The following is a 114078-nucleotide window of genomic DNA, read 5'->3' on the forward strand; positions in this document are numbered from 1 at the left end:
CGAAGCCACCGCGGACACCGCCGAAGCCACGGAGACCAAGCCGCGCCGCACGCGGAAGACCGCCGCGACCGCGGAAGCCCCCGAGGCACCCGAGGCCGAGGCCAAGCCGCGCCGGACCCGGAAGGCCACGGCAGCCGCCGAAGCCACCGCGGACACCGCCGAAGCCACGGAGACCAAGCCGCGCCGCACGCGGAAGACCGCCGCGACCGCGGAAGCCCCCGAGGCACCCGAGGCCGAAGCCAAGCCGCGTCGCACCCGCAAGACCACGGCAGCCGCCGAAGCCACCGCGGACACCGCCGAAGCGGCGGAAGCCAAGCCGCGCCGGACGCGGAAGACGGCCGCGGCCACGCCTGAGGCCCCTGAGGCTGAGACCAAGCCCCGCCGCACCCGCAAGACCACGGCAGCCGCCGTGGACGCGGCCGACGGGGACGCGGTCGCCGCGCCGAAGACGCGGCGGGTCCGCAAGGCCGTCGCCGAGTCGGCCGCTCCGGAGATTCCGGCGCAGGCCACCGAGGAGTCGGAGACCAAGCCGCGACGCCGGGCCCGCAAGACGGCGGCGTCCGCCGAGGCGGCGGCCGGCGAGGCGGCGGCCGGCGAGAGCGCCGAGACGACGCCCAAGCCGCGCCGGGCCCGTAAGACGGCGGTCGCGGAGGCGCCCGAGGCCTGATCCGTCACCGCGTACGCGAGGGCGTCAAGCCGGTCCGATGGCCGGGTCCACGTGCAGTGGACCCGGCCATCGGCGTCTCCGGCCCGAACCCCGGCCGGCCCGAGCCCGCACCGGGCTCCCCGTACCGCAACCGGCTCCCGCCGCCGGACGCCCTGCCCTCACCGCCCGCCCCCATCCCGCCTGCGCACCCACATCCCCCGCGCCCGTCCCCCCACCCCGCGCCGGATAGCCTCTCCCCCATGAGCAGGCCCCCCACCTTCGTTCCGCCTCCCGGTGCTCGTGCCTACCGTCTCCGGACGGCGCGTGGGGAGTTCGCCGTGGTCGACGCTCCGGTGGCCGCCGGTGTCGAGCCCCGGGGCGTGGTGCTGCTGCTGCCGGGGTTCACCGGGAGCAAGGAGGACTTCAATCCGCTGCACGTGCCGCTGGCCGAGCGCGGTTACCGGACCGTCGCCGTGGACGGGCGCGGCCAGTTCGAGTCGGACGGGCCCGTGACGGACGAGTCGGCCTACGCGCGCGAGGAGTTGGCGCGGGACGTGCTCGCGCAGGCGGCGGCGATCGGCGGCCCCGTGCATCTGCTGGGGCACTCGCTCGGCGGCCAGATCGCGCGCGCGGCCGTGCTGCTCGACCACGCGCCCTTCCTGTCGCTCACCCTGATGTCCTCCGGGCCGGCGCAGATCTCGGCGTCCCAGCAGGAGCGCGTGAAGCTGCTCCGGGACGCGCTCACGGTGCTGGGCATGGCGCAGGTGTGGGAGGCGATCCAGGCGATGGAGCCGCCGGAGGAGACGCCGACGCCCGCGCTCGACGCCGGGCTGGACGACCGGGACGACCTGCGGCGGCGCTGGCTGGCCACCCGGCCCGCGCAGCTCCTGGCCACCGGGCGCCAGTTGTGCACGGAACCGGACCGGGTCACCGAACTCGCCGCCGTACCGCTGCCCTTCCACGTGATCTCGGGCGACCGGGACGACACCTGGCCGCTGCCGCAGCTCGACGACATGGCGGTACGGCTCGGGGCGCGGCGCACGGTCGTCGCGGGCGCCGAGCACTCGCCCAACACCGACCGCCCCCTGGAGACCGCCCGCGCGCTCGCCGACTTCTGGGACGCCGGCCCGGCACCCCGCTGAACCCTGCCCGGCGGACGGAAACGGCCGGCCACACCCTGGCGCACCGGCACCGCTCAGCGCCTGCTCCCGAAGCTGTAGCGGGCTGCGTCAGCGCGAAGCGGCATGTCCGCTGTAGCGGGCTCCGTCAGCACGGAGCGACAGGTCCGCTCGATCGTGTGATGGGCGCATGATCCCGCAATCGGCCGAGCATGCTGTCGCGGGACGGACCGGCCGGACTGCCCGATCAGCACAGCGCGAAGCTCGACGAAAGGGCATGACCTTGAGCATGACGCAGACCGGCTCGCTGACCCTGCGCTCCGACAACCCGGTGGAGACCCGGGGCGGCAATACCTCGACCTTCACCCGCGTGGACTTCCCCACGCCCTTCCCCGACGGGTCGAAGGTGGTGGTCCTGGCGCAGGTGCAGACCTTCAACGGTTCCCACACCCCCGGGCTGCGCATCGCGGCCGTCACGCCCCAGGGCTTCCTGATCCGGATGAACGAGATCTACGCCACCGATGCCAAGAGCGACGGCACCCACGGCAACGAGACGGTCGGCTGGTTCGCCACGACGGTGTGAGGGTCCACGAGGGACCAGCTCAGTACTGGGTCCGCAGGTGTTCCCAGAAGCCGTCTCTGAGCGCGCGGCGCAGTTCCGCCTGGCCGCGCAGGGAGTACTGGAGCAGTTGCTCGGCCTCGACCAGCAGGTCCTGGTCGACGGAGCCGGGCAGGTAGGGATGGCCGGGGAAGAGTTCGACGAGGGCGTCGCGGCCCCGGGAGGCGAGCCACTTCGCGGCGATCTGGGCGCCGACGAAGCGGACGTCGTCGCGGGTGGGGCGGGCGGTGCCGGCGGCCTCGTACCCGGCGGTCACGCGCCGGGAGACGTACGGCTTGAAGAACTCCAGGTCGAAGGTGCGCTGGCTGTCGACCTCCCAGAGCAGCGGCTCGGCCTGGTTGCGGCCCTCGGGGGCCTCGATGCCCCACAGATGGACGCGGGCGCCGTAGCCCTGGGCCGCCTCGACCGCCGAGACCAGGTCCTCGTCGCCGCCGAGGAGGGCGGCGTCGCTGATCGCGCGGTGCCGCGCCAGTGACTCCAGGTCCGAGCGGATCAGCGAGTCGACGCCCTTCTGCTGGTTGTTGGCGTTGAGGTTGCCGAGGCGGACCTTGACGTCGGGCAGTTCGGCGATGCACTGCTGCTCGGCGGTGTGGATGCGGCGGCGGGCGCCGTCGTACCAGTACACGCGCAGCAGCCGGCTGTCCGCGAAGATCGTGCGGGCCTTGTCGATCAGGGCGTCGATCAGGCCCTCGGCGTCCAGGTCGAAGGCGCGGCGGTCCTCGGTTCCGGTGACCAGCCGGCCGGCCGCGGCGTACAGATAGCCCGCGTCGACGAAGATCGCGTGGGTCGAGGGTGTCTTCGCCACCTCGGCGAGCATGCGCTCCAGCAGCTCGTTCGTGCGGTTGACGTGGGCGCCGAGGGCGGCGAGGTCGTCGTTCATCGCCCCCATTGTCCGGGTGATCACAGTGCGGACACAACCGTTCCCGCCCATGCCTCACCCACTGCTTACCGGTCAGTAATTAGTTGTTCGAAAAATTTCTTTAGCGTAGGGAATGTTCGTAACAAACGGAGCGTTGACTGAGTACGACACCGGATACACAGGGTGTCACTCCAGTAGTTCTCCGCAGGAGGATGACCAGACGAAGGGAGAAGCCCATGCGCTTCGAAATCATGCGACTCGACGAGGTCGACGGCACCGCCGTGGACAGTACCGTCGTGGACGCCGCCTCCGTCAACCGGATCGTGCAGCAGGCCGCCGCCATCGGGCAGCGCCTGTGGATCCGCCCGGCCGACACACCGGCCTCATAGCCCTCAGGGGCGTTCGCCACTCATGCTTTCCGGGGGAGCCGGGCCGACGAAGGTCGGGCTCAGCTCCCCCGGATCACCTGAGTGACACCGTTGATGATCTGCTGGACGGCGATCGCGGAGAGCATCATGCCCGCGAGCCGCGTCACCAGCACGACACCGCCGTCCTTGATGACGCGGATGATCAGCAGCGAGTAGCGCATCACCAGCCACAGCACGACATGGATCGCGAGGATCGCGGACCACACCGAGACCTGCGTGGTCACACTGTCGGCCTTCTGTACGGCCAGGATCACGGACACGATCGCGCCGGGCCCCGCCAGCAGCGGCATGCCCAGCGGTACGAGCGCCACGTTGACGTCCTTGGTCTGCTTCGGCTCGTCGGTCTTGCCGGTCAGCAGGTCCAGCGCGATCAGCAGGAGCAGCAGCCCGCCCGCGATCATCAGCGCGGGCACGGACACGTGCAGGTAGTCCAGGATCTGGTGGCCCAGGACGCCGAAGACGGCGATGACCCCGCCCGCCACGCAGACGGCCTGGAAGGCCATCCGCTTCTGCACCTTCGCCGGCCGGCCGGCGGTGAGGGCGAGGAAGATCGGGGTGATCCCGGGGGGATCCATGATGACAAAAAGGGTCAGGAACAGGGAGCCGAAGACGGCGATGTCGAACATGGGGGAAGTGCAGGCCTTGCGGGAAGAGGAGGTACGGGGGTGGTGCGGCGGACCGGCCGCTGCGGGCCTCAGGCTCCGCCGGCGCCCGGCACCGGGAACGCGCCCGTCGCGCGCCGGGTGATCTCCCCGTACACCTCGGGGTCGGTCGTATAGGCGCCCAGGGTCACGGTCTTGCGGCTGCCGTGGTAGTCCGAGGAGCCCGTGACCAGCAGTCCCAGCTCCTTCGCCAGACCCCGCAGCCGGACCCGGGCGTCCGGGTCGTGGTCCATGTGGTCGACTTCGAGGCCGTCCAGACCGGCCTCGGCCAGCTCCGCGATCCGGGTCTCCGGCACGGTGCGGCCGCGCTTGGCGGCGGCCGGGTGGGCGAACACGCAGGCCCCGCCCGCGGCCTTGACCAGCCGTATCGCCTCGAAGGGGTCGGTCTCGTGCTTCTCCACGAAGGCCCGCCCGCCGTCGGCCAGCCACTCCTCGGTGAACGCGTCGCCCACGGTCGGCACGACGCCCAGCTCCACCAGCGCGCTGGCGACGTGCGGCCGACCGACGGAGCCGCCGGCGGCGATCCGCTCGACCTGCTCCCAGGTGACCGGCACGCCCAGCGCGTTCAGCTTGGCGACCATGCCCTTGGCTCGCGGCACCCGGTCGTCCCGGACCAGTTCCCGCTCGGCGAGCAGGGCGGGCTCCTCGGGGTCGAAGAGGTAGGCCAGCATGTGCATCGAGACGCCGTCGATCCGGCAGGACAGCTCGGCGCCGGTGACCAGGGTCAGCCCCGCGGGCAGCGCGGCGATCGCCTCGCCGTGGCCCCGGGTGGTGTCGTGGTCGGTCAGCGCGACGACGTCCAGCCCGGCGGCGGCGGCCTTGCGCACCAGCTCGGCCGGGGTGTCCGTACCGTCGGAGGCCGTGGAGTGACAGTGCAGATCGATGCGCACGCGGACTCCAGGCGGTGACGGACGGATGGGACTCCGCAAGGATACCGGTGTTTTCCGGCCCGGCTGTCACACCCGAAACCGGCCGGCGCCCCCTACGGGAGCCCGCTCAGGAAGCCCGGGAACCCCCTTGAGCAGGACGCGAACCTGCCTCAGGGACGCCGGGGACCACGCCGGTGCGGCACGGCACCCGGCATCCCGTCGGGCGTCACGGCCGGAGCAGGCGCGGCGACAGCGCTCCGCAGGGCACCAGGTCGATCTCCGCCCCGGCGTCCCGCAGATCGGTCAGCACCAGCTCGTCGTAGAGGAGCAGGCCGGACTGCTCGGGCCAGATCACCGCCCACAGCCACATCCCGAGCGCCTCGCCGGCGAAGACGGCCCGGTCGTCCGGCGTGCGGTAGACATGCCAGAGCGGGGTCGGGCGGCCGGCGGCCAGCACCTTGGCCTGCGGCGGCTTCTCCACGTTCATGAACGAGCCCGGGTCCGGGCCGTCGATGCCGGCGTAGTGCGCGCCGAGGCCGACGCCCAGCTCCTCGGCGATCAGGATCAGCTCGCCGGGGCCGCCGAGCGGCCCGGGGCCCGAGCAGGCCACCGCGGTGGCCCGGCCGCCGCTGCGGTCGTCCCCGGCGTACGTCACGCCCGTGAAGAGCCATCCGACCGGCAGCGGCCACGGCATCCACACCGGCACCTGCGTGCGGCGCACCACCACGTTGAGCGCCTCGACGCTGGGCGGGATCACGGGCTGCAGCGGATACACCGTGCCGTGCCGGTCGCACTGCCACGCATCGGCGAAGAGTCCGGGAGCCCTGACCCGGCCACCGCACTTCGGGCAACTGGGTTCGCCCCTCATAGGGCTCCACGGTCCTACCCCGGCCCGCCCGCGTCAAGGATGATCACCCGTCCGGCCGGAAGAGCCCGTCGCGGCCCCGGCCGGCCACAATAGATGCATCTTGCATTAATTAGGTGCACTAACTTACTATGTGTATAACCCAACTACTTCGTGAGGGATGGGAGAAGCACATGGACCCCCTAGACGCGGGTGCCCCAAGCATCCTGCGACAGCCCAAGGCGGTCTGGGCCACGGCCGGCGCCTCCGTCGTCGCCTTCATGGGCATCGGCCTCGTCGACCCGATCCTGCCGTCCATCGCGCAGGGCCTGCACGCCACCGCCGGGCAGGTGTCCCTGCTCTTCACCTCGTACTTCCTGATCACCGCCCTCGCGATGCTGCTGACCGGCTTCGTCTCCAGCCGCATCGGCGGGCGCAAGACCCTGCTGCTCGGCCTCGCGTTCGTGGTCGTGTTCGCGGCCCTGGCCGGCACCTCCGGCTCGGTCGGCCAGCTCGTCGGCTTCCGGGCCGGCTGGGGTCTCGGCAACGCGCTGTTCGTCTCCACCGCCCTCGCGGTCATCGTGGGCGCGGCGGCCGGGGGCAGCGCGGCGGCCATCCTGCTCTACGAGTCCGCGCTCGGCCTCGGCATGGCCTGCGGCCCGCTGCTCGGCGCGGTCCTCGGCAACCTCAGCTGGCGCTACCCCTTCTTCGGCACGGCCACGCTGATGGCGGTCGGCTTCCTGTGCATCACGGCGTTCCTGAAGGAGCAGCCCCGGCCGGCCCGCAAGACCTCGGTCCTGGACCCGCTGAAGGCGCTCGGCCACGGCGGGCTGGCCTCGGCGGCCGTCTCCGCGTTCTTCTACAACTACACGTTCTTCACCGTGCTGGCCTTCACGCCGTTCGTGCTGGACATGACGCCGTACCGGTCGGGCGGGGTGTTCTTCGCCTGGGGTCTGCTGCTCGCCGTCTTCTCGGTGATCGTGGCCCCGCGCCTGCAGCGGCGGCTCGGCTCGCTGAAGGTGCTCGGCGGCTCGCTGGTGCTGCTCGCGGCGGACGTCCTGGTGCTCGGCTACGGCAACCACACCGCGGCCGTCGTCTGCACGATCCTGTCCGGTGCCTTCATCGGCGTGAACAACACCGTCTACACCGAGCTGGCCCTCGGCGTGTCGGACGCGCCGCGCCCGGTGGCGAGCGCGGGCTACAACTTCGTCCGCTGGTTCGCCGCCGCCGCGGCGCCCTACTTCGCGCCGAAGATCGAGGAGTGGACGGACATCCACGTCCCGTTCGTGGTCGCGGCCGTCACGGCGGTGCTGGGCGCGCTCGTGGTCGTCGTGCGGCGCAAGGCCCTCGTCCACGAGGCGGCGGAGCTCGAACCGCGGCACGCGACCGAGGACGGCGTCGGCGTCTTCGCCAACTGACCGCATGCGACCGAGGCCGGTATCGGCGTCTTCGCCAACTGACCGCATGCGACCGAGGCCGGTATCGGCGTCTTCGCCAACTGACCCCAACTGACCGCATCCGCCGACGGGTTGGTGAGTCCGGTCACGCGCCGCCGGCCGGCGGCGCGTCAGTCCAGCGGGACGGTTCCACGGACGGGGTCCCGCAGGTCCGTGCCGTGCGCGAGCCAGCGCTCCTGGAGGGCCTGCGCGCCGTGCACCCGCTTCCAGGCGGCCTCGTTCGGCGTCATCGGCAGCAGCGGCAGGAACCGTACGGGATCCATCGGGTCGTCCAGTTCCAGGTCCTCCACCAGTCCGCCGGGCTCGCCCACCAGGACCGCGGTGAAGGGGGCGCCGGGCCACAGCGGGCCGCCCACGTCCAGCGAGGCGCCCGGGGTCACCACCAGACCCTCCACCTGCGGGCTCGCGGCCAGCACGGCGAGCGGGCGGAGCAGCTTGTCGGTGTCGGCGCGGCCCGCGCGGACGGACAGCACCAGTTCGGCGCGGGGGCCCTTGACCGGGTCGGCCAGCGTCGCCGTGGGGTCCGTCATGGGCTGCCCGGACATCCCGAGGGTGGCGTACCGGACGACGTCCCCCTCCTGGAAGCGGAGCACCTCGATGCGGTCCGTGCCGAGGAAGGTGACGGCGGCGCGCGCGTCCGGCTCGCCCAGCGCGCTGGTCAACCGTGCCTCGACCAGAGGAAGAACATCAACCATGCGGCGAGCATAGAACTCGTCAGCAGCGGGCAAAGCGGCACCTTGACAGTACGGGCGGCTGGTACTCTGAGCCGGTGGTTCGGGGCAGCACGCCGAGCGTCGCCGTCAAGCCCCGACGCCAGAGACTCCCTTACGAGGGACCGGCCGGAGGAGGTGGGGCTGTCATGGATCGAAGTCGACCGTGCAGTACCACTCGCTCTTCCGGCTGCTGATGTAGTTACCGGCTGGCCGCCGCCTTCCTTTGCGCCTCGTCGTTTCGGGAGAGCACCTCGTTTCGCCTTGCCTGATCTGTCTGATCTGAATCAGTTCTGCATCGGCAGTGAAGCCGCCACCGCGACGGTGCGGTGCTCCCCGCTTTGTGGACGTGCCCCGCACGCACAGCCAGGACGTCCCCATTCCGGGTAGTTCCACCCGTCGCCGCGCGCTGTCGCCGCCCGCCCGCGAAGGAGCCTGCCCATGTCGATGATCCGCGACCTGCGCGCCGTGGTCCGCCCGTCGTCCCGCGTCTCGCTGCGCAAGGACCCGGGCACCTCGTACGACACCACGCGTGATCCCGCGACTCCCTCGGCCGTCGTCGACTGCGCCGTCTACCGCGACGGCGCCCGCGTGCAGCGCCCCGGACCGCTGACCCCGCAGGAGGCGATGCGGCTGGTGCGCCGCGACGGCGGGTTCGTCTGGATCGGCCTGCACGAGCCGACCGAAGCGGAATTCGCCGGTATCGCCAGCGAGTTCGGGCTGCACCCGCTGGCCGTGGAGGACGCGGTGCAGGCGCACCAGCGGCCCAAGCTGGAGCGGTACGACGACTCGCTCTTCACGGTCTTCAAGACCATCCACTACGTCGAGCACGACCGGCTCACCGCCAACAGCGAGGTCGTGGAGACCGGCGAGGTCATGTGCTTCACCGGCCGGGACTTCTTCATCACCGTCCGGCACGGCGGCCAGGGCTCGCTGCGCGCCCTCAGGCACCGCCTCCAGGACGACCCGGAGCTGCTCGCCAAGGGTCCCTCGGCCGTGCTGCACGCCATCGCCGACCATGTCGTGGACGGTTACATCGCGGTCGCCGACGCGGTGCAGGACGACATCGACGAGGTGGAGACCGAGGTCTTCTCGCCCGGCCGCAAGGGCGGGGTCTCGCGCGGTGTGGACTCGGCGCGGATCTACCAGCTCAAGCGCGAGGTACTGGAGTTCAAGCGCGCGGTGGCGCCGCTGCTGCGGCCCATGCAACTGCTGAGCGAGCGGCCGATGCGGCTGATCGACCCGGACATCCAGAAGTACTTCCGGGACGTCGCCGACCACCTGGCCCGGGTCCAGGAGCAGGTCATGAACTTCGACGAACTGCTCAACTCCATCCTCCAGGCCAACCTGGCGCAGGCGTCCGTGGCGCAGAACGAGGACATGCGCAAGATCACCGCGTGGGCGGCCATCATCGCCGTACCCACGATGGTGTGCGGGGTGTACGGCATGAACTTCGACTACATGCCGGAGACGCACTGGAAGTTCGGCTATCCGGTGATCATGGGCATCACCGCGGCCATCTGTCTCGGCATCCACCGCACGCTGAAGCGCAACGGCTGGCTGTGAGCGGGCGGCTCGGGCCTGGTTAGGCTGGGGCGCATGACAAGCGAGCTGCTCGACCGGGCCCTCATCGAGGAGGCCGCGAAGAAGTCCGGCCTCATCTGGGTCAGGAGCGCCGGCGGCACGGCCGCGCGGGCGCTGTGGCACGTGTGGCACGACGGCGCGGTCTGCGTGGTGGGCGACGGGCCGGGCGAGCAGCCGCTGACCGGGCTGGCCGGCGGGGGCACCGCCGAGGTGAGCGTGCGCAGCAAGGACAAGGGGGGCCGGCTGGTGATGTTCCCGGTCACCGTGGAGGAGCCGGCGCCCGGCAGCCCCGAGTGGGAGGCGGTCGTCGCCGAGCTGAAGGGCAAACGGCTGAACGCCCCGGACGCCGAGGAGATGCCGGCCCGCTGGGCCCGCACCTGCCGGGTGCTCCGCCTGGTGCCGACGGGCGCGCTGACCCCGCTGCCGGACGGCGACCTCGCCGAGTCCCCCGTCCCGACCCCGGCGACGACCCGCACCCCGGCACCCGCGGCCCTGCCGAAGCTGCTGGGCCGCCGGAAGAGGAAGCGCCGTCAGGAACGGGACTGACCGGAGGCCGGCACCACCGCGCCGGGCCGGGACCGTCGAGGCCGGGCGCCGGCGGGGCGGGAGGTCAGGACGCCGGGAGCTGGGCGCCGTAGTCCACCGTCTCCGACGCGGGCGGCTTGTCGATGGTGAAGGTCCTGCCCCAGTCCGAGAAGCGCAGGGTGCCCGCGTTGCCGGCGCGGACCAGGCGCAGGGGGTAGGGGTTGCCGTCGAGGGAGACGTCCAGCGTGCCGCCGGAGCCCTCGTCGCCGGTGATGCGGATCGTGCGGGTACCCGACGGACCGGTGTGGCGGCCGTCCGTCGCCAGCGTGCCGTGCAGCGTCAGCAGACCGTCGAGGAGGACGTCCTTGTCCGTGAAACCGCTGAACTTCTTGTACGCCGGATCCCTCTGCGGCACCTTCACGTACTTGCCGTCCAGCTTGCCCGTGGCACCGTCGGCGCCGTCGGCGTGGTTCCAGAAGTCCGCGCCGGCCTTCAGGTACAGCTCCTGTCCGACCCGCAGCAGCTTGAACGTCGCCCCCTGCGAGGTCACGGACCCGGTCCCGCCGTCGTCCTTGAGCCGCATGTCCAGCCGGTACGTACGGCCGCCGCTGACCACGGTCCCGGACAGCCGTACGGCCTGCGCCGCGTCCGCCGCGGCCCGCGTCCTGGCCTCGATGCGGGCGGCGGGCAGTCTGCCCACCCCGTTCGTGCCGGCGTCGGGATCGTCGCCGCCGCACCCCGTCAGCACCGCCAGCCCTGTCACGGCCAGTGCGCACAACGCGGTGCTCCGCGCGGCCCGGCGGGTTCGGCCCTGGGCGATCGCAGTCACAGGTGCGGCTGCCTTTCTGACGATTCCTGAGCGGCGTACCGCAGGGTACCGGGGCCCCGCCCGCCCGGCTGAGCCGGTCCGTCCGGACCGCCCACCAGGACGTATCCGATCCGGACGGGCTAGCCTGAAGCGCACCCGTGCGGGCATGTCCGAGCATCTCGTCCGATCCCCAGGCAAAGGGAGCACAGTCATGGCAGCCGGCGCCCCCCGGATCTTCCTCTCGCACCTGGCCGGGGTCCCCGTCTTCGATCCGGCCGGCGACCAGGTGGGCCGCGTCCGCGACATGGTCGTCATGCTGCGCGTCGGACGCCGGCCCCCGCGCGTCCTCGGACTGGTGGTCGAGCTGTCCACCCGGCGCCGGATCTTCCTGCCCATGACCCGGGTGACCGGCATCGAGTCGGGCCAGGTCCTCACCACCGGCGTGGTCAACGTCCGCCGTTTCGAGCAGCGGCCCACCGAGCGGCTGGTCTTCGGGGAGCTGCTGGACCGGCGGGTGACGCTGACCGAGACCGGCGAGGAGGTCACCGTCCTGGACGTGTCCGTGCAGCAGCTCCCCGCCCGCCGGGACTGGGAGGTGGACCGCGTCTTCGTGCGCAAGGGGCGCAAGGGCAGCGCCTTCCGGCGGGCGAAGGGCGAGACGCTGACCGCCGAGTGGTCCGCCGTCACCGGGTTCTCCCTGGAGGAGCACGGGCAGGGCGCCGAGAGCCTGCTCGCCACCTTCGAGCAGTTGCGCCCCGCCGACCTCGCCAACGTCCTGCACCACCTGTCCGCCAAGCGGCGGGCCGAGGTCGCCGCCGCCCTGGACGACGACCGGCTCGCCGACGTCCTCGAAGAGCTGCCGGAGGACGACCAGATCGAGATCCTCGGCAAGCTGAAGGAGGAACGCGCCGCGGACGTGCTGGAGGCGATGGACCCGGACGACGCCGCCGACCTGCTCGCCGAGCTGCCCGAGGAGGACCAGGAGCGGCTGCTGAGCCTGATGCAGCCCGCCGACGCCGCCGACATGCGCCGCCTGATGGCGTACGAGGAGCACACGGCCGGCGGTCTGATGACGACCGAGCCGATCGTGCTGCGCCCGGACGCCACCGTCGCCGACGCCCTCGCCCGGGTCCGCAACCCGGACCTCTCCCCGGCCCTCGCCGCCCAGGTCTACGTCTGCCGCCCGCCCGACGAGACCCCGACCGGCAAGTACCTGGGCACCGTGCACTTCCAGCGGCTGCTGCGCGACCCGCCGTACACCCTGGTCGGCTCGCTGGTCGACGACGACCTCCAGCCCCTGGACCCGGACGCCGCGCTGCCCGTCGTCGCCGGGTTCTTCGCCACCTACGACATGGTCGCGGCGCCCGTGGTGGACGAGTCCGGTTCGCTGCTCGGCGTGGTGACCGTGGACGACGTACTGGACCACATGCTGCCCGAGGACTGGCGGGAGACGGAGTTCCACCTGGCCGAGGACGAAGGAGAGGAGGCGCCCGCGCATGGCTCCTGAGCGCGAGACCGCGACCCGCGAGCGGCATCCGGCGGGTGCCACGGCCGCCGGCCGGCCCCGGACCGCCCGGCTGGACCAGCCGCGCCCGCCCCGGCGCCGGATCGTGCCCGAGTGGGACCCGGAGGCCTTCGGCCGGCTGTCGGAGCGGATCGCCCGGTTCCTGGGCACGGGCCGCTTCATCGTCTGGATGACGGTCGTCATCATCCTGTGGGTGGTGTGGAACATCGCCGCGCCCCGTCACCTGCGCTTCGACGAGTACCCGTTCATCTTCCTCACCCTGATGCTGTCCCTCCAGGCGTCCTACGCGGCCCCGCTGATCCTGCTCGCGCAGAACCGGCAGGACGACCGCGACCGGGTCAACCTGGAGCAGGACCGCAAGCAGAACGAGCGGTCCATCGCCGACACGGAGTACCTGACCCGGGAGATCGCCGCGCTGCGCATGGGCCTGGGCGAGGTGGCCACCCGGGACTGGATCCGCTCCGAGCTGCAGGACCTGACGAAGGAGCTGGAGGAGCGCCGCCGGCACGACGGGCACACCGGCCAGGTCGTATTCCCGGCGGAACGGGCGGAACGCCCGCCGGGACGTGACACAGACGACCGCTGAAGGGCATCCCGGAGGCCCCTCGGCGGGCCGTACCATCGTCCTTATGGCTACGGAAGACGCGGTGCGCGAAGCACTGGCGACGGTGAACGACCCCGAGATCAACCGCCCGATCACCGAACTCGGGATGGTCAAGTCCGTGGAGATCGGCGCGGACGGGGCGGTCGCGGTCACCGTGTACCTGACGGTGTCCGGCTGCCCGATGCGCGACACCATCACGCAACGCGTCACCGAGGCGGTCTCCCGGCTCGACGGCGTCACCCGCGTCGACGTCACCCTGGACGTGATGAGCGACGAGCAGCGCAAGGAGCTGGCGTCGGCGCTCCGCGGCGGCCAGGCCGAGCGCGAGGTGCCCTTCGCCAAGCCGGGCAACCTCACCCGGGTCTACGCGGTCGCCTCCGGCAAGGGCGGTGTCGGCAAGTCCTCGGTGACGGTCAACCTGGCGGCGGCGATGGCCGCCGACGGCATGAAGGTCGGTGTCGTGGACGCCGACATCTACGGCCACAGCGTGCCGCGCATGCTGGGCGCCGACGGCCGGCCCACCCAGGTCGAGAACATGATCATGCCGCCGTCCGCGCACGGCGTGAAGGTCATCTCCATCGGCATGTTCACGCCGGGCAACGCCCCGGTGGTGTGGCGCGGCCCGATGCTCCACCGCGCCCTCCAGCAGTTCCTGGCCGACGTCTACTGGGGCGACCTGGACGTCCTGCTGCTGGACCTGCCGCCCGGCACGGGTGACATCGCGATCTCCGTGGCGCAGCTCGTCCCGAACGCCGAGATCCTGGTCGTGACGACCCCGCAGCAGGCGGCGGCCGAGGTCGCCGAGCGGGCCGGCTCCATCGCCGTGCAGACCCACCAGAAGATCGTCGGCGTGGTCGAGAACATGTCCGGCCTGCCCTGTCCGCACTGCGGCGAGATGGTCGACGTCTTCGGCACGGGCGGCGGCCAGCTCGTCGCCGACGGCCTGACCCGCACCACGGGTACGTCGGTCCCGGTCCTCGGCAGCATCCCGATCGACGTCCGGCTGCGCGAGGGCGGCGACGAGGGCAAGCCCGTGGTCCTGACCGACCCGGGCTCCCCGGCGGGCAGCGCGCTCCGCGCGATCGCCGGCAAGCTGGGCGGCCGCCAGCGCGGTCTGTCGGGCCTGTCCCTGGGCCTCACCCCGAAGAACAAGTTCTGACGGCTTCCCGCCTCACGGCGGTACGACACGAGGGGCGCCGGAGATCCGGCGCCCCTCGCGTCATGCGTAGGCGGACAGGTCCTTCACCACGGAGAACCCGAGGCCGTAGGCGCTCATCCCCCGCCCGTACGCCCCCAGATGGACGCCGGAACCCGTCGTACCGGCCAGCACCCAGCCGAACTCCGACTCCCGGTAGTGGAAGGAGGCCGCGGCCCCGTCCACCGGCAGGGAGAGTCTGGACCACTCCGGTCCGTCCAGGTCGTCGGCCAGCGCCCACGCCGTCTCGGTCTGCTGCTCCAGCCAGTCGTCGCGCAGACCGTGGTCCATCTGCCCGGGCCAGGTGAACGACAGCAGGCCCACCCCGGCCAGCCAGGCGGCGGAGGACACCGACGTCGCCTCCAGCAGCCCCGTGCCGTCGGCACTGCGCCGGGACGGCTGCGCGGCGACGGTCACGACGACCGCGAACTTCTCCCGCGGCTCGCCCGCGGCACCGGTCTCGCCGCGCAGCGAGGGCTCCTCACCGTGCCCGATCGCGCCGTGCTCGACGGTGCCGTCGGCGGTCGTGCCGACCTGCATCAGCCAGCGCGGCCCCGTGAACGCCTCGTCGAGCCCGTACCAGGGGAAGGGCGCCCGCAGGTAACCGTCGACCGTGCGCCGGGCCGGGGAGAGCTGCTGCGCGCCCTCCGCGGCCGGCGCCTGCGCGCCCACCCGACTCGTCGTCTCCATCTGCCCGGACGCCTCCTCGATCTCGTCGGACCGGCGTGGCCCGCCCCCCTTCGGGCGTACGTGTCCAATCCGCACAACAACTCGGCAGCATATCCACACCACCGGCGGCGGCAGGGCAGGCGTCGGCCGCGTGGGTCGCATGAACGGCCTGATCACGCCGGGTGCGGCGGGGGCGCACTATGACGCGCGTCACGTGCGCGGCGTACGCCCGTCTGCGCGTGTCGGCGGAGACGGGCGGGGCCGGGAGGGGCAAGCCGGACTTAAGTGGCGTCCGCGTCGAAGGGCGGCCGGGCGGAGTCGTCGGGCCCCTCGGGCTTCTTGGTCATGTCGACGCGCCCGCCGGAGGCCAGCGGGGCCGGGGCGGGCGCCGCCGGGGCGGACGTCCCGCCGTCGTGGCCGTTGACCGCGTCGGTGACCTCGGCCATCTCCTTCTTCAGGTCGAAGCCGTTGCGGATCTCCTTCAGCCCCAGCTCGTCGTTGTCGAGCTGCTTGCGGATGAAGGTCTTGGGGTTGAGATCCTCGAACTCGAAGTCCTTGAACTCCGGGCCCAGTTCGCTGCGGATGTCCTGTTTGGCGCTCTCCGAGAACTCGCGGATCTTCCGGATCGTGCGCATCACGTCCTGGATCACCTTGGGGAGCTTGTCCGGACCGAAGACGAGCACGGCGAGCACGACGATCGTGACCAGCTCCAGTGGTCCTATGTCATTGAACACCTGACGCTCCTTGCGATGTCCTCGGTCGCTCAACGGTACCCGGCGTTCCTGTCCGACCGGTACCGCGCCGAGGTGAGACTTCCGTCAGTTCCTCTCCGACGCGCCCAGCACGAGGGAGACCTCCCGTTCGCCGCCGCCGCGTTCCACCGTCAGCCGCAGCCGGTCGCCGGGCCGGTGGGCGCGGATCCTGCCGATCAGCTCCTCGCCGGTGTGCACGCGCTCGCCGCCGACCGCGGTGACCACGTCGCCCGGCCGCAGCCCGGCCCGCGCGGCGGGGCCGCCGCGCGTGACCGCGGGTCCGCCGCGCGCGTTCGCGTCGTCGATACGGGCGCCGTCGCCGGTGTAGCCCAGGTCGAGGGTGACACCGGCGACGGGGTGCGTGGCACGGCCGTCCTCGATCAGCTCCCCGGCGATCCGCCTGGCCTGGTTGACGGGCAGGGCGAAGCCGAGCCCGATGGAGCCGGCCTGACCGCCGTCGCCGCCCTGGCCGTCACCGGCCGAGCGGATGGCGGAGTTGACGCCGACGACCCGGCCCGAGGAGTCGAGCAGCGGACCGCCGGAGTTGCCCGGGTTGAGGGGCGCGTCGGTCTGGAGGGCGTCGACGTACGACACCTCGCCGCCGTCGCTCTTCTCCCCGCCGGCCGTGACGGGCCGCCCCTTGGCGCTGATGATCCCGGAGGTGACCGTGTCGGCGAGGCCGAAGGGCGCGCCGATGGCGACCACGGGGTCACCGACCCGGACGTCGTCGGAGTCGCCCAGGGGCAACGGGACGAGCCCGTGGCCGCCGCGCACCCGGACGACTGCGAGGTCGTACCCGCTGTCCCGGCCGACGACCTCGGCCTGCACGGTGTCGCCGCCGCTGAACGTCACGGTGATCCCGCCGTCCGCTCCGGCGGGCTCGATCACGTGGTCATTGGTGAGGATGTCCCCCTGCGTGTCGAGCACGAAGCCGGTGCCGGTGCCCGCCGCGCCGGCCCCCCGGACGTGCAGCGTCACGACACCGCGCAGGGCGCGGGCGGCGATCCCGGCCACGCTGTCCGGCGCCCGGCCGGCCGGGTCCCCGGCGCCCGCGCGTCCCACATAGGCGCCGGCGGCCCCGCCGACACCGCCGAAGACGACGGCGACGGCCAGGACCCACCCGACGACGAACCGCTGCGCACGCGTGAACACCTCGGCTCGGGTTCGCTGCAACGTCCCACGAACCGCCGTCGGCTCCCCGGCCGCCCCGGCGCCCCATGGGTCGTAGGGCCCCCAGGGCCCCCCACCCAACGGCCCGGAACCGGCGGACGGCAGCACGGCGGCGGGACACACGGGCGGAGGGGGGACGGCGGAAAGGGGCGTGAGGACGGCGGCGCCGGGCGCGGGGAGGGACGTGGTGGGCGCGAAGAGCGGCGTGGGGGGCGCGGGTACGGCCGCATCGGAGGCGGGGAGGGGGCCGGTGGGCACGGGGACGGCCATGCCGGGCGCGGGGAGGGGCCCGGAGGCGCCGGGTAGGGCCGCGCCGGGCGCCGCGGGCCGGGGCAGGGGCGGAAGTACGGCCGTGCCGGGCACGGGAGGAGGCCCGGAGAGGCCGGGTACGGCCGCATCGGATGCCGTGGGTCCGGGCAGGGGCGGGGGTACGACTGTGCCGGGCACGGGAGGAGGCCCGGAGGCGCCGGGTAGGGCCGCGCCGGGCGCCGCGGGCCGGGGCAGGGGCGGAAGTACGACTGTGCCGGGGGCGAGAGGAGGCCCGGAGAGGCCGAGTACGGCCGCGCCGGGTGCCGCGGGTCCGGGCAGGGGCGCAGGTACGGCCGTGCCGGGCACGGGAGGAGGCCCGGAGGCGCCGGGTAGGGCCGCGCCGGGCGCCGCGGGCCGGGGCAGGGGCGGAAGTACGGCCGTGCCGGGGGCGAGAGGAGGCCCGGAGAGGCCGGGTACGGCCGCATCGGATGCCGTGGGTCCGGGCAGGGGCGCGGGAACGGCCGTGCCGGGCACGGGAGGAGGCCCGGAGGGACCGAGTACGGCCGCGCCGGGTGCAGTTAGTCCGGGCAGGGGCGCAGGTACGACCGCGCCCGGCGCGGCGAAGGGCCCGGAGGACGCGGGTGCGGCCGTGCCGGGCACGGGGAGAAGAGGCCCGGATACGGCCTCACTCGGCGTGGAGAGAGGCCCGCAGGGGCCGGGTGGTTCGGCCGCGCCAGGCGCCGCAGGCCCGGGCAGGGGCGCAGGGACAGCCGTGCCCGGTACGGGAAGAGGCCCGGACGGCCCGGTAACGGCCGTGCCGGGCGCGAAAAGAGGCCCGGACGGCCCGGGGACAGCCGCCCCGGGCGCCGCAAGCCCGGGCAGGGGCGCGGGAACGGCCGTGCCGGGTGCCAGGGTGAGCGCCGGGTGTTGGACGGGCGGGGCGGGAGCCCAGGGCCCGGGTCCGCCGTACGGCGGGGTGCTGTAGGGATCGGGGTCGTGCAACGGCCCGGTCCGCCGGGCGGGAGCCGTCACGCCGGACCCGGCGGCTATGTCGAGGCTGTCCCCGCCGGACAGCGGCGCGGCTCCTCCGCCGGGCACGGCGGCAGGCACCGCACCGGTGTAGCCGGGCGCGGGGTCGTGCAACGGCCCAGTCCGCTGGACGGGAGCCGCCGTCACGCCGGTACCGTCGGCCATGCCGAGGCCGTCCGCACCGGACAGCGGCCCGGCTTCCCCGCCGGGCACGCCGGCCGGCACCGCACCGGTGGAGCCGGGCGCGTCGGGGTGCCCGGTGGCCGGGGCCAGTTCGACCGGGGCCGGCGTGGCCGGAGGCGGGGTCGGCGGGGGCGGGGTCGGTTTGGCCAGTTCGAAGTCGCCGTTGGCGTCGCCGTCAGGGGACGGCCGTGTGGTGGCCTCGGTGGGCAGGGGCCGGGCGGCCGGCGTCGCCCCCGCTTCCTCCGCCACTCCCCCCGTGGAGCCCGCTTCCCCCGTGGACCTCACCCCCTGCTGTCCCTTCGGCTTCTGTGCCGGTGGGACGTGGTTTGCCTCGTTCATGCCCTCCCCCGCGGCTGGACGTCGGCCTCACCGGATTCAACCAGGTCGCGGGCCGGTCAGGGCGTCGCCGGGGAGGCGGTGGGAGCGGGGGTGGTGTCGGGGACGGGGGCGGACAGGGTGCCGGGGCCGGGGGCTCCGGGAGGTGTGGGCCAGTCGGCGGACGGGACCGCCACGGTCTGGTCGAGCGGGCGTATCAGCGAGGAGACGGCGGCCGCACCGGCGAACACCGGCGCGGTCAGACCGCCCACCCCGCCGGAGCGGGCCTGCCCGGCGCCCGGGGCCGGGATTCCGGGCAGCAGCGGCGCGGACAGGGTGGTCGGTGCCGCCGGGACCGGCCCGAGCAGCGCGCCGCCCTGGGGCAGCAGCGGTCCGGCCGGGCGGCGGCGCTGGCTGTCCGGTGTGGCCGCGCCCCCGCCCGCCCCGGTACCCGCCGAACGCGCCGGGAGCACATTGCTGCCGGTGCCGGCGCCGCCGCGGGCCTCCGCGGTCAGGTCGCCGGGGAAGCCGGTGGTGACGCCGCCGAGGGCGACCGCGGCCAGCGACACCGCCCCGGCGGCGGCGAAGGCGAACCTGCGCCCGCGCGAGGCGGAGCGGCCGTCGTCCGGGCGGCCGACGGGATGGATGCGGAAGCCGTCGTCACGGGAGGCGGCGGTGCCGTCCGGGAACAGGCCGTGCGGGCGGGCCGGGAGGTACCCGAAGGGCAGCCGCTCGCCGCGCCTCGGGCCGAACGCGCCCAGGGCCCCGGAGGACCCGGAGGACCCGGAGGACCCGGAGGACTCGGTCGGTCCGTCGGCGGGGCCGCGGCCGAGCGGTCCGTCGCCGTCCGGGCCGCCCTCCGCGGGAAGGCCCTGGAGGCGGGCCAGGAAGCTGGCCGAGGGCGGCGGCGGGGCCGCCTCCGCGAAGACGTTCTTCAGCGCGCGCTGGGCGTCCGCCTCCGCCTTGCACCGGGCGCAGGTGGCCAGGTGGGCGAGGACGCGCTCACGCGTCTCATGACCCAGCTCTCCGTCCACCAGGGCGGAAAGCCGGTCTCCCAGGTGCTGCTCTGCGAGGCGTGCCTCCTCGACAGGTTCCGGACGGGATCCACTCACGCGGGCGCGCCCCCTCCTCCCAGAGCGGGGACGCGGGTCAGGAAGGAGTGCCGCTCGGCCGCGCGCGCCTCCGGGGACCGGTGCGCGAGGGCCTTGCGGAGCTGGGACCGGCCGCGGTGGATACGGGAGCGGACCGTGCCCAGCTTCACGCCGAGAGTGGCGGCGATCTCCTCGTACGACAGTCCCTCGATGTCGCACAGGACGACGGCGGCGCGGAACTCGGGCGCCAGGGTGTCCAGGGCCTGCTGGACGTCGGCGTCGAAGTGCGCGTCGTTGAAGAGCTGCTGCGGGGTGGGCTCGCGGCTGGGCAGGCGCTCGGCCGCGTCCTCGCCGAGGGCGTCGAAGCGGATGCGCTGCTTGCGCCGGACCATGTCCAGGAAGAGGTTGGTGGTGATGCGGTGCAGCCAGCCCTCGAAGGTGCCCGGCGAGTACGTCGACAAGGAGCGGAAGACGCGGACGAAGACCTCCTGCGTGAGGTCCTCGGCGTCGTGCTGGTTGCCCGTCAGGCGGTACGCGAGCCGGTAGACCCGGCCGCTGTGCGTGCTGACGATCTCCTCCCACGTGGGCGGAGTCCACGCCTGGCCGTCCGCGTCGGTGGTGAAGGTCGCGGTCGGAAGCTCGCCGGCGGCGAGGCCGGCGGCGTGGCTGTCAGCAGCGGTGTCGGTCACGGATTTCGGCCTGCCCGCCGACCCGAGGAAGCGCCGCAGCACTCCGCCCCGGTCCCCGGGCGCAGCCGCACCTCCCCTGTCGGCTCTGGTGGTGTCCAGTGGAGCCCCTACCATAGCCACCTCGCCCGTTAGCTCCGGATAAGCGGTTTTACGAGAATTTGATGCGTGCTGGCACGGCTCATCCGGCTGCGTCAGCACTTGCTCGGCGTGCTGGTCCACCTCTCGCCCCCCGTCGTGCCCCCGGCCACCCGCTCCTCCCCCTTGAACGTCCGGGCTCATCTGCGGGTTCCCGGCGCCAACGGATACAGTCACGCCGAGGCAACCACGGGGACAGGAGAGGGTCATTACCGGCAACCGGCAGACGAGCTGGACGTTCGCCGACGCCTTTGTCGCCGAGGACGAAGCGCTGCGCTGGGCCCGCGACCGGGCCCGGGAGGCGGGGCTGCGCTCGGTGTCGCCCAGCACGGGCGCCGCGCTGCGACTGCTCGCCGCCTCCGTGGACGCGAAGGCGGTCGCGGAGATCGGCACCGGCTGCGGGGTCTCCGGGATCCATCTGCTGCACGGGATGCGCCCGGACGGGGTGCTCACCACGGTGGACCAGGAGCCGGAGCACCAGCAGTTCGCCCGGCAGGCCTTCCGTGGCTGCGGCTTCGCCAGCAACCGGGCCCGTTTCATCCCCGGCGGCGCCCTGGACGTGCTGCCGCGCCTCGCCGACGCCGGCTACGACCTGGTCTTCTGCGACGGCGACCGGCTGGAGTACCCCGATTACCTCGCTGAATCGTTGCGTCTGCTACGGCCGGGCGGACTGGTGGTCTTCGAGGGCGTCTTCGCGGGCGGCCGCACGGTGGACTCGGGGCCGCAGCCGACCGAGGTGCTGCGGCTGCGGGAACTGCTGCGCACCGTACGGGAGAGCCCGGAGCTGATCTCGTCGCTGCTGCCGGTCGGCGACGGACTGCTGTGCGCCGTCAAGCGATGACAGCGCCGCCGGCCGTACCCGTGGTTCCCGCGGCGCCGGCCGTGCCCGACCCGCGGTGACAGCGCCGCCGGCCGTACGAGAACCCTGACACGCGACCGCCCCGGCACCGCGTGCGGTGCCGGGGCGGTCGCGAGGACAGGATCGCTGGGACCTCAGACGACGACCTTCTTGAGGGCATCGCCAAGCGCCTCGGCCTCGTCAGGGGTCAGCTCGACGACGAGCCGACCGCCGCCTTCGAGCGGAACGCGCATGACGATGCCCCGCCCCTCCTTGGTCACCTCGAGCGGGCCATCGCCCGTCCGCGGCTTCATGGCCGCCATGCTCGTTCCCCTTCCTGAAACCAGCTCATCGTCTGCCGACGGCCCCACGAGGGCATCCGTCATCCGTAGCGGACGCACGACACCGGCATCGAACACATTGCTTCCAGGCCATTATCCCGCATCGCAGGACCCGATGACCAACATCGGCCGGGATCGCTTGGGCAACGCGCGCGAGCAAAACCACCCAATTCGGCGATGTGCCTGCGATACTGCGCCGCCGCGGGAAGATCGTCCGGGTGGCGCCGCCCGTGTTTTCTTAGACGCAGGTCACACGGACGCTCCGGCCGCAGGTCCGGGATCTCCGCCATGCTGTCCTCAGACAGGGACGTACCGAGCGGTACGTCACCAGCCGCGACACCGGAGGGGATACGCCATGGCCGACACCGTGCTCTACGAGGTGGGCGACGGACTCGCGACGATCACGCTGAACCGCCCCGAGGCGATGAACGCGCTGGACATCGCGACCAAGGTCGCCCTCCGGGAGGCGGCGGAATCGGCGGCCGGCGACACGGCCGTACGGGCGATCCTGCTGACGGCGGCCGGGGACCGGGCGTTCTGCGTGGGCCAGGACCTCAAGGAGCACATCGGGCTGCTGGCCAGCGACCGGGAGACCGGTGCCGGGCAGACGATGACGACGGTCAGGAAGCACTACAACCCGATCGCGCGGGCCCTCGCGGGGGCGCCGAAGCCGGTGGTCGCGGCGGTGAACGGGGTGGCGGCCGGGGCGGGCTTCGGCTTCGCGCTCGCCGCGGACTTCCGCGTCGTCGCCGACACCGCCTCCTTCAACACCTCGTTCGCGGGCGTGGCGCTGACCGCCGACTCCGGCATCTCCTGGACGCTGCCCCGGGTCGTCGGCCCGAGCCGCGCCGCCGACCTGCTGCTCTTCCCGCGCAGCATCAGCGCCCGGGACGCGCTGGAGCTGGGCATCGCCAACCGGGTCGTGCCGGCGGCCGAGCTGCGCGCCGAGGCGCTGAAGGTGGCGCGGGCGCTGGCCGAGGGCCCGACGGTGGCGTACGCGTCGATCAAGGAGGCGGTGGCCTACGGGCTGACCCACTCGCTCGACGAGACGCTGGAGAAGGAGGACGAGCTGCAGACGCGGGCCGGGCGGTCGGAGGACCACACCATCGCCGTACAGGCGTTCGTCAACAAGGAGAAGCCGCGCTACCTCGGCCGCTGACGGGCCACGCAGGTCTCCAGGTGGTCGTCGACCAGGCCGCACGCCTGCATCAGCGCGTACGCCGTCGTGGGGCCCACGAATCGCAGGCCCCGCTGCTTCAGGGCCTTGGACAGGGCGGCGGACTCGGGCGTGACCGCCGGGACGTCCGCGAGGGTCCGGGGCGCGGGGCGTCCGGCCGGGTCGGGGGCGTGGGACCAGATCAGCTCGTCCAGGTCGCCCTCGGCCCAGTCGGCGAGCAGGCGCGCGTTGGCGAGGGTGGCGTCGATCTTGGCGCGGTTGCGGATGATGCCGGGGTCGGCCAGCAGGCGGTCGCGGTCGGCGTCGGTGAAGGCGGCGACCTTCTCGATGCGGAAGCCGGCGAAGGCCGCGCGGAAGCCCGGGCGGCGGCGCAGGATCGTGATCCAGGACAGGCCCGACTGGAAGGCCTCCAGGCTGAGCCGTTCGAAGAGGGCGTCGTCGCCGTGGACCGGGCGGCCCCACTCCTCGTCGTGGTACGCCACGTAGTCGTCGGTGGACAGGGCCCAGGGGCAGCGCAGGGCGCCGTCCGGGCCGGCCAGGGCGGTCGCGCCGGTCATCGCCGCTCCTCCCGGCCCTCGCCGTCGTCCGGCCGGGTGTGCGGGGCGTGTTCCCCGGGTGCCGTGGCGGCGCGGGCGCCGGCCAGCGCCGTCTCCAGGTCGGCGATCCGGGCGTCCCGCTCGGCCAGTTCGGCGCCGAGCCGGCCGAGCGCGTCGTCGACGTCGGCCATGCGGTAGCCGCGCGGCGCGAGCGGGAAGCGCAGGCTCTCCACGTCCGCGCGGTCCACCGGACGGTCGGCGGGCAGCGGGTCCTGGAGCCGCTCGGGCGCCGCCTCGGGCAGCGGGCCGCTCTCCCCGCCCCCGAGCACGCCCAGGGTCACCGCGGCGACCACGACGGCCAGCGCGACGACCAGGAACAAGAACATCACCATCGCCTCAGGGTCCCCACGCTCGTACCGGCCGCTGCGCCGGAAGCAGAAACTGTCAGGGTCCGATCGTGCCATGTGAGCGCGGCGGTTAGGGTCACAGGCGGCCGTACAGCGGGACGTACTAGGAAAGGTCACAGCGGATGCTCAGGCTGGGCAGGCGGGAATTCGGGCCGCACGAGCCGGTGATCATGGCGATCGTGAACCGGACGCCGGATTCCTTCTACGACCGAGGAGCCACGTTCCGCGACGAGCCGGCCCTGGCACGGGTGGAGCAGGCGGTGGCCGAGGGCGCCGCGATCATCGACATCGGCGGCGTCAAGGCGGGGCCCGGCGAGGAGGTCACGGCCGCCGAGGAGGCACGCCGGACGGTCGGCTTCGTCGCGGAGGTGCGGCGCCGGTTCCCCGAGGTGGTCATCAGCGTGGACACCTGGCGGGCCGAGGTCGGCGAGGCGGTGTGCGAGGCGGGCGCGGACCTGCTCAACGACGCCTGGGGCGGGGTGGAACCGGAACTCGCGGAGGTCGCGGCGCGCTACGGCGCGGGGCTGGTGTGCACGCACGCCGGGGGCGTGCGGCCGCGGACGCGTCCGCACCGGGTGGCCTACGACGACGTCATGGCCGACATCCTGGAGGTGACCCTCGGGCTGGCCGAGCGCGCGGTGGCGCTGGGCGTGCCGCGGGAGTCGGTGCTGATCGATCCCGGGCACGACTTCGGGAAGAACACGCGGCACAGCCTGGAGGCGACGCGGCGGCTGGACGAGATGGTGGCCACGGGGTGGCCGGTGCTGGTGTCGCTGTCGAACAAGGACTTCGTGGGCGAGACGCTGGACCGGCCGGTGCCGGAGCGGCTGATCGGCACGCTGGCGACGACCGCGGTCTCCGCGTGGCTCGGGGCGCAGGTGTACCGGGTGCACGAGGTGGCCGAGACCCGTCAGGTGCTGGAGATGGTGGCGTCCATCGCCGGGCACCGGGCGCCCGCGGTGGCCCGCCGGGGCCTGGCCTGAGTCCCGGCTCGCCCGCCACCGGGCGGGCGAGCCGGGCACGGGGTCAGCGGGCCGCTTCCTTGGAGACCAGGGCGACCGCTTCCTCCACGTCGTCCGTGACGTGGAACAGCAGCAGGTCCTTCTCGGCCGCCTTGCCCTGGGCCACCAGGGTGTTCCTGAGCCAGTCCACCAGGCCGCCCCAGTAGGCGGTGCCGAACAGGACGATCGGGAAGCGGGTGACCTTCTGGGTCTGCACCAGGGTCAGGGCCTCGAACAGCTCGTCCAGGGTGCCGAGTCCGCCGGGCAGGACCACGAAGCCCTGCGCGTACTTCACGAACATCATCTTGCGGACGAAGAAGTAGCGGAAGTTCAGGCCGATGTCGACGTACGGGTTGAGGCCCTGCTCGAAGGGCAGCTCGATGCCGAGGCCGACCGAGACGCCGCCCGCCTCGCTCGCGCCCTTGTTGGCCGCCTCCATCGCTCCGGGGCCGCCGCCCGTGATGACCGCCCAGCCGGCCTGCACCAGCCCGCGCCCGAGCTGCACGCCCGCGTCGTACTCCGGGGTGTCCGCCGCCGTCCGCGCCGAGCCGAACACGCTGATGGCGGGCGGCAGTTCGGCCAGGGTGCCGAAGCCCTCGATGAACTCCGACTGGATGCGCAGGACGCGCCAGGGGTCGGTGTGGACCCAGTCCGAGGGGCCGCCCGCGTCCAGCAGCCGCTGGTCGGTCGTGCTGGCGGTGACCTGCGACCGCCTCCGGAGGACCGGTCCGAGCCGCTGCTCGTCCGGCGGCTGCTTCTTCCCCTCGGGGTTGCCGGTAGCCATGTGCGCTCCCTCCGCTTGCCGGTAGTCCGCTCTCAGCCTAGATCCAGTCGGGTTACGGCGGGGGGACGCGCGCGTGTCGCCGTGCCCGCGCCGGTGCGCCGGTCGCTTACGCGGTGAGCCAGTGGCGCAGCCGCTCCTCGCCGGCCAGGATCTTCGCGGTCTCCACGCGCTCGTCGCGCTTGTGGGCCAAGTGCGGGTTGCCGGGGCCGTAGTTGACCGCGGGGATGCCGAGCGCGGAGAACCGGGACACGTCCGTCCAGCCGAACTTGGGCCGCGGTACGCCGCCCACCGCCTCGATGAAGGCCGCGGCGGCCGGGTGGGAGAGGCCGGGCAGCGCGCCCCCGCTGTGGTCGTCGACCACGAACTCCGCCACCCCGCAGTCCGCGAACACCTCGCGGACGTACGCGATCGCCTCCTCCTCCGTGCGGTCGGGCGCGTAGCGGAAGTTGACCGTCACCACGCACTCGTCCGGGATGACGTTCCCGGCCACTCCCCCGCCGATCCGCACCGCGTTCAGGCCCTCGCGGTACTCCAGACCGTCGATGACCGGCCGGCGGGCCTCGTAGGACGCCAGGCGGGCCAGGATGGGCGCGGCGGCGTGGACGGCGTTGGAGCCCATCCAGGAGCGCGCCGAGTGCGCCCGCTCGCCCGTGGTCTTCAGCAGCACCCGCAGCGTGCCCTGGCAGCCGCCCTCGACCTCGCCGTCGGAGGGCTCCAGCAGGATCGCGAAGTCGCCCTTCAGCCACTCCGGGCGGGCCGCGGCGATGTGCCGCAGGCCGTTGCGCTCGGCCTCGACCTCCTCGTTGTCGTAGAAGACGAAGGTGAGGTCGCGGTTGGGCGCGGGGACTGTGGCCGCGATGCGCAGTTGCACCGCCACGCCCGACTTCATGTCGCAGGTGCCGCAGCCCCACAGCACGCCGTCCGCGTCGAGCCGGGAGGGGACGTTGTCCGCGATCGGGACGGTGTCGATGTGGCCGGCCAGGATGACGCGCTCGGCGCGGCCCAGGTCCGTACGGGCGATCACGTTGTTGCCGTAGCGGTCCACCGTCAGGTGCGGCAGGGCGCGCAGGGCGGTCTCGATCGCGTCCGCGAGCGGCTTCTCGGTGCCGCTGACGGACGGGAAGTCCACGAGCCGCGCGGTGAGCGAGGCGGCGTCCAGCGTGAGGTCAAGCGAGGTGTCGGCCATGCCCACGACCCTAATAGGGCCTCTCGTTCGGATCACGCCGGGCTCGCGTGATCCAAACGAAAGACCCTGGCGCGGCACCCCTCGGCACCGGTTCCGACCTGCGGTGCGCACCGCCCGTGAGGGCGGGGCGGGGCTCCAGTACCTTGTACGCGTGCCAGAGCCGTCCCCCACCCGTCCCAAGCGCCGCGGTCGCCTCTTCCGTTACACCGCGGCCCTGTTGGTCCTGTGCGGTGTCGCCGCGTACCTCGTGGTGCAGTACGTCACCGGCGGAGCGCGCGGCTGCAGAGTGGTCCCGGCCGCCGGTGACGGGGCCGCGTACGAGTTCACGCCCGAGCAGGCGGCGAACGCGGCCACGATCGCCGCCGTCGGCACCGGGCGCGGGATGCCGCAGCGGGCCGTGACGATCGCGCTGGCGACCGCCCTCCAGGAGTCCGGGCTGCGCAACATCGCCCACGGCGACCGCGACTCGCTCGGCCTGTTCCAGCAGCGGCCCTCCCAGGGCTGGGGCACGAAACGGCAGATCATGGACCCGGCGTACGCGGCGGGCATCTTCTACGCACACCTGGCCGAGGTGCCCGGCTACGCCGAGCTGCCGCTGACGGTGGCCGCGCAGCGAGTGCAGCGCAGCGGTTACCCGGAGGCGTACGCCAAGCACGAGCCGGACGCCACGCTGCTCGCGGCGGCCCTGACCGGTCGGGCGGCGGCCGCGCTGACCTGCGACGGGCGCCCGGAACGCACGGTCTCGGCGACCGGTCCGGCCGCGGTGCGGGCCGCGCTGGTACGGGACTTCGGGCGGGACGCGCTCCAGGAGACCGGCGCGGTGGTGGGCGGTGCGCCCGTGCCGTCGCCGTCCCCCTCGCCGAGCGTGACCGCGACCGCGCACGGGCGGACGGTGACGGTTCCGGTGCCCGAGGGCGGGAAGCGGGACGCGGCCGGCCGCGACGAGCGCACGCGGGGCTGGCAGCTCGCGCAGTGGGCGGTCGCGCACTCCTCGGCGCTGCACATCGAGCGGGTGGCGTACGCGGGGCGGGAGTGGGCCGCGGGCGACGGCTCCGGCACGTGGCGGACCGTCGCCCCGGCGGGGGCGGGCGGCGCGGAGAAGTCCGTGGGGGCGGTCCGGATCGTGGTCGGGCAGTAGACCGGTCAGCAGATCGAGCAGCAGGTCGGACAGCAGTACGGCGGTTCCCTCCGCCGGGTGGCGCGGGGCCGGGCGGACCGGTGGCCGGGCCGGCCGGCGCAGCGGGTGCGGGAGTCCTTGGGAATCAAGGGCCGGAAGGATTCTGCGCGGTTTCCGCGCGGACCTCGTTTGCCCGTTTTTATCCACACCCGATAATGCGATGCGTTATCCATTCTTTACCCGGGCTGTCCGCAACCTTCGGGGGCTTCGAGCGGTAGTCACGGCGTCCGGGCCGGATACGGGTCCGGGCACCGACACCGTTCTCTTCCGTCGAATGGAGCATCATGTCCCTCCCTCTGACCCGCCGGATCGCCCGTGCCGCGCTGCTTGTCGCAGCGGGAGCGGCTGCCGGGGTCGGTGCGGCCGGCTCCGCCGGTGCGGCCACGAACCTGCCGGCGGCCACCCCGAACCTGGGCGGCCTGACCGCGCTGGACGGCGCGCACGTCGGCAACACCGTCGACGGCGCCGCGCGCAACGTCACCTCGCTCGCCGGTCAGGCGGGCGGCAAGGCGATCGAGCAGGCGGTGCCGGCCGCGGGCAAGACCGGCGGCGGTGCCGTGAAGAAGACGGCGCCGGCCGCGCAGAAGGCCGCCGGGGACGTGGCCGGGACCGCGGGGGGTGTCCTCGGGGAGACGGCCGCCACCGCGACGAAGGGCGGGCTGCCGACGGACGCGCTCACGAAGGGCGGTCTGCCGACCTCCTCCCTCCCGACGAAGGGACTGCCGCTCGGCTAGCGGCCGGCTCGGTGACGACGGGGTCCGGGGGTTTCCCGGGCCCCGTCGGCTTTGCCGCCGCCCGGGCGGTTACGCCGTCAGACGGGCGACCGCGGCCCGGACGCGTTCGTCTGTGGCGGTGAAGGCCACGCGGACGTGCCGGGCGCCCGCCGCGCCGTAGAAGTCGCCCGGGGCCACCAGGATGCCCCGGTCGGCCAGGTGGGCGACCGTGGTCCAGCAGGACTCGTCGCGGGTGGCCCAGAGGTAGAGGCTGGCCTCGCTGTGCTCGATGCCGAAGCCGTGCGCGAGGAGCGCCGCCCGCAGGGCCTCGCGGCGGGCCGCGTAGCGCGCGCGCTGCTCCTGGACGTGGCCGTCGTCGCCGAGCGCGGCCACCACCGCGGCCTGGGTCGGCGCGGAGGTCATCATGCCGCCGTGCTTGCGGATCTGGAGCAGCGGGCCGAGGACCTCCGGGTCGCCGGCGACGAAGGCCGCGCGGTAGCCCGCGAGGTTGGAGCGCTTGGAGAGGGAGTGGACGGCGACCACGCCGTCGTAGGAGCCGCCGTTGACGTCCGGGTGCAGGACCGAGACCGGGTCGGCCTCCCAGCCCAGCTCCAGGTAGCACTCGTCGGAGACGACCAGGACGCCGTGGGAGCGGGCCCAGGCGACGATGTCGGTCAGCTCCCGCCGGGTGAGCACCTTGCCCGTGGGGTTGGACGGCGAGTTCAGCCACAGCAGCCGCAGCCGGGACGGGTCCAGCTCGCGCGGGTCGTCGTAGACCTCGTAGTCGGCGCGGGCGAGGCGGGCGCCGACCTCGTAGGTGGGGTAGGCCAGGCGCGGGTAGGCGACCTTGTCGCCGGGGCCGAGGCCGAGCTGGGTCGGCAGCCAGGCCACCAGCTCCTTGGAGCCGACCACCGGCAGGACGTGCCGGTGGGTGACCCCGCGGGCGCCCAGGCGGCGCTCCAGCCAGCCCGTGATCGCGTCGCGCAGGGCGGGCGTGCCCCAGACGGTCGGGTAGCCCGGCGAGTCGGCCGCGTCGGCCAGGGCCGTGCGGATCAGCTCGGGCACCGGGTCGACCGGGGTGCCGACGGAGAGGTCGACGATGCCGTCCGGGTGGGAGGCGGCCGTCTTCTTGTACGGCTCCAGCTTGTCCCAGGGGAACTCGGGCAGGCGGTCGGAGACTGCGGACACGGTCAGTGGCTCACTTTCGTACGGTGCGGCACACGCCTGGGTCCCGTACGGCGCCGATCGGGTGATCGGGCCGTACGGGACCGAGGCGGCGCTGGTGCGGCCGCTTGGCGCTCAGACGGTCACTCGCCCTGCGGCGGCAGCGCGGCGACGAAGGGGTGGTCCCGCTCGATCAGCCCCAGCTTGCTGGCGCCGCCGGGCGAGCCCAGCTCGTCGAAGAACTCGACGTTCGCCTTGTAGTAGTCCTTCCACTCCTCCGGGACGTCGTCCTCGTAGAAGATCGCCTCGACCGGGCAGACCGGCTCACAGGCACCACAGTCGACGCATTCGTCCGGGTGGATGTACAAGGACCGCTGGCCCTCGTAGATGCAGTCGACCGGGCACTCCTCGATGCACGCCTTGTCCTTGACGTCGACACAAGGCTGCGCGATGACGTAGGTCACGCTGTCGTTCCTCCTCGATAGGGCGCTGGCGGGCCTCCTCAGGCCCCGCCGCCTGGCGCGCGGGAGCGCGGCGTCGTCGATGCCCGCCCCTAGTATCTCCGTTCCGGAGCATGATCCGAACAGGAGGGGTGAACTGACCAGTGGAAATCTCGGCGGCTGGACGCCTGGAGGTCCGAATTACCCCGGATGACGTGGGGAAACGGGTCTCCGTACGGCGGTTGGGCGAACCCGGTGCCGGACCGGAGAAGTTCACTGACACGGTGGGCGTTCTCACCTCCTGGGACGGCGGCGTGCTCATGATCACACGGCGGGACGGCGAAAGTGTGAGGATCCCACAATCCGCACTGGTCGCGGGGAAAGTCGTACCCGCCGCACCGGCGCGGCGCGGCGGAGTCGCCGCTTCCTATCCGGAGCTGGCGCGCGTCACCGCGCGGGCCTGGCGGCCGGTGGAGAGCGAGCGGCTGGGCGAGTGGGAGCTGCGGGCCGCCGCCGGGTTCACCCGGCGGGCCAACAGCGTGCTGGCGCTCGGCGATCCCGGGCTGCCGCTCGACGCGGCCCTGGACGCGGTACGGCGCTGGTACGGCGAGCGCGGGCTGCCCGCCTACGTGCAGGCCGCGACCGGTGCCGAGGGCACACAGGAGCCGCTGTGCGCGGAGCTGGAGCGGCGCGGCTGGGTGCGGGAGGTGACCGCCGGGCTGTGGACCGGCGCGCTGGCGCCGGTCGCGGACCGGGCGGAGGGCGCGGGCGTCGTGCTGTCCCGGAGCGTGGACGAGGCGTGGCTCGCCCGGTACCGGCGCACCGGGCCGGACGAGACGGTCCTGCGGGTGCTCGGCAGCGGACCGTCGGTGTGGTTCGCCGCCGTGCCCGGCCCCGCGGAAGGCGAGCCCCCGGCGGCGATCGGCCGGTGTGCCGTGGACGGGCGGTGGGCCGGCTTCGCCGCCGTCGAGGTCGATCCGGCCCGGCGCCGGCAGGGGCTGGCCACCGAGGTGATGGCCGCGCTGGCCCGGCGCGCGCTGGACGAGGGCGCCTCGGCGGCCTGGCTCCAGGTGGAGGAGGACAACGCCGGGGCCCGGGCGCTGTACCGCGCGCTCGGTTTCGTACCGCACCACGCCTACCACCATTACCGGGAACCGAGGGAGCCGCTCACGCCTTCCGGTCCCGGACATCCGTAGCACCGTCGTGGAAGGGCAGGATGCTGCCATGCCTCACCCTTATCTGCCGCCGCCGTACCCGCCGCCGCCCGCGCGCTCCGCCGAGCTGCGGCGGCGGTTCGCCGAGGAGGCCCGGGCCGAACAGCCGGACCTGTCGGCCCTGTGCCTGCTGATCGGCGCCGAGACGGACGGCTCGCTGGACGAGGCCGGTCTGGACGCCGCACAGGCGGAGCTGGACCGGCTGGCGGGCGAGCTGCCGTACCGGCCGGGCGGCCCGCACGCGTGGGCCCAGGCCCTGCGCCGGCTGCTCGGCGAGCGCTACGGCTTCCACGGCACGCCGGGCGACTACCAGCGGCTGGAGTCCTCCCTGCTGCACGAGGTGCTCGGCCGGCGGCGCGGGCTGCCGATCCTGCTGTCGGTGGTGTGGCTGGAGGTCGCGCGCCGGGCCGGGGCCCCGGTGTACGGGGTGGCGCTGCCGGGCCACTTCGTGGTCGGGTTCGGCGCGGCGGCCGAGCGGGTGCTGGCCGATCCGTTCGACGGCGGCCGGGTGCTGACCGGGACGGACGCCGAGCTGCTGGTGGTGGGCGCCACGGGCGCGCCGCCGGATCCCTCGATGCTGGAGGAGGCCCCGCCGCTGGAGGTCGTGCAGCGGGTGCTGAACAACATCCGGGCGTGGGCCGCGGCCCGGCCCGAGCGGTCGGACATCGCGCTGCGGGCGGTGGAGCTGGCGCTGCTCATCCCGTCCCATCCGGCGCGGCTGCGCTATGAGCGCGGTCAACTGCTGGTGCAACGCGGGGAGTTCGTGGCGGGCGCCGAGGAACTGGAGCACTACGCCGGGCTGATCGAGGTGGTGGACGAGTCGGCGGCGCGCAAGGTACGGCAGGAGGCGGGCACGGCACGGTCCAAGCTCAACTGACGTGCGTCCGCGCGCGGTAGGGCGGGGGCCGGGTGCGGGCGGCTCCGGTGGTCACAGCCGACGCCGGAGGCGGGCGGGCCCCGGCGGGCGCAGCCAGCACCGAGGGCGGGCGGACTCCGGCGGACGCAGCCAGCGCCGTCTGCGGGCAGGCCCCGGCGGGCGCAGCCGACACCGGGGGCGGTAGGGCGGGGGCCGGGTGCGGGCGGCTCCGGTGGTCACAGCCGACGCCGGAGGCAGGCGGGCCCCGGCGGGCGCAGCCAGCACCGGGGGCCGGGCGGGCCCCGGTGGTCACAGCCGGCGCTGTGTGCGGTCGGCTCCCGCGGTCACAGCCAGCCCTTCTCCCGGGCGATGAGCACCGCCTCCGCCCTGTTGCGTGCCGCCAGTTTCTGGATGGCCGTCGACAGGTAGTTGCGGACGGTGCCCTGGGACAGGTGCAGGGTCCGGGCCAGTTCGGCGTTGGTGGAGCCGTCGGCCGCCGCGCGCAGCACCTCGCGTTCCCGCTCGGTGAGCGGGTTCGCGCCATCGGCGAGCGCGGCGGCGGCCAGGGTCGGGTCGATGACCCGCTCGCCGGCCAGCACCGTGCGGATCGCCGCCGCGAGCTGCGCGGCCGGGGCGTCCTTGACCAGGAAGGCGTCCGCGCCCGCCTCCATGGCGCTGCGCAGGTAGCCGGGTCGGCCGAAGGTGGTGAGCACGACCAGCTTGACCCGCGGATGCGCCCGGCGCACCAGGGCCGCGGCCTCGATGCCGGTGCAGCCGGGCATCTCGATGTCGAGCAGTGCCACGTCCACGCCGTGCGCGCCGACGGCGGCGAGCACCTCGTCGCCGCGCGCGACCTGGGCGACGACCTCGATGTCCGCCTCCAGGCCGAGCAGCGCGGCCAGCGCCTCGCGGACCATCGACTGGTCCTCCGCCAGCAGGACCTTGATCGGGCTCGTCATGCCCCGGATCCTATGTCGGCCGCGGAGGCGAGGGGCACGCGGGCGACCAGCCGGAACCCGTGCCGGTCCCGGCCCGCCACCAGGGTGCCGCCGGTCTTCTCCAGCCGCTCGGCCAGACCGGTCAGGCCGTTGCCGGGACCCTTGCCGGAACCGCCGCTGCCGTTGTCCTCGACGCACAGTTCGAGCACCGGCCCGTCCAGCGACTCGTGGCGCCGCAGCCGTACGGCGCAGCGGTCGGCGCCGCTGTGCCGGACCACGTTGGTGACCGCCTCGCGCAGCGCCCAGGCGAGGGCGGACTCGGCCTCCTCCGGGACACCGGCGAGGCCGGGTTCGGCGGGTACCTCGGCGACGACCCCGGCGGCGGTCAGGGCGACCTGGGCGCCGGCGAGTTCGGCGGCGAGCCGGGGCCGCCGGTAGCCGGTGACGGCCTCCCGCACGTCCACCAGGGCCTGCCGGCTGACCTGTTCGATGTCGGCGACCTGCCGGGCCGCCTGGTCGGGGTGGCCGGGCAGCATCCGGCCGGCCAGCTCGCTCTTCAGCGTGATCAGCGACAGCGAGTGGCCGAGCAGGTCGTGCAGATCGCGGGCGAGGCGCAGGCGCTCCTCGTTGGCGGCGAGCTGGGCGACGGTGGCCCGGGCCTTGCGCAGCTCGATGGTGGTGCGCACGAGCTGGCCCACGCCGGTCATCGCGAACCCGATGAGCAGGACGAGGACGACCAGGCCGCGCGCCTCCTTCTCGTTCGAGTGCAGCCCGATCAGGTACATCACCAGCGCGGAGGCCGGGATGGCCCAGTAGGCGGCGCGCAGCGGCAGGGTGGCGCCCCAGGCGACCGCCAGGTAGACGAAGAGGCCCAGCCAGGCGGCGCCCAGGGTGAAGGCCAGGACGGGCGCGAGCACGCCGAGGACCCCGCCGAGGCCGAGCACGACGCGCCGGGAGAACGGCCGGCCGATGTTGCGGAAGACCAGCGTCAGATAGCTCCCGACGAAGACGGCGAGGCCGCAGGCGCCCGCCGCGGTGGCGCGGGCGGAGTGGCCGCCGTGCACCAGGTCCTCGACCGGTGAGCTGAGGAAGACCAGCCAGACCGTGATCCACAGTGTCTTGACCAGCAGGTCGCGGCGGTTGGCGGGCGGCCAGCCCACGGGGGTGTGCCGGGGCGCCGCCTGCCGGCCGTCCGTCGTCGCGCTCACGCCTTCAGCGTGTCCTTCCGGTACAGCCAGGCCGCGCCGCCCGCGAAGAGGACGAAGGAGACGACGAGCACGGCGATGTCCTGGGCCTGCGGGGCCCGGCTCTGTTCGATGGCCCGCCCCAGGGAAGCGTACGCGTGGGTGGGCAGCCACTCGGCGATGTCCTGGAGCCAGCCCGGGAAGGTGGCGGTCGGCATCCACAGGCCGCCCAGCATGGACAGGCCGAAGTAGATGATCATGGTGATGGGGCGGACCGCGTCGCCGCTGGCGAGGTAGCCGAGGGCGACGCCGAGCGCGGCGAAGACCAGGCTGCCGGCCCAGATGGCACCGCTCAGCGCGCACCACTGCCAGGCGTCGAGGCGTACGTCCTTCACCGCGGCGGCGACCAGGAACACGACCACGATGGACGGCAGGCTGACCACGGCCGCGCCGGCGGTCTTGGCGAGGACGTAGCCGCGTCCGGGCAGCGTGGTCAGCCGAAGCTGCCGCACCCAGCCGCTCTCGCGCTCCTTGGCGATGCGCTCGCTGTTGCCCATGAGGACGGCGGTCAGGGCGCCGAAGGAGGCCATGGAGACCATCATGTAGGCGGGCAGGGTCAGCCCGGTCCCGTCGATCTCGGTACGGCTGTCGGCGCCGCCCGCGATCAGCAGGAACAGGCCCGCCGGATAGAGCACGGAGAAGAACAGGAACTTGCGGTTGCGCAGGGTGCGGGTGATCTCCAGCTTGATCAGGCTGTTCACTGCTGCTTCGCCTCCTCGGCGGCGGTGATGGCGACGAACGCCTGCTCCAGGCCGAGCCCGGCGACTTCGAGATTGCGGGGGTACAGGCCGAGGCCGTACAGGGCGTGCACGGTGGCGTCGGCGTCGGCGGACTGGATGCGGACGGTGTGGCCCGAGACGTCGAGCGCGGTGAGGAACGGCAGGGCGCGCAGGGCGCTCTCGTCGATCGGGCCGGCCAGGTCGAAGGAGATGCGGCGGGCGCCCGCCCGGGCCTTGATCTCGGCGGCGGTGCCGTCGGCGAGGAGCCGGCCCCGGTGCAGCACCAGGACCCGGTCGGCGATGGCGTCGGCCTCTTCCAGGTAGTGGGTGGCGAACAGGACCGTACGGCCCTGGTCGGCCTGTTCGCGCATGGTGGCCCAGAACGCCTGGCGGGCGGAGACGTCCATGCCGGTGGTCGGCTCGTCCAGGACGATCAGGTCGCTGTCGCCGGCGGTGGCGAGGGCGAACCGGACCCGCTGGGCCTGGCCGCCGGAGAGCTTGTCGACCTTGCGGTCGGCGATCTGGTCGATGCCCGCGCGCGCCAGCACCTCGGAGACCGGGTACGGCCGCGGGTGCAGGGAGCAGGCCAGCCGCACCAGTTCGGCGACCGTGACGCCGTCCATCAGGCCGCCGCTCTGCAGCATGGCCCCGACCCGGCCGGCCGTGATCGCCTCGCGCGGGCCGGTGCCGAACAGGCTGACCGAGCCGCTGTCGGGGTACTTCAGGCCGAGCAGGAGGTCCAGGGTGGTGGACTTGCCGGCGCCGTTCGGGCCGAGCAGGGCGACGGTCTCGCCCGGGTACAGCCGCAGCGAGAGGCCGTCGACGGCCCGTACGTTCCCGTATGTCCTGGTCACCTGGTCGAACCCGACCACCGGGGTGGTGGTGGCCGGTGCCGCTGTCGTCGTCATGGCGTCCATGCTCGCGGTACGGCCCGGGTCCCGGACAGTGCCGGGGGTCCTGACCGGCGGATGACAGATGTCATACGGGACGGGTGACGGGTACGGCGCGGGGGGGGGCGCTCCCGGCCGGGAACGCCCCCCCCCAACAGCGGCTGGCGCGGCTAGCTCGGGTTGGTGTCGATGACCGCGACCCGGTTCGTCGTGCTCATCAGCGCCGGGCGCAGGGCGGCGTAGACGTCCTCGGGGGTGACGGCCGTCTTCTTGCCGTTGCCCCGGGTGATCAGCACGCCGTCGAAGGTCTGGCCGTACAGCTGCTTGAGGGCGTTCAGGTCGGGCTTGTCGACCAGCTTGCCGTCGACGGCGGTGACCCGGAGGAACTTCCACAGCGAGTTCTGCGGGCTCATCGGCACGGAGTGGGCGGGGTCCGTCTGGACGACCACCCGGCCCGACATCGCGGGCCGCGCGAACTCCTTCATCATCCGGTCGACCTCGGCGTTCGGCACCGTCGGCTGCCGGGTCGTGGTGGGCACGGCGACCGGGGCCGCGCCGCCGGTCTCCACCAGCGTCCGGTACGCCTGCTCGACCGCCCGGCCGGAGCGGGCGGCGTCGACGGACCTGCCCGCCTTGCCGTAGACGGGGACCGCCTTGCCGGAGGTGAACTCGATGGTGCCGTCGCCGGCCGAGGCCGTGCCCGTGCCGCCGCCGGCCTGCTGGAGCGCGGCCTGGAGCTTCTCCTCGTCCACCGGCATGACCGGCTCGACCACGCGCTTCTGCCCGAAGAGCGAGCCGATGACGTGGACCGGGTTGTAGTCGCTCTTCGCGGCCGCGCTGGCCGTGGCCTGGTAGTCGAACTGCAGGCCCGCGTTCTCCGGGGTGAGGGTGACCGTCTTGTCGCCGACGGCCAGCTTCAGCGGCTTGTTCACGCGCTTGCCGAAGACCGCGTCCAGTTTCTCGACGGCGTCGTCGCGGGTGCCGCCGCCGACGTCGACACCGAGCACGGTGGTGCCCTTGGGCACGTCGGTGTGGTTCATCAGCAGGCCGGCGCCGTAGGCACCGCCCGCGACGACGATCACGCCGGCCACGAGCAGCATCAGCTTGCTGCGGCCCTTCTTCTTCGCCGGCTTGGCCGCCGCCTTCGGCGCCGGCTTGGGCGCGGCGGCCGGCTCGGGCCGGGGCGTGGCCGCGCCGTCGCCGGTGCCGCCGAACGGGGCCGCGCCCGCGTCGGGGACGACCGGGATGCCGCTGGTGACGGTGTGCCCGGAGACGTTGCCTGCGGACGGCGAGCGGTAGCCGGGCGCGCCCGGCTCGGGGGCCGGCTTCTGCGGGGTGAGGATCGCGGTGTCGTCGCTGAACCCGGCGCCCGGGCCGCGGTCGCCGGCGCCGGGTCCGTCGAGGCCGGTCAGGGCGCTGCGCGCGGGCGGGGTGCCCGGTCCGGCGAAACCGGCGGCCGGGGGCCCGTCGAAGGGCTCGCCGGGGCCGCCGCGTCCGGGGGCGGGCGGGACGAGGGTGCCGTCGCCGGTGACCGGGCCGCCGGTGGGACCGGCCGGGCCCTGCGGGCCGCCGGTGGGGCCGGGCCCGCCGGGCCCGTTGAAGCCGCTGGCGCCGCCGTGCCCGTGGACACCGCCCGGGGCACCGCCGTAGCCGTCGTGGCCGTTCCCGGCCGCCGGACCACCGGTGCCGAAGCCGTCCTGGCCGCCGCCGTAGCCGTCGTGGCCGTTCGCGGCCGCCGGACCGGACCCGAAACCGTCCTGACCGCCACCGAAGCCGTCCTGGCCGTTCCCGGCCGCCGGACCGGACCCGAAGCCGTCCTGGCCGTTCCCGGCCGCCGGGCCGCTGCCGAAGCCGTCCTGGCCGCCGCCGTTCTCCGCGAAGTACGGCAGCTCGTCGCGGCGGGGCTCGCCGGGGCCGGGGGCGCCGGGGCGGGAGCCGCCGCCCAGCGGGCCCGCGGTCAGCGCCTCGGTCACGTCGAAGGAGCCGGTGCCGCCGCCGTGCCCCGGGGCGACGGGGCCGCCGGTGGCACCGGGCAGGCCCCTGCCGTTCGTCCCGCCCGGACGGGAGCCGCCCGGCACGCTCATGGCGCCGACCACACCGCCGGGGCGCGCGCCGGCGGAACCGGCCGCGCCGGACGCACCCGGACCACCCTTGCGGGGGGCCGCCGCGCCGGACGGCCCGGCCGCGGGGGCGGAACCGCCGGGCAGACCCGCGCCGTTCGTGCCCCCGGCGCCCGGAGTGCCCTTCGGGGCACCGGACTTGCGGGGCACGAACCAGTCGCTGGTCTTCTCGTCCGCCGGGGCGCCGGACTCGGCCGGGGCCTCGGCGGCGGGCGTCCGGTCGGCCGCGGGCCGCGGCTCCGCGGCGGGCGTCTCCTCGTCGGCGCCCTCGCCGTCCCCGACGGGCTTGCGCACGACGACCGGCGGGATGGGCCGGGACCCGGGGATGTTGATCCGGATCCGGGTCGTCAGCGTGGTCTCGGTCTTCTTCTCCTCCGGACGCGTGCCCGAACGGCCCGCGCCCGTACCGTCACCGGGAGCCAAGGGGGTCCCGTACGGCGGGGTGCCGGAGGGGTATGCGGCTCCGCCGCGCCCGTTGGGCCCGGAGGACGGAGTGTCAGTTTCACGACTCAAGGCAGGTTCTCCCGGTTGGCTCCGCCGCCCTTACGACCTGACTGCTCGGGCGGCTCGGCGGCGCGCACCACCATACTGTCCGCCTCTTGCGCGTATCCCATGACCGCCGGGGAAACCCCCACCGGACTCGCACGTGCGCCGCGCGGCGAAGTGGTACGTCACTTGCCAAGTCGGGCGGGGCCGCCGCCGGGTTGCCGTCCGGCACCGACGGTGGCGCAGATCACAGCCAGGACCATGCCGCCGAGCAGGAAGAGATAGGACCCGCCGCCCGCGCCGAACAGGAAGTCGCCTTCCGGCCGGGTGGTGGTGAGCAGGATGACGGCGACGACCCAGCCCGCCGCCGGCGCGAGTGCCCCGCCGCGGCTGCGGGTGGCGTACGCCCCGCCGAGGAACAGCCCGGCGGTGCCCGCGAGGGCGAGCAGCAGCCCGCCGGGGAACCAGGCGGCCTGCACCAGGCTTCCGGCCAGGCCCACGGCCGCGCCGAGCAGCAGCAGGCCGGCCAGGGCGGCGCTGCGGCCGGCGGAGGGCGGGCGCAGCGGCTGGGCGAGCAGCGAGCCCGGTCCGCCGCCGCTCACGACGCCTCCTCGACGCCGGCGAACAGGTCGGTCTCGCCGCGCTGTCCCGCTCCGCGCACCAACTCGTAGTACTCGGTGGTCAGCAGCGGCTGGGCGAGGTCGTTGGAGAGCGCGAAGTAGGGCTCGGCCACCTGGATCTGGGTGGCGTGGGCGCGCATCGCGGCGGCCTTGGCGGCGGCGTGCGCGGTGCCGTCGATCGCGGTGGTGATCCGCTCGTCGTCGACCACGCCCGGCAGGTCGGCCACGGTCGCGCTGCGGTCGAACGGCAGTGCGGCCAGCTCGTCCCGGAGGCGGGCGAAGGCGGTTTCGGCGACGGAGCGCGGCACGCGGTTCCAGTAGACCTTGGCGATGCGGTGGCCCCGCCCGGCCGCGAGGTCGGCCGCGCGCATGGCGACGCGGTGGGCCTGGACGTGGTCCGGGTGGCCGTAGCCGCCGTTGTCGTCGTAGGTGACGAGGACCTGCGGGCGGGTTTCGAGGATCACCTCGGCGAGGAGGCCGGCGGCCTCGTCCACGTCGGCCTGCCAGAAGCAGCCCGGGTCGTCGTTGTCGGGCGTGCCCGTCATCCCGGAGTCGCCGTACCGCCCGGCGCCGCCGAGCAGCCGGCCGTCCGTGACGCCGAGCGCGCCGAGGGCCGCGCCCAGCTCGCCGCGGCGGTGCGCGCCCAGCGCGGGGCCCGTGAGGTGCCGCAGCTCCGGCGGGATGACCTCGCCCCGCTCGCCCAGGGTGCAGGTGACCAGGGTCACCTGGGCACCCTCGGCCGCGTACTTGGCCATGGTCGCGCCGTTGTTGATCGACTCGTCGTCCGGGTGCGCGTGCACCAGCAGCAGACGCCGCGCGGGCAGTTCCGTCATGGGACCAGCCTACGAGGTGCCCGCCGCGCTCCCGGCGACGACGGCCGTCAGAACTTCAGGTTGCCGATCATGCCAGCGACGTTGGTCGTCAGCTCTTTGATCGTGGGCGCCACCGTCGAGGAGGCGAGGTAGAAGCCGAGCAGGACGCAGATGACGGCATGGCCGCCCTTCAGCCCCGACTTCTTGATCAACAGAAAGACGATGATCGCCAGCAGCACCACCGCCGAAATCGAGAGTGCCACGGCGGCTCACCTCCAAAGATCCCAGGGACGCGGGTTCCAGATCAGTTGAGCAAATCCATGCAGACGCCAGCAGGTTCATACCCACTCAGCGGTAGTGATCATAACTATCCGTGTGCGCGCATCGCTCGGCGCACGGCCGCACAAGGGGGCGCATGGCCAATATGGTCGGGGTATGACGACAGAGGCTGACTCCTTCCCCCGTCGGCACGCCCGGACCCAGCGGTTCACGCTCGGCGCGCCGCGCGCGTTCACGGTCGCGCCCGACGGTTCGCGTGTCGCGTTCCTGCGGTCCGGCTCCGGCACCGAGCGGGCCAACTCGCTGTGGGTGGTGGACCTCCCGGGCGGCGCGGAGCGCCTGGCGGCCGATCCCGGGGTGCTGCTCCAGGGTGCCGCGGAGGAGCTGCCGGCCGAGGAGCGGGCGCGCCGGGAGCGCAGCCGCGAGGGCGGTGCCGGCATCGTCGGCTACGCCACCGACGGCGCCGTGGAGTTGGCGTCTTTCGCCTTGTCAGGGCGGCTTTTCACGGCGGAGCTGCGGGCCGGCACGGCGCGTGAACTGCCCGTCGCGGGACCGGTGGTCGACCCCCGTCCGGCACCCGACGGACGGCATGTGGCGTACGTCGCGGGAGGCGCGCTGCGGGTGGTCGGGGCCGAGGGCGAGGGCGACCGGGCGCTGGCCGAACCGGAGTCGGCAGGGGTGACCTACGGGCTCGCGGAGTTCATCGCGGCCGAGGAGATGAGCCGTTCGCGGGGCTTCTGGTGGTCCCCGGAGTCGGACCGGCTGCTCGTGGCGCGGGTGGACGACACGCCGGTGCGGCGGTGGTGGATCGCCGACCCGGCCCGGCCGGAGCGTGAGCCACTCAACATCCGGTACCCGGCGGCGGGCACGCCGAACGCGGACGTCCGGCTGTTCGTGTACGGGCTGGACGGGACGCGCACGGAGGTGGTCTGGGACCGGGCGCGCTACCCCTATCTGGCACGTGTGCACTGGTCAGCGGCGGGTGCGCCGCTGCTGCTCGTGCAGGCGCGGGATCAGCGCGGCCAGCTCTTCCTGGCCGTGGACCCGGATTCCGGGGCCACCCGGATGGTGCACGCCGAGGAGGATCCAGATTGGCTGGAACTTTTCGCCGGGGTGCCCTGCTGGAGCCCCTCAGGGCAGCTTGTCCGCATCGCGGACGAGGGCGGCGCCCGGGTCCTCGCGGTCGGTGAACGGCCGCTGACCAGCGCGCAGTTGCACATCCGTGCGGTTCTGGACGTGGGTGCGGACGACGTACTGGTTTCCGCCTCTTCCGGTCCGGAGGCGCCCACGCCGGAAATTGGCGAAGTCCATGTGTACCGGGTGAACGAACTGGGCGTCGAACGGCTGTCGGACGAGCCCGGGGTGCACTCGGCGGTGCGCGCCGGCGGCGTCACCGTCCTGCTGTCCGCCACGCCGGACCGCCCGGGGACCCGGGCCCGGGTGCTGTGCGACGGGAAACCGGCGACGACTGTCCGGTCGTACGCCGAACATCCCGGTCTGTCCCCCAGAGTGACCCTCACCGAAGGGGGCGCACGTCGAATCCCGTGCGCCGTGCTTATGCCCCGGGACTACTCCGGTGACACTCCCCTGCCGGTGCTCCTGGACCCGTACGGCGGTCCGCACGGCCAGCGGGTGGTGGCCGCGCACAACGCCCACCTGACCTCCCAGTGGTTCGCCGACCAGGGCTTCGCGGTGGTCGTCGCCGACGGCCGGGGCACCCCGGGCCACTCGCCGGCCTGGGAGAAGGCGGTCCGCGACGACCTGGCCGCCGTGGTGCTCCAGGACCAGGTCGACGCGCTGCACGCGCTCGCCGCGCGGTACCCGCTGGACCTCGGCCGGGTGGCGATCCGGGGCTGGTCCTTCGGCGGCTACCTGGCGGCGCTCGCGGTGCTGCGCCGCCCGGACGTCTTCCACGCGGCGGTGGTCGGCGCGCCCGTCACCGACCTCAGGCTCTACGACACCCACTACCAGGAGCGCTACCTCGGCGACCCGGGCCGGCAGCCAGAGGTCTACCGCCGCAACTCGCTGGTCGACGACGCCGGTCTGGTCGACCCGGCCGAGCCGCACCGCCCGATGATGGTCATCCACGGGCTCGCGGACGACAACGTGGTCGTCGCCCACTCGCTGCGCCTGTCCTCGGCACTGCTGGCCGCCGGCCGGCCGCACGAGGTGCTGCCGCTGTCCGGAGTGACCCACATGACCCCGCAGGAGGCGGTCGCGGAGAACCTGCTCCGCCTCCAACTGGACTTCCTGCGCCGCTCCCTGCCCCCGGCGCAGCCGGCCTGAACAGCGTTAACACGGAGGCAACTCCACCGAAGCGGTACCGATATACGGACACGCCAGCCTGAACTCCGTACGGCCGTGCGGGTGCCGTAAACGGGCCGGGGTGCGATGTCACCCCGGCCCGTTGCCGTCCGGCCGGGGCGCGGCCGGCGGCACGACCCGCTTCTCCTCGGCGAAGTGGCACGCCGAGGGATGGGCCGCGGGCCCGGCCGCGTCCCGGAAGACGGCCGGCACCGCCAGCGCCGGGACCTCCCGCGCGCACCGCTCCCGTGCCTTCCAGCAGCGGGTGCGGAAGCGGCAGCCGGACGGGACGGCCGCCGGCGAGGGCACGTCCCCGGTGAGCACGATCCGCTCCCGCCGGTCACGGGCGCCGGGGTCGGGCACGGGCACCGCGGAGAGCAGGGCCTGGGTGTAGGGGTGGGTCGGGTGGTCGTAGATCGCGTCGTCCCGTCCGCTCTCCACGATCCGGCCCAGGTACATGACCCCGACCCGGTCCGCGAGGTGCCGGACCACCGACAGGTCGTGCGCGATGAAGACGTACGACAGACCGAACTCCGACTGGAGCCGGGCCAGCAGGTTGACCACCTGGGCCTGCACCGAGACGTCCAGGGCGGACACCGGTTCGTCGGCGACGACGATCTCCGGGCGCAGCGCCAGCGCCCGGGCGATGCCGATGCGCTGGCGCTGACCGCCGGAGAACTGGTGGGGATAGCGGTTGACGTACTCCGGGTCGAGGCCGACCACGTCCAGCAGTTCCCGCACCCGGCGCCGCCGGTCGCCCTTGGGGGCCGCCTCGGGGTGGATCTCGAACGGCTCCCCGACGATGTCCCCGACGGTCATCCGGGGGTTGAGCGAGGTGTACGGGTCCTGGAAGACCATCTGGATGTTGCGGCGCACCGCCTTCAGGGCCCGGCCGGACAGTCCCGTGATCTCCTCGCCCCTGAACCGGACGGAACCGGCCGTCGGGCGCTCCAGGCCGCACAGCAGCCGGGCGACCGTGGACTTGCCGCAGCCCGACTCGCCCACCAGGCCCAGCGTCTCGCCCCGGCCCAGGGTGAAGTCGACGCCGTCGACCGCCCGCACCGCGCCGGTCTGCCGGCGCAGCAGGACGCCCCGGGTGAGGGGGTAGTGCTTGACCAGTCCGGTCACTTCGAGGACGGGCTCAGCCACGCAGGCACTCCCGCCAGAAGTGGCAGGCGCTGCCCCGGCCGCCGGGCACCTCGTACAGCGGGGGCTCGTCGGTGCGGCACACCTCCCGGGCCAGCGGACAGCGCGGGTGGAAGGAGCAGCCGGGCGGGACGCGCACGAGGTTGGGCGGCAGGCCCTTGATGGCGTACAGCTCCCGCCCCTTGCGGTCCAGCCGCGGTACGGAGTCCAGCAGGCCGCGGGTGTAGGGGTGGGCCGGGGCCCGGTAGAGGTCGTGCACGGGCGCGGACTCCACGATCTTCCCGGCGTACATCACCGCGATCCGGTCGGCGACGTCCGCGACCACGCCCAGGTCGTGGGTGATCAGGATCAGGGCCATGCGGTACTCGCGGCGCAGCTCCGCGAGCAGGTCCATGACCTGGGCCTGGACCGTGACGTCCAGGGCGGTGGTCGGCTCGTCGGCGATGACGAGCGCCGGGCGCAGGGCCAGCGCCATGGCGATCATGATGCGCTGGCGCATGCCGCCGGAGAACTGGTGGGGGTAGTCCCGCACCCGCTGGGCCGCCGCCGGGATGCGCACCCGGTCCATCAGCTCCACGGCCCGGGCCCGCGCGTCCTTGCGGGACATCCCCCGGTGCACGACGAACATCTCGCCGAGCTGGTCCCCGACGGAGAGCACCGGGTTGAGGGCCGACAGCGCGTCCTGGAAGATCATCGCCATCGCCGAGCCCCGGATCCTGCGCCGCTCCCGCTCCTTCAGCGTCAGCAGGTCCCGCCCCTGGAACAGCACGCGGCCGCCGGTGATCCGGGCGGGCGGGCTGTCCAGGATGCCCATCACGGCCTGCGCGGTGACGGACTTGCCGGACCCGGACTCGCCGAGCACGGCCAGCGTCTGCCCCGCGTCCACCGCGCAGCCGACCCCGTTGACGGCCCGGGCGACGCCGTCCCGGGTCCGGAACTCCACGTGCAGATCCCGCACTTCGAGCAGCACGGCACCATCACCTCAGCTTCGGGTCGAGGGCGTCGCGGACCGCGTCGCCGAGCATGATGAAGGCCAGCACCGTGACGGCCAGGGCACCGGAGGGCCACAGCAGGGCGTGCGGGGCGTTGCGGATGTAGGGGGAGGCGGCGGAGATGTCGATGCCCCAGGAGACGCTGGGCGGTTTGAGGCCGACGCCGAGGTAGGACAGGGTCGCCTCCAGGGCGATGTAGGTGCCGAGCGCGATGGTCGCGACGACGATGACGGGCGCCACGGCGTTCGGGGCGATGTGCCGCAGCAGGATGCGCGTGTCGGAGGCGCCGAGGGCGCGGGCGGCCTGCACGTAGTCGTTCTGCTTGACCGTGATGACCGAGCCGCGGGCGATCCGGGAGATCTGCGGCCAGCCGAGCAGCACCATGAACCCGACGACCGGCCAGATGGTGTCGGAGGACACCACGGACAGCAGGACCAGACCGCCGAGGACGACCGGGATGGCGAAGAAGATGTCGGTGGCCCGGGAGAGCACGGCGTCCCAGACGCCGCCGAAGTAGCCCGCGAGAGCGCCGAGCACCGAACCGAGCAGGGCCACCCCGAGCGTGGCGCACAGGCCGACCGTGACGGACGTGCGGGCGCCGTGGACGGTGCGGGTGTAGACGTCGCAGCCCTGGCCGTCGTAGCCGAACGGGGCACCCGGTGCCGGGCCGTCCTGGGCCTTGGCCAGGTCGCAGGCGAGCGGGCTGCCGGGGGCGATCGCCGAGGGCCACAGGGAGATCAGCACCAGGAAGCAGATGACCAGGGCGGAGAGCAGGAAGACCGGGTTGCGGCGCAGGTCCCGCCAGGCGTCGGACCACAGCGAGCGTGGCCGGCCGGCCGGTCCCGCTCCGTCGGGCGCGCCGCCGTCCGGTCCGTCCGGTGTGCCGCCGTCGGGGCCGCCCGGCGGCGGCCGCTCCAGCGTGGCGGCCTCGCTCGCGCCGAGGTCCATCGCACCGCCCATGCCGGTGCCGGCGATCGCGCCCTCGGGCTCGTGCGGCTGCTCAGGCATAGCGGATCCTCGGGTCGAGTACGGCGTACAGCAGGTCGACGAGCAGGTTGGCCACCAGGAAGACGAGGACGAGGACGGTTACGAAGCCGACGACGGTCTGGGTGTTCTGGCGCAGGATGCCCTGGTAGAGCTGGTAGCCGACGCCGTGGATGTTGAAGATCCGCTCGGTGACGATCGCGCCGCCCATCAGCGCGCCGATGTCGGTGCCGATGAAGGTGACCACCGGGATCAGCGAGTTGCGCAGCAGGTGCCGGATGACGACCCGGTGGCGGGGCAGGCCCTTGGCGACGGCCGTGCGGACGTGGTCGGACCGCTTGTTCTCCGCGATGGAGGTGCGGGTCAGCCGGGTGACGTAGGCGAGCGAGACGGAGGCGAGGACCAGGCCGGGCACGATCAGTTCCACGAAGGTGCCGCCGCGCACCGAGGGCCTGATCCACTGCCACCGGATGCCGAGCAGCAGTTGCAGCAGCAGCCCGGTGACGAAGGTCGGCACGGAGATCACCACCAGGGTGGCCAGGAGTACGGCGGTGTCCACGGGCCGGCCGCGCCGCAGTCCGGTGACGACGCCCAGCGTGACGCCGACGGCGATCTCGAACACGACGGCCACGACGGTCAGCCGGATGGTGACCGGGAACGCCGTCGCCATCAGCTCGGTGACCGGCTGCCCGTTGAAGGCCGTACCGAAGTCTCCGGTGAAGACCTTGCCCATGTAGCCGAGGTACTGCCGCCACAGCGGCTGGTCGAGGCCGAACTCCGCGCGCAGCCGGGCGGCCGTCGCCGGGTCGCAGGCCCGCTCCCCGCACAGTCCGGCCACGGGATCGCCCATCACGTTCACCATCAGGAAGATGAGCAGCGTGGCCCCGACGAACACCGGGATCATCTGCAGCAGCCGCCGCAGGACGTGGTGTCCCATGCCGGCTCAGCCGACCTTGATCTCGTTGTAGACGGGGACGCTGAAGGGGTTGAGCGCCACGTCGGAGAGCCGCTCGGAGTAGCCGGCGCTGCCGTTCTGGTACCAGAGCGGGATGGCGGCCATGGCGTCCCGGACGACCTCCTCGGCGCGCTGGAAGAGGACGACGGCCCGGGCCGGGTCCGTCTCGGCGTTGGCCCGGTCCACGAGCCGGTCGAAGCGCGGGTCGGACCACTGGCCGTCGTTGGAGGACGCGCCCGTGTAGTAGAGCGGCTGGAGGAAGTTCTGGATCAGCGGGTAGTCCATCTGCCAGCCCGCCCGGAAGGGACCGGGCATGGTGTGCCGGCCGATCTGGTTGCGAAAGTCGGCGAAGGTGCCGACCGGGTTGCCGGCGCAGGCCCGGTCGTCGCCGAGCGCGTTGTTGATGGAGTTGCAGACCGCGTCGACCCACTGCCGGTGCGAGCCGGAGTCCGCGTTGTAGGTGAGGGTGAGCCGGCCGCCCGGGATGCCGCCGCCCTCCTTGACCAGCTTTCTGGCGCCGGCGGGGTCGTAGCGGCAGGCCCGGCCGCACAGTCCGGGCGCGTAGCCGCCGGCCCGGCCGAGCACCGGGGAGGTCCAGTCGGTGGCCGGGGTCCGGGTGCCGCGGAAGATGGTGCCGGTGATCTGCGCGCGGTTGATCGCCATGGACAGGCCGGTGCGGACCTTCGCGGCGCCGGGCGTCCTCCACGCCTTGTCGTGGTAGGGGAAGGCGAGGGTCTGGATGATGCCCGCGGGCGTGTTGAGGTAGCGGTCGCCCAGGTCGGACCGGACGTTCTTCAACTGGGCGGCGGGGATGTCGTCGACGAGGTCGAGGTTGCCGGCCAGGAGGTCGGTGTAGGCGGTGTTGCCGTCGGTGTAGACGAGCAGCGTCACGCCGTCGTTGCGCGCCTTGTCCGGTCCCGGGTAGTCGGCGCGCCGGCGCAGGTACATCTGCGAGCCCTTCGTATAGGACTCGATGACGTACGGCCCGTTGCCGACCGGCTTGCCGAGCCAGGCGGCGTGGTCGGTGAAGAAGGCGCGGGGCAGCGGGGCGAAGGCGGCGTAGCCGAGGGTGTCGGGGAAGCCGGAGAACTTCTGGTTGAGCCGGACGGTGAAGGTGTGGTCGTCCAGCACCTTCAGGCCCGCCAGGGTGCCGGCGGTCTGCCGGCCGGTGGCGGGGTGGACCTTGTCGTAGCCGTCGATGTAGGCGAAGAAGTAGGCGTTCTTCTGGTTGTGGCCCAGGCTCGCCCCGTAGTTCCAGGCGTCCACGAAGGAGTGGGCGGTCACCTTCTCGCCGTTGGAGAAGGTCCAGCCGTCCTTGAGCCGGACGGTGAAGTTCCGCGAGTCCCTCGTCTCGATGGACCGCGCCAGCCAGTCCCGGGCCTCGCCGGTCCTCGGGTCGTATCTCTTCAGGCCCCGGAAGATCATGTCGAGCACCTTGCCGCCCTGCACCTCGTTGGTGTTGGCCGGCTCCAGCGGGTTCTGCGGGTCGGCCCAGGAGGAGCTGAGCACGGCGCCTCCGTTGCCGCCCGCGCCGACGCCCGCGCAGCCCGCGGCGGCGAGCGCCACCGCTGCCGCCGACGCGGCGCGGACGGCCCGGCGGACCCGTGTGCTGCCCCGCATGGCATGCCTCCTCCCTGAGCCCTGGACCGGGCACGGTCTATCGACACATACCGCGCTCAGTTTTCCCGCACCGCCCCTTTCGACGGCTTTTAGCGGGACACGTCATCCGAATGCAGGCACCGCCGTCCGCCACCAAGATGATCTTGCGCGTCGGACGCAATAGATCGACACGTAACGATGCTGAAACGTTGGATTGCGGCGCGGCGATGTACGCATTTCGACACTCCACCGTCCGCATATCGAACTTCTTGCCCGATTGGCCCCAATAGTCCGATGTGAAGCACGGATTGGTTACGGCGCGCTACCCGCGTAGCTACGGAATGATCAAGAAAGAGTAAAGAAGGTAAAGACAAAACCAAGGCGCCCGAGAATTTATTGACCTTGAATGAATTGCGTTGAAAAAGTCCGGCGTAGCCCGTAGGGGAGCGCCCTGCGGAGCCTTGACCCACAAGGCACGGAGCATCATGACCCCCGCAACCCCTTCCCCGGCCGCCCCTCTCGAGGTGACCGACGAAGAAAGCGCCGCACCGGCGAAGCCCGACACCCCCAAGGGCTCCCAGAGCCGCTCTCCGGGACGGCTGGCCTGGACCCGCTTCAAGCGGGACCGGACGGGCGTCATTTCCGCCTTCGTGGTGATCTTCTTCTTCGTGATCGGCATCCTGGCGCCGCTCATCGCCAAGCTGTACGGCAAGGACCCGTACACCACCTACGGCATGAACATCCCGGGCCTGCTGAACGAGTTCAACTACCCGATCAAGCCCAACGGCGGCATCAGCTCCGACTTCTGGCTGGGCATCGAGCCCCAGCTCGGCCGGGACGTCTTCACCTTCCTGCTCTACGGCATCCGCAACTCCCTGCTCATCGCCTCCGTGGCCGCCCTGCTGACGACCCTGATGGGCGTCGTCATCGGCATCACCGCCGGCTACCTGGGCGGCAAGACGGACTACTTCGTCGGCCGTGTGATCGACGTCCTGCTGGCGTTCCCGCAGACCCTCTTCTTCATCGCTTTCTGGCCTGTCGTGATGGCGATCCTCGTGCCGCCGGACGAGAACACCCCGGTCTGGCTGACGACCACCAGCCTCATCGTCGTGATGACCGCCTTCGGCTGGGCCTCCATGGCCCGTCTGCTGCGCGGCGAGGTCCTCGCCCTGCGCGAACGGGAGTTCGTGGAGGCGGCCAAGGTCACCGGCGCGTCCCCGGCGCGGATCATCTTCAAGGAACTGCTGCCGAACCTGTGGACGCCGATCCTCATCCAGGCGACACTCCTCCTCCCGGCCTACGTCACGGCCGAAGCGGGCCTCGCCTTCGTCGGTGTCGGTCTGTCGGATCCCACCCCCGACTGGGGCGTGATGATCCAGAACGGCGCCAAGGTGTACCAGGACGACATCACCTTCATGCTCTTCCCGGGCCTGTCCATGGTGATCTTCGTCGTCGCCTTCAACCTGCTGGGCGACTCGGTCCGCGACGCCCTGGACCCCAAGACCAAGCGCTGAGCTCCATCCCCGGCCACGGCGACGGGGCCCGGCCGGGGCTTCAGCACCACTTCGTTCCTTCACCAGAACAGGCCAGCCATGTCCTTTTCCCGCAGAAACTTCCTGATAGCCACCTCTGTCGCGGCCGCGGGCTCGACCCTGCTGTCCGCGTGCAGCAGCGGTGACGCAGGAAGCGGCGGCAACAGCCCGAGCGCCGGCGCCACGGAGTACACCGGCGCCAAGGTCACCGTCGGCACCAAGGCCGACTCCACCGGCCCGGCCCCCGAGATCCCCGGCGCCAAGGCGGGCGGCACGATCCGCGGTCTGGCCCCGGACGACTTCTCGCACCTCGACCCGCAGCGCATCTACTACGCGTACAACTCCACGGTCGCCCTGCTGCTGCACCGCTGCCTGACCGGCTACAAGATCGACGCCACCGGCAAGCAGAAGCTGGTCGGCGACCTGGCCACCGACGTCGGCACCGCCTCGGACGACAACAAGACCTGGACCTTCACGCTGAAGGAGGGTCTGAAGTGGGAGGACGGCAGCGAGCTGACCGTCGAGGACGTCCGCCACGGCTTCGAGCGCGCCTGGGCGCCGTTCATCACCGAGGGCGCCGACTACGCCCAGCGGGCGCTGACCGGCAAGGCCGGCAAGTGGCGTGACGTGTACGAGGGCCCCTACGGCGGCAAGCACCTGGACTCGATCGTCACCGACAAGGCGAAGCGGACGATCACCTTCAAGCTGGCCGAGTCCAAGCCGGACTTCAACTTCACCCTGGCCATGCACTCCTACGCCGCCGTGCCGGTGAAGCAGGACACCAAGGAGAAGTACGACAAGAAGCCCGTCGCTTCCGGTCCGTACAAGATCAAGGCCCACACCACCGACAAGTCGATGGTGCTGATCCGGAACAAGCACTGGGACCCGAAGACCGACTCGATCCGCAACGCCTACCCGGACGGCTTCGAGTTCACCTTCGGTGTCGAGACCCTGGACTCGGTCGACCGCCTCATCGCCTCCCAGGGCAACGACGCCTACGCGGTCTCCATCTACAAGGGTGTCCCGGCCGAGCGCATCCAGAAGGTCCTCAGCGACCCGGACCTGAAGAAGCGCACCTTCAACGGCCTGATCACCGGCACCTACTTCTACTGGATCAACACCAAACGGATCACCGACCTGAAGGTCCGTCAGGCCCTGATCCACGCCTGGCCGCTCCAGCAGATCCGGCAGATCTACGGCGGCCCGTCCGCCGGTGACATCGCCACGACGACCATCAGCCCCGACATCATCGGCTACCAGAAGTCCGATGTGTACGACAAGCTGAAGAAGCCGCAGGGCGACCCGGAGGCGGCCAAGAAGCTGCTGAAGGAGGCCGGCAAGCTGGGCCAGAAGGTCGTCTACGCCTTCCCGAACGACCCGACCTACAACAAGACCAAGGTCGTCATCGAGAACGCGCTCAAGGCGGCCGGCTTCAACCCGGTCATCAAGCCGATCGACTCCACGTCGTACTACGACCAGATCCAGCAGGTCGACAACAGCTACGACGTCATGTGGGGCGGCTGGTCCCCGGACTGGCCGACCGCCTACACGATGCTCCAGCCGCTGTACGACGGCGACGCCATCGGCAACGGCAAGAACAACGTGTCGCAGACCGACGTCGCCTGGATCAACGAGGGCATCAAGAAGAACGCCGTCATCGCCGACCAGGCGGAGGCCGGCAAGGCCTGGGTCGCGCTGGACCAGCGGATCATGAAGGAAGTCGCCCCGATCATCCCCGAGACGTTCACCCGGCGCTTCTACGTCTACGGCAACAAGGTCGGCGGTGCGCAGTTCGACCCGAACTTCTCCGCCACCCTGCTCTACAAGACGTTCGTCAAGGCCTGACGTACGGCCTCCTAGGCGGGGCGGCCCAGGTGCCGCCCCGCCGTCTCACCCCCCTACGGCATCCGTCAGGAAATCCCAACTGCCATGTTCCGCTTCCTCGTCCGCCGGATCCTCGGCGCCGCGGTGATTCTGCTGATCATCAGCGCCCTGGTGTTCGTCCTGTTCTACGCCGCTCCGCGCGACCCGGCCCGCATCGCCTGCGGCAAGGTCTGCACCCCGGAGACCCTGGAGTTGGTGAAGAAGAACCTGGGGATCTCCGATCCGCTCCCCATGCAGTACTGGGAATGGCTCAAGGGCCTGTTCGTGGGGCGGGACTACACCTCGTTCGGACACTGCGACGCGCCGTGCCTGGGCTACTCGTTCCAGAGCCGTGAGCCGGTCCTGGACACCATCCTGGACCGTTTCCCCACCACGGTCTCCCTGTCGCTGGGCGCCGCCGTGGTCTTCCTGATCTTCGGTGTCGGCACGGGCATGCTGGCCGCCGTCAAGCAGGGCAAGGCGCTGGACAAGATCGCCAGCTCGGCCTCGCTGATCGCGTCCTCGATGCAGATCTACGTGGTCGGTGTGTTCGCCACCTACCTCCTGGTCGACCAGTTGCACCTGCTGGACCGGGCCAGCTACACACCGTTCACCGACAACCCGGCCAAGTGGTTCTCCGGGCTGCTGGTGCCCTGGCTGGTGCTGTCGCTGATCTTCACCGCCAACTACACCCGTATGACGCGCTCCCAGATGGTCGAGTCGCTCAGCCAGGACTACGTGCGCACCGCCCGCGCCAAGGGCCTGTCCGCCCGCACGGTGTTCTTCCGGTTCGCCTGGCGCGGCGCCATGGGCCCGATCATCACCATCTTCGGCCTCGACCTCGGTGTGCTGCTCGGCGGCGCGATCATCACCGAGTCGACCTTCAGCCTCCAGGGCCTGGGCATGCTCTCGGTGAAGGCGGTCGGCACCAACGACCTGCCGATGCTGCTGGGTGTCATCCTGGTGGCCGCGGCCGCGATCGTCGTCTTCAACATCATCGTGGACGCCGTGTACGCCATGATCGACCCGCGCGTGCGCCTCGCCTAAGGAGAGACCCATGAGCACCCCCTTCCTCTCCGTCCACGACCTCAAGGTCCACTTCTCCACCGAGGACGGCGTCGTCAAGGCCGTCGACGGACTCTCCTTCGACCTGGAGAAGGGCCGGACCCTCGGCATCGTCGGCGAGTCCGGCTCGGGCAAGTCCGTCACCAACATGGCGATCCTGGGCCTGCACGACCGCCGCAACACCGCCCTCGACGGCGAGATCCTGCTCGACGGCCAGGAGCTGATCACCGCCTCCGAGAAGGAGCTGGAGCGGCTCCGCGGCAACAAGATGTCCATGATCTTCCAGGACGCGCTGGCCTCGCTGTCGCCGTACCACAGCATCGGCGCGCAGATCGGCGAGACCTACCGCAAGCACACCGGCTGCTCCAAGAAGGAGGCCCGGGTCCGCGCGATCGAGATGCTGCGCCGGGTCGGCATCCCGCAGCCCGACGTCCGGGTGGACGACTATCCGCACCAGTTCTCCGGCGGTATGCGCCAGCGCGCGATGATCGCCATGGCACTGGTCTGCGACCCCGAGCTGCTGATCGCCGACGAGCCGACCACGGCCCTCGACGTGACGGTCCAGGCGCAGATCATGGACCTGCTGAAGGACCTCCAGCAGGAGTTCGGCACCGCGATCATCTTCATCACGCACGACCTGGGCGTCATCGCGGACATCGCGGACGACGTCCTGGTGATGTACGGCGGCCGGTGCGTGGAGCGCGGCACGAAGAAGGAAGTGCTCCAGGCCCCGCAGCACCCGTACACGCTGGGACTGCTCGGGTCCATGCCGAGCCTGGACGGGCCGGTCGACGTACCGCTGTCGCCGATCCCGGGCTCGCCGCCCTCCCTGCTCAACCCGCCGACCGGCTGCCGCTTCCACCCCCGGTGCGCGTTCGCCGACCAGGTGGCCGGCGGGCGGTGCTCCGCCGAGCGGCCCGTGCTGGAGGTCGTCGACGGGCGGGCCGCCGCCTGCCATCTGACGCCGGAGCAGAAGCGCGAGTTGTTCTCCGACTACGCCGCGGCCCGCACGCACTGACGGACCTCAGACGGGACTTCACCACCATGAGCAGCACCACCCCCCTCCTGGACGTCTCCGGGCTCACCAAGCACTTCCCGATCAAGGGCGGCTTCCCGATCCGGCGGACCGTCGGCGCCGTCCAGGCCGTCGACGGCCTGGACTTCCAGGTCGCCGAGGGCGAGAGCCTGGGCCTGGTCGGCGAGTCGGGCTGCGGCAAGTCGACCACCGGCCGGCTGATCACGCGCCTGCTGGAGCCCACCGGCGGCAGGATCGCCTACCGTGGCCAGGACATCACGCATGCCGGCCGCAAGGACCTCGCGCCGATCCGCTCCGAGATCCAGATGATCTTCCAGGACCCGTACGCCTCGCTGAACCCGCGGCAGACAGTCGGAAAGATCATCTCCGGTCCGATGGAGATCAACGGCATCAACCCGCCCGGCGGCCACGAGAAGCGGGTGCGCGAGCTGCTGGAGATCGTGGGCCTGAGCCCGGAGCACTACAACCGGTTCCCGCACGAGTTCTCCGGCGGCCAGCGCCAGCGCATCGGCGTCGCCCGTGCCCTCGCGCTGGAGCCGAAGCTGATCGTCGCGGACGAGCCGGTGTCGGCCCTGGACGTCTCCATCCAGGCCCAGGTCGTCAACCTGCTCCAGAAGGTGCAGCGGGAACTGGGCATCGCGTTCGTCTTCATCGCCCACGACCTCGCGATCGTCCGGCACTTCTCGCAGCGCGTCGCCGTCATGTACCTCGGCAAGATCGTGGAGATCGCCGACCGGGACGACCTGTACGGCAACCCGCGCCACCCCTACACCCGGGCCCTGCTCTCCGCGGTGCCCGAGGCCACGGTGGACGAGGTGCCGCGCGAGCGCATCCGGCTGACCGGTGACGTGCCGTCGCCGATCAACCCGCCCTCCGGCTGCCGTTTCCGCACCCGCTGCTGGAAGGCGACCGAGAAGTGCGCGACTCAGGCGCCGCCGCTGGTGCAGGTGGAGGGCAACAAGCCGGGCCACCTCACGGCGTGCCACTACCCTGAGACGGCGGACACCGTCCCCGCTCCGCGCCTGTCCAAAGACCCCGAGGCGGCGGCCTGACACACCCCTTTCCGTCAGCCGCCCCCTGGTGGAGCGGACTTTCACCGGCCCATTGACCCGAGCCCTGAACGTCCGGTCCAGGGGACGAGGGCCCGTGCCTGCCCAGGCACGGGCCCTCTTCTGCGCTCGGCGGCGGACACGGCTCCGCCGCCGGCACCCGCAGCCGGTCAGGCGGCGGACCGGCCGGCGCGCCACGCGGCCGGGGCCTGGGCCGGTCAGTCCGGTTGCTTTTTCTCCAGGGCCGCCAGTGCCGGGTCCAGGACGATGTCCTGGTCGCGGGCCTCGATGGTGGGCTCCTCCGGGAAGTGGCAGGCCGTGAGGTGGCCGTCCCGGTTGCCGGACAGCCTGATCAGCGGGGGTTCCTCGGCCGCGCACTTCTCGGCCGCCTTCCAGCAGCGGGTGCGGAAGCGGCAGCCGGAGGGCGGGTTGATCGGGGACGGCACGTCGCCGGCGAGCCGGATGCGCTCCCGTCCGGTCGCCTCCCCCTCCGTCAGGGTCACCTCGGGGACGGCGGAGAGCAGGGCGTGGGTGTACGGGTGGCGCGGCCGGGTGTAGATGGAGTCGCGGTCGCCCACCTCGATGATCTTGCCGAGGTACATGACGGCGACGCGCTGGGAGAAGTGCCGGACGATCGCGAGGTCGTGGGCGATGAAGACGAACGCGATGCCCAGTTCCCGCTGCACCTTCTGGAGCAGGTTGACGACCTGGGCCTGGATGGAGACGTCCAGGGCCGACACCGGTTCGTCCGCGACGATCAGCTTCGGCTGCAGGGCCAACGCCCTTGCCACGCCGATGCGCTGGCGCTGGCCGCCGGAGAACTCGTGCGGGAACCGGTTGTAGTGCTCCGGGTTCAGACCGACGGTCTCCAGCAGCTCGCGCACCCGCTTCTCCCGGCCCCCGGGCGGGCTGATGCCGTTGATCTCCATCGGACCGGAGATGATCTTGCCGACCGTCTGCCGCGGGTTGAGCGACGAGTACGGGTCCTGGAAGATCATCTGGATCTCGGAGCGGATGGGAGCGAGATCCCGGCGGGAGGCGTGGCTGATGTCCCGGCCGCGGTAGGTGATCGTGCCGCCTGTCGGCTCCAGCAGCCGGGTGACCAGCCGGCCGGTGGTCGACTTGCCGCAGCCCGACTCGCCGACCAGGCCGAAGCTCTCGGCCTCGCCGACCTCGAAGTCCAGGCCGTCGACGGCCTGGACGGCGCCGACGGTCCGCCGGATCGGGAAGCCGCCCTTGACCGGGAAGTGCTTGACCAGCCCGGAGACCTTCAGCAGCGGCTCCGGGCGGGTGGTGTCGCCGGCCTCGCGGGCGGCGGGGAGGACGAGGTCCTCTGTCATGACGGTGGTCCTCCTAGCCCAGACCGGGCCTGATCTCTTCGGCGAAGATGGTGCGTTTCTGCTCGGCGTCGAGGTGGCACGCCGAGGAACGGCCCCCGGCCAGCGCGGGCCGCTCGGTGACGCAGCGGTCGCCCCCGACCCGGTCCCGGAAGGTGCACCGGGGATGGAAGCGGCAGCCGGCCGGCGGATGGAGCATGCTCGGCGGTGTACCGGGGATGGGTGAGAGCGGGGTGCCGAGGTCGGAGTCCAGCCGGGGCATGGAGTTCAGCAGGCCCCAGGTGTACGGGTGCCGCGGCGAGCGGAGGACCTCGTCGACCGTGCCGCGCTCCACCGCGCGGCCCGCGTACATGACCATGATGTCGTCGGCCATGTCGGCGATGACACCGAGGTCGTGGGTGATGAAGACGATCGCGGTGCCGAACTCCCGCTGGAGGTCCTTGAGCAGGTCCAGGATCTGGGCCTGCACGGTCACGTCCAGCGCGGTGGTCGGTTCGTCGGCGATCAGCAGGTCCGGGGTGCACACCAGCGCCATGGCGATCATCGCGCGCTGGCGCATACCGCCGGAGAACTGGTGCGGGTAGTCCCGCGCGCGCTCGGCGGGGTTGGGGATGCCGACCTTGCCGAGCATCTCCACGGCCCGCTCCCAGGCGGCCTTCTTCGAGGCGCCCGTGTGCTTCCGGTAGGGCTCGGCGATCTGCCGGCCGATGCTGTAGAAGGGCGACAGCGCGGTGAGCGGGTCCTGGAAGATCATCGCCACCCGGTTGCCGCGCAGCCGTTCCAGTTCCTTCTCGGTGGCGGTGACGAGTTCCCTGCCGTCGAAGACGATCTCCCCGTCGACCGTCGTGAACAGCGGGTCGTGCAGCCCGAGGATCGTCAGGTTGGTGACCGACTTGCCCGAACCGGACTCGCCCACGATGCCGAGCGTCCGGCCGCGGTGCAGGTCGAAGGAGAGCCCGTCGACGGCCCTGACCGGGCCGTCCTCGGTGGAGAACGTCACCTGGAGATCGCGCACCGAGAGGAATCCGTCCGGCCCGGCCGGGGCCGGTGCGCCCGCCGCCTTGGTCACTGTGGTCACGATGGCTGGTCTTCCTAGGAGAGCCGGATGCGCGGGTCGATCCACGCGTAGGTGATGTCGGTCAGGATGTTGATGAGCAGGATGAAGAAGGCGCCGAAGAGCATGACCCCCATCGTCAGCGGCAGGTCCTTGTTGACCGCGCCGTCCACGGCGAGCCGGCCGATCCCCTGGAGGGAGAAGGTGAGTTCGGTGACGACGGCGCCGCCCAGCATGGAGCTGACGTCGATGCCGAGCACGGTGACGATCGGGATGAGCGAGCCGCGCCAGGCGTAGCGCAGGAAGACGTACCCGCGTGACATGCCCTTGGCCCGGGCGGTGCGCACATGGTCCTCGGCGAGCTGCTCGATCATCGACGAGCGCGCCATACGGGTGTACTGCGCGGTGAAGATCGTCGCCATCACGCAGACCGGGATCGACATGCCGGTGAACCAGCCGACCGGGTCCTGGGTGAAGGGCACGTACCGGGGGTCCTCCATCCAGCCGGTGCTGTAGACGAGGACCGTCAGCACGACCGGGCCGAGGAAGTAGATCTGGAAGGAGCTGAGCACCATGGAGGTGCCGGTGGCGACCTTGTCCACCAGTGTCCCGCGCCGGTAGGCGGCGATCATGCCGGCGCCGACGCCGACGAGGAGGAAGACGATCGCGCCGCCCGCGGTCAGGGTGAGGGTCAGCGGGAACCGGTCCATGATCGTGCTCCAGACCATGTCCCCGGAGTAGAACGACACGCCCAGGCAGGGTGCCGAACAGTGACCGGCCGGGAAGTCGCGGCCCGTCACGACACCGGACATGAAGTCCCAGAACTGCTGGGCGAGGGGCAGGTTGAGCCCCAGGGCCTCCCGGATGTCCGCCAGCCGCTGGGGCGAGCAGTCCTTGCCGCAGGCCAGGGAGGCGTAGTCGGAGGGTGCGGCCACGAAGAGGAAGAAGGTCGCCGCTCCGATGAGGAAGAGCGTGACGAAGGCGCCTACCGTGCGCCGGAGGATGAACTGAAGCATGGCGGGCTGGCTGCTCTCTGCACAGACGGTGGGGAGGGACGCGCTCGGAGGCGGGGGCGCGCTCGCTTCGCAGCGCGCCCCCGTCATCGGCCGAGGATCACGACTTCAGGTACAGCCGGTTGATGTCGATGAGGCTGGAGACCGTGCCGTAGCGGGCACCGCCGACGTTGCCGCCGGAGATCTGGAACTGCTTCGTGTACCACAGCGGAGCCGCCGGGATGACGTTCTCCAGCAGGTAGTGGTGGGCTTCCTTCCAGGTCTTGGCGGCCTCGGCCGGCGCCTGCGTCACCGCCTTCTTGATGAGGGCGTCGACCTTCGGGTCCTTGACGTGGGAGTAGTTCGCGGAGCCGTCGGTGACCTGCGAGCCGTCGTAGATCGGCGTGACGACCGTGCCCGGGGACGGCCAGTCCTGGCCCCAGCCGCTGATGTAGAGGTCGAACGGGTTGTCCAGCTTGCCGATCTGCTCGTAGTAGCTCGCCGCGTCGACCTCCTTGGCGACGACGTCGAAGCCGGCCTTGCTCAGCGCGTCCTCGATGGCGACCTTGCGCCGCTGGCCCTGCTCGCTGTTGGCGTAGGCGAAGACGAGCTTCTTCTCGGCGGCCGGGACACCCTTGAGGATCTCCTTGGCCTTGGCGATGTTGCCCTGCGGGGTCTTCAGACGGCCGTAGGGGTCGTAGCCCGCCTCGTAGCCCGGCAGCGTCGGCGCGAAGAGGTTGGGCGCGACGTCACCGCCGTAGGCGCCGCCCTCGCCGGCGATCAGCGACTTGGAGTTGACCGCGTAGGTGACGGCCTCGCGGACCTTCTTGTCCTTGACCCGGTCGAGGTTGAAGGTCAGCGCCATGACGTACGGCTGGTAGCCCTTGACCGTGCGCTTGCTGGCGTCCGGGTCGTTGATGACGTCCTGGATCTGGGTGGCGTCGACACCGCCGGTGAGCTGGATGGCGTTCTTGTTGTCGCCCTCGTCCGCGATCAGGCGCTTGGTCTGGGTGGACTCGGTGACGCCGAACTGGAAGGTGAAGCCGTTGACGTACTGGTGGCGCACGGCGTCGGTCTTCGGGTCCCAGTTGCCGTTCTTCACCAGCTTCAGGGTCTTGCCGACCTTGTTCTCGGCGATCTTGTACGGTCCGGTGGCGACCGGCTTCTTCTCGTACCGCTCCTTGGTGTCGCCCTTGGCCGGGACCAGGGCGTAGCCGGCCATGGCGAGCGTCTGCGGCAGGTCCGGGCGCGGCTGGTCGAAGTGGAAGACGACCGTCTTGGCGTCCGGGGTGTCCAGGACCGAGGCCGGCAGGTGCTTGCCGTCGAAGCCGCCGCCGGGCAGGGCCTTGCGGTAGTCGGCGCCGCTCAGCCAGGTCTGCAGATAGGTCGGGCCGTCGAAGATGAACTTCGCGTACTGGCGCTCGACGGTGTGCCGCACGTCGGCCGAGGTGATCGGGTGGCCGGCCTCGTCCTTGATGCCGTCCTTCAGGGTGAAGGTCCAGGTCCTGCCGCCGTCGGTGGGCTTGCCGGAGTCGGTGGCGAGGTCGCCGACGACCGACACGTCGCCCTTGTCGTCCTCCTGGAACTGGGTCAGCCGGCGGAAGAGCAGGTTGGCGACCTGGCCGGAGTCGGAGACGTAGATCTGGCCGGGGTCCAGGTGGGACAGGCCGGCCTCCTGGTACACGGTGATCGTGCCGCCGGGTTTGGCGCCCGGCACCTCCTTGGCGGGGCCGGTCGAGCCCGCGGCGTCGACGTAGGTGACCGCCTTCGACTGGACCGCCGCTTCCTTCTGGTCCTTCTTGGAGTCCTTGCCGGACGTGCCGCCCTCGTTCTTCGAGCAGGCCGTGAGAGCGAGGGAGCCGGCCGCGAGGGCGACCACGACGGCACGCGTTCTGCGGGCGCGATGAGAGATCATGTGGCGAATCCACCTACCTGTGGTTGTTGTCCGTGAGATCTGCCGGGCGCCGGCCGGGCGGGCCGGCGGGGGCGGCAGCCACCCCCCACCCAACGGACGAGCTAGCGCCCGGACTTGGGGTCGAACGCGTCCCGTACCGAGTCCCCGAGGAGGTTGAAGCACAGGACGAAGATCACCAGTGCCACACCGGGGAAGAACATGAACGCCGGGTCCTGTTCGGCGTACCGGGCGCCGGCGGCGAAGAGGCGCCCCCAGTCGGGCGTCGGCTCGACGAACCCGACGCCCGCGAAGGACAGGAAGGCGATGCTGAGGATCGTGCTGGGCAGTTGGTACGTGAACTGCACCAGGATCGGGGTGACGACGTTGGGCAGGATCTCCTTGCGCACGATCCGCCACGGCGAGGCCCCGGAGACCCGGGCGGCCTCCACGAACTCCCGCTCACGCAGGGACAGTACGGTCGACCGCACCAGGCGGGCCATGCCCATCCAGCCCAGCAGCCACAGCACGATCAGCATGGCCACGGCGCGGAAGTAGGTCGGCGTCTCCTCGCGCGGGTTCACGAAGAACGACGTCACGACGGGCATGAACGCGATGAAGAACAACTGCTGCGGGAAGGACAGGAAGAAGTCGGTGCCGCGGCCGATCCAGTAGTCCGTACGACCGCCGAAGTACCCCCCGATCAGCCCGATCACGACACCGGTGAACATGATGAGGACGGTGATGCCGAGCGCCATGTACAGCGAGGTGCGCATCCCGTACAGCAGCATGGCGTAGAGATCACGGCCGTACTGCGGTTCGACGCCGAACCAGTGGGCGCCCGAGACGCCTCCCAAGTAGCCGAGCGGAAGCCCGAATTCGTCGAGCAGCGGCTTGTCGGCGTAGGTCGGGTCCTGGCCGTACAGGGTGTACGGATCGGTCCCCGGCAGCTTCGCGAGCAACGGCGCGAGCAGCGCGACAACGAAGTAGCCGATCACCACCACGGCGCAGATGACGCCGGTGCGGTCGCGCCGGAAGCGCAGCCACATCAGCTGGCCGGGAGACCGGCCAGCGAGTTCGACGGCGTCGCCCTTCGCGGCCGGCTCTGGTGCGCCGCCGACGACGACCGACGCCCCGCCGCCCTCCAGATCGATAGGACTCGTCACGGTTCGTCCGTTTCACAGGATAAGTAGGAGAGGCGCCCAGGTACTCCGAGAACGCGCGTGACCGCAGTCGGACGCGCGTAGTTACCGGGGTTTCCCTCCTCATGACTTCACGTGTTCACCGACAGAGGGGGTTTCCGTCCACCCTCCGACACCCCTGACGGAGGGTCGGACACCCCCTGGTGCTCGTGAGTCGGGCGCTGTCCCCACAGCGCGAGACCCATTGACCCGAGCGTTACGCGGCTAACTATCTGCCATGGGTCGACCACCGACCACTGCCCGTAGATCTCAATTCAGTCACAGATCATGGCTACGGCTTCCAAAATCTGGACAAAGTGTTCAGTAGAAGAAGGCGCGAAACGGACTTGTTACATGGCTATCGGGCAGTGATCTCCGCATGCCGGACATACGGCCGGAGAAAACGGGTTGCAAAAAGCCCGGGTGCCCCCACCATGGGGACACCCGGGCTCAAGTGCCGGGAGATCAGCCGTGCTTGGCGCGGCTCGCGGCCCGGGCGCGGTTGCGCTGGTCCAGCACGACCTTGCGGATGCGAACGGCCTCCGGGGTCACCTCGACGCACTCGTCGTCGCGGCAGAACTCCAGCGACTGCTCCAGCGACAGCTTGCGCGGCGGCACGATCGACTCGGTCACATCGGCCGTCGAGGACCGCATGTTGGTGAGCTTCTTCTCCTTGGTGATGTTGACGTCCATGTCGTCGGCACGGGAGTTCTCACCGACGATCATGCCCTCGTACACCTCGGTGCCGGGCTCCACGAAGAGCACGCCGCGCTCCTGGAGGTTCGTCATCGCGAACGCGGTGACCGTGCCGGAGCGGTCGGCGACCAGCGAACCGTTGTTCCGGGTCTGGAGGGTGCCGAACCAGGGCTCGTGGCCCTCGTGGATGGAGTGGGCGATGCCCGTGCCGCGGGTCTGGGTCAGGAACTCGGTGCGGAAGCCGATCAGGCCACGGGACGGCACGACGAACTCCAGGCGGACCCAGCCGGAGCCGTGGTTCGACATGTTGTCCATGCGGCCCTTGCGGACGCCCATGAGTTGCGTGACCGCGCCCATGTGCTCCTCGGGCACGTCGATCGTCATGCGCTCGACCGGCTCGTGGACCTTGCCGTCGATCTCCCGGGTGACGACCTGCGGCTTGCCGACCGTCAGCTCGTACCCTTCCCGGCGCATGGTCTCGACCAGGATGGCGAGCGCCAGCTCACCACGGCCCTGCACCTCCCAGGCGTCCGGCCGCTCGGTGTCGAGCACGCGCAGCGAGACGTTGCCGATCAGCTCGCGGTCCAGACGGTCCTTGACCTGGCGGGCGGTGACCTTGCGGTCCTTGACGGCCGCCTTGTTGTCGGCGCCCTTGCCGGTGCCGCCCCGGCCGACCAGCGGCGAGGTGTTCGTGCCGATCACCATGGAGATCGCGGGCTCGTCCACCGTGATCAGCGGCAGCGCGATCGGGTTCTCCGGGTCGGCCAGGGTCTCGCCGATCATGATCTCCGGGATGCCGGCGACCGCGCAGATGTCACCCGGGCCGGCCTTCTCGGCGGGCTTGCGGGTGAGCGCCTCGGTCATCATCAGCTCGGAGATCCGCACGCTCTGCACGGTGCCGTCGCGCTTGATCCAGGCCACGGTCTGGCCCTTGCGCAGCTCGCCCTGCTCCACGCGGAGCAGCGCGATGCGGCCGAGGAAGTTGTCCGCGTCGAGGTTGGTGACGTGGGCCTGGAGCGGCGCCTCTTCGTCGTAGGTCGGGGCCGGGATGTGCTCCAGGATCGTGGAGAAGAACGGCTCCAGGCTGGTGGAGTCGGCCGGCACCGTGCCGTTGTCCGGCTTGGTGAGCGAGGCGACGCCGTCCCGGCCGCAGGCGTAGACGATCGGGAACTCGATCTGCTCCTCGTCCGCGTCCAGGTCGAGGAAGAGGTCGTAGGTCTCGTTGACGACCTCGTCGATCCGGGCGTCCGGACGGTCGGTCTTGTTGATACACAGGATGACGGGCAGACGGGCCTGGAGCGCCTTGCGCAGCACGAAGCGCGTCTGCGGCAGCGGGCCCTCGGAGGCGTCCACGAGCAGGACGACGCCGTCGACCATCGACAGACCGCGCTCGACCTCGCCGCCGAAGTCGGCGTGGCCGGGGGTGTCGATGATGTTGATCGTGATGGGCTCCCCGCCGTCCTTCGGGTGGTACTTCACCGCCGTGTTCTTGGCGAGGATCGTGATGCCCTTCTCACGCTCCAGGTCGTTGGAGTCCATCATGCGGTCGTCGACCGAGTCGAGCTGATGGGCGGCGAACGCGCCGGCCTGCTTCAGCATGCCGTCGACGATGGTGGTCTTGCCGTGGTCGACGTGGGCGACGATGGCGACGTTGCGGATGTCGTGGCGCGTGGCCATATTGTGGCGTACTCCCGGAGTGTGCGGACTGCCCTGCGCGTACGTCCGTGTCGCGCGGGCCCTGCCGGGCTGGACACGCCACGGCCTCACCCCATGGTACGTGGCTGCGGCCGCGGAGGCTCGGCGGGCCGTCCCGGGGCCCCGGACGGGACCCCGGGAGCCTCTCCCGGGACCTCAGCCCTTGGCCGGAGCGGGCGAGATCTTCGCGCCCTTCTTCAGGTAGCCCATGTCCTCGTAGACCGGGGTCTGGAAGCCGAACGCACCGGCGTTGACCAGGTTTCCGCGCGCCCCGACGAGCTGCGGCCGCTGGTAGAGCGGGATCGATCCGGCGGCGGCCCAGATGCGCGAGTCGGCCTTGCGGATCAGGTCGCGCGCCGCGTCCTCGTCCAGCGTGGTCGCGGCCTCGTCGAAGAGCTGGTCGACCTGGTCGGTGCCGACCCGGGTGTAGTTCTGCTCGACGTTCACCGAGCCGTCCGCCGCCGGGACCGGCTTGGCGTAGATGGGCCGGGCGTCCGTCGCGGGGAAGGCGGAGGCGGGCCAGGAGTACAGGGCGAGGTCGTAGTCGCCGGCGGCGATGTGGTCCTTGAAGTAGCTCTCGTCCGAGACCTTGGTGACCGTCGTGCGGATGCCGACCTGCTCCAGCATCGCGGAGATCCGCTCGGCGACCGTGTTCAGGGTGTCCGAGCCGGGGCCGGAGGGCAGCACGAAGCGCAGCGCGAGCGGCTTGCCGTCCTTGGCGAGCGGCCCGGCGGGCGCGGCGGCCGGGGCGGCGGTGCCCTTCGGCGCGTACGCGCCGGGCGCGCCGCCGTGCCTGCCCTCCTGCGCGAGGTGCTGGTCGGTGGGCTCGCGCTGGTCGGACTCGCGGTGCTTGCCCTTGCCGTCGCCGTCCGCGCCGCCCGGGTTCTTGTCGTCCTCCCCGACGATGTACTCGCCGTCGTCGCCGCCGTCGGACACCTCCTCGCGGCGGTTCTCGGAACCCGCCGCCTTCTCGGTCTTCTTCTGCTCCTTCAGCGGGCCGCCGCGCACCCAGCCGGCGTCGGCGAGCAGCGCCTGGGCCTCCTTGGCGTCCGGGGCGCCGAGCGCGCCGCTGCCGTCGGCGTAGGCGGCCTGCCCGGACAGCGCGAGGTGGCTGCCGACCGGGACGGCGGGCAGACCGAACGGGGTGAGCACCAGCCGGGCCAGCTCCGCGCGGTCCACGGCGCGGGCCACGGCCCGGCGGACCCGTTCGTCGGCGAGCGGACCGGCGGAGCCGTTCAGGGCGAGCTGGGTGTAGACGGGCTCCAGCGACTTGCGGACCTCCACGCCCCGCAGCACCTGCTGCTGCTCCAGGTACCGGGTGATGGCCTCGCCCAGCTTCTCCTCGCCGGCGTGCGCCGCCTTGGTGCCGAGGTGGTGGGCGAGCGCCCAGTCGCGCAGCTTCTTCACCGAGGTCCGGCCGCCGCCCTGGAGCGGGGTGCCGGTGCCCTTGGTCCGGTGGGCGAGGCCGATCCGCTGGACGTCCAGCGCGTCGATCTCGGCCAGGTCCGCGCTGCCGTCGGCGAGCGCGACGGCCCGCTTGCCGTGCGAGACGGTGTGCAGCACGATCGTGTCCAGCTTGGCCGGCCTGCCCCACCAGCGCGCGTTGCGGGTGAGCACGACGTCCTTCTTGGCGGTGTCGACCTTCTCGACCTTGAAGGGCCCGGCGGTGACCTTCAGCTTGCGGCGGGCGCCGTCGTTGAAGGCGTCCGGGGTGCCCATGACGTCCTTCGGGTACAGCGGTGAGAACAGCGACTTCCAGTCGGCGTAGGGGCGGGAGAAGGTGACCCGGACCTGGAGGTCGTTGTCGCCGCGCTCGATCGCGGCGATGCGGTCGTAGCCGGCGTTGCGGGCGGTCCAGTAGGCGCTGTTGCGGCCGGACAGGGCACGCCACTGGGCGACGAAGTCGGCGGCACCGATCTCCCGGCCGTCGCTCCACACGGCCTGCTGGTTCAGCTTGTACAGCACGACCTGGCGCGGCTCGGTCTCGATGACCTTGGCCGATTCCAGATAGGCGGGATTGGCCACCGGGCGGCCGGTCGCGTCGAGCCGGAACATCGAGGGCAGCACGGCCTGGGCGACGCGGCTGGTGCCGGCGTCGGCGTCGGCCTGGAAGGTGTTCAGCGTCTCCGGTACGGCGTCCATGGCCCAGCGCAGCGTCCCGCCCTCGGCGACCAGGTCCCGGGCGACCGGGGCGATGTCCTGCGGCGCGAGCGGGGTGCCGGCCTGGTCGTCGTCACCGCAGCCGGCGAGCAGCGGGACCGCCAGCGCGCCGGCGGTGAGGAAGGTGACCGCGCGCCGCACGCTCCGCCGCACCGGCCGGGGCGGGCCGGTGCGGCGGGACGTGCCGTCGTCCGGCCGTGGGGGCGTCATGGCCGGTCGCGCCCCGCGGCCGAGCCGCTCGCCGAGGCCGTCTCGCGCCCCGTCGGGACGCTGCCCCGCTGCGGCCGAGTGGGGGCCGACGCCTTCGTAGGACATCTCTGCTACCTCCGGGGAGCCACGGGCCGTATGCTCACATTTGTCGGTTATATGGAGCTGATCACTTTTGGCGGTATATGGAGCTGATCAGATCTATGCGGCCACTGAAGAGGAAAGGATCCGGCAACGGTGGGCGACACGGCGGCGACAACCGGTAAGCCCACCCGTGCGGCGCAACGCGGCCGGGCCGTGCACCCGTACGCCCCCGGCCAATCGCGGCACATCCCTTCACACAGGCAGGCGTGAGGCGCAACACTCCAAGGCGCATGAACGTTGCCGCCCATGGCCCGCCGGTCCCGTGGAAGCGAGGGCATGTCATGTCCGTGCACGACGACATCAACGCAGTCCAGCGGTGCCTCGACGACCTGCACCGGTCGCTGGGCCGTCTGGAGGACCACCTCGGCCGCGGCGGTCTGGAGATACGCCGGGTCCGGCTGGACGCCGACCATCTGCGCGAGAGCCTCGCCCTGCTGCGGCAGGCGGCCGCCGCGCCGGCCGCGCCGCACCGGCCCGACCTCGTCACCATCTCCGACGCGCCCTACGACATCAGCCTGTGGACGGACTCGGACGACGAGGGCCTGGGCGCCCGCGACCGCCGCGCCCCCTGAACCCGCTACCGACCGGAGACCCGCCTTGGCCACTGGTACGGAATCCCCCCGGCACCGCGGCGGCGTGCGCACCCCTGCCCGCGCCGCGATCGCCGCCGCGCACCTGCGCACCGACCGCTGGTGGCTGGCGCCCGCCGCCACCGCGGCCGGCCTGCTCGCCTTCGTCGTCTACTCGACCTGGCGGGCCTTCGCCGGCGCCCACTACTACGCGGCGCCGTACGTCTCGCCCTTCTACTCGCCGTGCCTGGCGGAGAACTGCCGGGCCATGCGCGCCGGGCCCAACGCCGCGCTGCTCGGCGGCTGGTGGGGACTCTCGCCCGCACTCGTCATCCTGGTCTTCCCGCTCGGCTTCCGCCTGACCTGCTACTACTACCGCAAGGCGTACTACCGCGCCTTCTGGGCGTCCCCGCCCGCCTGCGCGGTGGCCGAGCCGCACCGGTCGTACACCGGCGAGACCCGGTTCCCGCTGATCCTGCAGAACCTCCACCGGTACTTCTTCTACGCCGCCCTGCTGGTGGCCGGTGTGCTCACCTACGACACCGTGCTGGCCTTCCGGGACACGCACTACCGGTGGGGCCACATGGGCCTCGGCACCCTGGTCTTCCTGGCCAACATCGCGCTGATCTGGGCGTACACCCTCTCCTGCCACTCCTGCCGGCACATCGTCGGCGGCAAGCTCAAGCACTTCTCCCGGCATCCCGTGCGCTACCGGGCCTGGCGGTTCGTCGGCCGGCTCAACGCCCGCCACATGCTGCTGGCCTGGGCGTCGCTGCTGAGCGTGGCGCTCGCCGACTTCTACGTCTATCTCGTCGCGTCGGGCGTCTTCGACGATCCGCGCTTCTTCTAGAGACCAGTGAGGGACCGACTGATGTCCGTGGTGGACCGGCAGGAGTGGGACGTCGTCGTGGTCGGGGCCGGCGGCGCCGGACTGCGGGCCGCGATCGAGGCGCGCGAGCGGGGCGCCCGTACGGCCGTGATCTGCAAGTCGCTGTTCGGCAAGGCGCACACGGTGATGGCCGAGGGCGGCATCGCCGCGGCGATGGCCAACGCCAACGCGCACGACACCTGGCAGGTCCACTTCCGCGACACGCTGCGCGGCGGCAAGTTCCTGAACCAGTGGCGGATGGCCGAGCTGCACGCGCGGGAGGCCCCGGACCGGGTGTGGGAGCTGGAGACCTGGGGCGCGCTGTTCGACCGCACGAAGGACGGCCGGATCTCCCAGCGGAACTTCGGCGGCCACGAGTACCCGCGGCTCGCGCACGTCGGCGACCGCACCGGCCTGGAGCTGATCCGCACCCTCCAGCAGAAGATCGTCGCGCTCCAGCAGGAGGACCACCGGGAGACCGGTGACTACGAATCCGGGCTGAAGGTCTTCCAGGAGTGCACGGTCACCCGCATCCTCAAGGACGGCGAGCGCGTCTCCGGAGTCTTCGGCTACGAGCGCGAGAGCGGCCGTTTCCTGGTCCTCCAAGCCCCCGCCGTAGTCCTGGCGACCGGCGGCATCGGCAAGTCCTTCAAGGTCACGTCCAACTCCTGGGAGTACACCGGCGACGGCCACGCGCTCGCGCTCCTGGCCGGCGCTCCCCTGCTGAACATGGAGTTCGTGCAGTTCCACCCCACCGGCATGGTCTGGCCGCCGTCGGTGAAGGGCATCCTCGTCACCGAGTCGGTGCGCGGGGACGGCGGGGTGCTGCGCGACTCCGGCGGCAGACGGTTCATGTTCGACTACGTCCCGGACGTCTTCAAGGACAAGTACGCCGAGTCGGAGGAAGAGGCCGACGGGTGGTACGACGACCCGGACCACCACCGGCGCCCGCCCGAACTCCTCCCCCGCGACGAGGTGGCCCGCGCCATCAACGCCGAGGTGAAGGCGGGCCGGGGCTCCCCGCACGGCGGGGTCTACCTGGACGTCTCCACCCGGATGCCCGCCGAGGTGATCCGGCGCCGGCTGCCGTCGATGTACCACCAGTTCAAGGAGCTGGCGGACGTCGACATCACCGCGGAGGCGATGGAGGTCGGCCCGACCTGCCACTACGTGATGGGCGGCGTCGCGGTCGACTCCGACACGGCGGCGGCGCGCGGCGTGCCGGGCCTGTACGCGGCCGGCGAGGTCGCGGGCGGCATGCACGGCTCCAACCGGCTCGGCGGCAACTCGCTGTCCGACCTGCTGGTGTTCGGCCGCCGCGCGGGCCTGCACGCGGCCGAGTACGCGCAGGGCCTGGCGTACCGGCGCCCGCCCGTGGACGAGGCCCAGATCGACGTGGCCGCGGCGGAGGCGCTGCGCCCCTTCTCGGCGGGGGCGGGGACGGGACGCGAGGCCGGGGCCGGGGTCGGGGCCGAGGGTGCGCACGGTGCCGGGAGCGGCGGGGCGGGCGCGGCGGAGCCGCCGGAGAACCCGTACACGCTGCACCAGGAGCTCCAGCAGACCATGAACGACCTGGTCGGCATCATCCGCCGGGAACCCGAGATGGAGCAGGCCCTGCACAAGCTGGCCGAGCTGCGGGCGCGGGCCCGGCGGGCCGGTGTGGAGGGCCACCGCCAGTTCAACCCGGGCTGGCACCTGGCCCTGGACCTCAGGAACATGCTGCTGGTCAGCGAGTGCGTGGCCCGGTCCGCGCTGGAGCGCACCGAGTCGCGCGGCGGGCACACCCGCGAGGACTGCCCGGCGATGGACCGCGCGTGGCGGAACGTGAACCTGCTGTGCGCCCTCGCCGACCCCGCCGGCACCCTCGCGGCGGCCGACCCGGCCCGGGGCCAGATCCGGCTCACCCGGGAGACCACCGCGCCCATCCGCCCGGACCTGCTCGCCCTCTTCGAGAAGGAGGAGCTGGTCAAGTACCTCGCCGAAGAGGAGCTGTACGAGTGAGCAGCTACGAGGCCCGCTTCAAGGTGTGGCGGGGCGACGCGCAGGGCGGTGGCCTGGAGGACTTCACGGTCGAGGTGAACGACGGCGAGGTGGTCCTCGACATCGTCCACCGCCTCCAGGCCACCCAGGCACCCGACCTCGCGGTGCGCTGGAACTGCAAGGCCGGCAAGTGCGGTTCGTGCTCGGCGGAGATCAACGGCCGTCCACGGCTGCTGTGCATGACCCGCATGTCGGTGTTCGACCGCGCGGAGACGATCACGGTGACCCCCTTGCGGGCCTTCCCGGTGATCCGCGACCTGGTGACGGACGTCGGCTTCAACTACCGCAAGGCGCGCGAGGTCCCGGCCTTCGTGCCGCCCGCCGGGCTCGGACCCGGCGAGTACCGGATGTTCCAGGAGGACGTGGACCGCCCGCAGGAGTTCCGCAAGTGCATCGAGTGCTTCCTGTGCCAGGACACCTGCCATGTGGTGCGTGACCACGAGGACAACAAAGAGGCGTTCGCCGGGCCGCGCTTCCTGATGCGGATCGCCGAACTCGACATGCACCCGCTGGACGCCGCCGCCGGGACCGGCCTGGACCGGGCCCGCGCCGCGCAGGACGAGCACGGCCTCGGCTACTGCAACATCACCAAGTGCTGTACGGAGGTCTGCCCCGAGAACATCCGGATCACCGACAACGCCCTGATCCCGCTGAAGGAACGGGCGGCCGACCGCAAGTACGACCCGCTGGTGTGGCTGGGCTCGAAGATCAGGAGGCGCTCCGGGGCGTAGCCGTCGTACGGGCCGCGGGGTGCCGCCCCCGACTGGTTCTCGTGCGTCCCGCCCCCTCCGTCGCTGTTCCCCCACCCGTGTCCGTCCCGCTCGCGGAGCCGCCGGGCCGCCCCTACGCTCCGGAACGTGACGTCCTTCCTGATCCGGGGCCGGCCCCGGCACGCCACGGCGCACATACGGGTGCGGGTGGCGCACGCCGTGCTCGGTGCCGTGGCGGGGGTCTGGTGGCTGGTGCTGCCGGTGACGACGGCCGCCGCCCGCGTCCCGGTTCCCCCGGCCACCGCCGCCGGGCGGCAGGACGGGACGTCGGTCGCCGATCTGGTGCTGCCGTTCACGGCGGTGGCCGTGGTGCTGGCCCTGGCCGGCTACGGCCGGCTGCGGCGCACCCGGCGGGCCCGGACCCGGACGACTCCGGGGACCGTCCCCGCTCCCCCGCCCGCGCCCGGCCCGGCCGGCTCCGAACGGCAGGCGCAAGCGGCACTGCGCCTGGCCGACGACTGCGTACGGACCAGCCGGGAGGAGCTGTCCTTCGTGCGGGAGCGGTTCGGCGAGCAGCGGACCGAGCCGTTCACACACGCGCTGCGGGCCGCCGAGACCGAGCTGGCGGCGGCGTTCGCGATCTGGCGGCGGTACGAGCAGGGTGTCCCGGAAGACCCGGGCGCCCGGCAGCAGGCGCTGGCCGGGGTGATCGGCCGGTGCGCGGAGGCGGGACGGCACCTGGACGCGCGGGCGCCGGAACTGGACCGGCTGCGGGGCTTCGGGGCGGCGGCGGAGGGGCTCGGCCCGGCACTGGCGGTGGCCGAGGGGCGGTTCCGGGAGCTGACGGCCCGGACGGTGACCGCGCAGCACACCCTGGCGGACCTCCGGCAGCGGTACGCGCCCTCGGCAACCGCGTCCGTCACCGGGTACGTCGAACAGGCCAAGGACCGGCTGGTGTTCGCCACCGCCCGGCTCAACGAGGCCCGCCAGGCGGCGGACGCGGGCGATCCCGGGCGGGCGGTGGGCCGGTTGCGCGCCGGTGAGGGCGCGGTGGCCCAGGCGGAGCTGCTGGTGGACGGGGTGGAGCGGCTGGCGGCCCGGCTCCGGGAGGCGGCCGCCCTGGCACCGGCCGCACGAACCGAGGCGGACACCCGACCGCCGGCGCCCCACCCCACACCCGCCGGTCCCGAGCCCCACCGACCGGCCGACACGGAGGCGGAGGCGCCGGCCGACCCCGGCGAGGGTGCGCGGGTGCCGGTGGTGGGCGGGGGGCCGGGTGGACGTGACGTGTCCGCGGGCGGTGTCCGGGAGGAGCCGGCCGCCGGGCCGGGCGATCCGCTGGACGTGTTGCGCCGGGCCGCCGGGCGGGCGGCGGGAGCGGGCCCGGGTGTGCTGGAGGACGCGGCGCTGCTCGTAGCGCGGTGCGCGCTGGCGGGTGCGGAGGAGTTCGTCGCGGTGCACCGGGGAGCGGTGGGCGTGGCGGCCCGGGCCCGGCTGGCGGAGGCGGCGCGGGAGCTGGGCGCGGGGCACTCCGGCCGGGCCGACGCCGCGGCCCGTCAGGCACGGGAGCTGGCCGAGCGGGACGTACGGGCGTACGGCACGCCGTACGCCGGTCCGGACGGGGACACGGCTGGTCTCGCCGGGGCCCTGCTCGGCGGCATCCTGCTGCCCGAGTTCCCGGACGCCGGCACGCCCGCCGCGTTCGGCGGTCCGACGACGCGGTCCCGCCACCACGCCTGACCCGGCCGCACCGCCCGCGTCCGCGTCAGAACAGGCTCAGCAGCGCCTCCGCCGGGTCCGTGAGGTTTCCCTCGCCGCCCGGCAGCGGCAGCTCGAACCACACCGTCTTGCCGTGCGGCGTCCGCCGTGATCCCCAGGCCGCGCTGAGCAGCCCGACCAGTTGCAGTCCCCGTCCGCCCTCGTCGGTGTCGCGCGCGCGCCGCCGGCGGGGCTGGACCAGGCCGGAGTCCCAGACCTCGCAGACCAGGGTGCGGTCCAGCAGCAGCCGTAGCCGGATGTCCCCCTCGCCGTACCGCAGAGCGTTCGTCACCAGCTCGCTGACCAGGAGTTCCGTGGTGTCGACCAGGGGCTCCAGGTCCCAGGAGAGCAGCTGGCCGCGGGCGTACTCCCGGGCCCGCCCCACACTGCGCGGCTCGCGCGGCAGCGTCCAGTCGCCGACCGACTCGGCGGGCAGCCCCTGCACCCGCGCCATCAGCAGCGCGATGTCGTCCTCGCCGTGGTGGGTGTCGAGGGTGCTGAGGACGTGGTCGCAGACGTCCTCCAGCGGGCGGCTGGGATCGGTGAGCGCCCCGACGAACGCCTGGAGGCCCTCGTCCAGCGGATGGTCGCGGGACTCGACCAGGCCGTCCGTGTAGAGGGCGAGCAGCGCGCCCTCCGGCAGTTCGACCTCGACCTCCTCGAACGGCTCGCCGCCCACGCCGAGCGGCATGCCCGGCGGCACGTCCAGCATGAGGGCCGGCTCGCCGGGCTCGACCAGCACCGGCGGCAGATGGCCGGCGTTGGCGAACGTACAGCGCCGGGTGACGGAGTCGTAGACGGCGTACACGCAGGTGGCGAGGTACACCTCGGAGAGGTCGGCGTCCCGGGGCTGGCGGGCCGTGCGGGTGGCCTGCTGGATCCCGCCGGGCGTGCCGAGCCCGCGCGCGATCTCGTCCAGCGCGGACAGCACCTCGGCCGGTTCCAGGTCGAGCAGGGCGAGGGTGCGTACGGCGGTGCGCAGTTCGCCCATCGCGACGGCCGCGCGCAGGCCCCGGCCCATCACGTCGCCGACGACCAGCGCCGTTCGGTGGCCGGGCAGTTCGATGACGTCGAACCAGTCGCCGCCGACCTCGGTGGCCGTGTTGCCGGGCAGGTAGCGGCAGGCGATGTCCAGGCCGGACGCCTCGGGGTCGCCGGGCGGCAGCAGGGACCGTTGCAGGATCAGCGCCCGTTCGTGTTCCCGGCGGTACAGGCGCGCGTTGTCGATGCAGACGGCGGCGCGCGCGGCCAGTTCGACGGCGAGGTCGCGGTCCCGGTCGCCGAACGGCTCGCTGCCCTTCGTGCGGGCGAACTGCGCGAGTCCCACGACCGTGTCGTGGGCGACCATCGGCACGGCCAGCGTGGACTGCACCAGGCCGCCCTCCTCGGCGGGCACGCGCTGCGGCCGGGCGGTGCGCAGGGCTTCGGCGCTGGGCGAGCTGAACGGGAAGTGATGGACCGCGCCGACGTCGACGGGCTGCCCGGAGCCGCCGAAGGGCGCGCCGGAGACGGCGCTGGCGAAGGCGACGCGGCGCAGTTCGGCGCTGCCGTCGGCGAGGCCGGGCGGGGCCTCGTCGCCGGCCAGCAGGCCCTGGTAGAGGTCGACGGTGGCGAGGTCGCAGAAGCCGGGGACGACCACGTCGAGGAGTTCGCGGGCGGTGGTCTCCAGGTCCAGGGAGTTGCCTATGCGAGCGCCGGCCTCGTTGAGCAGGGCCAGATTGCGCCGGGCGGCGGCGGCCTCGCGGGCGGCGGCCCGGCGGGCGGTGATGTCCGTGCCGAGCCAGGCGACGCCGATGGGCCGGCCGGTGCCGCTGTGCACGCGGTAGAGGTTGATGGACCAGTGCCGGCGTTCCTCGGAGCCCGGGACGTATCCGGTGACGTGCATGTCGGTGATGGACTCGCCCGTTTCCAGCACCCGGCGCAGCGTGGCCGAGACCCGCTCCGCCTCGGGGCGCGGCAGGTACTCGTGAACTCCCTTGCCCCGGTGGTCGTCCGGGGTGCCGCCGTAGAGGGAGGCGAACCGCGTGTTGGCCCGGCGGACCCGCAGATCGGTGTCTATCAGCAGGAAACCGAAGGGCGATTGGCCGAATATGGCCTGCGAGGCGGCGAGATCGGTCTCGATGCTGCGCAGTGTGCGCACGTCCACGACGATGCAGACGGCCGCCTTCTCGCCCTCGGCGGTGTGCGTCGGCATGACGTACACCTCGGCGAGGCCCTCCTCGCCGCGCGTGCCGTCGGGCAGGTCCGGCATCCGGAACGGCACCACTCCGGTCCACTCGCGCCCGTCGAGTATTTCGGCCATCTTCCGCTGGCCGCGCTCGCGCAGGTCGGGATCGACGAACGCCTCTATCGGGTCCCTGCCCACGGCGTGTGCGGCGGGGATGCCGAAGAGCTGTTCGGCGCGCAGGCTCCACTGGTCGACGAGCCCGCCGGGGCTGATGGAGAAGGACGCCACCCGGATGTAGTCGTAGATCGAACCGGGTGGACTGCTCTGCCACATGGCGTCACCGGGTCCCGCGTCTGCCTCCGCGGCCTGACTCCTCGCGCCGTCCGACGGGTCCTCGGACTCCGTGGCCTTCGCTGGTATCTCGCTCACGCGAACCGTCCCCTCCAGCTCACCGCGTCCGGCACCGGTCACCGGGGGCGGCTGCCCGCAGTATCCAGCACTACGGCGCCGCACGACACGGTGTTCACGATCACAGCTCGGTCGAGGTGCTTTTCGGACCGGCCCGTCACAACACTTCCACTCTTCTAACCAGGGAACACACCCCCGAACCTTCCGCCGACGGACCCCGTGCGCCCCCGGCGCGCACGCTGTACGGCACGTCGGCAGCCGTACACCCCTGTGCCCCGTGGAGCGCCCGTCTCACCCGGGCATCGCCAGTTCGAACCAGACGGTCTTTCCGCCCGTGCCCGGCCGGGTGCCCCAGCGGCGCGAGGAGCCGGCGACGAGCTGGAGGCCGCGTCCGCTCTCGTCCTCGGCGTGCGCGACGCGTTCGCGCGGCAGGTCGGGGAGCGGGTCGGAGACCTCCACCCGCAGGGTGTCGTCGAGCGTGGCGGGCCGGACCAGGCGGACGCCGATGGGGCCGCTGGCATGCCGCAGCGAGTTGGTGACCAGCTCGCTGACCAGCAGCGCGGCGAGGTCGGCGAGGCAGTCCAGGTCCCAGCCGTGCAACTGGCCCCGGACCGCCGCGCGGGCGGTGCGCACGGCACCCGGCTCCGCGGGGAAGGTCCATTCGGCGCAGCCGCCATCGGTGTCGATCACGCCGATCACTTCCCAGGCCAGCGGAGCCCACCCATGTCCGTTTTCATGGGGTTAATGGGCACATACCCGATATCCGGGAGCCAGTACCGTTCAAGAGGGCGCACTGTGGCACGAACGGCGTACGACGGGCTCAGCCCAGCCCGCGTCTCCCGATCTCCCGTACCGCGGCCACGTCCTGGTCCAGCCAGGGCACGTCCCACAGCTCGTCCGGCGTGAGCCAGCGCAGCGCGTCATGGTCCTGGAGGGGGCGGGGCGCGGGCGAGCCGGGGCGCAGCCGGGCGGTCCACACCGCCAGGGCGTAGGGCGGGCGCAGCGGCCAGGTGCCGGGCACGCGCGTCACCGGCTCGGCGTCGACGCCCAGTTCCTCGCGCAGTTCCCGCACCAGGGCGTCCTCGGGCCGTTCGCCCGGCTCGACCTTGCCGCCGGGCAGCTCCCAGCGTCCGGCCAGGTCTTCGGGGGCGCTGCGGCGCGCGGCGAGCAGCCGGCCGCCGTCGAGCAGGGCGGCCGCCACCACCAGGACCGGGTCCGCCCCGGGGGTCGTGCGCGTCATGGAGGGGAGCCTACGGGAGCGCGCGGCCGGTCGGTTCCGCACGCCGTCGCGGGTCGGTTCCGTACGCCGTGGACGGTCAGTTCCTTATGCCGTCGCCGGTCGGTTCCGCACGCCGTCGACGGTCAGTTCCTTATGCCGTCCCCGGTCTGACCGATGCGCTCGACCCAGTAGAGCTGCTTGTGGCCGCGGTCGTCGAAGCTGTCGGCGACCTTCTGCGCCTCCGCGCGGGTCGCGTACCGGCCGACGCGATAGCGATTGCCGTTGTCGTCCTGCCGTATGACGATCCAGGGCAGCGCGACCGTGCCCTCACTCATGGCCCCCACCGCTCGCGTCCCCTCTCGCACCGCCCCACCCGCTTCCCCCGGATAAGGAAACCGCACTCCGCATATGCCCGAGCGTACGCCCTACCTTCACGCTGCGCATACGAATTTTCACGAAGAGGTACGCAACTGAGCCGGAACGCGAGGGGCGCACGGGACCGAACGCGCCGTCGCCCGGCACGTCGGCGGGGGTCGGGGGGCCGCCGGGGCCACCCGTGGCCACCTGGGAGAACGGCCGGATCGCTGCGGCCCGCGAGCCGGCGGCCGTAACCGGCGGCACCACCGGCCGCTCCCGGGGCGCACGCCCGGTGTGCGCTAGCTCACGCGAAGAGGAACGCGGGCCTCCGCGGTGACCTCGCATCGACCGGACCGAACCGGGACGCCCGGACCCGGTCCGGCCAGGCGACGGGCAGGCCGAGGCCATTTGACGGGCAGGCCAAGGCTCATTTGACGGGCAGGTGGTAGGCGACCCGGTAGCGGTCGGCCGGGATGACCACGTCGGCGGTCTCCACCGGGCGGCCGGAGGCGAAGTAGGTGCGCTGGACGACGAGCACCACATGGCCGGGGACCCCGCCGAGCAGGTGCAGTTCCTCGGCGAGACCGGGGCGGGCGCCGACCTCCTCGGTGACGTTGTCCACGATGACGTCGATGGCCCGCATCCGCTCCACCACGCCCATCCCGCCGAGCGGGCCCTCCTCGGGCAGCATCACCGGGGTGCGGCCGGTGACGGCGAGGGGCTCCCAGGAGGTGGAGAGCATCATCGGCTCGCCGGCCTCCCGGAAGACGTACTTGGTGCGCATGACCCGGTCGCCGGCCTGGATCGCGAGCCGCTCGGCGATGGCCGCGCCCGCCACGGCCCGCTCGCTCCGGGACTCCCAGGTGCCGCGCACGGAGGCGTCGGACTGCTCCTGCCGGAACGGCGTGGCACCGCCGGCCGGGCGGTATCCGGAGCGGGCCACCCGCCGGGGCACGGGCCGCTCGCGCACATACGTGCCCGACCCGGAGCGGCCCTCGACCAGCCCCTCGGCCATCAGCACCTTGCGGGCCTCCAGCGCCACCGTGTCCGAGACGCCGTACTCCTCGCGGATGCGGGCCTGCGAGGGCAGCCGGGTATGCGGCGGGAGTGAACCGTCGACGATCTTCTTGCGCAGATCACCCGCGACGCGCAGGTACGCCGGCTGTTCACCGAAAGCCACTGGCCACTCCCCTCGGGTTGTACAGACAGCAACAGCCTGGCAACCCTGGGTTGTGCCGTGCAAGCAAAGGCCAGAGAATCACTCGATGTGATGACATAAGGCCCGGGAGGGCTTTACGCAGGCACTTTCCCTCCCGTATAGGCGGCCATGCGCGGACGGCCGCCCCCGCGTACGGCTGTCCCCGCGGCGCACGGCTCACACCTGCATGCCGGTGCCGCTTCCCTCGTCGTCGTCCGGCCGCGCGGGCGGGGTGGTGGCCAGCCCGAGGGCCCGGCGGACGGTGACCGCGTGGCTCGGGGTGATCAGGCCGAGCCCGGCCTCGCAGTGCTCGGAGAAGGCGTCCGCGTCCGTGGCCCGGGCCGCGCGCGCCCACTCCCCGCGCGCCTTGTCCAGACCGGCGGCCAGCTCGGCGACCGGCCGCCGGGAGCCGGCCGGCCAGTCGTGCGCCCGCAGCGCCCGGGCCTGCCGGTCCAGCGCGCCCGACACCCGGCCGGCCCACGCCTTGTGCCCCGCCAGGTCGTCCTCGGCGTACTCCTCGGCGGGCGCGCTGTCCAGGGCCGCGTTGAGCAGGTGGGCGGCCTTCAGGTACGCGAGCTGGTCGGCGTCGAGGACCGTCTCGTCGTTGCGCAGCGACCCGGTCAGCCCGCCGCCCTCCTCGGTGTTGCCGAACACGCAGGTGATCTCGCGGTCCCCGGCGGCCCAGCTGCGCCCGGTCGGCGTCAGGTAGTACACGTCGACGTTCCGCGGGACGGCCCAGCCGTCCATCGCGTAGCCGTCCTGGAGGCTCCAGCAGCGGCCGTCGGCGCTCTCGGCGACCGCATCGTCCCCCGGGTACGCGCCGGCCGGCAGCCGGAAGGACGCGAACACCTCGGCGTCGTGCACGCCGGCGCACGGCACCTTGTCCACGTCGTAGTACGTCTCGCCACTCAGCGCACCGCCCGGCGCGTCGAAGCACTCGCCCTCCGTCAGCGAGGCGACCGTGCCCTCGCGTGCGCCCTCTTTGATCCCGTGCCACACCTCGGACGCGGCGCCGGTGGCGAACAGCAGCCCCCACAAGGCGAGTCCCACCGCGGACAGCACCGCGCCGCCCACCGCCAGGCCGGTGCCGCGTTCGCCGCGCCGGCGGATCTGCCGGAGCGCGGCCAGCCCGAACGCCAGTCCCACCGCGGGCAGGAAGCACAGCACACCGAGCACCAAGGAGGCGATCGCGAGGCCGTTGACCGGCGCCGGGGCGTTGTAGGGGCGGTAGCCCTGCGTCCACGGCCGGTAGCCGGGCAACCCCGGTCCGCCGCCCTCCGGTTGGCCGTACGGCACCGGTCCGTACGGCCCGGGAGGCGGCGACTGCGGTGGCGGGAACGGCCCTTCTTGCTGGTGGGGGCCGGGAGGCGGAGGTATGGACACCGGTACCGTGCTCCTGGGTCGGGCGGCGGCAGCACAGGACCGGCGGCCGGCCGGCGGCTGGACGGATGGACGACTGGCCGCATGGTAAGCGGGGCACGGACGGGGGCGGAACGCCGGTGGAGACACGGGCGGCCGGCCGGAACGGGGGACGAGTGGGCAACGTGACCGAGGAGACGGTCCGGCGGGTCAACGGGCTGACGGCCCGCTGGGCGCACGCCCTGCCCGAGGGCACGGTGTTCTCGGCGCCGGGCGTCTGGCCGCTGCTGGCCTTCCTGGCCGACGGCGCGGCGGGCCCGGCGCGCGCGGAACTGGCCGGCGCCCTGGGCGTGCCGGCCGAGCAGGCGGCCGGTGCCGCGCGGGAGCTGCTGGCGGGGCTGGCGGCGGTGACCGGCGTGGACGCGGCGCTCGGGCTGTGGACCCACCAGGGGCTGGCGCTGCGCGAGGAGTGGCGGGCCGGGCTGCCCGCCGGGACCCACGGCAGCTTCGGCGACGACCTCGTCACCGCGCAGGAGCGGCTGGACGCGTGGGCGGCCGAGCGGACCGGCGGGCTGGTCGAGCGGATGCCGGTGACGCTGACCCGGGACGCGCGGATGGTGCTGGCCAGTGCCCTGGCGCTGCGCACCCGGTGGCGGCAGCCGTTCACCGAGCTGCCGGTACGGCCCGACGCCGGGCCCTGGCAGGGCCGGATGCTGCGGGGCCTGCACCGGCGCAGCGTGCGGCCGGACCGGGTGGGCGTCACGGGCACCCCGGACGGCTTCGTCACCGCGCTGACGGTGCCCGGGGACAACGGCGTCGACGTCCATCTGGTGCTCGGGGAGGAACGGATGGCGCCGGGCCGGGTGCTGGCGGCCGGCGTCGGGATCGTGGAGCGGGCCCTGCCGCTGACCCCGGGCGGCGCCCTGCCGCACGGGCACGTCGGTCCCGGCCTGCATGTGGAGCAGCAGCCCGCCGGCACACCGGAACCGCGGACGCTGGACGTGCGGACGGTGGCGTACGAGGTGCGGGCCGACCATGATCTGCTGGCCCTGGCCGGCCTGTTCGGGCTCACCTCGGCGGCGGACCTCCAGGCCGGTCACTTCCCCGGGGTGAGCGCCTACCCGCTGGCCGTGGGAGAGGCCCGGCAGTCGGCGGTGGCCCAGTTCGGCGCGCTCGGCTTCCGGGCGGCCGCGGTGACGGCGGTGATGCCGGTGGCGGGGGCCGCACCGCAGTTCCGCTACGAGACCACGGTCGTCCGGGTCGCCTTCGACCGCCCGTTCGGCTTCCTGGCCACCGACCGCGACACGCGTCTGGTGCTGGCGGCGGGCTGGGTCACGGAACCGGCGCCGTACCCGGTCACGAGCCTGTGACCCGAGGCGCGTCGTACGGCGCGCCGGACGCGGACGGTCAGGCCGGCGAGCGGGGCGCGGGTTTTGCCGGGTCACACGGTGACGTCGCGTGTGACGGCTGGTCGGGTGCCGGTGCCCGGGCCGGTGCGTGCCGGGTCCCGGTGGCGGGGCGGTGCCGGCGTTCGCGTTCGTCGTCCCATATCCGGAGCATCACGAGGGGATCCGCGCCGCAGGCCCGGGCGTAGAGGACGGTGAGCCGGCGGCTGGGGAAGTGCTCGCCCGCCAGGACGCGGGTCAGGTGGTCCGGGGTGCTGCCGGTTCTCCGGGCCAGGATGGTCAGCGGGAGGCGGGACTGCTGCCGGATCGATTCCATGACCAGGCCGATGTGGGTGCGGGCCGCCGAAGGGCGGGTGTCTTCTGGCTGGGACACGGGGTGCTCCGTGGTGCTCCGTGGCGGGAAAGTGAGGTGCCGACCGGGTGTGCGGGGGGCTGCCGTGGGCGGCGTCCCTCGGGGTCGGCTACCGGCAGGCTCCGCGTACGGCGAGCGGGTGGCTGCGCGGGTGCGCGGCGGCGGGACCAGGACAGGAGGCCATGACGGTGTCTCCTTCGGACAGTCGTGGGCGCAGAGCCTCGGCGTCCGCTCCGGACGCGACCGCCGGGCTCTGCCGCCGCCCGGCCACCGTGGCCGAACGCGACCGACGGTAAGCAGAAGGTGGCCGTCGCGGTAGCCGGGCCGTTTCCCGGCCGAGCGGCGCCGCGCGGCTCCTCCCACCCGCCGGTCAGGACACCGGAACCGCCGTGTTCGAACCCGGTGTTCGTGGCGTGCGCCCGGCGTACGCCGTCTGCTGGCTGGTGAAATCACCGCCACCGCGGGGACGCCCGCGGACCAGGCGGCGCCTGTTCGACCACGTGCGGGCCGCGTCAGCACCCTGGCGCGACGGTCGAACTGTGCGATGAACGCCTTTCCCTGCCTGACGCATTTGCATTGCCGGGTGGCACGCCAGTGCGGTTTCCTGTCCGTCTGGTCGTCCTCTGGTCGTCCGTCTCGCGGTCCGTCCGGTGGTCCGTCTGGCGGTCCGTCCGGGCTCGCCGCGGCATCGCCACACCCGGCCGGTTCGACAGGAGCCAGATTGCGACAACGTCGCCCCCGCGCGCTTACGGCGCCCCGGGCAGGGCCATCCTTCAGATGGCAGGCCGGATGCAATTGCATTTGGGCGACGGGGAGTTGTTCCAACGGAGGCACACCGGTGACGAAGCAGACGGTGAAAAAGCAGATGGTGAAGAAGGACACGCGAACGGCCGCGGACGAGCCGGTGCTCCGGTGGCGCAAGAGTTCGCACAGCAACCCCCAGGGCGCGTGCGTGGAGGTGGCCGAACCCGACGGCGCCCGGATCCTGTTCCGGGACTCGAAGGTGACGGGCGGCCCCGTCATGGCCGTACACCGGGCCGCCGCGGCGGCGTTCACGGCGGCCGTGGCACGCGGCGGCATCTGACCGACGGGCACGGCGGGCATCCGAGCGACGGGTAGGCGGCCGGCATGCGACCGATGGGCACGCCCAGCGGTGGCTTCGGGCGCGCGGGCATGTGCGGGTCGCGGGTGCGGGCCCGTGTGACGTGGGCGCACGCCCATGCCGAGGCGGGCGCAGGTCCATGCCGAGGCGGGCGCACGCCCATGCCGGCGCGGGCGCACGCCCGCGCGTCGTGGGCGCAGGTCGGCGAGGTGGGGCGGCGACGGCGCGCACGGTTGCCGTCCGCGCGCTCCCCTCCGCCTCCCTCGCCTGCCCCGCCTCTCCCGTCACACCCGTGCCACCAGCGGTCCTACTGGACAGGTGACGGGACCGGCCAGTAGGCATGGGCCGGTGCACATGCATTCGCTCCTCATCCGGGTGCGAACGGACTTCGACGCAAGGGGATATCAGCCGTGGGGGAGCGGAAAGAACCGGCGCAGGAGCCCGGCGTGGAAGAGGTGTTAGGGCAGGACAGACCGCACAGCGCGCGGATGTACGACTACTACCTCGGCGGCAAGACGAACTACTCCGTGGACCGCGAGGCCGCCGAGGCCGTGATCCGGGTCTTCCCCGCCATCGAGGTGGTCGCCCGGGTCAACCGGGCGTACATGCACCGTGCCGTACGCTATCTGGCCCGCCAGGGAGTGCGGCAGTTCATCGACGTCGGCACCGGCATCCCCACCGCTCCCAACCTCCACGAGGTGGTGCAGGGCGTCGCGCCCGACGCGAGGATCGTCTACGTCGACAACGACCCGATCGTCCTGGTGTACGCCGACGAACTCCTCGACGGCACTCCGGAGGGGATCACCCACTACGTCGAGGCGGACGCGACCCGGCCCGAGAAGGTGCTGGAAGCCGTGGAAAGCACCGAGTGCATCGACTTCGGCCAGCCGGTGGCCCTGAGCCTGCACGCGCTGCTGCACTTCGTACCGGACGCCAAAGACGCCTACGGGATCGTCGGCCGGCTGGTGGAGCGCCTGGCACCGGGCTCGTACCTGAGCCTGTCGCACTGCACCGGCGACTTCGAACCGGAAGCCTGGGCGGCCATCGTCGACACCTACGAACGGCGCGGCACCCCGGCCCAGGTGCGCACCCGGGCCGAGGTGGAGCGCTTCTTCGAGAAGCTGGAACTGGTCGACCCCGGACTGGTGGTGGCCCACCGCTGGCGCCCCGAGCCGGCGAGCGGCCCCAGTCTGGTCAGCGACGCGCAGGTCTCCCTCTACGCGGGTGTGGCACGCAAGCCGTGACCCGGCAGGGCCGTGCCCGCCGGCGTGGTCAGCGGCCGGCTCTCTTCAGTATGTCCCGCAGCCGCTGGACCGACCGTGCCGGCGTCAGCGACGCCCCGCGCAGGCGGTCGAAGGCCCGGGCGCGGTCATCGACCTGGGTCTCGTCCTGGAACACCATCCCGCCGTCGAAGACCTCCTGGTAGGCGATGGTGGGCAGGATGCGCGCGGAGAAGTCCCAGATGGCGATCGAGCCGAGGTGAACCGGCACGTTGTACCGGCTCAGCTCGGCTATGCGAATCAGGTAGCGCGGGCTGTCCGTGAGCGCCAGCAGGTGCTCCAGTTGCCGGCGCATGACCTGCGGTGAGCCGTATCCGCGTATCAGCGACCCCTCGTCGACGACGCAGATCAGCTTCTTGTCCGGGTCGGCCTGCTGGAACCGCGCCTGCCGCTCCATGCGGAAGGCGACCAGTGCGTCACGCTGCCGGGTGTCCCCGCCGCCGCTGGCGATGACCGCGCGGGCGTACTCCTCGGTCTGGAGCAGGCCCGACAACTGCTGCGGCTCGTAGGAGCGGATGCGCTGCGCCATGTCCTCGAATCTCACCACCGCCTGGAGGTGCCGCTGGGTCACGCCCGCCCAGGGCTGCCACCACGGCATCTGGTTCGCCTGCTCGGCCAGCTCCCGCAACTGGTCCTGTTCCACCGGATCGGTCACCTGGTAGATGGCGAAGAAGCGGGCCAGGTCGCGCTCCTTGAACTGGTGCTGGCCCGACTCGATCCGGCTGACCTTCGAGTTCGACCCGCCCAGCAGCCGCGCGACTTCCTCCTGCTTCAGACCGAGCTGCTCCCGGCGCACCCTCAGCGCGTTGCCGACCACCATCCGCTGCGCGGACGGCACCGCCTCGTCCTTGAGGTAACGAGCGCGGCGCCCCGACTTCGCGCCTCCACCGCCAGGCGCGTCCGCCCCTGCCAGTTCCTGCCCCACGATCCCTCCTCGTCCTCCGCCGACCGACGGTGAGACTGATGAAGCTCATCGTGCACTACGCCCCGCACGATGAGGCGGAATCGCAAATATCTGCCAAGTATGGCCATTTGCTCGACTGAGCGCGTGCGAGGACCGTTCGAATACGGCACGACCCGGCACGAGCGAGAACACTCCGCCCGGGTCCGTTCACGGCGCCGGCCCGACCACCTCCCCGCCCCGCCCGGCCCACGCCGCTGGACCGGCGGGCACTGCGCCTCCGTCAACGACGGTGCTCCGCCCGTGAGTTTGTCATTCCCGATCGCAATATACCGATCCCGGTTGACCCCGGTCACTCCAAGAACCGGACGGACGACAAGGGAGCCGGACGGACGGCAGTGGAGAACGAAAGAGGCAACGGGCAACACCGCCGAATCCCCCACCGGTCTCAGCCGCTGGCTCGTCGGACACCGGGCGGTCCTCTCGGCGGGGCGCGGTACCGGTAGTGGCCATCCAGCACCTGTCCAGCACGGCGGGAGGTCACCCAATACGTCCAACAGGACACAACCAGCTCCACCCCGAGCGCTTGTGTACACATGGCACACTCAGTACGCTTGAGCGCATGACGCAGCCGCTCCCCATAGAGTCCATCCGCGACGTACGTGCGCACCTTGCCGAGGTCGTGGAGCGCGCCGATCGAGATGACGTGCCCACCGTGATCACCCGACGGGGCAAGCAGGTCGCCGCCGTCGTCTCCATCGAGGTGCTGCGCAAGTACCAAGAGTGGGAAGAGCGCGAGATCAACCGGATCATCGACGAGCGCATGGCCAACCCTGCACCCGGCATCCCGATCGAGCACATCATGGGGGAGACGCTGGCGCGCGGTGAGTGAATATCGAACCGTCTTCCGGCCAGAGGCACAGGCCGAGCTCCGGAAGGTCCCTCGCGACATGGCCCTACGCATCCTGGCCAAATTGACCGAGCTGGAGAGCAACCCCCTCGGCTTCAACACCACCGCACTAGTGTCACAGCCAGAACGCCGTCGACTGCGCGTCGGCGACTACCGGGTCGTCTACACCATCGACAACGGAGAGCTCGTGGTGTGGATCGTCCACATCGGGCATCGCTCCACCGTTTACGACACCTGAGCCCGACTGATCCAGCGTCGGAACAACGAGTACAGGGTCCATCTAGGGCATGCCTCTACATGGAGCCTTCTGCATGCTGCTGGCGACACCGACAGGCTGAGGGTGATGGAACCAACTAGGTCGTCACAGCGGTTCCATTGGCAGGAAAGAGCAAGGGTGACCGAACGTCACGGGATATAGCACCGATCCAGCAAGAGATGGACGAAGAGGCCGACCCACAGAGGAGCCGACCCCATCTGACCTTCAACGGCTGCCTGGCCGCCTGGCGGACCGAGGCCGCCGTATGACAGCCACCGCACCACACCCGAGCCCGCCGCCCACCACAGCGCCCCCGCACCGACCGCCGCAGGAAGCGAGACGGACAGCGGGCAGGCAGACGAGACGGCCGCAGGCGGAAGGGTGTACCCCACAGATCCCGAACTCTCCGGTGTCCAGGCCACCGCCTTCATCAGGGCCGCCCGCCACGGCTCCACCACGACCGTGCCGCTCATGCGCAACAGCGGCCCCTTCCACTTGCACCAGACGCAACCCCACAACGAGTGGGCCCGGGTCAGCGTGATCAGCTCCATGTGCGCACCCCTCGGCGGGGACCGACTCGCCCTCGACATCACCGCCGAGGAACACGCCAGGCTGGAGGTGACCACGCCGACCGCCACCATCGCGCTGCCCGGCGCCACCACCGCCGCCGCCACCTACGACGTCCGCCTCACCGTCGCCGATCACGCCATGCTGTCCTGGCTGCCCAAACCCCTGATCAGTGCCTCGGGCAGCACCCTGCACCAGACCTGCACCGTCGACCTCGCGCCCACCGCCGCCGTCCTGCTACGCGAGGAGCAACTCCTCGGCCGCACGGCCGAACCCCCAGGCCACCTCACGACCCGCCTCACCGTGTACCGCGGCGGCCACCCCGTCCTCGACCAGCACACCGCCTACGGCGGGACGGCACCGGCCTGGGACGGCCCCGCCGTGCTGGGCGGACACCGCGCCGCCGGCCAGCTCCTCGTCGTGGACCCCCACCTCACCACCGGCCGCCCGTCGATCCTCATCGGCGACGACCCCGAGAAGGGCCACGCCGTTCTCACCCCGCTCGCCCAGCACCCCGCCTACCTGGCCACCGCCACCGCCACCACCCTCCACCAGGTGGGCAAGCTCCTCGACACCGCGCTCGAACACATCCGGAACATGTAGCCGGGACCAGCCTGACATCACCAAGGAACCACCATGCACGGCCACGGCGAGCCTGTGACGCCCTACGAGGTCATGCGCTGGTTCAGGGACCCCACCGGCATCCCGGCACGATCCCAGCACGGTAGGGATGAGAAGGGGTGATACCAGGTGACGAATGGTCAGATTTCCCAGCACCATCCCAGCACGGGAAAAAATTAGGGGTCCGACCCGGGAGAGTCGAACCCCTTCTGACCTGCACGTTTGCCAGATCAGCGATGTAGTGGTATATCACCCGCTACACATTGAACCGGAACTCCACCACGTCGCCGTCCTGCATCACGTAGTCCTTGCCTTCCATGCGGGCCTTGCCCTTGGCTCGGGCTTCGGTTACCGAGCCGGTTTCCACCAGGTCGTCGAAGGAGATGACCTCGGCCTTGATGAAGCCCTTCTGGAAGTCGGTGTGGATGACACCGGCCGCCTCGGGGGCCGTGGCGCCCTTCTTGATCGTCCAGGCGCGGGACTCCTTGGGGCCGGCCGTCAGGTACGTCTGCAGGCCGAGGGTGTCGAAGCCGACGCGGGCCAGAGTGGCGAGGCCGGGCTCTTCCTGGCCGACGGACTGGAGCAGCTCCAGGGCCTCCTCCTCGTCCAGCTCGGCGAGGTCCGCCTCCAGCTTGGCGTTGAGGAAGATCGCCTCGGCCGGGGCGACCAGGGCGCGCTGCTCGTTCTTGAAGTCCTCGTCGACCAGCTCGTCCTCGTCCACGTTGAAGACGTAGAGGAACGGCTTGGTGGTGAGCAGGTGCAGGTCGTGCAGCAGCTCGGCACGCTCGCTGCCCTGGACGATGCCGTGCGCGAAGAGCGTGTCGCCCTTCTCCAGGATCTCCTTGGCCTCCTCGACGGCCTTGACCTTCGGCGCGACGTCCTTCTTGATCCGCGACTCCTTCTGGAGGCGGGGCAGGACCTTCTCGATGGTCTGGAGGTCGGCGAGGATCAGCTCGGTGTTGATCGTCTCGATGTCGTCCTTCGGCGAGACCTTGCCGTCGACGTGCACGACGTTCTCGTCCTTGAAGGCACGGATGACCTGGCAGATCGCGTCGGACTCGCGGATGTTCGCGAGGAACTTGTTGCCCAGGCCCTCGCCCTCGGACGCGCCGCGCACGATGCCGGCGATGTCCACGAAGTCGACCGTGGCCGGGAGGATGCGCTCCGACTTGAAGATCGAGGCCAGCTTGGCCAGACGGCCGTCGGGCACGCCGACCACACCGACGTTCGGCTCGATCGTGGCGAACGGGTAGTTGGCCGCCAGCACGTCGTTCTTGGTCAGGGCGTTGAACAGGGTCGACTTGCCGACATTGGGCAGGCCGACGATTCCGATCGTGAGCGACACGTTGCGACTTCCCGTTGTTGAGTGGGCCAGGGGCTGCCAGGGGCCAGAGACCGACACTGGCCGATCCCCCAGTTTACGGCGTCCCGGCCGCCCGTCTCGCGGGCGCGGCGACCGCCCGGCCAAGCTGCCGCCCTCGGCGTGTCTGAGGGCCGATTCAGCACATAAACAGACCTAGGTTGGTCCCTGTGGAGCAATACAGCGAGCGACCTGCGAACGACGGACCGCGACGCGGCATGCCGCCGCAGCGTCCGCCGGCGCGGCAGTCGGGAAAGGCAGGCGGGAAGGAAGGGAAAGCGGGGAGGACGGGGAAGGCGGGGAAGGCGGGGCCGGGGCGTGAGGTGCCCGCGGAGTCGCCGTCTTCGCAGGAGCCGCCGTCTCCGCAGGCCCCGCCGCCCCAGCCGGCCCCGCTGCCGCCGCAAGGACGACGCCGGCCGGGTGGCGGGCGCCAGGCCGGTGGCGGGCGCCCGTTCGGCGCAGCGCGCGGCGCCCCGGGCGGTGCCGGACGGGTCGTGCGGCGGACCGCGAGTGCCGCCCGGCGGGATGGAGAGGGCCCGGAGACGTGGAGCGGAGGGCCGGGCCCGGCCGGTCCTCGGCTGACCGGGCTCGGCAGCGGCCTGTTCTGCGCCCTGGCCATGCTCGTGCTCGGCTTCCTCGACCTGCTCCTGTTCGGCGCGTCCCCGACCGTCTACGGCGTGCTGTTCCTGCCGGTGTGCGTGCTGACCGCGCTGTGGGTGCGCGACGGGGACGTGCTCACCGCGCCCGTGGTCCTGCCGATCGCCTTCGCCGTGGGGCTGCTGCCGGTCGCCGAGGGCGGCGGAGGGCTGCCCGGCCGGCTGGTGGGCCTGGTCACCGGGCTCGCCACCCAGGCCGGGTGGCTGTACTCCGGGACACTCGTCGCCGGAGCGCTGGTACTCGTCCGTCGCGTCCGGTGGATACGGCACCGCCGGGAGCACGGCTGACGGACCCGGGGCGGCGTAGACCGGGGTGGCGTCGACCCGGGGCTGCGTGGACCCGCTTCGGGTCCTGCGCCAGCGGGGGTACGACTGACGGCCCGGGGCGGTGTGGAGCGGTTCGGTGCCCTGCGCCAACGGGGGTACGACTAGACAGGCCCCGGCGGCCTGCACCGGCTCCGGGATGGCCCCGGGGCCGGGTCCGGGACGCCCTCACCACTTGGGCACGCCCGGCAACGTACAGTCCGGACGCCCCCGGAAACCCACCGCCCCGGCACATCCAGAGGCCGACGCCGAGGCCCCCGCCCCCTCAGCCCTCCTGGGCCGCCCTCATCGCCGCTCCCACGATTCCCGCGTTGTTCTGGAGTTGCGCGGGGACGATCTCGGCCTGGACGCCCTCGATGAGGTGCAGGAACTTGTCCGCCTTGCGGCTGACCCCGCCGCCGATGATGAAGAGTTCCGGCGAGAAGAGCATCTCCACGTGTGCCAGATACCGCTGGACGCGCTGGGCCCACCGCTGCCAGCTGAGGTCGTGGTCCTCCTTCACCTTGCTGGAGGCGCGCTTCTCGGCCTCGTGGCCGTCCACCTCCAGGTGGCCCAGCTCGGTGTTGGGCAGCAGGGTGCCGTCCACGAAGACGGCGCTGCCGATGCCCGTGCCGAAGGTGAGCAGGATCACCGTGCCCTTGCGGCCCCGCCCGGCGCCGAACTCCATCTCGGCGACGCCCGCCGCGTCCGCGTCGTTGACCACCGTCACCGGCAGGCCGCCGAGCCGGTCGGCGAACAACGCGCGCGCGTCCGTGTCGATCCAGCTCTTGTCCACGTTCGCCGCCGTACGCACCGTGGCGCCGCCGGTGACCACTCCGGGGAAGGTCAGGCCGACCGGGCCGGTCCAGCCGAAGTGGTCCACCACCTGCTTGACCCCGTCGGCGACGCCCTCGGGCGTCGCCGGGTGCGGGGTGAGCACCTTGCACCGCTCCTGGGCCAGGTCGCCCCGGTCGAGATCCACAGGGGCGCCCTTGATCCCGGATCCGCCGATGTCCACGCCGAAGATCTGCATGGCCCCACGGTACGACGGACCACTGACGGTCATGCCGCGGGCGTACCGCTTCCGCCGCGCTCGGCCACCAGCGTCGCCGCCTCCTCGCGCAGGTCGCGGCGGAGTTCCTTGGGCAGCGAGAAGGTGATGGACTCCTCGGCGGCCTTGACCAGCTCCACGTCCGCGTAGCCGCGCTCGGCGAGCCACTCCAGGACCTGCTCGACCAGCACCTCGGGCACGGAGGCGCCGGAGGTGACGCCGACGGTGCCCACGCCCTGGAGCCAGGACTCGTCGATCTCGTCGGCGAAGTCCACCAGGTAGGCCTCGCGGGCGCCGGCCAGCTTGGCGACCTCGACCAGGCGCTTGGAGTTGGAGGAGTTGCGCGAGCCGACGACGATGACCAGTTCGGCCTCGGCGCCCATCTGCTTGACCGCGAGCTGGCGGTTCTGGGTGGCGTAGCAGATGTCGTCGCTGGGCGGCGAGACGAGGCCCGGGAACTTGGTCTTCAGGGCGTCGACGGTCTCCATGGTCTCGTCCACGGAGAGGGTGGTCTGGGAGAGCCAGACGACCTTGGACGGGTCGCGGACCTCGACCTTCGCGGCGTCGGCGGGGCCGTCGACGAGCTGGATGTGCTCGGGCGCCTCGCCGGAGGTGCCGATGACCTCCTCGTGGCCCTCGTGGCCGATCAGGAGGATGTCGTAGTCCTCCTTGGCGTACCGGACGGCCTCCTTGTGGACCTTGGTGACCAGCGGGCAGGTGGCGTCGATGGTGGCGAGCCGGCCGCGCCGGGCCTCTTCGTGCACCACGGGTGCGACGCCGTGCGCCGAGAACATGACGATGTTGCCGGGCGGCACCTCCTCCGTGCGCTCGACGAAGACGGCGCCCTTCTTCTCCAGGGTCTGCACGACGTACTTGTTGTGGACGATCTCGTGCCGGACGTAGATCGGGGCCCCGTACTGCTCCAGGGCTTTCTCCACGGCGATCACGGCGCGGTCCACGCCGGCGCAGTAGCCACGGGGGGCGGCGAGCAGGACACGGCGGCCAGACGAAGCGGTCATGGGACCCATCGTAAGGCCGCGTTCCGGGGCACGGAGATCACCGGCGGGGCGCTTCCCGGCGCCGCGCCGGGGAAGACTGGTGCGTATGTCCGAGACCGGAACGACCGCCTCCGAGGCCGCCCCGGACCAGCGCCTGCGCCGCGGCCTGGGCCTGCGGGACCTCGTGGTCTACGGGTTGCTGTTCATCGCCCCGATGGCGCCGGTCGGGGTGTTCGGGGCGCTGGACGCCCGGTCGCACGGCGCGGTGGCGCTGGTGTACGCGGTGGCGACGGTGGCCATGGGGTTCACGGCGTTCTCGTACGCGCAGATGGTGCGGGCCGTACCGCGGGCGGGCTCGGTGTTCGCCTACGCGCGGGCGGGGCTCGGCGACGGGGCCGGGTTCGTCGCGGGCTGGATGGCGGCGCTGGACTACGTGCTCATCCCGGCGGTGGCCTACCTCTTCTCCGGGATCGCGATGAACGCGCTGGTCCCCGAGGTGCCGCGGTGGGTGTGGACGGCGCTGGCCGTGGTGCTCACGACGCTGCTGAACCTGTGGGGCGTACGGGCCGCCGCGCGCGTGGGCTTCGCCGTGCTGGTCCTGGAGATCGCCGTACTGCTGGTGTTCGTGGTCGCGGCCGTGGTGGTGCTGGCGCGGGACGGGGCCCAGCGGGGGCTGCTGTCGCCGCTGACCGGGGACGGCACGCAGGGCGGGTTCGCGCTGTCCGCGGTGCTCGGCGCGGTGTCCGTGGCGGTCCTGTCATACCTGGGCTTCGACGCTATCGCGACGTTCGCGGAGGAGGTCACCGGCGGTTCGGCGCGGGTGGCACGGGCGCTGCTGTTCTGCCTGGCGCTGGCGGGCGTGCTGTTCGTGGCGCAGACGTATCTGGCGGCGCTGCTGGAGCCGGTGTCCTCGGCGCGGCTCGCGCACGATCCGGGACGGCAGGGCACGGCCTTCTACGACGCGGTGGACTCCGCCGCCGGTGCCTGGCTGCACGACCTGGTGGCCGCGAGCAAGGCGGTCGGAGCGGCGTTCGCGGCGCTGGCCGGGCAGGCGGCGGCCGGGCGGCTGCTGTTCGCGATGGGCCGTGACCGGCGGCTGCCGCGCGCGCTGTCCCGGACGGACGGCGGCGTGCCGCGGGTGGCGCTGCTGTGCGCGGCGCTGGTCACGCTGGTGGCCGCCGGCTGGGCGGCGCGGCGCGACGACGGCCTGGACCGGCTGGTCTCGGTGGTCGACATCGGCGCGCTGACCGCGTTCACGCTGCTGCACGCGAGCGTGGTGGGGTATTTCGCCCGGTCCGGTGGGTGGAGCTGGTGGCGGCACGGGCTGGTGCCGGTGGCCGGCGCGGCGATCACGGTGGCGGTCGTCGTGGCGGCCTCCGGGGTCGCGCAGGCGGTGGGCGCGGTGTGGCTGGCCCTCGGGCTGCTGGTGCTGACGGTTCAGCGGCGTACCCGGTAGGGGCACGGGCACCGCCGCAGCCGTCCGCACCCGGCGACGCGGCATACCCGGCAGGAGCACGGGCACCGCCCGGCCCTCCGCACCCGGCGGCGCCCCGGCGCCCGCATCGCGCGCGGCCGGTCTGTCGGCATCGGCCCGTACCCGCTAGGGGCGCAGGCACCGCCCGACCGGCCGCACCCGGCGACGCGGCATACCCCGTAGGAGCGCGGGCACCGCCCCGGCCCTCCACGCTCGGCCACGCCCGGCGCCCGCACCGCGCGCGGCCGGTCTGTCGGCATCGGACCGTACCCGCTAGGGGCGCAGGCACCTCCCGACCGTCCGCACCCGGCGGCACGGCCTACCCGGTAGGAACCCGGGCACAACCCGGCCGGCCGCACCCGGCGGCACGGCCTACCCGGTAGGAACACGGGCACAACCCGGCCGGCCGCACCCGGCGGCACGGCGTACCCCGTAGGAGCGCGGGCACCGCCCCGGCCTCCACGCTCGGCGACGCCCGGCGCCCGCATCGCGCGCGGTCGGTCTGTCGGTACCGGCCGTTAGGCTCGCCGCATGGCTGTCAACACGTCCCCGGAGTCCCCCCTGCCCGTCGGCGAGGTGTCACGGCTGATCGGGGGCTGGATCGACCGGCTCGGCGCGGTGTGGGTCGAGGGGCAGATCACGCAGTTGTCGCGGCGCCCGGGCGCGGGTGTCGTGTTCCTCACCCTCCGCGACCCGTCGCGCGACGTCTCCGTCGGCGTGACCTGCTTCCGCCAGGTCTTCGACGCGGTCGCGGACGTGGTGGGCGAGGGCGCCCGGGTCGTCGTGCTGGCGAAACCGGAGTGGTACGCGCCGCGCGGCCAGCTCTCGCTGCGCGCCGCCGAGATAAGGCCGGTCGGCGTCGGTGAGCTGCTGGCCCGGCTGGAGCAGTTGAAGAAGGCGCTCGCGGCCGAGGGGTTGTTCGCGGCGGAGCGGAAGAAGCCGCTGCCGTTCCTGCCGCAGTTGATCGGGCTGGTGTGCGGCCGGGCCTCCGCCGCGGAGCGGGACGTGCTGGAGAACGCCCGGCACCGCTGGCCGGCCGTCCGCTTCGAGGTGCGCAACGTCCCGGTGCAGGGCGTGCACGCCGTCCCGCAGGTGGTGCAGGCGGTCAAGGAACTGGACGCGGCCGACGACGTGGACGTGATCATCGTGGCGCGCGGCGGCGGCAGCGTCGAGGATCTGCTGCCCTTCTCGGACGAGCAGTTGGTGCGGGCCGTGGCCCGGTGCCGTACGCCGGTGGTGTCCGCGATCGGGCACGAGCCGGACCACCCGCTGCTGGACTACGTCGCCGACCTGCGCGCCTCCACGCCGACGGACGCGGCCAAGAAGGTCGTGCCGGACGTCGGCGAGGAGCTGGAGCGGGTGCGGGGGCTGCGGGACCGGGCGCGGCGCTGCGCGGCCGCGTTCGTGGAGCGGGAGGAGCGCGGGCTGGCGCACGCCCTGGCCCGGCCGTCGATGGAGGATCCGCACCGGATGATCGACGAGCGCGCCGACCAGGTGGCCGCGGTGCTGGAGCGCGGCCGGCGGACGCTCGGGCACCTGCTGGACCGCGCGGACTCGGAGCTGACGCACACGCACGCCCGGGTGGTGGCGCTCTCCCCCGCGGCGACGCTCCGGCGCGGTTACGCGGTGCTGCAACGGGCGGACGGGCACGTGGTGCGCGATCCGGCCGGGGTGACGGCGGGCGAGGCGCTGCGGGCCCGCGTCGCCGAGGGTGAATTCACAGTGAAGGTGGAGGCATGACGAGCAAGGTGGACGAAACGCTCTCGTACGAGCAGGCGCGCGACGAGCTGATCGAGGTCGTACGGCGGCTGGAGGCGGGCGGTACGACGCTGGAGGAGTCGCTGGCGCTGTGGGAGCGCGGCGAGGAGCTGGCCACGGTGTGCCGGCGCTGGCTGGAGGGCGCACGGGCCCGGCTGGACGCGGCGCTGGCCGGGGACGAGGAGGGCGACGGGGACAGGGACGGGGAGTAGGCGGGCGGGCCGCCTGTGCTGTGACCCGGATCACGGCACCCCGGCTTTAGTTGAAGATTAAACCTCACCTGGCGTAGGGTCTGCTGCGTCAGCCGGTCCGCATCCCGCCGGGCCGGACGCGCACCCTAGGAAGTCACCCATGTCTCTCGTTCTTGACCCCGCCGCCCAGGACCTGCTGTTCCGCGAGGCCCGCACCGCGAACACCTTCACCGACGAGCCGGTGACCGACGAGCAGGTCCAGGCGATCTACGACCTGGTCAAGTACGGCCCCACCGCCTTCAACCAGAGCCCGCTGCGCATCACCCTGGTCCGCTCCCCCGAGGCCCGTGAGCGCCTGGTCAAGCACATGGCCGAGGGCAACCAGGCCAAGACCGCCGCCGCCCCGCTGGTCGCGATCCTCTCCGCGGACAACGAGTTCCACGAGGAGCTGCCGGCCCTGTTCCCGCACTTCCCGCAGGCCAAGGACGTCTTCTTCGGCGAGCGTCCGGCCCGCGAGGGCTCGGCCACGCTGAACGCCGCCCTCCAGGCCGCGTACTTCATCGTCGGCGTCCGCGCCGCGGGCCTCGCCGCCGGCCCGATGACCGGCCTGGACTTCGAGGGTGTCCGCAAGGAGTTCCTGGACGACGACCACACCCCGCTGATGGTCGTCAACATCGGCAAGCCGGGCCCGGACGCCTGGTTCCCGCGTTCGCCGCGCCTGTCCTACGAGGACGTCGTCACCACCGTCTGACGGCCCGCGCGGCAGCGTGCCGTACGGAACCGCGCGGCAGCGTGCCGCACGGCGAGGGGCCCCCGGCAACCGCCGGGGGCCCCTTTCGTGCGCGCGGGCGGGTCACTCCGTGCGGAGCGCCGCCGCCATCTTCGCCAGCTCGGCGAACGAGCCGGTGCCGGCCACCACCGTGGTGGAGCCGGGCGAGTCCGCGAGGACCAGGGCGTCGTACCGGCCGCCAGTGCAGCGGGTCCAGGTGCGGCCGCCGATCCGCTCGGTCCGCTCGGTCACCGACCCGCCCTGGCTCGCCTGGCCGATGAACGCGCCGCGCTTCCCCGCGGACTGCTCCACCTGCACGTACTGGCCGTCCGGGCTCTGGAAACCGAGGTGCCAGTGGTCGGACTTCCCGCCCTGGAAGCGTACGGAGGTCGCCTTCCAGGTACTCGGCAGGCCCTCGGGCGCGGCCACCGGATAGCTCGCCGCCCGGCGGGCTGTGAGCAGTTCGACCCGGTAGTCGACCCGCTTGAGGTCGGGAGCGTGATCGTCGTGCGGAATCGCGATGAAGTACACCACCAGTGCCGCGATGCCGATCAGGACCAGGGAGAGGATCATGTCCCGGGCCGTCTTCTGCTTGCCGTTCGAGCCTGCCACGCCCTCTATCGTCGCAGGTGCCCGGGGCGCTCATCCGTGGGGTCCCCTGCTCATTTTATCTGCCTAACGATAGAGTCGAGGTTCAAGACCCTCATCCGGCCGTCGTCGTATCAGAAAGGTGCGCTCCGATGACCGAACATCACCTCCTGCCGTCCGAGCTGGACGTTCCCTCCGAGGCTCCCGACCGCAACCTCGCCCTCGAACTGGTCCGGGTGACCGAGGCCGCCGCGATGGCCGCGGGCCGCTGGGTGGGGCGCGGTGACAAGAACGGCGCCGACGGTGCCGCGGTGCGCGCCATGCGGACCCTCGTCTCCACCGTGTCGATGAACGGCGTGGTCGTCATCGGCGAGGGCGAGAAGGACGAGGCGCCCATGCTCTTCAACGGCGAGCACGTGGGCGACGGCACCGGCCCCGAGGTCGACATCGCCGTCGACCCGATCGACGGCACCACGCTGACCGCCAAGGGCATGCCGAACGCGATCGCGGTCCTCGCCGCCGCCGAGCGCGGCGGGATGTTCGACCCGTCCGCGGTGTTCTACATGGACAAGCTGGTCACCGGCCCCGAGGCGGCGGACTTCGTCGACATCAACGCGCCCGTCGGGGTGAACATCCGCCGGATCGCCAAGGCCAAGCGGTCCTCGCCGGAGGACGTCACCGTCGTCATCCTCGACCGGCCGCGGCACGAGGGGCTGATCCGGGAGGTCCGGGAGGCCGGCGCGCGCATCAAGCTGATCTCCGACGGCGATGTGGCCGGCTCGGTGTACGCGCTGCGCGAGGGCACCGGCGTCGACCTGCTGCTCGGTATCGGCGGCACGCCCGAGGGCATCATCTCGGCCTGTGCCGTCAAGTGCCTGGGCGGGACCATCCAGGGCAAGCTGTGGCCGAAGGACGACGAGGAGCGGCAGCGGGCGATCGACGCCGGGCACGACCTGGACCGGGTGCTGACGACGGACGACCTGGTCTCCGGGGAGAACGTGTTCTTCGTCGCCACCGGCATCACCGACGGCGAGCTGCTGCGCGGGGTCCGGTACCGGTCGGAGACCGCGCTGACCGAGTCGATCGTGATGCGGTCGAAGTCGGGCACGGTACGCCGGATCTACTCCGAGCACCGGCTGAGCAAGCTGCGGGCCTACAGCGCGATCGACTTCGACCGGGCCAAGTAGGCGCCCAGCGGGAAGCGGCCGGCCAGGATCGCCAGTGGAGCCGTGCGCGGCCGGCCGCGCGGCTCCCGGCACCCCTGCGGGTGCCGGACACGCCGGACGCCGAACGCGGGAAAGCGCCCCCTGTGCGGAGGGGGCGCCCCACGCTGCCGTCGTCAGCCCGCCATGCGGTTCGCCGCCGCCCGCGCCGTCTTCTTCAGCTCCACGTCCCGGCGGCGGCGCCGCGCCAGCACCACCCGGCGCTCGGCCGCCGTGAGGCCGCCCCAGACGCCGTAGGGCTCGGGCTGGAGCAGGGCGTGCTCGCGGCACTCGACCATCACCGGACAGCGGGAGCAGACCCGCTTGGCCGCCTCCTCGCGGGACAGCCGTGCGGCGGTCGGCTCCTTGGACGGGGCGAAGAACAGTCCGGCCTCGTCGCGTCGGCACACCGCCTCGGTGTGCCAGGGAGCGTCTTGGTCCCTGTCTCGCGCGGGCACCCGCTGGACCGGAACGCCGGCTACCTGCAGGGACTGATGCGGCGGTTGCAGCACGGTCTACTCCTGACGACGGCTTCGCGAGCGAGAGACGATGCAGCAAGCCCTACCCGCTGTACGCGTGCCTATGCACAGCGTTCCCGTGCGCGGGCGTGCGGCGGCTCGTTCACGCCCCCGGGCCGGCGCCGCGGCGCCGGCCGGGCCGTTCCGGTCACCGGCGCGTTCGCGGCCGTCAGCGGCCGAAGTGCCGGCGCATCTTCCGGTCGACCTTGTCCTGGACGCGTTCGAGGATGTCCGCCACCAGCTTGCCGCGCCGGGCCCGCGCCTCCACGTTGCCGAGGACGGCCCAGCCGTCGACGTAGACCACCGGCGCGTTCGGGTCCGCCGAGTCCAGCGGGCTCACCTCGAAGTTGCCGAGCACGCCGCCGCCGGTGCCGCGCAGCGAGACGTTCTCCGGCACCCGGATCTGGACGTCGCCGAAGACGGAGACCGCCTTGACCACCACCTGCTGGTACTCGAAGAGCGCCTCGCTGAGGTCGATCTCGACACTGCCGAAGACCGCGTAGGCGTGCAGCCGGCGCCCGGCGCGCCAGCGGCCCCGGCGGACGGCGCTGCTGAACACCGCCACCACGCTGGCGTCGGCCTCCGCCGGGACCGCGCCCGGAGCGGGCCGGGACGGGGCGGCCGCGTAGGCGGCGGCGCGCTGCTGGCCGGCGGGCAGGTCCCGGACGAAGACCTCCAGCTCGCCCACGGTCTTGGCGAGCAGCACCCCGTCCACGCGCTCGGCGTGCTCGTCGGCGGTCAGCCGGCCCTCGGCCAGGGCCTCGCGGAGGATGTCGACGACCCGGTCGCGGTCGGCGTCCGAGGCGCGCAGTTCGGTCGCGGGCGGGGGCGCGGTCTGCTGGTGAAGGTCCACGGCAGCAGCGTAGCGACACACGATAGATCGCGACAGCCCCCGGCGGCACCGCCCTCAGTCGCACTGAGCCTTACCTCACAGGTTCGCCGCCCACGGCAGGTTCTAGGCTGGTGAGGCCCGCCAGCGTCGGCGGGCCGCCGTCCGTCAGAGTGAGGAATGGGCTGAGATGCCTGAGTTCGCGTACACCGATCTGCTCCCCCAGGGCGAGGACACCACCCCGTACCGGCTGGTGACCTCCGAGGGCGTGTCCACCGTCGAGGGGCCGGACGGGCGGACGTTCCTCAAGGTGGAGCCGGAGGCACTGCGCAAGCTGGCCGAGGCCGCCATCCACGACATCCAGCACTACCTGCGCCCGGCCCACCTCGCCCAGCTGCGCCGGATCCTCGACGACCCGGAGGCGTCGGCGAACGACAAGTTCGTCGCGCTCGACCTGCTGAAGAACGCGAACATCGCGGCGGCCGGCGTGCTGCCCATGTGCCAGGACACCGGCACGGCGATCGTCATGGGCAAGCGCGGGCAGCACGTGCTGACGGCCGGCGAGGACGAGCGGCACCTCTCGCACGGCATCTTCGACGCCTACACCAAGCTGAACCTGCGGTACTCGCAGATGGCTCCGCTCACCATGTGGGAGGAGAAGAACACCGGTTCCAACCTGCCCGCACAGATCGAGCTGTACGCGACCGACGGCGGCGCCTACAAGTTCCTGTTCATGGCCAAGGGCGGCGGCTCCGCCAACAAGTCCTTCCTGTACCAGGAGACCAAGGCCGTCCTGAACGAGTCCTCCATGATGAAGTTCCTGGAGGAGAAGATCCGTTCGCTCGGCACGGCCGCCTGCCCGCCGTACCACCTGGCGATCGTCGTCGGCGGCACGAGCGCCGAGTACGCCCTGAAGACCGCGAAGTACGCCTCCGCGCACTACCTGGACGACATGCCGGCCGAGGGCTCGCCGCTGGGCCACGGCTTCCGGGACAAGGAGCTGGAGGAGAAGGTCTTCGAGCTGACGCAGAAGATCGGCATCGGCGCGCAGTTCGGCGGCAAGTACTTCTGCCACGACGTCCGGGTGGTCCGGCTGCCCCGGCACGGCGCCTCCTGCCCGGTCGCCATCGCCGTCTCCTGCTCCGCCGACCGCCAGGCGGTCGCGAAGATCACGGCGGAGGGCGTCTTCCTGGAGCAGCTGGAGACCGACCCGGCGCGGTTCCTGCCCGACACCACGCAGGAGCACCTCGACGAGGCCGGCGACGTGGTCCGGATCGACCTGAACCAGCCGATGGAGACGATCCTCGCCGAGCTGACGAAGTACCCGGTCAAGACCCGGCTGTCGCTGACCGGTCCGCTGGTCGTCGCCCGTGACATCGCGCACGCGAAGATCAAGGAGCGGCTGGACGCGGGCGAGGAGATGCCGCAGTACCTGAAGGACCACCCGGTGTACTACGCCGGCCCGGCCAAGACCCCCGAGGGGTACGCCTCCGGTTCCTTCGGCCCGACGACGGCCGGCCGCATGGACTCGTACGTGGAGCAGTTCCAGGCGGCGGGCGGCTCGAAGGTGATGCTGGCCAAGGGCAACCGCAGCAGGCAGGTCACCGACGCGTGCGCGGAGCACGGCGGTTTCTACCTCGGCTCCATCGGCGGCCCGGCCGCCCGACTGGCGCAGGACTGCATCAAGAAGGTGGAGGTCCTGGAGTACGAGGAGCTGGGCATGGAGGCCGTCTGGCGGATCGAGGTCGAGGACTTCCCGGCGTTCATCGTGGTGGACGACAAGGGCAACGACTTCTTCACCGACCCGGCCCCCCAGCCGACGTTCACCTCGATCCCGGTGCGGGGACCCGGGCTGGCCTAGGGCCTCTCCTGCTGCATCACGCCGCCACCGGGTACCCGGTGGCGGCCGCCGCGACGGCGACGGCCGCCCGCCCGGTTCCCGCGCAGGTGTCACCCCTCGGTCTGTACTGGTGGGTAGTCACCCGGGGAATACGTGTGCCGCGACCAGTGCTCACGTCTTCCGGAGGTACGACGATGACGACCGAAGAGCCGCAGTACCGCATCGAGCACGACTCGATGGGCGAGGTCCGGGTCCCGGCCCACGCCAAGTGGCGGGCGCAGACCCAGCGCGCCGTCGAGAACTTCCCGGTGTCCGGGCAGCGCATCGAGCGGGCCCACATCGAGGCGCTGGCCCGGATCAAGGCGGCGGCGGCGAAGGTGAACGCCGGCCTCGGCGTGCTGGACGCGGAGATCGCGGAGGCGATCCGGGAGGCGGCCGGGGAGGTCGCCGAGGGCCGGTGGGACGAGCACTTCCCGGTGGACGTGTTCCAGACCGGCTCGGGGACCTCGTCCAACATGAACGCCAACGAGGTCATCGCGACGCTGGCCACCGAGCGGCTCGGCCGGGACGTCCACCCGAACGACCACGTCAACGCCTCGCAGTCGTCCAACGACGTCTTCCCGTCCTCGATCCACATCGCGGCCACTGCGGCCGTCACCCACGACCTGATCCCGGCGCTGGAGCACCTCGCCGCGTCCCTGGAGCGCAAGTCCGCGCAGTTCGCGGACGTGGTGAAGTCGGGGCGGACGCACCTGATGGACGCCACGCCGGTGACGCTCGGCCAGGAGTTCGGCGGCTACGCGGCGCAGGTGCGCTACGGCGTCGAGCGGCTGCGGGCCTCCCTGCCGCGCCTCGCCGAGCTGCCGCTGGGCGGCACGGCGGTCGGCACCGGCATCAACACCCCGCCCGGCTTCTCCGCCGCCGTCATCGCGGAGGTCGCCCGGACCACCGGGCTGCCGCTCACCGAGGCCCGCGACCACTTCGAGGCGCAGGGCGCCCGGGACGGCGTGGTGGAGACCAGCGGACAGCTGCGGACCATCGCGGTCGGCCTGACGAAGATCGCCAACGACCTGCGCTGGATGTCGTCCGGGCCGCGCACCGGTCTCGCCGAGATCCGGCTGCCCGACCTCCAGCCCGGCTCCTCGATCATGCCGGGCAAGGTCAACCCGGTCGTGCCCGAGGCCGTGCTGATGGTCGCGGCCCAGGTCATCGGCAACGACGCGACCATCACCACGGCCGGCGCAGCGGGCAACTTCGAGCTGAACGTGATGCTCCCGGTCATCGCCAAGAACGTCCTGGAGTCCGTCCGGCTGCTCGCCAACGTCTCCCGGCTGCTGGCCGACCGGACCGTGGACGGCATCACCGCCGACCGCGAACGCGCCCGCGAGTACGCCGAGTCGTCGCCGTCGGTGGTCACCCCGCTGAACAAGTACCTCGGTTACGAGGAGGCGGCGAAGGTCGCCAAGAAGTCCCTCGCCGAACGCAGGACGATCCGTGAAGTCGTCCTGGAGGGCGGCTATGTGGAGCGCGGCGTGCTGACCCGGGAGCAGCTCGACGAGGCGCTGGACGTCCTGCGGATGACACGCCCGTAAACCGGGGGCGGACCTTTCCGGCCGGCCCCGGCCGCCGTGACGCGCGCCGCAGCGTCGTGTGCCCGTGCCACCTAATATCTGCGCATGACGGACGACGGAGCGATGACACGGACGGCGGGCGGACCCACGGCGCACTGGACCCCGGGAACGCACATCCTGTGGCGTTACCGGGCGAACGCGGGCGAGCGGATCCACATCGCCCGGCCCGTCACCGTCGTGCGGGACGACGCCGAACTGCTGGCGGTGTGGCTGGCCCCCGGCACCGAGTGCGTGAAGCCGGTGCTGGCCGACGGCACGCCCGTGCACCTGGAGCCGCTGGAGACCCGCTACACCAAGCCGCGCACGGTCCGCCGGGAACGCTGGTTCGGCACGGGCGTGCTGAAGCTGGCCCAGCCCGGCCGGCCCTGGTCGGTGTGGCTGTTCTGGGAGCCGGGCTGGCGGTTCAAGAACTGGTACGTCAACCTGGAGCAGCCGCTGGCCCGGTGGGCGGGCGGCGTGGACTCCGAGGACCACTTCCTGGACATCTCCGTGCACCCGGACCGCAGTTGGCACTGGCGCGACGAGGACGAGTTCGCCCAGGCGCAGCGGGACGGGCTGATGGACCCGGCGACCGCCGAGCGGGTGCGGGCGGCGGGCCGGGAGGCGGTGGAGGTGATCCGCGCGTGGGGGACGCCGTTCCCGGACGGCTGGCAGCACTGGCGCCCGGATCCGTCCTGGGCGGTACCTTCTCTCCCCGAGGACTGGGACCGCACACCCGCGCGGCTGTCCTCGTGAGACCCTTGATGCGCCCCCGGGCGGGAAACGTAGGATCGTCGTCCGCAAGGGCGCGCGAGGGCAACCACCGGAGCACGCGCAGAGCTTGACCGATCGTCACCGAGGGGCGGCAGGACGTGAGCGAGGGGTACCAGGGCACCACCGGGAGGACCGGCCCCGGGGGAATTCCGTTCCCTGGGCACCTATTGCGGGTATCGGGACTTCGACGGGACCGACTGCGCGCCCGGCGCACCCGGCGCGCAGCCCCGGACGGACGGATGCGACACGCGTGACGGAGCAGCCCACCACCTTCGGACGCCCCCAGCCGGGCGTCGACCCCGCGGACTCCCGCGGGGCACTCCCGCGTACCCCGGCGCAGCCCGGCGGTGCCGCCTTATCCGCGCAGGCCCGGGCCGGCGCGGCGCCCCCGGGGCCGGGCCCGGCCACGACCCGCGGCAAGGGAGAGGACGGCATGGGCAAGGAGCACCCGGCGGACGGCCCCGAGCACTCCCAGCCCGCCGTCACCGAGCCCGTGGGGGCGCCTGCCGCGTACGGGGGTCCTCCCGCGCGCGAGAAGCCGAGCGTGGGGGAGAAACCGAGCGTGGCGGAGCATCGTCCGCGGCCCGCGTCGGAGGGCATCCCGGCGCAGCCCGGTGCCGACCAGGAACGGGTGCCGGACGGCCCGGAGCGCCGCAGCGGACGGGGACTGCCGCCGGGGCGGCCGATGCCGATGCGGCGGGACGGGGACCGGCTGAGGTTCGTGGGCGCGGCCACCCGGCGGATCGCCCGCGGGCTGGACCTGGACGAGATCGTGATGGGGCTGTGCCGGGCGACCGTGCCGACGTTCTCGGACGCGATCCTGGTCTATCTGCGCGACCCGCTGCCGGTCGGCGACGAGCGGCCCACCGGTCCGGTGGTGCTGCGGCTGCGCCGCACCGACCGGATACCGGAGGAACGGGACACCGACGGGGTACTGCTGTCGTCGGCGTTCGAGCCGGAACCGGAGCCGGCGGGACCGGCGGACCTGTCGACGCTCAGCACCGAGCTGTGCGAGGTGCGGCCGGGCGGCGCGCTGAACGAGGTGCTGCGCGGGGTGCGGCCGGTGTTCGCCGACGCGCCCGCCGCCCGGGACGCGCTGCCGGAACTGCTCGGCGAGGGCGGTGAGGCGATCGTGCCGGACGGGCAGCACGCGATCCTCGCGCCGCTGCGCGGCCGGCGCCGGGTGATCGGCGCGGCCCTGTTCCTGCGCCGCCCGGACCGGCCCGCGTTCGAGGCGGACGACCTGCTGGTGGCGGCGCAGCTCGCCACGCACAGCGCGCTCGGCATCGACAAGGCGGTGCTGTACGGCCGCGAGGCGTACATCGCCGACGAACTCCAGCGCACCATGCTGCCCGAGACCCTGCCCCGGCCGACCGGGGTCCGGCTGGCCTCCCGGTATCTGCCGGCGGCGGAGACCGCGCGGGTCGGCGGCGACTGGTACGACGCGATCCCGCTGCCCGGCAGCCGGGTCGCGCTGGTCGTCGGCGATGTGATGGGCCACTCGATGACCTCGGCGGCGATCATGGGCCAGCTACGCACCACCGCGCAGACGCTGGCCGGGCTCGATCTGCCGCCGCAGGAGGTGCTGCACCATCTGGACGAGCAGGCGCAGCGCCTGGGCACCGACCGCATGGCGACCTGCCTCTACGCGGTCTACGACCCGGTCACGCACCGCATCACGATCGCCAACGCCGGCCATCCGCCGCCCGTGCTGCTGCACCTGGGCGGGCGGGCCGAGGTGCTGCCGGTGCCGCCCGGCGCGCCGATCGGGGTCGGCGGGGTGGACTTCGAGGCGGTGGAGCTGGACGCGCCCGCCGGGGCGACCCTGCTGCTGTACACCGACGGGCTGGTGGAGTCCCGGCTGCGGGACGTGTGGACCGGCATAGAGCAGTTGCGGGAGAAGCTGGCCGCGACCGCGCAGCTCACCGGGCCGGACCATCCGCCGCCGCTGGAAGCGCTGTGCGACGAGGTGCTGGACATGCTCGGGCCGGGCGACCGGGACGACGACATCGCGCTGCTCGCGGCCCGGTTCGACGGGATCGCGCCGAGCGATGTCGCGTACTGGACGCTGGAACCCGAGGAGACGGCGCCCGGCCAGGCCCGCCGGCTGGCCCGGCGCGCGCTCGCCCGCTGGGATCTGGAGGAGCTGACGGACTCGGTGGAGCTGCTGGTCAGCGAGGTCGTGACCAACGCGGTGCGGTACGCGTCGCGGCCGGTGACGCTGCGGCTGCTGCGCACCGACGTGCTGCGCTGCGAGGTCGGCGACGACGTGCCGCAACTGCCGCGGCTGCGGCAGGCCCGGGCCACGGACGAGGGCGGGCGCGGGCTGTATCTGGTCAACCGGCTGGCCCGGCGCTGGGGTGCGACCCGGCTGAGCACCGGCAAGGTGGTCTGGTTCGAGCTGAACCGGGGCTGAGAGCCCGTTACGCCGAGGGGGGCGCCCGGAGTTCTCCGGGCGCCCCCCTCGGCGTGTGCCTGGCTGCCTGTCAGCCGAGCTGCCGGTCCTCCCCGAGGTCGCCCTCCGGGTCGAGCGGGTCCTCGGTGGTGGGCGTCTGGGACGGCGTCTGCGAGGGCGGCCGGGTGGTCGGCGTCTGGGACGGCGGCCGGGTGGTCGGCGTCTGCGACGGGGGCGGGGCCGTCGTCGTCGTCGGCGTCCGCGAGGGCGGCTCGGAGGTCGTCGGCGGCTCGGAGGTCGGCGTCTGGGACGGCGTCCGGGTCGGGGTGGACGTCCACGACGGCGTCTCGGTCGGCGCGACGGCCGCGCCCTGCGTGGTGTTCAGGTCGAAGGCGGCCTTGTCGGTGACGCCGAAGGTGTACGCGGCCCAGATCTGCGCCGGGTAGCCGCCGCCGTTGATCCGGCCGGGCGGTTCCAGCAGGCCGGTCGCGCCCTTCATGCTCACATGGGCCTTGGTCTTGGGGTCCTCGCCGAACAGGCCGACGGAGGTGACCAGGTCGGGCGTGTAGCCGGTGAACCAGGCCGACTTGTTCTCGTCGGAGGTACCGGTCTTGCCCGCCACCTGCTGGCCGTCGCGCAGCGGGTTGTCGGCCACGGACCGCTCGGCCGTGCCGTCGTCCACCACGCCGGTGAGCACCGAGGTGACCGTGTCGGCGGCCGTACGGCTGATCACCGAGCCGCCGACCGGGTCCGGCAGCTCCACCGAGCGGCCCTTGTTCTCGGCGGTCTTGATGATGGCCGGGGTCACCTTGTAGCCGTGGTTGGCGAAGGTGGCGTAGATCCCGGCCATCTCCAGCGGGCTCGCGCCCATCGAGCCGAGGGTCTGGGCGGGCACCGCCTGCATGCCCTTGGTGTCCATGCCCAGCGCGGCGGCCGTGCTCATCACCTTGTCCATGCCCACGTCCACGCCCATCTGCGCGAACACGGAGTTCACGGACTTGTTCATGGCCTGCTGGACGCTGATCCTGCCGTAGCTGCGGTCGTCCTCGTTCGGCGGGGCGAAGCCGACCTCGGTGCCGCGGTCGCGCACCGGGCGGCGGCTGGTGCCGTCGTAGACGGTGGAGGCGGTGATGGGCTTGCCGTCCTGCGTGGTGGCGTTCTGCTCCAGCGCGGCGGCGAGGATGACGGGCTTGAAGGTGGAGGCGGGCTGGTAGTCCTTGCGGGTGGCGTTGCTGAAGTAGTGGTCGTAGTAGTTCTGGCCGCCGTAGAGCGCGACGATCCTGCCGTTCTCGGGGTCGACGGAGACGGCGCCGGGCTGGATGTCGCCGTCGACCTTGCGCTTCTTCTTGTCCAGCTTGCCGGTCAGCTGCGTCTTGACCGCCTGCTCCAGCGCGGTCTGCTTCTTGCGGTCGATGTTGAGGGTGATGGTCCAGCCCTTTTCGACGACCGCGTTCTCCGCCTGCGACTGGGTCAGGCCCTCCTGCGCCATGAGCTGCTGTTCGAGCTGCTGGTTGGCGAGTTCGACCAGATAGCCCTTCTGCCCTTCGAGGCCCGGGGCGCCCTTGGGCTCCTTGATCGCGGGGAAGTGCAGGGCGGCGCGCTGGGACTTGGCCAGCCAGCCCTCCTCGACCATGTTGTCCAGGACGTAGTTCCAGCGCTGGGTGACCAGCCGTTTGCCGGTGTCGGAGGCGACCGCCCAGTCGTACTGGCTCGGTGCCTGGAGCAGCGCGGCGAGGTAGGCGCCCTGTTCGACCGTCAGGTCCTCGGCGTCGACGTGGAAGTACGCTTGGGCGGCGGCCTGGATGCCGTAGGCGTTGCGGCCGTAGTAGCTGGTGTTGATGTAGCCGGCGAGGATGTCGTCCTTGGACTTCTCGCGGTCCACCTTCAGCGAGATGACCAGTTCCTTCAGCTTGCGCGTGACGGTCTGGTCCTGGTTGAGGTAGTAGTTCTTGACGTACTGCTGGGTGATCGTGGAGCCGCCCTGCTTGCCCTTGCCGGCCAGGGTGTTGAGCAGCGCGCGGGCGGTGCCGCGGAAGTCGACGCCGGCGTCGCCGTAGAAGCTCTTGTTCTCGGCGGCGACGAAGGTGAGCTGGACCTTGCGGGGCACCTTGGACAGGTCGACGATCTCGCGGTTGACCTTGCCGCTGCGGGCCAGGACCGTGCCGTCGCTGAACTTGTAGACGTTGCTCTGCTGCCGGGCGGCGGCGTTGCCCTCGGGTATGTCCACGTACAGGTAGAGGCCGATGAAGCCGAGGATGGCCAGCAGGCAGACCCCGAAGACGGTGCCGAGGATCTTCTTCCAGGTGAACATCCGGCGTATGAGGCTCTTGGCGGGCTTACCGGCGGCCGCGGGTTCGGAGCGGCGGCGCTGGGGCGCCGCGCGGTGACCCCCACGCTGGCGCGCTCGTCTCTCTTCCGCTCGTCCCATGGGTCCCTACGCTCGCTTCCGTCTCGGGGTCAGCTCCGAAAGCTAACACCCCTCTATATGACAAAGGGCGTCCGATCCGTTCTTTTACGGACGTGACAATCAGCACCCGTTCCCAACGGAACCGACGTATACGGGGGTTGCGGGGTTGCTCTGCGCGGGAAAAGTGTTATCTCTTAGACAGCACCGCGATAAGACTTCGAGAACGGGGATCACCCATGTCCGACATACCCGAGATGCCTTCCCCGCGGGTCCGGGAGTTCCCGGCCCACAGCATCGGCGGCGGGCTCGCCCTGCTGCTGGGCCTGCTCGGGCTCGGCGGCGCGGCGGCGCTCTTCGCGGCCGCCGGGGCGGTCTCCTCGCCCGGCGTGCGGGGCGGGTGCGTCGCCGCCGGCGTCGTGGTCCTGCTCGCCGCCCTCATCGGACTGCGCGGCCTGAACACGGTCGCGCCGGGCGAGGCGCGGGTCGTCCAGCTCTTCGGGCGCTACCGGGGCACGATCCGGCAGGACGGCCTGCGCTGGGTGAACCCCTTCACCTCCCGGACCCGGGTCTCCACCCGGGTGCGCAACCACGAGACCGCCGTACTGAAGGTGAACGACGCCTACGGCAACCCGATCGAGCTGGCCGCGGTCGTGGTGTGGAAGGTGCGGGACACCGCGCAGGCCACCTTCGAGGTGGACGACTTCACCGAGTTCGTCGCCACGCAGACCGAGACGGCCGTGCGGCACATCGCCATCGAGTACCCGTACGACGCCCACGACGAGGACGGGCTGTCGCTGCGCGGCAACGCCGAGGAGATCACCGAGAAGCTGGCCGTGGAGCTCCAGGCACGGGTGGAGGCGGCCGGGGTGCAGGTCGTCGAGTCCCGCTTCACGCATCTCGCGTACGCTCCGGAGATCGCCTCGGCGATGCTCCAGCGGCAGCAGGCGGGAGCGGTCGTCGCGGCCCGGCGGCAGATCGTGGACGGCGCCGTGGGCATGGTCCAGGCGGCGCTGGACCGGATCGCGGAGGCGGACATCGTGGAGCTGGACGAGGAGCGGAAGGCGGCGATGGTGTCGAACCTGCTGGTGGTGCTGTGCGGGGACCGAGCCCCGCAGCCCGTCCTCAACACCGGGACCCTCTACCAGTGACGGACTCCCCGAAGACACCGGAGAACCGGCCGCGGCAGCGCAAGCAGGTGCTGCTGCGGCTGGACCCGTCGGTGTACGAGGCGCTGGCCCGGTGGGCCGGGGACGAACTGCGGTCGGCGAACGCGCAGATCGAGTTCCTGCTGCGGCGCGCGCTCGCGGAGGCGGGACGGCTGCCCGGGGACGCGGGTCCGCTGCCGCGCCGGGGACGCCCGCCCGGCGGCCCGCCCCCGGGACCCCCGCCGGCCTGAACCGGCCACCGCGGGCGGGCGGCCGGGCGGCGCCGAATCCAGACAACCGCCCCCGACCTGCGCCGGCGCGCTCTGGCCGCCCCTCGGCCCCGCCCGGGTATACACCTCGCGTATACACCGTGTGTAGAGTGCTGCCATGTCCATCGGTCACACTCTCCTGGGACTCCTGGAGTCCGGTCCGCGTCACGGCTACGACCTCAAGCGGGCCTTCGACGAGAAGTTCGGTCACGACCGGCCGCTGCACTACGGCCAGGTCTACTCCACGATGTCCCGGCTGCTGAAGAACGGCCTCGTGGAAGTCGACGGCGTCGAGTCCGGCGGCGGCCCCGAGCGCAAGCGGTACGCCATCACCGACGCCGGCGTCACCGACGTCGAACGCTGGCTCGCCACCCCGGAGAAGCCGGCGGAGTACCTCCAGTCGACCCTGTACACCAAGGTCGTCCTCGCCCTGCTCACCCACCGCGACGCCGCCGACATCCTCGACACCCAGCGGGCCGAGCACCTGCGCAGCATGCGCATCCTCACCGACCGCAAGCGCAAGGGCGACCTCGCGGACCAACTGATCTGCGACCACGCCCTGTTCCACCTGGAGGCCGACCTGCGCTGGCTGGAACTGACCGCCGCGCGCCTCGACAAGCTCCGTGCGGCGGTGACCCGATGACCCCGCCGCCCGGCTCCCTGCTCGCCGCCGAGGACCTGCGCAAGGCCTACGGCCCCACCGTCGCCCTCGACGGCGCCGCGTTCTCCATCCACCCCGGCGAGGTCGTCGCCGTGATGGGCCCGTCCGGCTCCGGGAAGTCGACCCTGCTGCACTGCCTCGCCGGCATCGTGCCGCCCGACTCGGGCTCCATCACCTACGACGGCCGTGAACTGGCCGGCATGAGCGACACCGAACGCAGCGCCCTGCGCCGCAGCGACTTCGGGTTCGTCTTCCAGTTCGGCCAGCTCGTGCCGGAGCTGACCTGCGTGGAGAACGTGGCGCTGCCGCTGCGGCTGAACGGCCGCCCCCGCAAGGAGGCCGAGCGGGCCGCGCTCGCCTGGCTGGAACGCCTGGAGGTGGACGACCTGCGGGACAAGCGGCCCGGCGAGGTCTCCGGCGGCCAGGGCCAGCGGGTCGCGGTGGCCCGGTCCCTGGTCACCGGGCCCCGGGTGGTGTTCGCCGACGAGCCGACCGGCGCGCTCGACTCCCTCAACGGCGAACGCGTGATGGAGCTGCTGACGGACGCCGCCCGCTCCACCAACGCGGCCGTGGTGCTGGTCACGCACGAGGCCCGGGTGGCCGCCTACTCCGACCGGGAGATCGTCGTACGCGACGGCAGGTCACGGGACATGGAGCGGGCCGTATGAACCTCCGGCAGTGGTCCAGGGACCTGGGGCTGGGCATCCGGTTCGCCTGCACCGGCGGGCGCGAGGGCTGGATCCGGATGGTGCTGACGGCGGTCGGCGTGGGCCTCGGCGTGGCGCTGCTGCTGCTCACCACCGCGCTGCCGAACGTGCTGACCGCACGGCACCAGCGCGAACAGGCCCGGCTCGACCTCACCTACGGCCTGCGCATGCCGCCCAAGGGCGAGAACACCGTGCTGGTCGGCCAGAGCGACACCGAGTGGCACGGCCGGGACGTCCGGGGCCGGCTGCTGGAGCCGGAGGGCGCGCGGGCGCCGCTGCCGCCGGGCCTGGACCGCTTCCCCGCCCCCGGCGAGATGATCGTCTCGCCCGCGCTGAAGGAGCTGCTCTCCTCGGCCGGGGGCCGGCTGCTGCGGGAGCGGCTGCCGGACCGGATCACCGGCACGATCGGCGAGTCCGGTCTGATCGGCTCGCACGAACTGGCCTACTACGCGGGCGCCGGCGATCTGGCGGTGCCGGCGGACGGCTCGCGCGTGGTGCGGCTGAGCGCGTTCGGCGACCGGCATCCGACGGCCGAGCGGGCCGACCCGGTGCTGATCATGATGACGCTGGTCATGTTCGTCGTCCTGCTGGCGCCGGTCGCCGTGTTCATCGCCGCGGCCGTGCGCTTCGGCGGCGAGCGGCGCGACCGCCGGCTGGCCGCGCTGCGGCTGGTCGGCTCCGACAGCCGGATGACCCGCCGGATCGCGGCCGGCGAGGCACTGGCCGGGGCGCTGCTCGGCCTGGTCGTCGGCGCGGTGTTCTTCCTGGCCGGACGGCAGGCGGCGGGCTCGGTGGAGGTGCTGGGCGAGAGTTTTTTCCCCAGCTATTTGAACCCCTCGCCGGTGCTGGTCGCGGTGGTCGCGGTGGCGGTCCCGGCCGCCGCGGTGGCGGTGACGCTGTTCGCGATGCGCTCCGTGGTCGTGGAGCCGCTCGGCGTGGTGCGCGCCGCCCGGCAGCGCCGGCGGCGCCTGTGGTGGCGGCTGCTGCTGCCGCTCGCGGGTCTGGCGATGCTGTACCCGATGATCGGCCAGGGCCGCTCCCACGGCGACTTCAACGAGTACCTGGTCGTCGGCGGCGTCCTGCTGCTCCTGGCCGGCGTCACCCTGCTGCTGCCCTGGCTGGTGGAGGCGGCCGTGGCCCGGCTCGGCGCGGGCCCGGTCTCCTGGCAACTGGCCGTACGGCGGCTCCAGTCGAGCAGCGGGACGGCGGCCCGCATGGTCAACGGCATCGCGGTGGCGGTGGCCGGTGCGATCGCGCTGCAGATGCTCTTCGCGGGCGTGCAGGGCCAGTACACCAGGGACACCGGCCGGGACCCGAACCGGGCGTCCATGGAGGTCGACCTGCGGGACCGGTCCCGGCTGGCGGTGGCGGCCCGCGAGTTCCCCCGCACCAAGGGCGTCCGGGACGCGGTGGCGCTCTCCAGCGGCGGGCTCGGCGACAAGCGGTACGACCCCGGCACCACGGTCGGCATCACCGTCGGCGACTGCGCCGCGCTGCGCGAGCTGGCGCACCTGCCGTCCTGCCGGGACGGTGACGTCTTCGTCATCCCGCCCGCGGACGACCGCGCCGCCCTGCGCGCCCTGACCCGGCCCGGCCGGCAGGTCTTCCTCGATCCCAGCTACTCGGCGGACGTGCGCGGACGCGAGATCCCCTGGACGGTTCCGGCCGGGCTGCGTCAGGTCGGCGTCCGCAAGGACGCGCTGCGGCCGGAGGCCGACGGCCTGCTGCTCACCCCGGCCGCGCTGCCCGCCGGCGCCGCGTCGACGCTGTACCACCAGGTGTTCGTCCGGCTCGACCTGTCGGTGCCGGACGCGGACGAGTACGTGCGCAACACGGCCGCGCGGGTGGACCGGCTCGCCAACGCCTGGCACTGGGCGGCCACCGTCCAGTCCGCGCGGTACGGCTCCCTGCGCACCGGCCTGTTCCTCGGCGCGGTCTGTGTGCTGGCGCTGATCGGGGCCAGCCTGCTGGTCTCCCAGTTGGAGCAGTTGCGCGAGCGGCGCAAGCTGCTGTCGTCGCTGGTCGCCTTCGGCACCCGGCGCCGCACGCTGGGCCTGTCGGTGCTGTGGCAGACGGCGGTGCCGATCACGCTCGGCCTGCTGCTGGCCGCGGCGGTGGGCCTGACCCTCGGCACGGTGCTGCTGAAGATGACGGCGACCCCGGTCCTCGTGGACTGGACGGGCGTCCTGGCGATGACGGGCGCCGGCGCGGCGGTGGTCCTCACGGTCACCCTGCTCACCCTGCCGCCACTGCTCCGCATGGCCCGACCGACGGGCCTGCGGACGGAGTAGGCCGACGGGCCGGGAGACGCCGCGGACGGGACCGCGGGCGGTGTAGGCCGGCGGACCGGGGGCGCCGCGGGCGGGGACGGCGGACGGAGCAGCCCGGCGAGCCGGGGGCGCCGCGGACGGGGGCGGCGGACGGTGTAGGCCGGCGGGCCGGGAGGCGCCGCGGGCGGGGACGGCGGACGGTGTAGCCCGGCGGGCTGAGGGGCGCCGCGGGCGGGACCGCGGACGGAGTAGCCCGGCGATCCGGGGGGCGCCGCGGACGGGACCGCGGACGGAGCAGGCCGGCGAGCCGGGCAGTCGCCGGGGGCGGGGGGCGGGCTCAGTCGTGCACGGGGCCGGCCGGGGCGGAGCGCTCGTCGGGGCCGTCGAGCACCCGCACCGGCAGGGCCCGCAGCGCCTCCCGCAGGGCCGCCGCCAGCTCCGCGTACTCCCCCGAACGCGCCGCGCCCGCGCGCATCGCGAAGGCGACGCGGCGGCTCGGGGCGGGTTCGGCGAAGTAGCCGGTCAGCAACTGGCTGCTGCGGGTGGTCTCCAGCTTCAGCGCGGTGCGCGGCAGCAGCGTGCAGCCGAGGCCGCCCGCCACCAACTGGACCAGCGTGGACAGCCCGGCCGCCGTGGTGGTCACTGGCGCGTCGGCGCGGCCCGCCTCCCGGCAGATGTCGAGGGCCTGGTCGCGCAGGCAGTGCCCCTCGTCCAAGAGCAGCAGGTTCAGCTCCTTCAGTGCCTCCCGGGGTATGCCCTCCCGGCCGCCGAGCCCATGGTCGAGCGGCGTGACCAGCACGAAGTCCTCGTCGAACAGCGGCAGTTCGACCACACCCGGCACGCCGAGCGGCACCGCGAGCAGCAGCAGGTCGAGCCGGCCGGAGTTCAGGCCGTCGACCAGGCTGGCGGTCTGCTCCTCGTGCACCTGGAGGTCGAGCTGCGGATAGCGGTCGTGGACCAGCCGCAGCACGGCCGGCAGCAGATACGGCGCGACGGTGGGGATCACCCCGAGGCGCAGCACGCCCGTGAAGGGCGCCCGGACGGCCTCGGCCTCCTCCAGCAGCGCGCCGACCTCGTCCAGCACCGCCTTGGCCCGCACCGCCAGCCGCTCCCCCGCGGCCGAGAGCAGTACCTTGCGCGTCGTACGCTCGAGGAGGGTCACGCCGAGGGTCTCCTCCAGCGCGGAGACCGCGCCGGACAGGGCGGGCTGGCTCATGCCTATCGCCGCCGCCGCGTCCCGGAAGTGCAGGTGCTCGGCCACGGCGGCGAACGCCCGCAGCTGCGCCAGGCTCGGCTGCCGCCGCTTGCCGTTCCCCATGGTCATCACTGATAGCTCCCTCCGATCAACACGACCGAGTGTAGCTATTTCCCTAATCAATGCACCCTGTGCCAACATCGACTACGTCCAACCCCCCATGGGAAACACCCCCAAAAGGGGAGTTTCTTCGCTGCAAGGAGAGCCTGTGCTCACTGTCGGTGACAAGTTCCCCGAGTTCGATCTGACCGCCTGCGTCTCGCTCGAGAAGGGCAAGGAGTTCGAGCAGATCAACCACAAGTCCTACGAGGGCAAGTGGCTCGTGGTCTTCGCCTGGCCCAAGGACTTCACGTTCGTGTGCCCGACCGAGATCGCCGCGTTCGGGAAGCTGAACGACGAGTTCGCCGACCGCGACGCCCAGATCCTCGGCTTCTCGGGCGA

103 protein-coding genes and 1 pseudogene (1 of these 104 running past the window's edge) are annotated in these 114078 nt (G+C 72.5%); 50 read left to right on the forward strand and 54 right to left on the reverse strand.

The features are described 5' to 3' along the window. From ACZ4SV_RS01680 to ACZ4SV_RS01690, 3 genes and pseudogenes are all read left to right on the forward strand, one after another. A pseudogene (locus ACZ4SV_RS01680) lies at window positions 1-667 on the forward strand (DEAD/DEAH box helicase); the annotation flags it as partial. A 239-nt stretch (window positions 668-906) separates the two neighbouring features. Further along, complete coding sequence (locus ACZ4SV_RS01685; protein ID WP_468000628.1) at window positions 907-1788, forward strand: alpha/beta fold hydrolase; 882 nt, start codon at window positions 907-909, stop codon at window positions 1786-1788. A gap of 253 nt (window positions 1789-2041) precedes the next feature. Next, the gene (locus ACZ4SV_RS01690) at window positions 2042-2347 is read left to right on the forward strand and encodes a hypothetical protein (RefSeq protein WP_468000630.1); all 306 of its coding nucleotides are present in this window, start codon (window positions 2042-2044) and stop codon (window positions 2345-2347) included. Window positions 2348-2366: 19 nt separating this feature from the next. Here the strand turns inward: ACZ4SV_RS01690 and ACZ4SV_RS01695 are convergent, their stop codons facing one another. Beyond that, on the reverse strand, window positions 2367-3263 hold the full coding sequence (locus ACZ4SV_RS01695; RefSeq protein WP_365873106.1) for an NYN domain-containing protein: 897 nt from the start codon (window positions 3261-3263) through the stop codon (window positions 2367-2369). Window positions 3264-3478: 215 nt separating this feature from the next. Between ACZ4SV_RS01695 and ACZ4SV_RS01700 the strand changes: the two genes are divergently transcribed. Then, on the forward strand, window positions 3479-3631 hold the full coding sequence (locus tag ACZ4SV_RS01700; protein ID WP_107054713.1) for a hypothetical protein: 153 nt from the start codon (window positions 3479-3481) through the stop codon (window positions 3629-3631). 59 nt (window positions 3632-3690) lie between these two features. Here ACZ4SV_RS01700 and ACZ4SV_RS01705 read toward each other — a convergent pair whose 3' ends face one another. From ACZ4SV_RS01705 to ACZ4SV_RS01715, 3 genes are all read right to left on the reverse strand, one after another. After that, on the reverse strand, window positions 3691-4296 hold the full coding sequence (locus tag ACZ4SV_RS01705) for a MarC family protein (protein WP_365873108.1): 606 nt from the start codon (window positions 4294-4296) through the stop codon (window positions 3691-3693). 68 nt (window positions 4297-4364) lie between these two features. Beyond that, on the reverse strand, window positions 4365-5222 hold the full coding sequence (locus ACZ4SV_RS01710; RefSeq protein WP_468000633.1) for a PHP domain-containing protein: 858 nt from the start codon (window positions 5220-5222) through the stop codon (window positions 4365-4367). 205 nt (window positions 5223-5427) lie between these two features. Beyond that, complete coding sequence (locus ACZ4SV_RS01715; RefSeq protein ID WP_365873112.1) at window positions 5428-6069, reverse strand: DUF6758 family protein; 642 nt, start codon at window positions 6067-6069, stop codon at window positions 5428-5430. A gap of 170 nt (window positions 6070-6239) precedes the next feature. Between ACZ4SV_RS01715 and ACZ4SV_RS01720 the strand changes: the two genes are divergently transcribed. Next, window positions 6240-7463: an MFS transporter gene (locus tag ACZ4SV_RS01720; RefSeq protein WP_365873114.1), complete on the forward strand. Its 1224-nt coding sequence runs from the start codon at window positions 6240-6242 to the stop codon at window positions 7461-7463. A gap of 149 nt (window positions 7464-7612) precedes the next feature. Here ACZ4SV_RS01720 and ACZ4SV_RS01725 read toward each other — a convergent pair whose 3' ends face one another. Beyond that, window positions 7613-8197 carry a suppressor of fused domain protein gene (locus ACZ4SV_RS01725; protein ID WP_397940299.1) on the reverse strand — a complete coding sequence of 195 codons (585 nt, stop codon included), beginning with the start codon at window positions 8195-8197 and terminating at the stop codon, window positions 7613-7615. Window positions 8198-8653: 456 nt separating this feature from the next. Here ACZ4SV_RS01725 and ACZ4SV_RS01730 point away from each other — a divergent pair, with 456 nt between their 5' ends. Both ACZ4SV_RS01730 and ACZ4SV_RS01735 read left to right on the forward strand, forming a co-directional pair. Further along, the gene (locus ACZ4SV_RS01730; RefSeq protein WP_365873118.1) at window positions 8654-9778 is read left to right on the forward strand and encodes a magnesium and cobalt transport protein CorA; all 1125 of its coding nucleotides are present in this window, start codon (window positions 8654-8656) and stop codon (window positions 9776-9778) included. A gap of 33 nt (window positions 9779-9811) precedes the next feature. After that, window positions 9812-10342: a hypothetical protein gene (locus tag ACZ4SV_RS01735; RefSeq protein ID WP_468000637.1), complete on the forward strand. Its 531-nt coding sequence runs from the start codon at window positions 9812-9814 to the stop codon at window positions 10340-10342. Between the two features lie 64 nt (window positions 10343-10406). On the opposite strand, the gene ACZ4SV_RS01740 is transcribed toward ACZ4SV_RS01735, so the two are convergent. Then, on the reverse strand, window positions 10407-11150 hold the full coding sequence (locus tag ACZ4SV_RS01740; protein WP_468000639.1) for a hypothetical protein: 744 nt from the start codon (window positions 11148-11150) through the stop codon (window positions 10407-10409). 190 nt (window positions 11151-11340) lie between these two features. On the opposite strand from ACZ4SV_RS01740, the gene ACZ4SV_RS01745 reads away from it, so the two are divergent. From ACZ4SV_RS01745 to ACZ4SV_RS01755, 3 genes are read left to right on the forward strand one after another with little or no spacing between them, the layout of a single operon-like run. Further along, on the forward strand, window positions 11341-12636 hold the full coding sequence (locus ACZ4SV_RS01745) for a magnesium transporter MgtE N-terminal domain-containing protein (RefSeq protein WP_468000641.1): 1296 nt from the start codon (window positions 11341-11343) through the stop codon (window positions 12634-12636). Next, entirely contained in the window at window positions 12626-13240 is a 615-nt protein-coding gene (locus ACZ4SV_RS01750) for a DUF1003 domain-containing protein (protein ID WP_365873126.1), read from the forward strand. The genes ACZ4SV_RS01745 and ACZ4SV_RS01750 overlap by 11 nt, the downstream gene beginning before the upstream one ends. Before the next feature lie 43 nt (window positions 13241-13283). Continuing rightward, complete coding sequence (locus ACZ4SV_RS01755; RefSeq protein WP_468000643.1) at window positions 13284-14417, forward strand: Mrp/NBP35 family ATP-binding protein; 1134 nt, start codon at window positions 13284-13286, stop codon at window positions 14415-14417. 60 nt (window positions 14418-14477) lie between these two features. Here ACZ4SV_RS01755 and ACZ4SV_RS01760 read toward each other — a convergent pair whose 3' ends face one another. The 5 genes from ACZ4SV_RS01760 to sigE form a co-directional block, all read right to left on the reverse strand. Continuing rightward, window positions 14478-15143, reverse strand: a complete 666-nt coding sequence (locus tag ACZ4SV_RS01760; protein ID WP_365873130.1) for a hypothetical protein — start codon at window positions 15141-15143, stop codon at window positions 14478-14480. 260 nt (window positions 15144-15403) lie between these two features. Continuing rightward, entirely contained in the window at window positions 15404-15856 is a 453-nt protein-coding gene (locus ACZ4SV_RS01765; protein ID WP_468000646.1) for a sec-independent translocase, read from the reverse strand. Between the two features lie 84 nt (window positions 15857-15940). After that, complete coding sequence (locus ACZ4SV_RS01770; RefSeq protein ID WP_468001288.1) at window positions 15941-17884, reverse strand: S1C family serine protease; 1944 nt, start codon at window positions 17882-17884, stop codon at window positions 15941-15943. A gap of 1016 nt (window positions 17885-18900) precedes the next feature. Then, the gene (locus tag ACZ4SV_RS01775; protein ID WP_468000648.1) at window positions 18901-19932 is read right to left on the reverse strand and encodes a zf-HC2 domain-containing protein; all 1032 of its coding nucleotides are present in this window, start codon (window positions 19930-19932) and stop codon (window positions 18901-18903) included. Beyond that, a complete protein-coding gene (sigE, locus tag ACZ4SV_RS01780; protein WP_468000650.1) occupies window positions 19929-20642 on the reverse strand; it encodes an RNA polymerase sigma factor SigE in 714 nt (237 codons plus the stop codon). Before sigE ends, ACZ4SV_RS01775 begins: the two co-directional genes overlap by 4 nt. A 235-nt stretch (window positions 20643-20877) precedes the next feature. Between sigE and ACZ4SV_RS01785 the strand changes: the two genes are divergently transcribed. Beyond that, window positions 20878-21576 carry an O-methyltransferase gene (locus ACZ4SV_RS01785; protein WP_365873152.1) on the forward strand — a complete coding sequence of 233 codons (699 nt, stop codon included), beginning with the start codon at window positions 20878-20880 and terminating at the stop codon, window positions 21574-21576. Window positions 21577-21728: 152 nt separating this feature from the next. Here ACZ4SV_RS01785 and ACZ4SV_RS01790 read toward each other — a convergent pair whose 3' ends face one another. Beyond that, window positions 21729-21896: a DUF3117 domain-containing protein gene (locus ACZ4SV_RS01790; RefSeq protein ID WP_018544333.1), complete on the reverse strand. Its 168-nt coding sequence runs from the start codon at window positions 21894-21896 to the stop codon at window positions 21729-21731. A gap of 373 nt (window positions 21897-22269) precedes the next feature. On the opposite strand from ACZ4SV_RS01790, the gene chcB reads away from it, so the two are divergent. Beyond that, a complete protein-coding gene (gene chcB, locus ACZ4SV_RS01795) occupies window positions 22270-23073 on the forward strand; it encodes a 2-cyclohexenylcarbonyl CoA isomerase (protein WP_468000652.1) in 804 nt (267 codons plus the stop codon). On the opposite strand, the gene ACZ4SV_RS01800 is transcribed toward chcB, so the two are convergent. Together ACZ4SV_RS01800 and ACZ4SV_RS01805 are read right to left on the reverse strand one after the other, a co-directional pair. Further along, on the reverse strand, window positions 23058-23648 hold the full coding sequence (locus ACZ4SV_RS01800) for a DNA-3-methyladenine glycosylase I (RefSeq protein ID WP_365873140.1): 591 nt from the start codon (window positions 23646-23648) through the stop codon (window positions 23058-23060). The genes chcB and ACZ4SV_RS01800 overlap by 16 nt on opposite strands. Continuing rightward, window positions 23645-24019 carry a DivIVA domain-containing protein gene (locus tag ACZ4SV_RS01805; protein ID WP_397940315.1) on the reverse strand — a complete coding sequence of 125 codons (375 nt, stop codon included), beginning with the start codon at window positions 24017-24019 and terminating at the stop codon, window positions 23645-23647. The genes ACZ4SV_RS01800 and ACZ4SV_RS01805 overlap by 4 nt, the downstream gene beginning before the upstream one ends. Window positions 24020-24156: 137 nt before the next feature. Here ACZ4SV_RS01805 and folP point away from each other — a divergent pair, with 137 nt between their 5' ends. Further along, window positions 24157-25017: a dihydropteroate synthase gene (gene folP, locus ACZ4SV_RS01810; protein ID WP_365873144.1), complete on the forward strand. Its 861-nt coding sequence runs from the start codon at window positions 24157-24159 to the stop codon at window positions 25015-25017. A gap of 43 nt (window positions 25018-25060) precedes the next feature. Here folP and ACZ4SV_RS01815 read toward each other — a convergent pair whose 3' ends face one another. Together ACZ4SV_RS01815 and dapE are read right to left on the reverse strand one after the other, a co-directional pair. Next, entirely contained in the window at window positions 25061-25819 is a 759-nt protein-coding gene (locus ACZ4SV_RS01815; RefSeq protein ID WP_468000655.1) for an LOG family protein, read from the reverse strand. A gap of 106 nt (window positions 25820-25925) precedes the next feature. Then, window positions 25926-27005: a succinyl-diaminopimelate desuccinylase gene (gene dapE, locus ACZ4SV_RS01820; protein ID WP_468000657.1), complete on the reverse strand. Its 1080-nt coding sequence runs from the start codon at window positions 27003-27005 to the stop codon at window positions 25926-25928. A 151-nt stretch (window positions 27006-27156) separates the two neighbouring features. Here dapE and ACZ4SV_RS01825 point away from each other — a divergent pair, with 151 nt between their 5' ends. Both ACZ4SV_RS01825 and ACZ4SV_RS01830 read left to right on the forward strand, forming a co-directional pair. Then, window positions 27157-28143, forward strand: a complete 987-nt coding sequence (locus tag ACZ4SV_RS01825; protein WP_468000659.1) for a VldE C-terminal domain-containing protein — start codon at window positions 27157-27159, stop codon at window positions 28141-28143. Window positions 28144-28466: 323 nt separating this feature from the next. Beyond that, window positions 28467-28916 (forward strand): ATP-binding protein, encoded by a 450-nt coding sequence (locus ACZ4SV_RS01830; protein WP_468000661.1) that lies wholly within the window; start codon window positions 28467-28469, stop codon window positions 28914-28916. A gap of 69 nt (window positions 28917-28985) precedes the next feature. Here the strand turns inward: ACZ4SV_RS01830 and ACZ4SV_RS01835 are convergent, their stop codons facing one another. Together ACZ4SV_RS01835 and fdxA are read right to left on the reverse strand one after the other, a co-directional pair. Next, a complete protein-coding gene (locus ACZ4SV_RS01835) occupies window positions 28986-30083 on the reverse strand; it encodes a bifunctional succinyldiaminopimelate transaminase/glutamate-prephenate aminotransferase (protein ID WP_468000663.1) in 1098 nt (365 codons plus the stop codon). 119 nt (window positions 30084-30202) lie between these two features. Continuing rightward, window positions 30203-30523: a ferredoxin gene (fdxA, locus tag ACZ4SV_RS01840; protein ID WP_014674796.1), complete on the reverse strand. Its 321-nt coding sequence runs from the start codon at window positions 30521-30523 to the stop codon at window positions 30203-30205. Window positions 30524-30663: 140 nt separating this feature from the next. On the opposite strand from fdxA, the gene ACZ4SV_RS01845 reads away from it, so the two are divergent. Both ACZ4SV_RS01845 and ACZ4SV_RS01850 read left to right on the forward strand, forming a co-directional pair. Then, window positions 30664-31695, forward strand: a complete 1032-nt coding sequence (locus tag ACZ4SV_RS01845) for a GNAT family N-acetyltransferase (RefSeq protein ID WP_468000665.1) — start codon at window positions 30664-30666, stop codon at window positions 31693-31695. A 28-nt stretch (window positions 31696-31723) separates the two neighbouring features. Further along, a complete protein-coding gene (locus ACZ4SV_RS01850) occupies window positions 31724-32590 on the forward strand; it encodes a transglutaminase family protein (protein WP_468000667.1) in 867 nt (288 codons plus the stop codon). Window positions 32591-32913: 323 nt separating this feature from the next. Here ACZ4SV_RS01850 and ACZ4SV_RS01855 read toward each other — a convergent pair whose 3' ends face one another. From ACZ4SV_RS01855 to ACZ4SV_RS01890, 8 genes are all read right to left on the reverse strand, one after another. Next, entirely contained in the window at window positions 32914-33528 is a 615-nt protein-coding gene (locus ACZ4SV_RS01855; RefSeq protein ID WP_468000669.1) for a response regulator, read from the reverse strand. Next, the gene (locus ACZ4SV_RS01860; protein ID WP_468000671.1) at window positions 33525-34715 is read right to left on the reverse strand and encodes a sensor histidine kinase; all 1191 of its coding nucleotides are present in this window, start codon (window positions 34713-34715) and stop codon (window positions 33525-33527) included. Before ACZ4SV_RS01860 ends, ACZ4SV_RS01855 begins: the two co-directional genes overlap by 4 nt. Beyond that, window positions 34712-35452: an ABC transporter permease gene (locus ACZ4SV_RS01865; RefSeq protein ID WP_397940328.1), complete on the reverse strand. Its 741-nt coding sequence runs from the start codon at window positions 35450-35452 to the stop codon at window positions 34712-34714. Before ACZ4SV_RS01865 ends, ACZ4SV_RS01860 begins: the two co-directional genes overlap by 4 nt. Next, complete coding sequence (locus tag ACZ4SV_RS01870) at window positions 35449-36378, reverse strand: ABC transporter ATP-binding protein (protein WP_365882089.1); 930 nt, start codon at window positions 36376-36378, stop codon at window positions 35449-35451. Before ACZ4SV_RS01870 ends, ACZ4SV_RS01865 begins: the two co-directional genes overlap by 4 nt. 152 nt (window positions 36379-36530) lie before the next feature. Continuing rightward, window positions 36531-38993 carry a hypothetical protein gene (locus ACZ4SV_RS01875; protein ID WP_468000674.1) on the reverse strand — a complete coding sequence of 821 codons (2463 nt, stop codon included), beginning with the start codon at window positions 38991-38993 and terminating at the stop codon, window positions 36531-36533. A gap of 158 nt (window positions 38994-39151) precedes the next feature. After that, entirely contained in the window at window positions 39152-39568 is a 417-nt protein-coding gene (locus ACZ4SV_RS01880) for a DUF6113 family protein (protein ID WP_365878084.1), read from the reverse strand. Continuing rightward, window positions 39565-40419, reverse strand: a complete 855-nt coding sequence (gene mshB / locus ACZ4SV_RS01885) for an N-acetyl-1-D-myo-inositol-2-amino-2-deoxy-alpha-D-glucopyranoside deacetylase (RefSeq protein WP_468000676.1) — start codon at window positions 40417-40419, stop codon at window positions 39565-39567. Before mshB ends, ACZ4SV_RS01880 begins: the two co-directional genes overlap by 4 nt. A gap of 47 nt (window positions 40420-40466) precedes the next feature. Further along, complete coding sequence (locus ACZ4SV_RS01890) at window positions 40467-40661, reverse strand: SH2 domain-containing protein (protein ID WP_365878088.1); 195 nt, start codon at window positions 40659-40661, stop codon at window positions 40467-40469. 172 nt (window positions 40662-40833) lie between these two features. Between ACZ4SV_RS01890 and ACZ4SV_RS01895 the strand changes: the two genes are divergently transcribed. Further along, complete coding sequence (locus ACZ4SV_RS01895; RefSeq protein ID WP_468000679.1) at window positions 40834-42963, forward strand: S9 family peptidase; 2130 nt, start codon at window positions 40834-40836, stop codon at window positions 42961-42963. 108 nt (window positions 42964-43071) lie between these two features. Here ACZ4SV_RS01895 and ACZ4SV_RS01900 read toward each other — a convergent pair whose 3' ends face one another. The 5 genes from ACZ4SV_RS01900 to ACZ4SV_RS01920 are packed head-to-tail and all read right to left on the reverse strand — an operon-like array spanning window position 43072 to window position 48678. Further along, complete coding sequence (locus ACZ4SV_RS01900) at window positions 43072-44130, reverse strand: ABC transporter ATP-binding protein (RefSeq protein ID WP_468000681.1); 1059 nt, start codon at window positions 44128-44130, stop codon at window positions 43072-43074. Then, the gene (locus ACZ4SV_RS01905; RefSeq protein ID WP_365878095.1) at window positions 44123-45097 is read right to left on the reverse strand and encodes an ABC transporter ATP-binding protein; all 975 of its coding nucleotides are present in this window, start codon (window positions 45095-45097) and stop codon (window positions 44123-44125) included. The genes ACZ4SV_RS01900 and ACZ4SV_RS01905 overlap by 8 nt, the downstream gene beginning before the upstream one ends. A 7-nt stretch (window positions 45098-45104) precedes the next feature. Beyond that, window positions 45105-46127: an ABC transporter permease gene (locus tag ACZ4SV_RS01910; protein WP_365878097.1), complete on the reverse strand. Its 1023-nt coding sequence runs from the start codon at window positions 46125-46127 to the stop codon at window positions 45105-45107. Continuing rightward, window positions 46120-47040 carry an ABC transporter permease gene (locus ACZ4SV_RS01915; protein ID WP_365878099.1) on the reverse strand — a complete coding sequence of 307 codons (921 nt, stop codon included), beginning with the start codon at window positions 47038-47040 and terminating at the stop codon, window positions 46120-46122. Before ACZ4SV_RS01915 ends, ACZ4SV_RS01910 begins: the two co-directional genes overlap by 8 nt. A gap of 6 nt (window positions 47041-47046) precedes the next feature. Continuing rightward, window positions 47047-48678: a peptide ABC transporter substrate-binding protein gene (locus ACZ4SV_RS01920; protein WP_468000684.1), complete on the reverse strand. Its 1632-nt coding sequence runs from the start codon at window positions 48676-48678 to the stop codon at window positions 47047-47049. A 464-nt stretch (window positions 48679-49142) separates the two neighbouring features. Between ACZ4SV_RS01920 and ACZ4SV_RS01925 the strand changes: the two genes are divergently transcribed. From ACZ4SV_RS01925 to ACZ4SV_RS01945, 5 genes are all read left to right on the forward strand, one after another. Next, window positions 49143-50171, forward strand: a complete 1029-nt coding sequence (locus tag ACZ4SV_RS01925; protein ID WP_397971072.1) for an ABC transporter permease — start codon at window positions 49143-49145, stop codon at window positions 50169-50171. A 78-nt stretch (window positions 50172-50249) separates the two neighbouring features. Further along, window positions 50250-52034: an ABC transporter substrate-binding protein gene (locus tag ACZ4SV_RS01930; protein WP_397971069.1), complete on the forward strand. Its 1785-nt coding sequence runs from the start codon at window positions 50250-50252 to the stop codon at window positions 52032-52034. A gap of 84 nt (window positions 52035-52118) precedes the next feature. Next, window positions 52119-53099 carry an ABC transporter permease gene (locus ACZ4SV_RS01935; protein WP_468000687.1) on the forward strand — a complete coding sequence of 327 codons (981 nt, stop codon included), beginning with the start codon at window positions 52119-52121 and terminating at the stop codon, window positions 53097-53099. 10 nt (window positions 53100-53109) lie between these two features. Next, window positions 53110-54135, forward strand: a complete 1026-nt coding sequence (locus ACZ4SV_RS01940) for an ABC transporter ATP-binding protein (RefSeq protein ID WP_397971064.1) — start codon at window positions 53110-53112, stop codon at window positions 54133-54135. Window positions 54136-54161: 26 nt separating this feature from the next. Next, on the forward strand, window positions 54162-55205 hold the full coding sequence (locus ACZ4SV_RS01945; RefSeq protein WP_468000689.1) for an ABC transporter ATP-binding protein: 1044 nt from the start codon (window positions 54162-54164) through the stop codon (window positions 55203-55205). Window positions 55206-55420: 215 nt separating this feature from the next. Here the strand turns inward: ACZ4SV_RS01945 and ACZ4SV_RS01950 are convergent, their stop codons facing one another. The 7 genes from ACZ4SV_RS01950 to ACZ4SV_RS01980 form a co-directional block, all read right to left on the reverse strand. Further along, complete coding sequence (locus ACZ4SV_RS01950) at window positions 55421-56542, reverse strand: ABC transporter ATP-binding protein (protein WP_468000691.1); 1122 nt, start codon at window positions 56540-56542, stop codon at window positions 55421-55423. A 13-nt stretch (window positions 56543-56555) separates the two neighbouring features. Continuing rightward, on the reverse strand, window positions 56556-57617 hold the full coding sequence (locus tag ACZ4SV_RS01955) for an ABC transporter ATP-binding protein (protein ID WP_468000693.1): 1062 nt from the start codon (window positions 57615-57617) through the stop codon (window positions 56556-56558). Window positions 57618-57631: 14 nt separating this feature from the next. Continuing rightward, window positions 57632-58609: an ABC transporter permease gene (locus tag ACZ4SV_RS01960; protein WP_365875652.1), complete on the reverse strand. Its 978-nt coding sequence runs from the start codon at window positions 58607-58609 to the stop codon at window positions 57632-57634. 97 nt (window positions 58610-58706) lie between these two features. Beyond that, a complete protein-coding gene (locus ACZ4SV_RS01965) occupies window positions 58707-60500 on the reverse strand; it encodes an ABC transporter substrate-binding protein (protein ID WP_365875650.1) in 1794 nt (597 codons plus the stop codon). 101 nt (window positions 60501-60601) lie between these two features. Beyond that, complete coding sequence (locus tag ACZ4SV_RS01970) at window positions 60602-61642, reverse strand: ABC transporter permease (protein ID WP_365875648.1); 1041 nt, start codon at window positions 61640-61642, stop codon at window positions 60602-60604. 480 nt (window positions 61643-62122) lie between these two features. Continuing rightward, window positions 62123-64030 carry a translational GTPase TypA gene (gene typA / locus ACZ4SV_RS01975; protein WP_365875646.1) on the reverse strand — a complete coding sequence of 636 codons (1908 nt, stop codon included), beginning with the start codon at window positions 64028-64030 and terminating at the stop codon, window positions 62123-62125. A gap of 174 nt (window positions 64031-64204) precedes the next feature. Further along, on the reverse strand, window positions 64205-66523 hold the full coding sequence (locus ACZ4SV_RS01980; protein ID WP_468000697.1) for an ABC transporter family substrate-binding protein: 2319 nt from the start codon (window positions 66521-66523) through the stop codon (window positions 64205-64207). Between the two features lie 317 nt (window positions 66524-66840). Between ACZ4SV_RS01980 and ACZ4SV_RS01985 the strand changes: the two genes are divergently transcribed. From ACZ4SV_RS01985 to ACZ4SV_RS02005, 5 genes are all read left to right on the forward strand, one after another. Beyond that, window positions 66841-67131: a hypothetical protein gene (locus ACZ4SV_RS01985; RefSeq protein ID WP_397944444.1), complete on the forward strand. Its 291-nt coding sequence runs from the start codon at window positions 66841-66843 to the stop codon at window positions 67129-67131. 25 nt (window positions 67132-67156) lie between these two features. Continuing rightward, window positions 67157-67978: a hypothetical protein gene (locus tag ACZ4SV_RS01990; protein WP_468000699.1), complete on the forward strand. Its 822-nt coding sequence runs from the start codon at window positions 67157-67159 to the stop codon at window positions 67976-67978. A gap of 21 nt (window positions 67979-67999) precedes the next feature. Next, complete coding sequence (locus tag ACZ4SV_RS01995; RefSeq protein ID WP_468000701.1) at window positions 68000-69997, forward strand: fumarate reductase/succinate dehydrogenase flavoprotein subunit; 1998 nt, start codon at window positions 68000-68002, stop codon at window positions 69995-69997. Then, window positions 69994-70767 (forward strand): succinate dehydrogenase/fumarate reductase iron-sulfur subunit, encoded by a 774-nt coding sequence (locus ACZ4SV_RS02000; RefSeq protein WP_365875637.1) that lies wholly within the window; start codon window positions 69994-69996, stop codon window positions 70765-70767. Before ACZ4SV_RS01995 ends, ACZ4SV_RS02000 begins: the two co-directional genes overlap by 4 nt. 126 nt (window positions 70768-70893) lie before the next feature. Then, window positions 70894-72486 carry a hypothetical protein gene (locus tag ACZ4SV_RS02005; RefSeq protein WP_468000703.1) on the forward strand — a complete coding sequence of 531 codons (1593 nt, stop codon included), beginning with the start codon at window positions 70894-70896 and terminating at the stop codon, window positions 72484-72486. Window positions 72487-72511: 25 nt separating this feature from the next. Here ACZ4SV_RS02005 and ACZ4SV_RS02010 read toward each other — a convergent pair whose 3' ends face one another. The 6 genes from ACZ4SV_RS02010 to ACZ4SV_RS02035 form a co-directional block, all read right to left on the reverse strand. Then, on the reverse strand, window positions 72512-75100 hold the full coding sequence (locus ACZ4SV_RS02010; RefSeq protein WP_365875633.1) for a SpoIIE family protein phosphatase: 2589 nt from the start codon (window positions 75098-75100) through the stop codon (window positions 72512-72514). 270 nt (window positions 75101-75370) lie between these two features. Beyond that, window positions 75371-75769, reverse strand: a complete 399-nt coding sequence (locus ACZ4SV_RS02015; RefSeq protein ID WP_365875631.1) for an ATP-binding protein — start codon at window positions 75767-75769, stop codon at window positions 75371-75373. A gap of 130 nt (window positions 75770-75899) precedes the next feature. Further along, a complete protein-coding gene (locus tag ACZ4SV_RS02020) occupies window positions 75900-76319 on the reverse strand; it encodes a (deoxy)nucleoside triphosphate pyrophosphohydrolase (protein WP_397944455.1) in 420 nt (139 codons plus the stop codon). 122 nt (window positions 76320-76441) lie between these two features. Further along, entirely contained in the window at window positions 76442-76633 is a 192-nt protein-coding gene (locus ACZ4SV_RS02025; RefSeq protein WP_365875625.1) for an SPOR domain-containing protein, read from the reverse strand. Window positions 76634-77082: 449 nt separating this feature from the next. After that, window positions 77083-77835, reverse strand: coding sequence for a GntR family transcriptional regulator (locus tag ACZ4SV_RS02030; RefSeq protein ID WP_365875623.1), 753 nt, complete (start codon window positions 77833-77835; stop codon window positions 77083-77085). Window positions 77836-78030: 195 nt separating this feature from the next. Further along, entirely contained in the window at window positions 78031-79113 is a 1083-nt protein-coding gene (locus ACZ4SV_RS02035) for a DUF4190 domain-containing protein (RefSeq protein WP_468000707.1), read from the reverse strand. Window positions 79114-79397: 284 nt separating this feature from the next. Here ACZ4SV_RS02035 and ACZ4SV_RS02040 point away from each other — a divergent pair, with 284 nt between their 5' ends. Then, on the forward strand, window positions 79398-80582 hold the full coding sequence (locus ACZ4SV_RS02040) for a serpin family protein (RefSeq protein WP_468000709.1): 1185 nt from the start codon (window positions 79398-79400) through the stop codon (window positions 80580-80582). A 37-nt stretch (window positions 80583-80619) separates the two neighbouring features. Here ACZ4SV_RS02040 and ACZ4SV_RS02045 read toward each other — a convergent pair whose 3' ends face one another. After that, window positions 80620-80991, reverse strand: coding sequence for a helix-turn-helix domain-containing protein (locus ACZ4SV_RS02045; protein WP_365875617.1), 372 nt, complete (start codon window positions 80989-80991; stop codon window positions 80620-80622). A gap of 817 nt (window positions 80992-81808) precedes the next feature. On the opposite strand from ACZ4SV_RS02045, the gene ACZ4SV_RS02050 reads away from it, so the two are divergent. Next, window positions 81809-82054 (forward strand): DUF397 domain-containing protein, encoded by a 246-nt coding sequence (locus ACZ4SV_RS02050; RefSeq protein ID WP_468000711.1) that lies wholly within the window; start codon window positions 81809-81811, stop codon window positions 82052-82054. Between the two features lie 464 nt (window positions 82055-82518). Then, window positions 82519-83316 carry an SAM-dependent methyltransferase gene (locus ACZ4SV_RS02055; RefSeq protein WP_397944466.1) on the forward strand — a complete coding sequence of 266 codons (798 nt, stop codon included), beginning with the start codon at window positions 82519-82521 and terminating at the stop codon, window positions 83314-83316. 28 nt (window positions 83317-83344) lie between these two features. On the opposite strand, the gene ACZ4SV_RS02060 is transcribed toward ACZ4SV_RS02055, so the two are convergent. Beyond that, a complete protein-coding gene (locus tag ACZ4SV_RS02060; protein WP_468000714.1) occupies window positions 83345-84277 on the reverse strand; it encodes a helix-turn-helix domain-containing protein in 933 nt (310 codons plus the stop codon). A gap of 598 nt (window positions 84278-84875) precedes the next feature. Here ACZ4SV_RS02060 and ACZ4SV_RS02065 point away from each other — a divergent pair. The 3 genes from ACZ4SV_RS02065 to ACZ4SV_RS02075 all read left to right on the forward strand — a co-directional run bounded on the left by ACZ4SV_RS02065 (window position 84876) and on the right by ACZ4SV_RS02075 (window position 86589). Continuing rightward, a complete protein-coding gene (locus tag ACZ4SV_RS02065; RefSeq protein WP_468000716.1) occupies window positions 84876-85145 on the forward strand; it encodes a type II toxin-antitoxin system Phd/YefM family antitoxin in 270 nt (89 codons plus the stop codon). Further along, window positions 85138-85401 (forward strand): type II toxin-antitoxin system RelE family toxin, encoded by a 264-nt coding sequence (locus ACZ4SV_RS02070; RefSeq protein ID WP_468000718.1) that lies wholly within the window; start codon window positions 85138-85140, stop codon window positions 85399-85401. Before ACZ4SV_RS02065 ends, ACZ4SV_RS02070 begins: the two co-directional genes overlap by 8 nt. Before the next feature lie 399 nt (window positions 85402-85800). Then, window positions 85801-86589, forward strand: a complete 789-nt coding sequence (locus ACZ4SV_RS02075) for an urease accessory protein UreD (RefSeq protein WP_468000720.1) — start codon at window positions 85801-85803, stop codon at window positions 86587-86589. Between the two features lie 274 nt (window positions 86590-86863). Here the strand turns inward: ACZ4SV_RS02075 and ychF are convergent, their stop codons facing one another. Beyond that, window positions 86864-87952: a redox-regulated ATPase YchF gene (gene ychF, locus ACZ4SV_RS02080; RefSeq protein WP_365877788.1), complete on the reverse strand. Its 1089-nt coding sequence runs from the start codon at window positions 87950-87952 to the stop codon at window positions 86864-86866. Between the two features lie 509 nt (window positions 87953-88461). Between ychF and ACZ4SV_RS02085 the strand changes: the two genes are divergently transcribed. Next, complete coding sequence (locus tag ACZ4SV_RS02085; RefSeq protein ID WP_468000723.1) at window positions 88462-88911, forward strand: DUF6542 domain-containing protein; 450 nt, start codon at window positions 88462-88464, stop codon at window positions 88909-88911. Window positions 88912-89212: 301 nt separating this feature from the next. Here ACZ4SV_RS02085 and ppgK read toward each other — a convergent pair whose 3' ends face one another. Together ppgK and ACZ4SV_RS02095 are read right to left on the reverse strand one after the other, a co-directional pair. Then, the gene (gene ppgK, locus ACZ4SV_RS02090; RefSeq protein ID WP_468000725.1) at window positions 89213-89959 is read right to left on the reverse strand and encodes a polyphosphate--glucose phosphotransferase; all 747 of its coding nucleotides are present in this window, start codon (window positions 89957-89959) and stop codon (window positions 89213-89215) included. A gap of 29 nt (window positions 89960-89988) precedes the next feature. Beyond that, window positions 89989-91005: a 4-hydroxy-3-methylbut-2-enyl diphosphate reductase gene (locus tag ACZ4SV_RS02095; protein WP_468000727.1), complete on the reverse strand. Its 1017-nt coding sequence runs from the start codon at window positions 91003-91005 to the stop codon at window positions 89989-89991. Window positions 91006-91081: 76 nt separating this feature from the next. Here ACZ4SV_RS02095 and ACZ4SV_RS02100 point away from each other — a divergent pair, with 76 nt between their 5' ends. From ACZ4SV_RS02100 to ACZ4SV_RS02115, 4 genes are all read left to right on the forward strand, one after another. Then, window positions 91082-92431 carry an APC family permease gene (locus tag ACZ4SV_RS02100; protein ID WP_468000729.1) on the forward strand — a complete coding sequence of 450 codons (1350 nt, stop codon included), beginning with the start codon at window positions 91082-91084 and terminating at the stop codon, window positions 92429-92431. A gap of 549 nt (window positions 92432-92980) precedes the next feature. After that, window positions 92981-94189 (forward strand): exodeoxyribonuclease VII large subunit, encoded by a 1209-nt coding sequence (gene xseA, locus ACZ4SV_RS02105; RefSeq protein ID WP_365877777.1) that lies wholly within the window; start codon window positions 92981-92983, stop codon window positions 94187-94189. Beyond that, a complete protein-coding gene (locus ACZ4SV_RS02110; RefSeq protein ID WP_365877775.1) occupies window positions 94186-94419 on the forward strand; it encodes an exodeoxyribonuclease VII small subunit in 234 nt (77 codons plus the stop codon). Before xseA ends, ACZ4SV_RS02110 begins: the two co-directional genes overlap by 4 nt. A gap of 139 nt (window positions 94420-94558) precedes the next feature. Further along, a complete protein-coding gene (locus ACZ4SV_RS02115; protein ID WP_397941678.1) occupies window positions 94559-95149 on the forward strand; it encodes a malonic semialdehyde reductase in 591 nt (196 codons plus the stop codon). Between the two features lie 102 nt (window positions 95150-95251). Here ACZ4SV_RS02115 and ACZ4SV_RS02120 read toward each other — a convergent pair whose 3' ends face one another. After that, a complete protein-coding gene (locus ACZ4SV_RS02120; RefSeq protein ID WP_365877770.1) occupies window positions 95252-95779 on the reverse strand; it encodes a DUF4245 domain-containing protein in 528 nt (175 codons plus the stop codon). A gap of 128 nt (window positions 95780-95907) precedes the next feature. On the opposite strand from ACZ4SV_RS02120, the gene glpX reads away from it, so the two are divergent. Then, window positions 95908-96942: a class II fructose-bisphosphatase gene (gene glpX / locus ACZ4SV_RS02125; protein WP_365941854.1), complete on the forward strand. Its 1035-nt coding sequence runs from the start codon at window positions 95908-95910 to the stop codon at window positions 96940-96942. Between the two features lie 152 nt (window positions 96943-97094). On the opposite strand, the gene ACZ4SV_RS02130 is transcribed toward glpX, so the two are convergent. Both ACZ4SV_RS02130 and ACZ4SV_RS02135 read right to left on the reverse strand, forming a co-directional pair. Beyond that, complete coding sequence (locus ACZ4SV_RS02130; protein WP_397941677.1) at window positions 97095-97469, reverse strand: WhiB family transcriptional regulator; 375 nt, start codon at window positions 97467-97469, stop codon at window positions 97095-97097. A 175-nt stretch (window positions 97470-97644) separates the two neighbouring features. Beyond that, entirely contained in the window at window positions 97645-98328 is a 684-nt protein-coding gene (locus tag ACZ4SV_RS02135) for a DUF1707 SHOCT-like domain-containing protein (RefSeq protein WP_397941675.1), read from the reverse strand. A gap of 166 nt (window positions 98329-98494) precedes the next feature. On the opposite strand from ACZ4SV_RS02135, the gene ACZ4SV_RS02140 reads away from it, so the two are divergent. From ACZ4SV_RS02140 to ACZ4SV_RS02155, 4 genes are all read left to right on the forward strand, one after another. After that, window positions 98495-100165, forward strand: coding sequence for a fumarate hydratase (locus ACZ4SV_RS02140; protein ID WP_365883851.1), 1671 nt, complete (start codon window positions 98495-98497; stop codon window positions 100163-100165). Between the two features lie 173 nt (window positions 100166-100338). Continuing rightward, window positions 100339-101736: a class II fumarate hydratase gene (locus tag ACZ4SV_RS02145; protein ID WP_468000733.1), complete on the forward strand. Its 1398-nt coding sequence runs from the start codon at window positions 100339-100341 to the stop codon at window positions 101734-101736. Between the two features lie 84 nt (window positions 101737-101820). Next, complete coding sequence (gene fomD, locus ACZ4SV_RS02150; RefSeq protein WP_365880432.1) at window positions 101821-102510, forward strand: cytidylyl-2-hydroxypropylphosphonate hydrolase; 690 nt, start codon at window positions 101821-101823, stop codon at window positions 102508-102510. A gap of 268 nt (window positions 102511-102778) precedes the next feature. Further along, on the forward strand, window positions 102779-104944 hold the full coding sequence (locus ACZ4SV_RS02155) for a SpoIIE family protein phosphatase (RefSeq protein WP_468000736.1): 2166 nt from the start codon (window positions 102779-102781) through the stop codon (window positions 104942-104944). Window positions 104945-105014: 70 nt separating this feature from the next. On the opposite strand, the gene ACZ4SV_RS02160 is transcribed toward ACZ4SV_RS02155, so the two are convergent. Further along, window positions 105015-107351 (reverse strand): transglycosylase domain-containing protein, encoded by a 2337-nt coding sequence (locus tag ACZ4SV_RS02160; RefSeq protein WP_468000738.1) that lies wholly within the window; start codon window positions 107349-107351, stop codon window positions 105015-105017. Window positions 107352-107566: 215 nt separating this feature from the next. On the opposite strand from ACZ4SV_RS02160, the gene ACZ4SV_RS02165 reads away from it, so the two are divergent. The 5 genes from ACZ4SV_RS02165 to ACZ4SV_RS02185 all read left to right on the forward strand — a co-directional run bounded on the left by ACZ4SV_RS02165 (window position 107567) and on the right by ACZ4SV_RS02185 (window position 112403). After that, window positions 107567-108478, forward strand: coding sequence for an SPFH domain-containing protein (locus tag ACZ4SV_RS02165; RefSeq protein WP_468000740.1), 912 nt, complete (start codon window positions 107567-107569; stop codon window positions 108476-108478). Continuing rightward, entirely contained in the window at window positions 108475-108726 is a 252-nt protein-coding gene (locus tag ACZ4SV_RS02170) for a type II toxin-antitoxin system antitoxin (protein WP_397941668.1), read from the forward strand. The genes ACZ4SV_RS02165 and ACZ4SV_RS02170 overlap by 4 nt, the downstream gene beginning before the upstream one ends. Before the next feature lie 136 nt (window positions 108727-108862). Beyond that, complete coding sequence (locus ACZ4SV_RS02175; RefSeq protein ID WP_365882910.1) at window positions 108863-109387, forward strand: PadR family transcriptional regulator; 525 nt, start codon at window positions 108863-108865, stop codon at window positions 109385-109387. Beyond that, window positions 109384-110073, forward strand: a complete 690-nt coding sequence (locus ACZ4SV_RS02180; protein ID WP_365882911.1) for an ABC transporter ATP-binding protein — start codon at window positions 109384-109386, stop codon at window positions 110071-110073. The genes ACZ4SV_RS02175 and ACZ4SV_RS02180 overlap by 4 nt, the downstream gene beginning before the upstream one ends. Then, window positions 110070-112403: an ABC transporter permease gene (locus ACZ4SV_RS02185; RefSeq protein WP_468000743.1), complete on the forward strand. Its 2334-nt coding sequence runs from the start codon at window positions 110070-110072 to the stop codon at window positions 112401-112403. The genes ACZ4SV_RS02180 and ACZ4SV_RS02185 overlap by 4 nt, the downstream gene beginning before the upstream one ends. A gap of 316 nt (window positions 112404-112719) precedes the next feature. On the opposite strand, the gene ACZ4SV_RS02190 is transcribed toward ACZ4SV_RS02185, so the two are convergent. Next, window positions 112720-113706 (reverse strand): LysR substrate-binding domain-containing protein, encoded by a 987-nt coding sequence (locus tag ACZ4SV_RS02190; RefSeq protein ID WP_397941663.1) that lies wholly within the window; start codon window positions 113704-113706, stop codon window positions 112720-112722. Between the two features lie 139 nt (window positions 113707-113845). On the opposite strand from ACZ4SV_RS02190, the gene ACZ4SV_RS02195 reads away from it, so the two are divergent. Continuing rightward, window positions 113846-114078 carry the 5' end (the start) of a peroxiredoxin gene (locus ACZ4SV_RS02195; RefSeq protein ID WP_365883839.1) on the forward strand. It continues 322 nt past the right edge of the window, so only the first 233 of its 555 coding nucleotides appear in the window; its start codon is at window positions 113846-113848; its stop codon lies off the right edge, out of view.

It is taken from the genome of Streptomyces sp. NPDC027672 (assembly GCF_055566335.1).

Coding starts and splice junctions, on each gene's coding strand:
- ACZ4SV_RS01685 (WP_468000628.1), top strand. CDS start 907: ATGAGCAGGCCCCCCACCTTCGTTCCGCCTCCCGGTGCTCGTGCCTAC.
- ACZ4SV_RS01690 (WP_468000630.1), top strand. CDS start 2,042: ATGACCTTGAGCATGACGCAGACCGGCTCGCTGACCCTGCGCTCCGAC.
- ACZ4SV_RS01695 (WP_365873106.1), bottom strand. CDS start 3,263: ATGAACGACGACCTCGCCGCCCTCGGCGCCCACGTCAACCGCACGAAC.
- ACZ4SV_RS01700 (WP_107054713.1), top strand. CDS start 3,479: ATGCGCTTCGAAATCATGCGACTCGACGAGGTCGACGGCACCGCCGTG.
- ACZ4SV_RS01705 (WP_365873108.1), bottom strand. CDS start 4,296: ATGTTCGACATCGCCGTCTTCGGCTCCCTGTTCCTGACCCTTTTTGTC.
- ACZ4SV_RS01715 (WP_365873112.1), bottom strand. CDS start 6,069: ATGAGGGGCGAACCCAGTTGCCCGAAGTGCGGTGGCCGGGTCAGGGCT.
- ACZ4SV_RS01720 (WP_365873114.1), top strand. CDS start 6,240: ATGGACCCCCTAGACGCGGGTGCCCCAAGCATCCTGCGACAGCCCAAG.
- ACZ4SV_RS01725 (WP_397940299.1), bottom strand. CDS start 8,197: ATGGTTGATGTTCTTCCTCTGGTCGAGGCACGGTTGACCAGCGCGCTG.
- ACZ4SV_RS01730 (WP_365873118.1), top strand. CDS start 8,654: ATGTCGATGATCCGCGACCTGCGCGCCGTGGTCCGCCCGTCGTCCCGC.
- ACZ4SV_RS01735 (WP_468000637.1), top strand. CDS start 9,812: ATGACAAGCGAGCTGCTCGACCGGGCCCTCATCGAGGAGGCCGCGAAG.
- ACZ4SV_RS01745 (WP_468000641.1), top strand. CDS start 11,341: ATGGCAGCCGGCGCCCCCCGGATCTTCCTCTCGCACCTGGCCGGGGTC.
- ACZ4SV_RS01750 (WP_365873126.1), top strand. CDS start 12,626: ATGGCTCCTGAGCGCGAGACCGCGACCCGCGAGCGGCATCCGGCGGGT.
- ACZ4SV_RS01755 (WP_468000643.1), top strand. CDS start 13,284: ATGGCTACGGAAGACGCGGTGCGCGAAGCACTGGCGACGGTGAACGAC.
- ACZ4SV_RS01760 (WP_365873130.1), bottom strand. CDS start 15,143: ATGGAGACGACGAGTCGGGTGGGCGCGCAGGCGCCGGCCGCGGAGGGC.
- ACZ4SV_RS01790 (WP_018544333.1), bottom strand. CDS start 21,896: ATGGCGGCCATGAAGCCGCGGACGGGCGATGGCCCGCTCGAGGTGACC.
- chcB (WP_468000652.1), top strand. CDS start 22,270: ATGGCCGACACCGTGCTCTACGAGGTGGGCGACGGACTCGCGACGATC.
- ACZ4SV_RS01800 (WP_365873140.1), bottom strand. CDS start 23,648: ATGACCGGCGCGACCGCCCTGGCCGGCCCGGACGGCGCCCTGCGCTGC.
- ACZ4SV_RS01805 (WP_397940315.1), bottom strand. CDS start 24,019: ATGGTGATGTTCTTGTTCCTGGTCGTCGCGCTGGCCGTCGTGGTCGCC.
- folP (WP_365873144.1), top strand. CDS start 24,157: ATGCTCAGGCTGGGCAGGCGGGAATTCGGGCCGCACGAGCCGGTGATC.
- ACZ4SV_RS01815 (WP_468000655.1), bottom strand. CDS start 25,819: ATGGCTACCGGCAACCCCGAGGGGAAGAAGCAGCCGCCGGACGAGCAG.
- dapE (WP_468000657.1), bottom strand. CDS start 27,005: ATGGCCGACACCTCGCTTGACCTCACGCTGGACGCCGCCTCGCTCACC.
- ACZ4SV_RS01830 (WP_468000661.1), top strand. CDS start 28,467: ATGTCCCTCCCTCTGACCCGCCGGATCGCCCGTGCCGCGCTGCTTGTC.
- ACZ4SV_RS01850 (WP_468000667.1), top strand. CDS start 31,724: ATGCCTCACCCTTATCTGCCGCCGCCGTACCCGCCGCCGCCCGCGCGC.
- ACZ4SV_RS01855 (WP_468000669.1), bottom strand. CDS start 33,528: ATGACGAGCCCGATCAAGGTCCTGCTGGCGGAGGACCAGTCGATGGTC.
- ACZ4SV_RS01870 (WP_365882089.1), bottom strand. CDS start 36,378: ATGACGACGACAGCGGCACCGGCCACCACCACCCCGGTGGTCGGGTTC.
- mshB (WP_468000676.1), bottom strand. CDS start 40,419: ATGACGGAACTGCCCGCGCGGCGTCTGCTGCTGGTGCACGCGCACCCG.
- ACZ4SV_RS01895 (WP_468000679.1), top strand. CDS start 40,834: ATGACGACAGAGGCTGACTCCTTCCCCCGTCGGCACGCCCGGACCCAG.
- ACZ4SV_RS01910 (WP_365878097.1), bottom strand. CDS start 46,127: ATGCCTGAGCAGCCGCACGAGCCCGAGGGCGCGATCGCCGGCACCGGC.
- ACZ4SV_RS01915 (WP_365878099.1), bottom strand. CDS start 47,040: ATGGGACACCACGTCCTGCGGCGGCTGCTGCAGATGATCCCGGTGTTC.
- ACZ4SV_RS01920 (WP_468000684.1), bottom strand. CDS start 48,678: ATGCGGGGCAGCACACGGGTCCGCCGGGCCGTCCGCGCCGCGTCGGCG.
- ACZ4SV_RS01925 (WP_397971072.1), top strand. CDS start 49,143: ATGACCCCCGCAACCCCTTCCCCGGCCGCCCCTCTCGAGGTGACCGAC.
- ACZ4SV_RS01930 (WP_397971069.1), top strand. CDS start 50,250: ATGTCCTTTTCCCGCAGAAACTTCCTGATAGCCACCTCTGTCGCGGCC.
- ACZ4SV_RS01935 (WP_468000687.1), top strand. CDS start 52,119: ATGTTCCGCTTCCTCGTCCGCCGGATCCTCGGCGCCGCGGTGATTCTG.
- ACZ4SV_RS01940 (WP_397971064.1), top strand. CDS start 53,110: ATGAGCACCCCCTTCCTCTCCGTCCACGACCTCAAGGTCCACTTCTCC.
- ACZ4SV_RS01945 (WP_468000689.1), top strand. CDS start 54,162: ATGAGCAGCACCACCCCCCTCCTGGACGTCTCCGGGCTCACCAAGCAC.
- ACZ4SV_RS01950 (WP_468000691.1), bottom strand. CDS start 56,542: ATGACAGAGGACCTCGTCCTCCCCGCCGCCCGCGAGGCCGGCGACACC.
- ACZ4SV_RS01960 (WP_365875652.1), bottom strand. CDS start 58,609: ATGCTTCAGTTCATCCTCCGGCGCACGGTAGGCGCCTTCGTCACGCTC.
- ACZ4SV_RS01965 (WP_365875650.1), bottom strand. CDS start 60,500: ATGATCTCTCATCGCGCCCGCAGAACGCGTGCCGTCGTGGTCGCCCTC.
- typA (WP_365875646.1), bottom strand. CDS start 64,030: ATGGCCACGCGCCACGACATCCGCAACGTCGCCATCGTCGCCCACGTC.
- ACZ4SV_RS01980 (WP_468000697.1), bottom strand. CDS start 66,523: ATGTCCTACGAAGGCGTCGGCCCCCACTCGGCCGCAGCGGGGCAGCGT.
- ACZ4SV_RS01985 (WP_397944444.1), top strand. CDS start 66,841: ATGTCCGTGCACGACGACATCAACGCAGTCCAGCGGTGCCTCGACGAC.
- ACZ4SV_RS01995 (WP_468000701.1), top strand. CDS start 68,000: ATGTCCGTGGTGGACCGGCAGGAGTGGGACGTCGTCGTGGTCGGGGCC.
- ACZ4SV_RS02020 (WP_397944455.1), bottom strand. CDS start 76,319: ATGACGCGCACGACCCCCGGGGCGGACCCGGTCCTGGTGGTGGCGGCC.
- ACZ4SV_RS02025 (WP_365875625.1), bottom strand. CDS start 76,633: ATGAGTGAGGGCACGGTCGCGCTGCCCTGGATCGTCATACGGCAGGAC.
- ACZ4SV_RS02065 (WP_468000716.1), top strand. CDS start 84,876: ATGACGCAGCCGCTCCCCATAGAGTCCATCCGCGACGTACGTGCGCAC.
- ppgK (WP_468000725.1), bottom strand. CDS start 89,959: ATGCAGATCTTCGGCGTGGACATCGGCGGATCCGGGATCAAGGGCGCC.
- ACZ4SV_RS02095 (WP_468000727.1), bottom strand. CDS start 91,005: ATGGGTCCCATGACCGCTTCGTCTGGCCGCCGTGTCCTGCTCGCCGCC.
- ACZ4SV_RS02100 (WP_468000729.1), top strand. CDS start 91,082: ATGTCCGAGACCGGAACGACCGCCTCCGAGGCCGCCCCGGACCAGCGC.
- xseA (WP_365877777.1), top strand. CDS start 92,981: ATGGCTGTCAACACGTCCCCGGAGTCCCCCCTGCCCGTCGGCGAGGTG.
- ACZ4SV_RS02110 (WP_365877775.1), top strand. CDS start 94,186: ATGACGAGCAAGGTGGACGAAACGCTCTCGTACGAGCAGGCGCGCGAC.
- ACZ4SV_RS02115 (WP_397941678.1), top strand. CDS start 94,559: ATGTCTCTCGTTCTTGACCCCGCCGCCCAGGACCTGCTGTTCCGCGAG.
- glpX (WP_365941854.1), top strand. CDS start 95,908: ATGACCGAACATCACCTCCTGCCGTCCGAGCTGGACGTTCCCTCCGAG.
- ACZ4SV_RS02140 (WP_365883851.1), top strand. CDS start 98,495: ATGCCTGAGTTCGCGTACACCGATCTGCTCCCCCAGGGCGAGGACACC.
- ACZ4SV_RS02145 (WP_468000733.1), top strand. CDS start 100,339: ATGACGACCGAAGAGCCGCAGTACCGCATCGAGCACGACTCGATGGGC.
- fomD (WP_365880432.1), top strand. CDS start 101,821: ATGACGGACGACGGAGCGATGACACGGACGGCGGGCGGACCCACGGCG.
- ACZ4SV_RS02160 (WP_468000738.1), bottom strand. CDS start 107,351: ATGGGACGAGCGGAAGAGAGACGAGCGCGCCAGCGTGGGGGTCACCGC.
- ACZ4SV_RS02165 (WP_468000740.1), top strand. CDS start 107,567: ATGTCCGACATACCCGAGATGCCTTCCCCGCGGGTCCGGGAGTTCCCG.
- ACZ4SV_RS02175 (WP_365882910.1), top strand. CDS start 108,863: ATGTCCATCGGTCACACTCTCCTGGGACTCCTGGAGTCCGGTCCGCGT.
- ACZ4SV_RS02180 (WP_365882911.1), top strand. CDS start 109,384: ATGACCCCGCCGCCCGGCTCCCTGCTCGCCGCCGAGGACCTGCGCAAG.
- ACZ4SV_RS02185 (WP_468000743.1), top strand. CDS start 110,070: ATGAACCTCCGGCAGTGGTCCAGGGACCTGGGGCTGGGCATCCGGTTC.
- ACZ4SV_RS02190 (WP_397941663.1), bottom strand. CDS start 113,706: ATGACCATGGGGAACGGCAAGCGGCGGCAGCCGAGCCTGGCGCAGCTG.